We start from the raw sequence: 115,343 nt of genomic DNA on the forward strand, positions 1-115,343 counted from the left end.
ACTCAGAAGTGAAACGAAATAGCGCCGATGGTAGTGTGGGGCTTCCCCATGTGAGAGTAGGACATCGCCAGGCTTTAAATTTAAGAAGCCCGCTCGAAAGAGCGGGCTTTTTTGCATCTATAGAGTTTTAAAATTAGCTCACTTTATACCTAAAAAGTGTTCATCTAAGGTGCGATATACTTGCTCTCTGCAACCTTCCAAAAGGCTTTAACAAGCGGATTCTCCAGCTGAGTTTTGTTGCAGCAAACACCAAGTTTAAAAGGTTTAATTGGTAAGACTTTTAAACGATTTATCTTTTCTCTTACCGGACTGTTGTTGATTACAACATCAGGTGCGATACCTACTCCACACCCCAATGCAACCATACTTACGATGGCTTCATGTCCGGAGGTTTGTGCGTAGATCTTTGGCTTTATTTTCATTTGTTTGAGCCAAGTATTGGCCCTGTCCCTTGCCGTTCCTGCTTCTGGGAGTATGAATGGAATGACCGACCAGTCTGGTTTTTCTTTTTGTAGCTCTTCAGCAAACGCACTAACCCCAACAGGTACGATGACAGAAAGTGGGATTTCACTGATCGTTTCAAATGCGATTTTATTTGGCATCTGTTCTGACTTGGCTGATATGGCAATATCGGCTTCATCTGCTAGTATTTTGTCGATCGCTTGAGCTGGATCGCCGGTTGATAGTTTGAACTCAATGAAAGGGTTCTGAATACGAAAGTCAGAGATTAGCTCCGGAAGATGGCTGTAGCTTGCAGTAACAGAACAAAAGAGACGGATTTCTCCTTTCAATTCATCCTCGGTTCCCTTCAGGTGACTCTGATACTGCTGCCATTCGCCAAGAATCTTTAAGGCTACTGGGACTAGCTTTTTACCTTGGATAGTTAAATCAACGCTACGGTTGTCGCGTAAAAACAATTGTTGGCTGGTTTCCTCCTCTAATTTTTGTATCTGTCGGCTTAAGGCTGAAGGGCTAATATGCATTGCTGCTGCGGTCTTGGCGAAACTTTTACTCTCACAGAGATGAATGAAAAGTTGCAGGCTTTTGATATTCATTAAATTTTCATTTCCATGTTGCATAAATTGCAATAACTAATTGTGAATATATCACTTTAAGCAATCTCATGTCTGTTTTAGTATGAAGTTATTCGGTAAGGCAATTACTGACCTCAATGGAAGAATCTCAAAGGAGCACCCAGATGGCTAATTATTTCAATACCCTAAACTTGCGCGAGCAGTTGGACCAATTAGGTCGTTGTCGTTTTATGGACCGCAGTGAGTTCGCTTCAGAAGCGGATTATCTGAAAGGTAAGAAAGTAGTCATTGTAGGTTGTGGTGCTCAAGGTCTTAACCAAGGTCTGAACATGCGCGACTCTGGTCTAGACGTTGCTTATGCGCTTCGCCAAGCCGCGATTGATGAGCAACGCCAGTCATTCAAAAACGCAAAAGACAACGGTTTTGAGGTAGGTAGCTACGAAACGCTAATTCCACAAGCTGATCTAGTAGTAAACCTTACTCCAGATAAGCAGCACACAAACGTTGTTGAGACGGTAATGCCGTTGATGAAAGAAGGCGCAGCACTAGGTTACTCTCACGGTTTCAACGTTGTTGAAGAAGGCATGCAAATCCGTAAAGACCTAACGGTAGTAATGGTTGCACCTAAATGTCCAGGTACGGAAGTTCGTGAAGAATACAAGCGCGGTTTCGGTGTACCGACTCTTATCGCTGTTCACCCAGAGAACGACCCAAAAGGTGAAGGTTGGGATATCGCGAAAGCTTGGGCAGCAGCAACCGGTGGTCACCGTGCTGGCTGTCTAGAGTCTTCTTTCGTTGCTGAGGTGAAATCTGACCTAATGGGTGAGCAAACTATCCTTTGTGGTATGCTACAGGCTGGCTCTATCGTGTGTTACGAGAAGATGATTGCTGATGGTATCGATCCTGGCTACGCTGGTAAGCTTCTTCAATACGGTTGGGAAACCATCACTGAAGCACTGAAGTTTGGTGGTATCACTCACATGATGGATCGCCTAACTAACCCTGCAAAAGTGAAAGCATTTGAGCTTTCTGAAGAGCTAAAAGAACTGATGCGTCCGCTATACAACAAGCACATGGATGACATCATCACCGGTCACTTCTCTAGCACTATGATGGCTGACTGGGCAAACGACGATGCAAATCTACTAGGCTGGCGTGCAGAAACAGGTGAAACTGCTTTCGAAAACTACCCAGAAACTGACGTAGAAATCTCTGAGCAAGAGTACTTCGATAACGGTATCTTGATGGTTGCTATGGTTCGTGCGGGTGTTGAGCTAGCATTCGAAGCGATGACGGCATCTGGCATCATCGATGAGTCTGCTTACTACGAGTCTCTACACGAGCTGCCACTTATCGCAAACACTATCGCACGTAAGCGTTTATACGAGATGAACGTGGTTATCTCAGACACTGCGGAATACGGTAACTACCTGTTCGCTAACGTAGCAACGCCGCTTTTACGTGAGAAGTTTATGCCAGCCGTAAATACTGACGTAATTGGTAAAGGTTTAGGTGAAACGTCTAACCAAGTGGATAACGCGACTCTTATCGCTGTGAATGAAACAATCCGTAACCACCCTGTAGAGTACATCGGTGAAGAGCTACGTGGTTACATGACTGATATGAAGCGTATCGCGGTGGGCGGCTAAATGACTCCATTTCGGTGTCGAAGGTGCTCGTTTACTATCGTAAAGTCCGCGCCTTCTCCTAGAAATGAAACCTTAATACAGCGTAATTTACTTAGTCTCAAGTAACGCAGTAGATAAACTCCAGGCAGACTGGAGTGATAAATACAAAATAAAACACAACATCTAATCAAAAGGCTTGGTCGCCGTTGACCAAGCCTTTTTGTTTTTAGCCGATTTATCTGCGCGCCGATAAGAAAAACGCTCCTTTGTGAGGAGCGCTTTGATACTTATTTTTCAGCAAGCTTTTCTTCAAGTTGCGCCAACTTCTGTTCCATTTCTGTTAGCTTTTGACGTGTACGTAGTAAAACTTGAGTTTGAACATCAAACTCTTCGCGACTTACAACATCTAGCTTGTTTAGCTGGCCTTGGATTACTTGACGAACTTTCTGATCGACATCAGAGCCCAACTCTTTTACAGGTTGAGGCATTGAGTCGTGAATCTGTTTAGCAATTTGCTCTAATTTCTTTGGGTCAAACATAGTGGCTAAAACTCCTTTTGATTTGTCCTCATTTTAAGTAAATGATACGTGAAAGTCGCCATTTAGATGGCAAAAAAGAGAGCGGCAATAAAAAAGGCCACCGAAGTGACCTTTTTGAATGCCTTAATAGCTTATCTGTTATCCGCTAATTCACGATGAGCTGCTTTCGCTTCGTCAACTCGCGCTAACTTCTCCAAGTCTTTGTCTTCAACAAATACTGGCAGAGGTTTGTGTTTTTCAGCTAGGTAGCTGTAAATCACAGGTAGTACAAATAGTGTGAACAGTGTACCGATTGCAAGGCCAGCAACGATGACTATACCGATACTGAAACGTTGCGCGGCACCTGCACCTGTTGCGTACATCAGTGGGATAAGACCTGCGATCATCGCAGCAGTGGTCATTAGGATAGGGCGAAGACGCACTTTCGCAGCTTCCATCACCGCATCAATACGAGACAGTTTATTATGTAACTGCTCTTCTTTGGCGACTTCACAGATCAAGATACCGTGCTTGGTTATTAGGCCGACCAGCGTGATCAAACCAACCTGCGAGTAGATGTTCATCGAGGCCGTACCCCAGGCCAATGCGATCAAGGCACCACATATTGCCAGAGGTACAGATACCATGATGACAATAGGATCGCGGAGTGATTCAAATTGAATCGCCAGAACGAGGAAGATGATCGCAAGTGCAAGACCGAAGGTTGCATACAAGGCACTACCTTCCGTTACAAACTGACGAGATTCGCCCATGTAATCGTGGTTATAGCCTGCAGGCAGCTTGGTTTGTGCAATATTTTCAAACCAGTCGATTGCGTCACCCATAGCAACACTAGGCGATGGTACTGCACCCACAGTCGCTGAGTTTAGCTGGTTGAAGTGTGGCAAAGAGCGAGGCTCAGCCACCACATCGATAGTAATCAGACTGCCTAATGGAACCGCTTTACCATCCACAGAGCGTACATAGTAGTTCTTCATCGATTCTGGGTTTAGACGCCATTTACGCTCAACTTGAGGGATCACCTCATACGAGCGGCCATTCAGGTCGATTCGGTTTACATAACCATCTGCCATCATGGTGCTGAGAGTGATGCCAATGTCTTGCATAGTCACACCGTAGGCACCCGCTTTGTCTTTATCGATCTTGATCTTCATCGTTGCTGAATCGTAGTTCAAATCCAGGTCGGAATAGACAAACATTGGGCTACTTGCAACATCGGTTAGAATATCGCTAGCGATAGTAAACAAGCTCTCGAAGCTATTTGGTGTTGTAATTACAAACTGAACAGGTAGACCTGAGCCTGCACCTGGAAGCTCTGGCATTTGGAATGCAGTGACAGACATACCAGGTACACTTGATACTAGGCCACCCACACGTTTCGTGATTTCAGATTGGCTTGCCTCTCGTTCACTCCAAGGCTTCAATGTTGCTAGGCCAAACGCTTGGTTTGAGTTTGGTACACCATTAAAGACCTGCGCGTATTCCACCTCCGGTTGATCTGAGAGTATTTGGTTTACGTCATCCATGGTATTTTGGATATAGTCCAAGTTCGCGTTTGATGGGGCGGTACCCATCAGCATGACCACACCTTTATCTTCAGATGGTGCTAGTTCGCTAGGAATAAACTTGAACAAGACCGGTAAGCTTGCAAATACAATGATTGCAAACGCAATAACAACCGGACGATGAGCCATTACCGCTTTCAACATGCCTTCGTAACGAGTGGTCATGCCATCAAGGATATGGTGAACTTTTTGCTCAAACTTGCTTGGCTTCTCGTTCGCCTTCAGCATCTTCGAACACATCATTGGTGATAGTGTCAAAGCGATGATGCCGGATACGAATACTGAACCTGCCAGTGTCAAAGCGAACTCTTTGAACAATGAACCGGTGATACCACCCATCAATGCGATCGGTGCGTACACTGCACCTAGCGTCAATGTCATCGCGATAACTGGAACCGCAATTTCACGTGTACCAATGATTGCAGCTCGGAATGGTGATTCCCCTTCTTTGATGTGACGGTCAACGTTTTCTAGTACAACGATCGCGTCATCCACCACCAGACCGATGGCAAGCACCATCGCCAGTAGCGTCATCAAGTTCCAAGAGAAACCCATTGCCTGCATCACCATTGCCACACCAATCAATGAAAGTGGAATGGTCACGATAGGAATGATTACCGCGCGGAATGAACCTAGGAACAGTGTGATAACCACAAGTACGATTACTGCTGCTTCAAGAATCGTTTTCACTACTTCGTGAATCGATTCGTTGATGGCGATAGTTGAGTCGTACATTACGTTCATTTTGATGTTACTTGGTAGATTGCGCTCAAGCTGAGGCAACAGTTCAAGTACGTCTGCTGCAATGTTGATTGGGTTAGCACTTGGCGCTGCGTTGATCGCCGCAACCACAGCTTCTTGACCGTTTGCACTTGCGCGATAAACGTCGTGACTCTTCTCTAGCGTTACTTTAGCGATATCACCTAGGCGGATGACATCCCCTTCACCAGTTTTCACGACCAATGCTTCAAGTTCAGCAACGTTTGATACCTGAGTATCTGCGCTACCGTTATAAAGCACGAACTCACCCGTCGCTTGACCGGTTGCAGATTGGTAGTTGTTGGCGTTAAGAACGCTCATCACATCGGTTGCGGTCAACTTCAAAGCGCCCATTTTGGCAGGATCTAGCCATACGCGCAGTGCGTACTTCATACCACCATACAGGTCAACTTTGGACACACCGTTTACGGTGAACAACTGCGGGTTGATTACACGCTCAAGGTAGTCAGTGATCTGGCTTGAAGATAACTCGTCACTCGTAAAGCCGATGTACAGTACCGCCGTTGTCGAACCTGTCGACATGGTTACGGTTGGGTCTTCGGCTTCTTTTGGTAGCTGTGAACGTACCGAGTTGGTTTTCGCCAGAATGTCAGACAACGCCGCATTTGGATCAGTATTCAACTTCATGTTTACAGTAATGGTCGATTTACCCAGTACCGATTGCGAAGTCATGTAATCAATATTATCGGCTTGCGCTACCGCTTGCTCCAATGGCTGAGTAATAAAGCCTTGGATCAAGTTGGCACTTGCACCGTAGTAACTGGTGGTCACGGTGACCACCGTATTCGTCATTTCAGGGTATTCACGAACCTGCATTTTGAACACCGCTTGCAAACCAAGCAATGCAATCAAAAAGCTGATCGATACCGCTAAAACTGGACGTTTTATAAAAACATCTGTAAAGCGCATGATGCCTCCAACTTAAAGCATTGGTGTTTCAGCAGGTGGGGTAGTTGCATCGCTTTCGACAATGCTTACTTTCGCATGGTTACTCAAACGGACTTGACCCGATGTCACCACTACATCACCTGGCTTCACGCCTTCTAGAATGTGTGCGATATCTTTAGAGCGTTCGCCAACTTTTACCACATGCTGCTTAACGCGTTTTTCGCCATCTTCTTCTGTTACGATGTAAACATTGTCGCCATACAGCGTAAATGTGATCGCGGTTTGAGGTAGCGTGACCTGATTTTCTAATTTAGGCAGAATGATGTTTGCACGCGCGAACATACCACTACGTAGTTTGCCGTCACTGTTAGGGATATCCGCTTGAACTTGAATCAAACCACTTTGTACGTTTACAGCTGGTTCAATCGCAGAAATAGACCCTTTGAAAGGTTGGTCTGGATAAGCGTCAACAAAGATATCCACTTCTTGATCGATATTGATACGTGAAATATCGGTTTGTGGCACGGTGAAGCGCAAGCGCATCACGCTGGTATCTTCAAGGCGAACAATATCGGTGCCCGCCTGTAGGTACTGACCGAGGTACACGTTACGAATACCTACCACACCATCAAATGGCGCTTTTATTTCACGTCGGTCGATGGTTGCTTTCAGGCTTTCAATATCCGCTTTTAAGGAGAAGTAGTTTGCTTCTGCTTCGTCATACGCTTCTTTAGAAATAGAGCCTTTTTTGAATAGGCCTTGGTAGCGTTTGTATTTCGCTTCTGCCGCTGGCAACTTAGCTTGCGAGCTCTTCAAATTTGCTTTTTCGACTTCAGAATCAAGCAACACTAATGGCTGACCCGATTTAACTTGAGTACCGGAATCAAACGCGATTTTATCGATAACACCGCTCGTTTCGTTCGCTACCGTCACGCCTTGGTTTGGCTCGATAAAACCAATTGCCTCGATGACTGGTACCCAATCCACCGCTTGCACTTCTGTCACGGTTACTGGGAACTCAGGTTCAGGACGGTTTGCCATGTATTCAGCGATCTTTTGTTGCTTAAATAAATTGAAACCTATCACGCTGCCGAACAAGAGAACGGCGATAAGTAACATAAAGAAAGTCCACTTTTTCATTCTATTAAGAACTCCAAGTTAGTGTTTAATAATTGCATCCCAACTGGCTTCAATAGCGGCCTCTAATGCCGTCTTATCCAGTTGATAAAATCCCAAAGCGTGTTTCCGAGCAAGTGCAACACTTGCCTCAAAACTTAATCCAGAAAGTACTTCGTTATCGAGAAGCTTGAATACTCCCTCGTCTTTACCCTGATTAAAAAGAAGATCTACTTGGGCAAACATTTGTCTCTCAAGTTCCCGAGCTTTGCTACTATTTGAACAGGGTAAAGACTCATATTGGACTCGGTTGCTGATCGCACTTAAGTTCGAGCTCGCTAAATTCCAAATATTGAGCCACATGGTTCGATAACGCTGTTTTAAAGGCATCTCTTCACTAACACCTAGTTGCACCGCAGTAGCAACACGCTTAGCAACGTTAAGGCGTAGTTCCTCTAAAAGATGTTCTTTATCTGAGAAATAACGGTAAATCGTCCCTGCTGCGACACCTGCCTCATTGGCGAGCTTTTGCATGGAAAGCCCTTGAAAACCAGATTCAGCAATGAGTTGTTCAGCAGCGACTAAGATTTGTTCTCGTTTATCTACAGCAGGGTTATCCTTCATAATGTCACCCTTTAGTGAATGAACGTTCATTCATTATAGCTTAAATACCCGCCATTTATGCAACAGAATATTGCACTTAATTGGTGTGAAAATTACAAGAAATCAGCATAGCTTTCACGAGGCCACCCCTTTATCATAGGCGCCACATTCATCACCCGCAGAGAATTTCTATGAAGCTGAACCCTAGTCAAGATGAAGCCGTGAAATACGTGTCTGGTCCATGCCTAGTGCTAGCTGGTGCTGGCTCGGGCAAAACTCGTGTTATTACCAATAAAATCGCTTATCTGGTTCAGCAATGTGGTTACAAAGCGCGTAACATTGCGGCGGTGACGTTTACCAACAAAGCAGCACGTGAAATGAAGGAGCGTGTAGGTCAAACGTTAGGGAAAGGTGAGTCTAAAGGTTTGATGGTATCAACATTCCACACTTTAGGATTGAACATCATCAAGCGTGAGTACAAGCATTTAGGGTTGAAAGCGGGCTTCTCACTGTTTGATGACCAAGACCAGCTAGCGCTACTCAAAGAACTTACCGAAAAGCAGCTTGATGGTGATAAAGATCTGCTACGTCAGCTTCTGAGTTGTATTTCCAACTGGAAAAACGACATGTTGACGCCAGAGCAAGCCAAAGCGCGTGCGCAAGGTGAACAGCAACAATTGTTTGCGTTCTGTTTTGATATGTACCAAAAGCAAATGAAAGCCTATAACGCGCTCGATTTTGATGACCTAATTTTGATGCCCGTTTTACTCTTACGTAATCATGAAGACGTTCGTCAGCGTTGGCAGAATCGTATCCGTTACCTACTGGTTGACGAGTATCAAGATACCAACACGAGTCAGTATGAGCTGGTCAAATTAATTGTCGGAGAACGTGGGCGATTGACTGTTGTAGGGGATGACGATCAGTCTATTTATTCATGGCGTGGTGCGAAACCTCAGAACCTCGTGTTGCTGGGTGAAGATTATCCGAATTTGCGTTTGATTAAGCTAGAGCAAAACTACCGTTCAACGAGTCGAATCCTGCGTGCGGCCAACATTTTGATAGCTAACAACCCTCACGTCTATGAGAAGTCCTTGTTCTCTGAAATTCCTGACGGTGAAAAACTCAAAGTGTTGTTGGCTAAAAATGAAGAGCACGAAGCGGAGCGAGTAACGGGTGAACTAATTGCGCATAAGTTCCTAAACCGTACCGAATATAAAGATTATGCGATTCTATATCGTGGTAACCACCAATCACGTTTGATTGAAAAGTCTCTGATGCAAAACCGCGTACCGTATAAAATTTCTGGCGGCACCTCGTTTTTTGCGCGCGCAGAGATTAAAGACATCATGGCGTATTTGCGCGTTTTGGTTAATCCGGATGACGACAATGCATTTTTGCGCATTGTGAATACTCCACGACGTGAAATTGGCCCAGTGACGTTAGAGAAGTTAGGCAGTTATGCCAATATGCGAGGGAAGAGCCTGTTTGAGTCGAGCTTTGAAATGGGGCTCGAACAGCACCTAACGGGACGTGGCCTAGAAAACCTGCGTCGTTTCACCCAATGGCTAGTGGCGATTGCTGATCAAGCTGAGCGTGGTGATACCGTCGAAGCGGTTCGTTCGCTAGTTCGTGATATCCATTATGAAGATTGGCTATACGAAACTTCAGCAAGTCCGAAAGCCGCTGAAATGAGAATGAAGAACGTTTCTGATCTTTATTCATGGATAGTGGCGGACCTAGAGGGTGACAACTACGATCAAGAAGAGAAAACGTTAAAAGAAGTCGTTCAACGTTTGACCTTGCGTGACATGATGGAGCGCGGTGAAGAAGATGAAGACAGTGATGCAGTACAACTGATGACCTTGCACGCATCAAAAGGCCTTGAGTTCCCATATGTATACTTAATTGGGTCCGAAGAAGGTATTTTACCGCACCAAACCAGTATTGATGAAGATAACGTGGAAGAAGAGCGTCGCCTGATGTACGTTGGTATTACTCGCGCGCAACGTGAACTGACTTTCACTATGTGCAAAGAGCGTCGACAGTTCGGCGAGTTGATCAAACCGACTCAAAGCCGCTTTTTGGATGAGTTACCATTTGATGACGTTGAATGGGAAGTAAACAAAAAGCCAGTATCAGCGGAAGAACGTATGGCGAAAGGTCAAGCACACATTGCCAATATTCGAGCAATGTTTAAGAAGTAAAGTAACCTTGTTCTCACTGATTAAAAACAAAAAGGCTTGCCAACTGGCAAGCCTTTTTCGTTGATGTCTTTACTTATAGACCTTCAATCATGTGGTCAATTGCTGCGATGATTTCATCGTCAGAACAGTCCATACAGGTTCCTTTGGCTGGCATCGCATTGAAGCCTTCTAATGCGTGCTTCACTAACGTATCTTTGCCTTGTGCAATACGCGGTGCCCAATCATCGGCATTACCTGTTTTAGGTGCGCCGTTTACACCAGATGCGTGACAAGCAATACAAAAAGTACCATAAACTGTGGCGCCATCACGTGGACCGGTTGGTTCTTCTTTCACTGGCTCAGAACCTGCTAGATAAACATCACCGACAGGTTGGATGCGTTCTGCGATCGCATCGTATTCAGTTTGGCTGATGTCAGAAGCTAAAGCTGCCGTAGAAAACGTTAAGGCAGCGAACAAAACGCTAATCATTTGTCGAGACATATCCATTAAACCCACTTCACATTCCCGAGGTAAGTGACTTACCTATTTATATAGTTAGAGTATTAATGCCGAGCAGAGAAATCATTAAATTCCACTGAATGGCATAGAATGATTAGACAACTTGGTTGCAGCTGTTAAATCAATGTAAATAATGGGTGATTATATCCCGATAACTTGTTGCAATAAACAACAAGTTATCCATGACAGGGCGTGAATCACATCAAAAATCCACTTTAACGGAAGATAACTGTCGAAAAAGAGACCAAACGATAAAAAAAGTAAAAAAAGTACTAGACGGCATAGTGTGATATCCGTATTATTCCACTCCGCCGATAGGGCATGCGCCCGTAGCTCAGTTGGATAGAGCGTTGGCCTCCGGAGCCAAAGGTCGAAGGTTCGAATCCTTTCGGGCGTACCATTGCCTCGGAGGATACATCGGTAAAAATCAGTGGTGGCTATAGCTCAGTTGGTAGAGCCCCGGATTGTGATTCCGGTTGTCGCGAGTTCAAGTCTCGTTAGCCACCCCATTCTTTCTTTTTTAGATTGAATGCGGTAGCATTGCTCCCAATCTTGATTCAATCAAGATAAAACATCGTCGGTGAATAGCGCAGCTTGGTAGCGCATCTGGTTTGGGACCAGAGGGTCGGGGGTTCGAATCCCTCTTCACCGACCACTATTTAGTTTATGGCTCTAATAGAGCGGTAAACAGCAAAAATTGATGGTGGCTATAGCTCAGTTGGTAGAGCCCTGGATTGTGATTCCGGTGGTCGCGAGTTCGAATCTCGTTAGCCACCCCATTAATTAAGGTGACTTCTTAGTTGAAGTGTCCTGTCTGATTTGAGAAAATCAGCAAATACAGTTCGGTGAATAGCGCAGCTTGGTAGCGCATCTGGTTTGGGACCAGAGGGTCGGGGGTTCGAATCCCTCTTCACCGACCACTATTTAAAGCCTCAGTCGAAAGACTGGGGCTTTTTTGCATCTCTCCTGAAAAGAATCGGCATTCCATTTCAATTTTCCCCAAAAGTGTACAGCTCTAGGGGCTTTTGACCACCTATGATCCAAATGCTTTTCGAGCTGACAAAATAAACCCCAGAGCAGTGTCTGGGGTTTTGTAGTTTTCTAATCCGCTGCTTTTATTGGGCGAGTGTTTTAAGGATTTCTTTCAGTTCTACCGTTTCTTGGATTTCAAAACTTGGCGTTATATCCGTTGAGTTACTTGCGCCTGTCGCATTCACCCACACACTCAAAATACCCATATTGTTAGCGCCAGCAATGTCAGCAGGTAAAGAGTCGCCCACGTGTAGAGCCTCTTCTGGTTTTACTTCGACCAAGTCGAGCGCTTTTTGGAAAATACTTGTAGCAGGTTTCTCTTCTGGCTCTTCTCCTCCCACAATAATATGGTCCACCCAGTTGCTCATTTGTGTCGCGTTTAATTTAGGGTGTTGAGAAAAAATCGGACCGTTAGTGATCACGACGAGTTTGTAATGTTGACGAAGGTCGCTGAGCATTTCTTTTACACCAGGGAAGAAGGTGAACGCGCCCATACGTGCAGAGTCAAAGTAGTCTTGAGCTTGTTGAGCCTCTTTTGCAGTGATGCTGACGCCTTGCTCCGCCAAGATGTTTTGGATCAGGCCACAACGGAAGGCATTTTCATCGGGTAGCAGAGCCACAAGGTGAGGGAACTCAGCATTCAGCTTTTTGTATACACCCTGTAAGTAGCGCTGCAAAAACGCTTTTGGCTCGGTAACTTGTGGGTAGGTCTTATGAATCCAAGTTGTAAACGCTTGTCCTGCAACTTTATCGGCTTGTGACGTTGCACATAAAGTCTCGTCCATATCAAAAAAAATCGCTTTAAGCACAGGGGCTCCTTTTATTTACGGCTTGGCTTTGACACTGTTCATCTATTATCCCACTCTCAATTGTGTCGTAAAGGGTTAAAACCGGCGAGTTTTCTTATGACGTACGAATGAGGATAGCGGCACTTTCCTTTGCTTAGTCAATAAACCGCTTAAGTGGCGCATAATCTGCGTTGGAGCAGGATTTGTGTGGTTTTGCTGTTTTGTTCACGTTTTGACCTATCCTTTCTCTTCCTAAGTTTGGCTTTTTGTATTTGCCGACTATTTTATTAATAGTTTTTTATGTTGAAAAAACACTTTTTGCATATGATATTGTTTGTTAAATGTTAATAAATGCACATGAATAATATGGTTAATGATCTTGTTTAGCTCATGTTTACTTTTAGAGCATTTTTCTAGTTTTATTGGTGCATGACGCACAAAAATAGTGTGATATGAAAATGGTTAAATACTTGTTAATGCATTTTTATTCGCTAATTGTGCGTTTATTTAATGTTTTTTCGGCGGAATATACTTTAATTGTTGCTTTTTTGTGTGATTTTTGCCAAATTATTTCCGCATTAAGATTTCAGAGTATTATTCTGAATTTGAACGGATTCATTCAGGTGATGAATGGTGCCTTTGGCATGATTCGATACCACAGACAAGGCAGTAGAGGTCTGAAATGTCACTATTAGAAGTGAAAAACCTTCGTATTGAATACCCATCCCGACACGGCGTTCACGCTGCCGTGAAGTCACTTTCTTTTCATATTGAACGTGGTGAAATCGTGGGTGTTGTTGGCGAATCAGGTGCGGGTAAATCCACCGTTGGTAACGCTGTTATCGATTTGCTTAGTCCCCCAGGTCGCGTTGCTAGCGGTGATGTATTCTTGGATGGAGAAAAAATTTCTGGCCTATCACCAGAAGCGATGCGTAAGGTTCGCGGCTCGAAAATAGGTTTTATTTTCCAAGATCCGATGACCTCGCTCAATCCACTTTTTACTGTTGAGCAACAGCTGAAAGAGACGATCCACGCTAACATGAAGGTCTCTGATGAAGAGGCGTATCAGCGCGCGCTTTCTCTTATGCAGCAGGTTGGTATTCCGCAACCAGAAAACCGCTTAAAACAGTACCCGCACCAATTCTCTGGTGGTATGCGTCAGCGTGTTGTCATTGCTATTGCTTTGGCTGGTGAGCCTGATCTCATCATCGCGGACGAACCAACTACGGCGTTAGACGTTTCTATCCAAGACCAAATCCTCAACTTGATCCGCGAGCTGTGTATCAAGAACAATGTCGGCTGTATGTTAGTTACTCACGATATGGGTGTCGTCTCCAACGTCACCGATCGCGTGGCGGTAATGTATCGTGGTGACTTGGTGGAGTTTGGACCAACAGCCAAAGTATTGGGCGATCCTGATCACTCTTACACTCGCAGTCTAATTTCAGCGGTACCACGTTCAGACAGAAAGTTAGATCGTTTCCCGTTAGTAAGCTATATCGAAGAAGCGGCGGAAATGGAGCCACTCGATATCAAGAACCACTGGTTAGGACAAAGCCAAGATGAGCGTGAGTACACTGGCCCGCTTTTGGACGTGAAGAACGTCAATCTTCGCTTTGTGACCAAAGACTCTTTGTTCGAGAGCCGCCGAGAATACGTGCAAGCATCTAATAATGTGAGCTTTGAAGTGCACGAAGGCGAAACCTTTGGTTTGGTGGGCGAGTCTGGTTCAGGTAAATCGACCATTGCACGTGTGATTGCTGGTTTATACCAACCTAACTCTGGTCAGGTGAAATTCGAGGGCATTGACCTGACCGCTTTAACCTCTGAGAAAGAGCGCCGCCCGATGCGTCGTCAAATGCAGATGGTGTTCCAAAACCCATATACTTCAATGAACCCTCGTATGAAGGTATTCGATATTATTGCTGAGCCAATCCGTTTCCATAAATTGACGAAAAACGAGTCGGAAACTCGCCAAATCGTGAATGACCTATTGGATCATGTTGGTTTGGGTCGAATGGCTGGGCTTAAGTACCCTCATGAATTCTCCGGTGGTCAGCGTCAGCGTATTTCTATTGCGCGTGCGTTGGCGACTCGTCCTCGACTTTTGATTTGTGATGAACCGACCTCAGCACTGGACGTATCGGTACAGGCACAAATTCTAAACTTGCTGAAAGATCTGCAAAGTGAGCTGAACTTGACTATGTTGTTTATCAGCCACGATTTACCTGTTATTCGTCAGATGTGTGACCGAGTAGGTGTGATGCAAATGGGTACACTTTTAGAAGTGGCACCAACAGAACAGTTATTCACGGCACCTCAACACGAATACAGCAAAAAATTGATTTCTCTGATGCCGGAGTTTACTGGCTTGCGAGAAGAGATCGAAACGGCATAAACCAAGCAATTCGCTTGGCTAACCTTTAGTCATAACAAAGACGCAAACACAACAACAAGGGATCCGTATCCCCGCATGAAGGAGTTATGCAAATGAAAACCATGAAAAGCAAATTAGCAGTGGCGCTAATGGCTGCGGGCCTAAGCTTTAACGCAATGGCAGCAGATATCAAAGTTGGCTATGCAGCTGACCCAGTATCGCTTGACCCACATGAGCAGCTATCAGGTGGCACACTGCAAATGTCACACATGGTATTTGATCCGTTGGTTCGCTTTACTCAAAAAATGGATTTCGAGCCTCGCCTAGCAGAAAGCTGGGAACGTATTAACGATACGACTGTTCGTTTCAAACTGCGTGAAGGTGTGAAATTCCATTCTGGCAATACTCTAACGGCTGACGACGTCGTGTGGACGTTCCAGCGTTTACAAAGCTCTCCTGACTTTAAAAACATCTTCGACCCGTACGAAAAAATCGTCAAAGTTGACGACAACACGTTCGATCTTGTAACTAAAGGTCCTTACCCACTAGTGTTGCAAACCGCAACGTACATTTTCCCAATGGACAGCAAGTTCTACACGGGCAAAACTGCGGACGGCAAAGACAAGTCTGAGCTAGTGAAGCACGGTAACTCATTTGCATCGACTAACGTATCTGGCACGGGTCCATTCATTGTGACTTCACGTGAACAGGGCGTAAAAGTGGAATTTGAACGCTTTAAAGATTACTGGGACAAAGAGTCGAAAGGTAACGTTGATAAGCTAACGCTTGTGCCAATCAAAGAAGACGCAACTCGTGTAGCAGCGCTGCTTTCTGGCGGTGTTGACATGATTCACCCTGTAGCGCCAAACGACCACAAACGCGTTGAAGATGCTGACGGCATCGACCTAGTTACGCTACCTGGTACTCGTATCATCACGTTCCAACTAAACCAAAACAGCAACGAAGCATTGAAAGACGTTCGCGTTCGCCAAGCGATTGTTCACGCAATCAATAACGAAGGTATCGTGAAGAAAATCATGAAAGGCTTCGCAACGGCCGCTGGTCAGCAAAGCCCGGCAGGTTACGTAGGTCACGATGACAAACTGGTTCCTCGCTACGATCTGAAGAAAGCGAAAGAGCTGATGAAAGAAGCGGGTTACGAAAATGGCCTGACGCTAACGATGATCGCACCAAACAACCGTTACGTGAACGATGCGAAAGTAGCACAAGCGGCGGCGGCAATGTTGTCTAAGATCGGTATCAAGGTTGATCTGAAGACCATGCCAAAAGCGCAGTACTGGCCTGAGTTTGACAAGTGTGCAGCAGACATGCTGATGATCGGTTGGCACTCAGATACAGAAGACTCAGCGAACTTCAACGAGTTCCTAACTATGACTCGTAACGAAGAAACCGGTCGTGGTCAGTACAACTGTGGTTACTACTCAAACCCAGAAATGGACAAAGTGGTTGAAGCTGCGAACGTAGAGACGGATCCTGCGAAACGTGCAGAAATGCTGAAGGGCGTAGAAGCGACACTATACAACGACGCAGCGTTCGTACCGCTACACTGGCAAAGTGAAGCATGGGGCGCGAAGTCTAACGTGAAAGCGGCAGATATCGTTAACCCAATGGTAATGCCTTACTTCGGTGACCTAGTGGTTGAATAATCACGGTTAGTCGACTTTGAGGAGGGATGGATTTCCCTCCTCAACTTAAAGCACTCGACTCAGTTTTGTTTCAGTCGGATTGAGTTGGTTATTTAGACTGAATTTTCTCTCTAATTTAGAGATCTATGGATAGTTAAGGGGCAAGGAATGTTTTCGTTTCTGGTCAAGCGCCTGTTTCAGGCACTGATAGTGATGTTTGTGATCAGTTTGGTGGCGTTTGCCATTCAGGACAACCTGGGTGATCCGCTGCGTGAGCTTGTAGGTCAGTCGGTTTCGGAATCGGAGCGTCAAGCGCTACGCGACGACTTGGGCCTGAACGATCCCTTTATCACAAAGTACACGCGCTTTGTGGGTAATGCACTGCAAGGTGATTTGGGTACCTCATATTTTTTCAAGCGACCTGCGGTTGAGGTGATTCTCGACAAGCTGGTAGCTACATTAGAGCTCGTGTTTGGCGCGACGCTTATCATCATTGTTTTCTCTATTCCGCTTGGGGTGTACTCTGCGATTCATCCTAAGAGTGTTTTTACCAAATTTGTCATGGCGATGAGCAGTGTCGGCATCTCGATTCCGGTGTTCTTAACCGCAATCATGCTGATGTATGTCTTCTCCATAGAACTTGGTTGGTTGCCTTCCTATGGGCGAGGTGAAACCGCTAACGTACTCGGTTGGGAATCTGGCTTCTTTACCATTGATGGTATCAAGCACCTCATCCTACCTTGTATTGCGCTAGCGTCTATCATGCTGCCGTTGTTCATCCGTTTGGTACGCTCAGAAATGCTGGAAGTACTGAGTTCGGAATACATTAAGTTCGCCAAAGCAAAAGGTTTGAACTTACAAAAGATTTATTACCAACATGCACTTAAGAACACCATGCTACCAGTATTGACGGTAGGTGGCGTGCAGATTGGTACCATGGTGGCCTACACCATTCTTACTGAAACCGTGTTCCAATGGCCGGGCACTGGCTTCCTTTTCCTAGAGGCAATCAACCGTGTAGATACACCGCTGATCACTGCCTACGTTATCTTTGTTGGTCTGATCTTCGTGGTAACCAATACCATCGTTGACTTGCTGTACGGCATCATCAACCCAACTGTGAACCTAACTGGAAAAGGAGCTTAATCATGAGCCAATCAAATTTAACACCAGCTCCTGCTCCATCAGCGTGGCAGCGTTTCAAAGAGTCAGATTTTCTGTATTACTTCAAACGCGACAAAGTGGCGATGGCGAGTTTTACCGTCTTTATGATGTTCTTAGTATTGGCATTGGCTGCACCGATTCTTGCGCCAACAGACCCGTACGATCTGACGTCTATCGACATCATGGATTCTGAGTTGCCACCTTCGTGGATGGAAGATGGCGATGAGCGCTTTGTGTTGGGTACTGACGAGCAAGGTCGCGATATTTTATCGACCATTCTTTACGGCTCTCGTCTGTCTCTAACCATCGGCTTCCTGGCTGTTGGCCTTCAGTTGGTACTGGGTATCATCATTGGTTTGTCGGCGGGTTATTTCGGTGGCCGTATCGATAGCTTCTTGATGCGTTTTGCAGACGTACAGTTGTCGTTCTCGACCATGATGGTCGCGATCATCGTGTCAGCTATCTTCAAAGCCAGCTTTGGCAGTGATTTTTACAGCCAATATGCGGTGGTCATGCTGGTGGTGATCATCGGTGTGGCAGAATGGCCGCAATACGCACGGACCATTCGCGCCTCGGTATTGGCAGAGAAGAAGAAAGAATACGTAGAAGCGGCACGAGTGATGGGCTTTAAAGCGCCACGCATCATGTTCCGTCACATCCTGCCGAACTGTCTATCACCAATCTTGGTTATCTCGACGGTACAGGTAGCGAATGCGATCATGTCGGAAGCGGCACTGTCATTCCTAGGTTTGGGTCTTCCTGTTGATCAGCCGTCACTAGGTGCGCTGATCAGCATTGGCTTTAACTACATCTTCTCAGGTGCGTGGTGGATTACTGCCTTCCCAGGCATCGTGTTGGTTACACTGGTTCTGGTTATCAACTTATTGGGTGACTGGTTACGAGATGTATTCAACCCGAAACTGTACAAAGGTTAAGAATTTTCCCGCCAAGCGTTGTAAATTCGCTTAATTCCTTCCTAAACTGAGAGCCGGATGCAAATTCCGGCTCTTTTTTTGCTAGTTATTCTTTGTTCACATTTTTTTGGCGCTTTGCCGCCATAATGACCTTACCCACTAATTTAGAGTGAAGTGTATGGAAATGAAGAAGGCACAACACCCATCTCGTATCTTCCAAGCAAGCCTAGCTTTCGGCTTGTTGCTGGTATGCGCCCAGTTTTCTAGCCCAGTATCGGCGGAGGAGTTCCTTTGCCAAGCCACTCAAGCCAGCGAGAAAGAATTACCGATGCTTGAGAAAACGTGCCCAATTGGTAACGGAGTATGGGGAAAGAAAGTGCCGCAGGGGGGCAACTACCTTTACTGGATTCAATGCGGAATGCTACCCAAGCCTATGTCTCTCGCGAAAGCTAAGCCTCTCTATAGTAAAATCACGACTGACGTATGGATGAAGCCTGAATCCAAAGGCTATCGCTGTTTGATTGGACCTTACAAGGCATTGTCTGATGCGAGGGATGACTTACGAGGAGTCAAAACCTTGTCGAACTACAAAGAGGCGTTCATCCGAGTGGTTGGGAAAGGGACGAAACAACCAGTAACACCACCTACACCTAAATCTACTGTATCGTCGAAATCAGCCGCATCTTCGGTTAAGCCAACACCGACGGTGACCCCGAAACCCGCGCCAGTTCCTTCTGTGCGAGCTGATACCGACGCCTTTAAAGCGCGGGCAGAGAAGCCAGATACCAAGGCAAAAAGTTCACGTGATAGCTCTTCGTCTACGCCTGTTGCTAAGACCAAAGCGAAGCCAATTGTCACTGGAAATGATGACATTGAAGTTCGGTTGAGAACTTCAGTACAGGGCAAAACGTACGTGGTCCCATATTTACTCGATCACCATAATCAGTTTTACATGGAACATGGTAAGCCGTGGAACCGCCTCAACTACGAAAACTCGCACAAAGTATGTCAGCAACTGGGTATGAACTTAGCTAACCCTGCAGAGTTTAAAGCGCTGAGGGCGTCTGGGGTGATGGAAAAAAATCAATGGCCACTGCAACTGCCGTATTGGGGCAAAGATAAGAAAGGTTTGTTCGCCGATCGTGAGCCCAATCAGCTCACCGGAACCTCATTATTGAACGTGGTGTGCGTGAAATAACGACTCAGATATTGCGGTCAAAATATAGAAGAAAGCCCCGAGTTCGGGGCTTTTTTGCGGTCTCAAATATTATCGCTATTTGAGTGGCGTTTCTTTGTGACAGTTAGAGCAGATATACACTTCTTTGATGCCGACCAATCGTTCCCAAAATGTTCTGCGTCTTCTACGCAAATGCACGCTATCACAGCAAGGGTTAACGATGGTTGCTTTAGTCATCATCACCAGGCTCCAAAATCGGTAGTGAACTCGCGATGCTTGTCATGGCTTCTTTGCTGTTAGAGTACAGACCATATTCCGGTGCGGATTCATGACCGTTTTGTTCTTTACTCCAACGAATACCAATATAAAAGTCACCAAAATCGCGGTTGATGTAACGATGACGAGTTTTGTAATCTGACTCTGAGCCTGTTTCTTCTAGAATCAGCAGTTCACGGTCTTCATCATTCTGGATTTCCCAATTACCTGGAGTTTGGAATCCTGTTGGCATGAACGAAGTGTAGTTGTAAGTATCAGTGTCGTATTCGTACGCACCTGACGAGTATTTCAGGACTGTGTCGTCGCCTGTGCCATTACTTTCTACCATCAAGTCATGCTCTACCGTGCCTTGTTTGATGTGTTCTGCAACCGAAAGTGATTCTGCGAATGGGGTATTGCTTGAGTCCATCCAGAACAGCTCATCATCTGAGATTTTAACGATCATTTGAGTGCCGTTATGCTCGGTTTTGTGCTGGTACAACATTTCATACTCGTCGCCGTAGCTGTTGTATAGCTTACCGTCTTTCAGCTCAACGTCGTTACAGTCTTTATTGTTGTATTCCGTGTAACCAGTTTGTTGGTCCAGATCGGCAAGAATGGCGTAAGCATCGTGTTCCCATGTGTCTTTTAGGAAGTCACTGATGTTCGCTTTGTACTCTTGATTCATCTCATCGTGGTTTGAACCCCAGCAGAATAGTAGGCCTTCAGAATCTTGCATCAACATGGCGTAGCCAATTTCACCATCTTTCTGTGCAAAGCTACCCATTTTCCATTCTTGACCGTTGAAGTGCTCGTGAGTGAAGCCCAAAGTCGGTACTACTGGTGGTGGTGTGACGCCTTCGATAACCGTTGGCATGCTGAGCGCAATTTGTACCGCGGTATGGCCATCTGTCGCGCTAATCGCAAGTACTGCTCCAGCTTCACCTGCTTTTGTTGGTGTGCCTTTAATGGTGATAATTGCATTACCATCCTCAGATACTGTTAGACCTTCAATGTCTACATAGTCCGCTGAGTAGTCGGTAATTTGACCGTCTTTATCTTGGAACAAACCAGAAATATCGAGTGTTTGTTCAAACACTTCACCTTGTTGTAGGTACCAACCATCAACGATGGACTGCAGACGCGCTTGTTCTGTTTCTACAACCATTGGTGGTAAGTTTGCCGATTCGATTTCGAACTGAAATACGGTGCTTACCGTACCCAAAACCTTACCTGACGAATCAATGTCTTGCGCCGTTAGAACAATCTCAAAATCACCAGCTTTCTCTACGATTGCAGTTGGATGTAGAACAATCAGGTTGCCAGTTTGCACAACTTCAATGCCTGTGCCTGCAAAGTTGTGCGTCAGTTTGGTTGTCACAAGGTTTTGGTCTTTGTCTGCAAATAGACCTTCAATGTCTAGCTCTAAGCCATCAAAGTCCACGCCTTGTACGATTTTTGGTAGTTTTTCTAGCTTATCTTTAGCTGCCTTTTCGACGATTTTGTTTACGGTTAGCTTGTTATTAACTGCCGTTTCAGGTGCTAAGGTGTCGCTGTCTGGGGTCGCGTCAGTGATGATTGGACGTAGATTTGGGTCATTGATGTTTTCGCCAGATGCAACAAGACGTTCCACTTCTTGGTTTGCCGCTTGAGCAAACTCCGTGGCTTTTTTCTCGTAATTCGTTGGGTTTTGTGCTTTCGAGTCGGTCAGAATCTGAGCGGTTTTATGTAGTTCGGCGTTTTTTGTCGCACCTTCAACAAAATCACTGTACAGATCAATTGGTGCTTCTTCTGAGCCTCCTAGCGCTTGGTTTACTTTCGCTTTCGCGTCTTCTTCACTAATGGCTGGATCTTTTGCCATTTCAATCGCCACAAGATCCGTGATAGGTGAAATCACGTTTGATGATGTTGGTGCACGGAATACGATTTCGTGCGCCATAGCTTGGCCTGGATGATCCATATCTACCGTGTATTTGCCAGCGTACTCTTTCGCATCCAAGGCGATGAGCTGTTTCTGCTTTGAACCGTTTGGTGTGATGGTCTGTAGCGCTAGAGTGCTTTCTGGTTTTGCATCCAATTTCAGTTGACCTTTCTCATCGGTCAGACCAAGGAATGTTTCTTGAGTGTCCCATTGGCCGTTGTTGTTCGTATCTTCAAAAACAACGGCATGCTTGAAGTAGCCGTCAAAACCTGTGATCACAACGCCGTCGTTAGCACTGTTTGAACCACCATCTGAACCGCCACAGCCTGTAAGAGCGATAGCCACTGACGCTGCTAGTAAACTCACCTTATTCATTATTTATTTGTCCTTGTTTCGTTTCCGAATGAGAAAGTCGCTTTTTTTATTATTTTTTTCTTTATATCTCACTAGTGAGATATAAGAGAGTGGTGTCTTTTTAATGACTATTGAGCTTAGGTTCAAGACACGAAAATCCGCACAAAACCCGTAAAATTTATTTCTATTTTTTGTCTATGATGGAAAATTTATAATTTGATCACGGTTCCAGTTTTATTTTGGAAATGATTGTTTTGTTAAAATAACCACCTGTAAAAAAGGTTTATTGGGTGTCGCTAACGACAGGGGCGTGATAAATCATGTTGATCTTAAATTCCTCAACGCGATCAGCGAGCTCAGGTTTTGGACGTAAAATGTAGCTATACACCTCGCCATCAAGTAGCTCGTCGTAAGGGGAATAGTTAAGATCAAACGATAACGATTGTTGTCCAGTAGCGGGGGTGCTGATGAACTCGTGGCAATCAATTTGGTAAGTCGGATCGTCTGGGTTAGGGTCTGATATGATGTCGATTTGATAGTCTCCTTGACCAGCAATGACATGGCTGTGATACCAAATGGCGACATCGCTACAATACAGGTTAGGACCATAAGTGTGTAAATTGAAATCGGATTCGATGCTTTCACCATGAGGACCAATGACTTGAGTACCATAGTGATAAATATAATTGCCAACTTCAGCAACCAGATACCCCCCACTTGGGAGAGGTAGCAAATAATCAAAAAAGGAGATTTGATGCAGATATCGTCCTGTCGGTGCATTGATGCGTTTTTCCATCGATTGCTTGTTTTTTTGCATGGTGTAGCTTTCGAATTGTTTACCATCAAACACGGTGGTGAAGTAGTTCCGAGTATCTTCATGAACCTGAGATGGGTATTCTTTTTTGATGGTCCAAATTTGGCGTACACCTTGGACATAAACGATCAACGAGTCATCACTGATTTTGTACTTGCCCACTTTTTTCAAGTCTCCCTTTTCAGGACACTGGCGTTTGTTGTGTGAGGCGGCATAATTTACTTCGCCCCCCTCAAACTGAAAGGCCTCGCAATACACCACTTCATACGCGTACGCGATACCGGCAAGATTTTGTGTTGTCTCTAGGCGATAAACTACATCGCCAACTAACGGGTGTTCTGTGTCATTTTGATCGGGTGTGATAACGGGTAACTCAAAGCGCGTTGTGACCCATGCATGATCGCTATTACCGTGATAATCATCGCGCGCTGCTACCGCCAAATATGTGGTGGTTTTTATTTCCTCAGGCGCTCCTTGCACCATCATTTGTCCTTGGTTGAGGACTCTTAACCCATTGGCGTTTTCAAGCCAAATCTGAGTGGTGAGGAGATCGCCATCTGGGTCTTCAAAAAGCTGGTTAAGGTTGAGCGAATAACTCACCGGAGAGTTTTGTTTCAGCTCCCAAGCATAAATAATGGTTTGTAGCTGCTGTTCCACAGTGAGGTTGATGATGGGTTTATTATTCTCTGATGGGGCCTCTTGTGGTCGGCTGTTCTTATCACCCAATGCTGACTCGTAAAACGTGTTGTCTTCTGTGGTATGAAATGGATTCGTAACAGGGCCTGGTTGTCCTAAAAGGGCGGAGTTAAATGCGTCATCTCCCGTTTTTTTAGGAGTGCGATCCAACGCAGAACCTGTCAACGCTTGCTTTACTTCAACTAAAGATGTGCGCTCATATTGACGATGTGCTTGCTGGGTTGACTTGTCGGCGTTGTCTGACGAGTCTTTCACAGATGCCAAATTGTGTTTGTTTGAAATGAAGTAAATACCGAACAAACCGACGCATACTGCGCCGATTATCCAAAGCTTTTTGTTCATGATTACGTGTGCGCCATTCGTGATTGTAGCCAACTGCGAGAGAATTTGAGGTCTTTCTCTATCAGGCTTGCGCTGCACTCGAGTAGCTCACTGATTTCTTGGTTTTTCATGCCCATTAAATACTTGAGTTTGAGTGCGCTCGATTGGCGTGGATAGCGGCTACTGAAACTATCCAGAGCTTTATCCATGATAATCAATTGCTCGAAACGATCTTCTTCATCTCTCATCAATGTAATGTGTTGACGCTTTTGTGCTTGGTGCGAGCGTGCGTTGTCGATCAAGATTTGACGCATCACTTTGGCGGCCATCAAAAAGAAATCGCGCTTTGTTTCAATTTCACTCATGTCGCAGTTGGACATTTTCAGGTAAGCATCATGAATTAATGCCGTGGTGCTGTTGACGCTGTCTGCCAGTACTTTGTTGTCGGTGCCGTACTTTTCTGCATTTCGTTCACGCTCGTGCTGGGCGATCTTACGCAACTGTAAATAAGCAAACTGATAGAGCTCGCTCTCAGCTCGTTTATCACCAGATTGCCATTGTTGAATGATTTGTGTCAGTGCTACTGCTGTTGCCATGGTTATACATCCTCGCTCACTTTGACAAATTCAGAAATGGTGTGGGTTTCAATGCGATCGGAACCGTCTTGGTTGCGCAGAACATTTTGTTGATAGCGATATAAAATGCCTTGCTCCCAAGTTGCACCAGCTGGCAAGTATTCCCAGGTGGTGTAATTGATTTCAGATGGGGTTGTTGACCAACGTACCATGACGTTCATTTGCGCGAGTTCGGCTTTGGGGGCGCTATTGTTGACCCACCACATGTCGGCAAATTCGCGGGTAACATCTTGGGTGTACAGGCTTGTATCGGTTGGGCAGGTGTCCGTATTTTGCGGCAGTCGCATGACTTGTTGGTGGCGCATCAATAGGCACGATTGTGTCATGGACTGTTGGTGGTATTCGGTTTGCTGCCACACACCGAGGTAGTCAATGTCGTGTTCGCTAGTATTGGGATACGTAAACCAGAGCATTTCTGTACGGTTATTGTGTTGGATGTTTTTTTTACGCCCGAGACCTTGTACTTTTTCCATCAATAACTCGGTGCTCGGATCAAAATTGAGGGCAACGGAGCGGTACTTCCAGTCGCCTTCATCATCGAAGTCTTCGAGAGAGAAGCCATTCAAGTCGTTGCGGGTGCACCCTGTGATTGAACAACCAACGATATTAAACCAATCCGCAAACTTGCTTATCGGTTCGACGACATCTTCCGTGATAGGGCGCTTCATCGAGAGGAAGCAGCCTTGAAAATGATCGCCAATGCTTGGGTGTTCAATCAATGAGTCTTTGGTGATAGTGAATCGAGTTTCACCAATAGGAGGACGATATTTGGGATGATGCTGATAGCGTAGATCGTAAGCACAAGCGCGGCCTTGCCAATCCTTCTTTTTGATGACGATGTTTTTGAACGTCATGTCGCGAGGTTCAAAAATGATCTCATCAGAGGAAAAGTTTTTTTCAATGTACTGCTGGCTTTCGTTTAGGTGCTCAATCGCCTCATTGACAGATACCCAATCGAGATTGAGGTAGCGTTTAGCGTCATCTAGGTAATTGAGATCAAGGCCTTTGAGCTGGCTTTGAAAGTGAGGATCAGACAGCACACGGTTTGCTAGGACAATTTCCTCACGATTCTCAGGCGTGCTGTCGAGAGAAAGCAGCAGACGCGTCATATTGATGCTGCGGCTAGGTTTGGTTGTCGCCATCGTCGGCGTCAGCACTTCTTGGCTTGATAAGGTCGTCAGCAGATAACCTTTATCATCGTTACCAAGGAAGAAGCTAATTACATCACCGGGTTGGTAATGAAATGCTCCTTGCTGAGTGACGCCAGTGATATTGGAACTGGTTTTGTAATACAGGCCAGTCACTGGGGCGTCGATAAAGTAGCCTTGCTTCAAGGTTGAAGCTGGTGGGTGTGAAGTGGCAGCTGAAACGTCTGCTGCCAACGTGGACGTAGCCGTCAATGCAGACAGCCAAAATACCACTGAACGTGTATACATCTTGTTTTAAGCCTTATTGGTTGGTGCTGTCCTTAGACGCACAATTTGGCTGACAACTCATTGGTGTAGTTAGGTGCTTCTCTGGCACCGGTGTCATCATCGCCAACAACATTTTTTGTTTTATATGTTTGGGGATATCTGGGTTAGAGAGTATCCGCCTTCGTGTTAACTCCATCATGGAGTTCACTGAGAGATGTTCGACATTTTGCCCCTTCGCGTGGAAGATGAGGCGAGTCATTTCGTACATCATATCTTCTGCAATCTTCTTCTCTTGTTGCAGCTGGATATTCTTTTGCATCATGGCGCTGCCAAATAACACACCAGAGAGCACAATGATGCCTGACAATACCGAAGCAAGGGGACGTCGTTGTACCAAGCGAAAGGCGCTATACAATGGCCAGTTTTTTTTCTGCTCGATTGGACGGCGTTCGATAATTCGTTCGATATCAATGCGCAATGCTCGAACATTGATATATCGCATTTGAGTGGCAGGACGCGTTGCGCGTCTTATCACCCAGTAAACATCAGACCAAATTGTTGGTGATGGAAACATCAAAGCGAGAATTTTGCCTAAGGAGTACACGTCGCTTTGCTCTGTTAGAACCTGTCCTGCTTGCTGCTCTGGGCTGGCAAAATTTTGGCTAAACGCAATCAGCGCTGAGGGTGAATCTTCTCGGTTGGAGTGCGCTTTTTGAGTCAAGTTGAAGTCAAGCAGCTTGGGACGCTTGCTACGATCAATCAGTATATTTTCTGGTTTTAGATCGGCATGCAAAACCTGGTGCTGGTGGGCGTGCTCCATCGCCTGGCAGATCTGCTTAAACAACAGCAGCTTCTCCGTTTTTTCTAGCTTATTTTCAGATAGATACTCATCCAAAGTTTGACCAAACACCCGCTCCATCACGATGTAAACCGAATCTTGATGGAGACCGCCGTCAAACACTTTCGCGATGTAAGGATGGTTTAGACGCGCGAGAAGTTGAGCTTCATCGAAGAGTGCGCGTTGCCCTAACACATTGCTCAAATTGCTTTGAATAAACTTGATAGCCAGATCTTGCTCGAACGTTTCATCTGCACGTAGAGCGGCGTATACGACACCCATGCCACCACGCCCCAACTCATGAGTTAGGCGGTACTTACTGATGATTTCTCCGCTTAGATCGACGTCTTGGTTCGTAGCCTGATGAGCACCAAAATAAAGTAACTGCGTTAGTTGTTCTTCCGGTGTCTCGTTGGCTAAAAGAGGAACGAGTTGTCGATACAGCTCAGGTTGACTTCGTTGCAATGCTTGGAGGTATTGCTGCTTTTGGGAGTCGTCCAGATCAAGCAGGTGGTAGTAAATCTGGGTTTCGCTAGAGCCTAACTGCACTGTGACTAATGTCTTATTCTTTTAGGTACGGCATTTTATAAGAACTTTGATATAAATGTCATTTATTTATTCGGTTTTGATTCACAATCCATGAAACGCAATTTGATGGCTAGTGGAGTAATAACGTCATGATTTTGCGAATTATTTTCACTGAGCTTGTCGGCAGAGAGTCTATTCGTCATAATGTTACTTGTAACATTACTGATAAATCACATATTTATGGCTCAACAGAATAAGAAAACTCGTACGACATTGCAGGATGTCGCAGACCAGGTTGGCGTCACGAAGATGACCGTTTCACGCTATATGCGTAACCCTGAATCGGTGGCAGAAAAGACTCGGGCCAAGATTGCGACTGCGATTGAAGAGATGGGTTACATCGAAAACCGTGCACCGGCGATGTTGTCAAAGTCCTCCAGTAAAGCCATTGGTATTTTACTGCCGTCTTTGTCCAACCAAATTTTTGCTTCCTTTGTTCAGGGCATAGAGATGGTGACCAAAGCCAATGGCTATGAGACGCTTTTAGCGCATTTTAGCTACGATGAGCTTGAAGAAGAGCGCAAGATCGCGTCATTACTCTCTTATCAAGTCGATGGGCTTATTCTAACTGAAAGCCATCACACGCCGCGTACATTACAGATGATCAAAAATGCGGGCATTCCGGTGGTCGAAACCATGGAACTGCCATCGGAGCCGATTGATATGGCGGTTGGACTCGATCATGAAGATGCGTCGTACACCGTGGTTAAGCAGATGCTAGATACGGGGAAGAGTACAATCGTCTATTTTGGCGCGCGTCTGGATACGCGAACCAAATTGCGGATGCAAGGTTACGATCGCGCGATGACAGAAGCAGGGCTAGAACCCAAACATGTATTAACTGGTGATCATTCTAGTTTTTCTTTAGCGCATGATTTGCTCGAACGCGCACTGGAAATGCACCCAACGCTCGATGGGGTGTTCTGTACCAACGATGACATCGCAATTGGCACCATGCTGAGTGCGCAGCAACGTGGCATTCAAGTTCCACAGCAATTGGCAGTGGCGGGCTATAACGCGCTGGATATCGGTCAAACCATCAGCCCGAAACTGACCAGCGTTGATACGCCGCGTTTCCAAATTGGTGTAAAGAGCGCAGAGTTATTAATTGCGCGCCTGAAAGGCGAAACGCAAGAAGAAAAAGTCTTCGATATGGGGTATCAGATCACGTCGGGAGAGAGTGTTTAACTAATTGTTAACTGCTCTTTGTATTCGCTCATCAATGGTATTGGTAGGTTAGGGTATGGCACATCAGCTGGATGCATTGGATCTCAACTTAATGCGTTTATTAAAAGCCGTGGTGGAAAACCGCAGCATCAAGCTGGCCGCAATGCAGCTTGGCATTTCTCAACCGAGCGCCAGCCGCGGCGTGATGAAGTTGAAGCAAGTGTTTGATGACCCGCTTTTTGTGCGTAAAGCACATGGGGTAGAGCCATCACCCATGGCGATTCGTCTCGCCGCCGAGTTCGACAATATGGTTGCACCACTGGAAAAAGTGGTGCAAGAATTTGAAGTGTTCGACCCACTGCAATACCAAGGGCAGATTGCGATTGTAACTGACCCTTATTTGATGGATGAACAAGGGCAGCGACTGCTCACTGGTTGTCATCGAGCCTTTCCCAAAGCGCACTTTGCCTTTTCCAGCTGGAATACTTACTCGCACGATGAAATGTTAGAAGGCGAGCACGATTACTGCATTCTTGACCAAGAGACCGAGCTGTCGAAAGACATTTACATGCGCCCGTTATTCGTTGAAAAACGAGTGATTTTGGCGCGCAAAAACCACCCAACGTTGTCGAAAGTCAGCAATGATTGGGACACGGTGTCCAAACTACCACTCGTCTCTTTGCCTGCGCCTGCGTCATATAAACCGCTTTGTACCGTGGAGTCCGAGTATCGACGCATGGGTTATGAGCCAGTAGTGTTACTGAAGTCCTATAATTTGCGTTTGGCTTGCCAAATGTTGCAAGAAACCGACGCGATTATGTATGCCAGTCAAAGCTCAGCATTGTTGATGCCAGAACTCGCCTCTTACGCAATGCCACCCGTTAATCGTGAGTTTAGCCAGTTTGTTGTCTCTGGCGGTTTCCTTCAAACCAACCGCAACCATCCTTTGCACAGACACCTGCATAAAGTGGTGCGACAAACCCTCAATACGCCGCTGATTTTTACGCAGTGATGTCACTTTATGGCATCGGCTGAATGAGAGTAGATGCTTTAACCTTATCAATGTTGTGTGATTACATAGACAACTTACTTCTTAAGATATTCAAAAATGAATATCTCAATTACCTGTCTCTTTTTCCTACCCAGCGCTAATCTTATCTCAAATAGTCAGGAGAAGTGGCTTATTTTTATCTTTTTAACTTTTTGAATGTCGATACAGGTACGCGACATTCACCATTCTCCGTTATGCATTTTTTTAATTTCTGATGGAGGATTAATCATGCTAGTTGCACGTCTATTTTTATTGCTCGCCATCGTTGCCGAAGTGGCTGGCACAAGCACTATGTCTCTTATCGGACAAGGGCACGGGTGGTGGGGCTACATCGTAATGTATGTGCTGATCGCAATCTCTTACTACTTTCTCGCGTTTGCCGCGAAGAAAATATCGATAGGTGTGGCATACGCTGTCTGGGAAGGGTTAGGTATCTCGTTGATCACCGTGGTGTCGATCATCGCCTTTGATGCCAATTTAAATCGTCAAGAGTTGTTTGGTTTGATGTTAGCCGTTGTTGGCATTGTGTGTGTGACCTTAGGGGAATCACATGGTCAACCTAACGCCAAGAAAAACACCGATAAACCGGCAAAAGAACGTTCATTTTCTACTAGTACAAGGTGCGAATCATGAGTCAATTTTTTACGATGTCATTTGGATTTGTCGTGATGGCTGCCTTGGTCGATATCATGGCCAATATGGCGCTGACACGCTCAAAAGGTTTTAAATATAAAAGCTGGGGCATTGCGGCGATTGTGTTGGTACTGACAGCATTCACGCTGTTGGCACAAGCGGTGAAAGAGATCGACTTAGCCATTGCTTATGCCTCTTGGGGTGCGATCGGTATCTTGGGTACCGCAGTGGGTGGAGCCTTGCTTTTTAAGCAGAAACTCAAGCCAATCGGCTGGTTTGGTATCTTTGTGGTGATTGCTGCGGTCGTAGTGATGAAGACCGCTTGATGTAATTTACTGAATGATAGATATCGTCATTCTGAGCAGCAAGAGACGAGTGTGATTCAGAATCTACCAACAAAAAAGTGCTGTGGAAGAGGGGTTTTCTCTGGCTTCACAGCATTTTGCTATTAAATTCCTGATCTCGCTTAGGCTCTTCGGAACGACGGATTCATTCGTTTTTAGAAAGAACTGAGGCCAATCCTAAAGTTCGTCATTCTGAACAGCAAGGGACGAGCGTGATTCAGAATCTACCAACAAAAAGTGCTGTAGCAGAGGGGATTTTCTCTGGCTTCACAGCACGTTGATATTAGATTCCTGATCTCGCCTAGGCTCGTCGGAATGACGGATTCATTCGTTTTTAGAAAGAGCGGTGGCCAATCTCAAAGCTCGTCATTCTGAATAGCGAGGGACGAGTGTGATTCAGAATCTACCAACAAAAAGTGCTGTGGCAGAGGAGTTTTCTCTAGCTTCACAACACGTTGATAGTAGATTCCTGATCTCGCCTAGGCTCGTCGGAATGACGGATTCATTTTTTTAGAAAGAGCAGTGACCAATCCTAAAGCTCGTCATTCTGAACAGCGAAGGACGAGCAAGATTCAGAATCTACCAACAAAAAGTGCTGTAGCAGAGGGGATTTTCTCTGGCTTCACAGCACGTTGATATTAGATTCCTGATCTCGCCTAGGCTCGTCGGAATGACGGATTCATTCGTTTTTAGAAAGAGCGGTGGCCAATCTCAAAGCTCGTCATTCTGAACAGCGAGGGACGAGTGTGATTCAGAATCTACCAACAAAAAGTGCTGTGGCAGAGGTGTTTTCTCTGACTTCACAGCACGTTGATATTAAATTCCTGATCTTGCTTAGGCTTGTCTAAATGACGAGGTTTTTCTTCTCGCCTTAAACAATGAAGCTTGCGCCTTCTTCTGCACTCGATACGTTTTGGCGGATCACGCTAAACAAGCTTCGTCCCCAGGTTTGTTGGGTAGATTCGGTGTCGAAATGAATCAACTCGCGACTAGTGGTATCGCTTAAGTTGTTCAGTTCGCCCGTTTGGCAATCAAGGCGAATCAAATCGCCGTTGCGCACCAAACCAATCGCGCCACCACGAATGGCTTCTGGAGAAACATGAATCGCAGACGGAATTTTACCTGACGCGCCAGATAAACGACCGTCAGTAACCAGCGCCACTTTAAAGCCCGCTTTTTGCACGTTACCTAAAATTGGCATCAGCTTGTGCAGTTCAGGCATGCCGTTTGCCGCTGGGCCGTTGTGTGTGACCACAACGATGCAATCTTTGTTCAGCTCACCACGTTTGTATGCGGCTTCCACTTCGTGTTGGCATTGGAATACGATCGCAGGTGCAACAATCACGCGTTGCTCTTCTTTCACCGCAGACACTTTCACCACGGCTTTACCCAAGTTGCCAGTCAGTACGCGAGTGCCGCCGGTGTTTTGGAAAGTGGCGTCCGGTTTGGCGATCACGTCACCGTCTTGGCTGCCTTGGCACGGTGTCCAAGTCAGTTGGCCATCGACAAGGCTCGGCAGCGTCATTTGGTCTTCAAATTCACCAAACACGGGTTTCACATCGCGATGCAAAAGCTCGAATTCGTTCAAGCGGTGCAATAACGCAGGCACGCCACCCGCGTCTTGGAACGCGTTCATATCGGCTGGGCCGTTCGGGTAAACGCGAGCTAACAAAGGAACCACATCCGACAGATCGCTGATGTCTTGCCACGTGAGCAAGATGCCAGCAGCACGCGCCACGGCGATCATATGAATGGTGTGATTGGTACTGCCGCCAGATGCGAGTAGAGCGATGATGCCGTTGACCAAGCTCTTTTCTGTGACCACTTCTGCCAACGGACGGAAGTGTGCAGAACCCGCCGTCATTGAGGCGATTTTCAGAGCCGCGTGATCGGTTAACGCTTTACGCAGTTGGGTATGGGGATGAATGAATGCCGAACCTGGCAGCATCAAGCCCATGGCTTCGAACACCAACTGGTTGGTATTGGCGGTGCCGTAAAATGTACACGTACCCGCAGAGTGGTAAGCGCGACACTCCATATCCTGCAGAGCGTCTTTGCCGACTTCTCCCGCCGCGTATTTTTGGCGCACGTCGACTTTCTCTTCGTTGCTGATGCCCGTTGCCATCAGACCCGCTGGTACAAACGCCGTTGGTAGGTGCGCATAAGACAGCGCGCCCATCAGTTGCCCCGGGGCAATTTTGTCACAGATGCCAAGCAGTAATGTGGCATCAAAGACATTGTGGCTCAAAGACAACGCCGTTGATTGCGCAATTAAGTCACGCGAAAACAGCGACATATCCATGCCGGCTTGACCTTGAGTCACCCCATCGCACATCGCTGGCACACAACCTGCGACTTGCGCTGTATGGCCGTAGTCCGCCAGCACTTGTTTGATTTGCGCTGGGTAGTCTTGGTACGGCTGGTGGGCGCTCAACATGTCGTTGTAGGCGCTGATCAGCGCGACATTGGCATGAGTAAAATCGAGAATATTTTTCTTTTCAGAAGAGCAAGAAGCGGCGACTGCATGGGCTAAGTTACCACAAGATAAACCAACACGGCCTTTGCCAGCTTCGGCTTGCACTTCGGTGCGAGCAAGAAACGCAGCGCGCGCTTCACGGCTGCGCTCGGTCAAACGTTGTGTGACCTCAAGAACAACAGAGTGAGTCATTACGCCACCTCGATCGCTTGCATTTTGATTAGCTCAGCGGCAGAGCGTTCCACCACGTCGCTGATGTCTCCGTCGATACTGACGATCAGAGTTTGAGGCTCGTTGTCTGGGCGCTCTAGCGTCTCGAATTGGCTCTTCACCATGTTTTCTTTCATGAAGTGGCCTTTGCGCATACGCATGCGATTAAGGATCAACTCCATATCGCCATCAAGGAACAGGAAGGTCACGTTGTCGTTGCCTTCGCGGATCTGATCGCGGTAAATCTTTTTCAGTGCTGAACAGACAATAATTCCGTGTTCGTTTTTGCTTTCTAGGCTGTACGCCGCATCACGAATGCGTTCTAGCCATGGCTTGCGATCATCATCGTTCAGAGGCTGGCCCGATGCCATTTTCTGAATGTTCGCTCGTGGATGAAGATCATCACCATCAATGAATTTACGCCCTAGCTTTTTCGCTAGATGCTCACCAATTGTGCTTTTACCACTAGCACAAACGCCCATAACGATGACACTACTACCAGCCATAACTTATCCTCATAACCAAATTTGCGCGTGATCTCAATTTTTGAATTCACTTTAAAATATGGGTTTATCTTATTCATGTTATCGGTAACATGTTACCGGTAACTGAGATAAATGTGAACCATAACACAAACAATAATTCTTAAAGGTGAACCTATGGAGCAATTAACCCTAGCCCCAGATCCTACGTTCCTACTGACGATTGCAGGCCTTGCCATTGCAGCGTTACTCGTTCTGATCATTAAACTGAAAGTCCATGCTTTTGCTTCCCTTACTATGGTGAGTTTAGGTACGGCAATCGCCACTGGCGTTCCTTCTGAGAAAGTCGTATCGACCATGATGGGCGGCTTCGGCGGCACACTGGCTTCCGTGGCATTGCTGGTTGGTCTTGGTGCGATGATCGGTAAAATTCTTGAAGTGACTGGCGGTGCGAAAGTGCTGGCAGACACTTTGATTGGTCGCTTTGGTAAAGAGCGCGCACCATTTGCTTTGGGCGTCGCTTCATTACTGTTTGGCTTCCCAATCTTCTTCGATGCTGGCCTTGTAGTGATGATGCCAATCATCCTAAGTGTGGCGGCTCGTTTTGGTGGCTCACCAATTAAATACGCGTTGCCTGCAGCTGGTGCTTTTGCGGTTATGCACGCGTTTGTTCCACCACACCCAGGTCCGGTTGCAGCGGCAGAATTCCTTGGTGCAAACATCGGTCTGTTATTGGTGGTGGGTATTCTGGTGGCTATTCCAACTTGGTACCTTGGCGCTTACCTATTTGGTTTGTACGCGGGCAAAAAATTCGATATCCCACTATCTAAAGCCTTCTTTAATGGCGAAGCGATGGTGGATGAGCGCAACGCACCAAAATTTGGCACGGTTATGACCATCCTTGTGCTGCCAGTCCTGCTAATCTGTTTGGATACGGTACTGAACACACTGGCGGTTGCGGGTGTGATTGATGGCAAAACGGCACTGGTTGAGTTCCTACGTATGCTAGGTAAAACTCCAGTCGCGTTGCTGATTACTTTGATTGTCTGTCTGGCTGTGTTTGCCAAAGACTACGGCATGGCAAAACTAGAAAAATTGTGTGGTGAGTCATTGGCTCCTATCTGTGGTGTTATCCTAGTAACGGGTGCAGGTGGCATGTTTGGCGGCGTACTGCGTTCAAGTGGTATCGGTGATGCACTGGCTGACGTTCTTACAGATACAGGTATGCCTGTGATTGTGGCGGCGTTTGTTATTTCAACCTGTCTGCGTGTTGCTCAAGGCTCGGCAACGGTAGCGCTAACCACTACGGCAGCTCTTATCGCGCCAGTTGTGGCTGCATCAACAGGTTTGAGTGAACTAGACCTTTGCTTTATCGTAATCGCGATTGCGGGTGGTGCAACGGTACTGTCTCACTTCAATGACTCTGGTTTCTGGTTGGTATCTCGTTTGCTTGAGATGGATGAGAAAACCACATTAAAAACTTGGACGGTAATGGAAACGTTACTTGGCGGTATCGCGTTTATTATCGTCGCAACATTAAGCTTTATTCTTTAGAGGTTCCCCATGACAACACTTGAACAACGATTAAGAGATATCAAAATCGTCCCAGTTATCGCAATCAACGACGTAGCACACGCTCTGCCACTGGCAAAAGTGTTGGTAGAAAACGGTTTACCATGTGCGGAAGTGACATTCCGCACCGAAGCGGCGGCGGAGTCGATTCGCATCATGCGTGAAGCGTACCCAGAATTGTTGATTGGCGCGGGCACCGTTCTGACCACAGAACAAGTGGATATCGCGATCGAAGCGGGCGTGGACTTTATCGTTAGCCCAGGCTTCAACCCAACCACAGTGAAATACTGTCAGCAACGTGGTGTGACTATCGTACCGGGTGTAAACAACCCAAGCTTGGTTGAGCAAGCGATGGAAATGGGTCTGCGTACGTTGAAGTTCTTCCCTGCTGAGCCATCAGGCGGCGTAAACATGCTGAAAGCACTCACGGCGGTTTACCCAGTGGAATTCATGCCAACAGGTGGCGTGAGCCTATCCAACGTGGAAGATTACCTAGCGCTGAAATCGGTTGTAGCTTGTGGCGGTACGTGGATGGTGCCAACCGCAATGATGGACAACGGCGATTGGGAAGGCATTGCTGAATTGGTTCGCGCAGTTAAGTAAAACGCACAAACGGCTCCGAAATACCCCCGAACGTTAGAAAAAGTGATACGAAAAAGGGTCATCAAGTTACTTGATGACCCATTTGCTTTTTGGGATGAAACGGCTTTAGAAGTGATGCTTCATAAAGCGCTTAATAAAGCGAATGAAATCGGCTTCGGCTAGCTTCGCGCACTTCAATGTTTGGGCGTGAGACAATTCTACATCTCCCAAGCCTTCTGCCATGTTGGTGATCGCACATACTGCCAATACGGGTAAGCCGCAATGCGCCGCAGAAATCACTTCTGGCACGACCGACATGCCCACGACATCACCACCGATGATTTGCATCATGCGGATTTCGGCTGCGGTCTCAAAGTTGGGGCCTGTGTAAGAGACAAACACGCCTTCATTGAGGTGAATACCATTGGCTTTGCCGACTTCCAACGCTTCTGCGCGCAGGTCTTTGTCGTACGCATTGGCGAGGCTGAAGAACCTCGGGCCGTACTCTTCATCATTCGGACCGATCATTGGCGATTCAGGCATGGTATTGATGTGGTCATGAAATACCACCAGAGAACCGACGTCGATGCGTTCAGGGCGAAGTGAGCCTGCCGCGTTGGTGACGAGTAAAAACTCACAGCCTAGCTTTTTAAAGGTGCGCACGGGCGTGGTCATGACCTTCATTGAGCCGTGTTCGTAGTAGTGACCGCGACCTTTCATGCACACCACGTCTACGCCGCCCATGGTACCAAGCACCAACTCACCAGAGTGGCCTTGCACGGTGCTAACCGGAAAGCCTTCGAGCTCTTCGTATGGAATGACCACTTTGTCTTGTAGTTCGTCTGCCAATACGCCTAAGCCAGAGCCTAAAATAAACGCCGCTTTAGGTTGGAAGTTTGGTTTGCGTTCGCGAATGGTTTGTAGCGCGTCGATTACTGGATCGTGATTCATGTTAGTCACCTTCTGGTTGTGTGTTGATTCCATTGTGTGACTTTCTGCGCTGGTTATCTTTGCTTTATTCGCTACTATCATCCTTAAAAAGAGGATGATGAAATTCGCTAGGACTCAATGCATGAAGTCAGAACCATTTGAGCGCGTGACGCTGAAGATGCTGCGTTACTTTTACGAGGTCGCACAAACCAAGCATTTCACTAAGGCGGCCGAGAATCTCAATATCACCAATTCGCCGTTGAGCAATCGCATCAAAGAGTTGGAAGAGGTGCTTAACGTCAAACTGTTTGAGCGTGATTCAAGAAACGTCATGCTGACGGAGGCCGGGCGATTGTTGGAGTCCAAATGCCAACTGATTTTTCAGACCTTGGATGTCTCGCTCAATCAAGTGCAGCAAGTGGGGTTGAACCAGAGAAATATCCTGCGAGTTGGTGTGGTAAGTAGCGCATTTTGGGGCGGATTTGATCGTCTGTTACAGCGCTTCCATGCTGAGCATGACACTTATCACGCCGACATTTTTGACCTTAACCCAGAGACGCAAAAGAAGCATCTGAGCGAGAAGAAAATCGATGTGGGCATTGTGCGTTTTGCTGATGCACTCAACATTTATCCGTATCAGTCGGTATCTTTGGGCAAAGATGTGTTTGTGGTGGCGGTGTCGGAGCAACATGAGTTAGCCAGCAAATCTTTGCTGCGGCTCCAAGATTTAAAGACGTGTGAGTTTGCGTTTATGAGTTTGGCGAATTCTGCCTCGGCAAACTTCATCATCAATGCCTGTCTGCAAGAAGGCTTTTCACCCCATATTGGCAAACAAGTGGTGGAGCCAAGCACCTTGATGGCATATGTAGCAAACAGCAATACCGTGACGTTGGTTCCGTCGACGTTTTCTCAGCATCATTGGCATGGGATTCGTTTTATCAAGCTGAAAGAGTCACTGCGTGCAGACTTGTGTCTGATTCATGATGGTAAGCAAGAGAGTGCTATTAAAGCCGAGTTTATTCGCACATTATTAGAGAATGCGAGTTAAGCATGGGATAACAAAAAAAGGTCATCCTAAGATGACCTTTTCAAATGATTCGCTGAAATCAGCAATGCGATTAGCGCGTAATTAACGCATCGTTACGAACTCTTCTGAGCCCGTTGGGTGGATAGCCACAACAGAGTCGAAGTCTGCTTTGGTTGCGCCCATCTTCATTGCTACGCCGAAGCCTTGGATCATTTCATCTACCGTGAAACCGATGCCGTGCAGACCAACAACCGTTTCTTCTTCGCCCGCACATACAAGCTTCATCTTACATGGTTGACGGTGCTTAGTAACAGCGGTGTACATCGCCGTAAAGCCAGACGTGTAAACTTTGATGTTGTCTTTGCCGTACTTCTCTTCTGCTTCTTGCGTTGTTAGACCGATAGTGCCGATTGGTGGGTGGCTAAATACCACAGTTGGTACCAAATCGTAGTCCATCTTCGCGTTTGGTTTGTTGTTGAACAAACGCTCAGAAAGTTGACGACCCGCTTTCACTGCTACTGGAGTTAGCTCGATACCGCCTTCCATGATGTCACCCACACAGTAGATGCCTTTCACGTTAGTTTCTTGGTATTCGTCTACCTTGATGTAGCCTTTTTCGTTCGTTGCCACACCGGTTGACGCTAGGTTGATTGCGTCTGTCGCTGGGTGACGACCGATTGCCCAAATCAGTTGGTCAACGTTTTGGCTTTCACCGTTTTCTAGGTGCAGAGTTAGGCTGCCATCGGCTTCTTTTACCACTTCTTTTGGTACAGAGTGGGTGTGCAGTTTTGGACCTTCTGCGTCCATTACTTCAACCAACGTATCGATGATCATTGGATCGAAGCTACGTAGTGGTGACTCTTTACGTACGAACAGGTGCGTTTCTGTACCTAGCGCGTGCAGTACGCCAGCAATTTCAACTGCGATGTAGCCTGCGCCAACAACCGCAACGCGTTTTGGTTGCTCTGCTAGGTCGAAGAAGCCGTTTGAATCGATGCCGTATTCAGCGCCTGGAATGTTTGGAATAGTAGGACGACCACCAACCGCGATCAGGATGTGATCTGCTGTGTAGTGTTCACCGTTTACTTCGACAGTTTTTTCGTCAACAAACTTAGCAAAGCCTTTAATCACGTTTACTTTATTGTTGCCAAGAACGCGATCGTAAGATTGGTGAATACGACCAATGTACGCCTGACGGCTCTCAACCAGTTTGCTCCAGTCGAAACCTTTCACGTCGACATCAAAACCGTAATCTTCTGCGTACAGGTTCATTGCTTCTGCGATTTGCGCGCCATGCCACATTACTTTTTTCGGTACACAACCTACGTTGACACAGGTACCGCCAAGGTCTTGAGCTTCGATTAGCGCAACTTTCGCGCCGTACATCGCCGCACGGTTTGCAGATGCGATGCCGCCACTGCCGCCACCGATACAGATATAGTCAAAATGAGTCGCCATTACTTTCTCCAAGAGCTTATAAATTTTATCTAGTACATAGATAGATTGGGATGACCTTGTCCGAACTCAATGCCACCGTTATCCCACTATCATAAATCGAATTCGACTAATTCCTAAATGGGAAAAAGCGACAATACTTATGACAAATAGCGATGAGAGGCACAAAAAGAAGAATAAGCACGACTGGAGGGAGAAGGTGAGAGCATAAAAAAGCGCAACGAGAATATCGTTGCGCTTGAAGATATCGGTACTGAAGTGCTTACTCTGGCACAATCCAGTCCACTTTCCAGTGGCCAGTTGCTGGTGCGATCGCGTCTTGCAGGAATGGCAGAATCTCTTTCATCTGGCTTTCCAGTTTCCATGGCGGGTTAATCACAATCATGCCGGATGCCGTCATGCCGCGCTCGTTGGTATCTGGTGCAACACCTAACTCGATTTGCAGAATTTTACGAATGCCCAGTGCTTCCAAGCCTTCGATCATATCTTCGATGTCGTGACGGTTTACCACTGGGTACCAAATCGCGTAGATACCGGTTGCCCAACGTTTATGGCTCTGATGAATCGCTCGCACTACATCGCGGTACTCTTTCGCGAGTTCGTATGGTGGGTCAATCAGCACCAAACCACGACGCTCTTGTGGCGGTAAGCTTGCTTTGAGGCGTTGGAACCCGTCCTCTTTGAAGATGCTCACTTGGCGATCACGATGGAATTCTTGCTCTAACAATGGGTGATCGGCCGGGTGCAACTCGGTCAGCACCATGCGATCTTGTGGGCGGATTTGCGCGCGCGCCACACGTGGTGAGCCTGGGTAGTAACGCAGCTTCTCGCCGTTGTTGAGCACTTTAATGGCATCGATGTAGCTTTTGATGTCTTCAGGAATGCTTGGGTTATCCCAAATACGTGCGATGCCTTGTTTGTATTCGCCCGTTTTTTCAGACCATTCGTGAGTCAGATCGTAACGGCCCACACCCGAGTGGGTATCGTGATAAACGAATGGCTTATCTTTTTGTTTCAGCGCATCAAGAATGAGGCTTTGAACGATGTGTTTGACCACGTCGGCATGGTTGCCAGCGTGGAAGCTGTGGCGGTAACTTAACAAATTAAACTCTCGAAACACTCTTTGTCTGAGTGTGGTCTGTGATTTTCACTCTATGGCGGTATTATACTCAAGTAACTTAAAGATGTAGAACTTCCAATCAAATCTGTTCCTCTGATAAGGGGACGCTATTGAAATTTCTTTAAGTCACCCACACTTACTATTGGTAATCGAATTGAACTAGGTGAGTTTCTCGCACTCAAAAGGGTGTGAAATCTCATTTAGGTATAACAAGACTCAAGGACAGAGTAGCGCTGGTTGACTATAAGATGGTCATCGCGGCATAGAGAAAGGGAACGGAGCTCCCCCAATCCCTGTTGCTGGCTCGTCTGTACATTGAGTTGGCCTATCTACACAAAATAGACAGGCAATCACAGAGTCAAAACACAAAAGGAATTATTCATGTCTAATCCTCTTCTGACGTTTACGGACCTACCTCCGTTTTCTCAAATTAAACCAGAACACATCAAGCCTGCCGTTGAGCAAGCGATTGCTGACTGCCGAGCAAAAATCGATGAAGTTCTACAAGACAACGCTCACCCAACTTGGGACAGTGTGATTGCGCCAATTGAAGAAGCGGATGATCGCTTAAGCCGCATCTGGTCGCCAGTGGGTCACATGAACTCGGTAGTGAACAGCGAAGAGCTACGTGAAGCTTACGAAAGTTGCCTACCAATTTTGTCAGAGTACGGCACTTGGGTTGGTCAGCACAAAGGGTTGTACGAAGCGTACAAAACCATCAAAGCGAGCGAAGAATTTGCAACGTTAACTCGTGCCCAGCAGAAAACCATCACTGATGCACTGCGTGATTTCGAGTTATCAGGCATTGGTTTGCCATCCGATGAGCAGCACCGTTACGGCGAGATCAGCAAACGTATGTCTGAGCTGAGCTCTAAATTCTCTAACAATGTGCTGGATGCCACCATGGGTTGGACCAAGCACATCACAGATGAGAAAGACCTAGCAGGTATGCCAGAATCGGCGCTGGCAGCAGCGAAAGCTGCCGCAGAAGCAAAAGAGTTAGATGGTTACCTCATTACGCTAGATATCCCATCTTACCTACCTGTCATGACGTACTGCGATAACCAAGAGTTGCGTAAAGAAGTGTACGAAGCGTACGTGACGCGCGCTTCTGATCGAGGTCCAAACGCAGGCAAATGGGATAATTCAGAAATCATTACTGAGCAGCTAAAACTGCGCCATGAAATTTCACGTATGCTAGGTTTCAATACTTACAGTGAAAAGTCGTTAGCAACAAAGATGGCTGAAACGCCGGATCAAGTGCTGGGCTTCCTGAATGACCTAGCGACACGAGCGAAACCGCAAGGTGAACGTGAAGTCGAAGAGTTACGTCAGTTTGCGAAAAGTGAGTTTGGTGTTGAAGAGCTGAACGTTTGGGATATCGCTTACTACAGCGAGAAACAAAAGCAGCACCTGTTCCAAATTTCGGATGAAGAACTGCGCCCATACTTCCCAGAGTCAAAAGTCGTGAGCGGTCTGTTTGAAGTGCTAAACCGCGTGTTTGGCATGACCGTTACTGAGCGCGAAGGCGTAGACACTTGGCATGAGTCCGTGCGCTTTTTCGATATCTTTGATGCTGAAGGCACACTCCGTGGCAGCTTCTACCTAGATCTCTACGCTCGTGAACACAAACGTGGCGGCGCGTGGATGGATGATTGTCGTGGTCGTCGCGTTACGCTATCTGGCGAGCTGCAAACGCCGGTTGCGTATCTAACGTGTAACTTCAACCGTCCAGTGGGCGACAAACCAGCACTGTTCACGCACGATGAAGTCGTGACGTTATTCCATGAATTTGGTCATGGAATCCACCACATGTTGACGCAAGTTGATACAGGTGCTGTTTCAGGTATTAATGGCGTGCCTTGGGATGCGGTTGAGCTACCAAGTCAGTTCCTAGAAAACTGGTGTTGGGAAGAGGACGCGCTGGCGTTCATTTCTGGTCACTATGAGACAGGTGAGCCGCTACCGAAAGCGATGCTAGACAAAATGCTCGCAGCGAAAAACTTCCAATCTGCGATGGGTATTTTGCGTCAGCTAGAATTCGGCTTGTTCGATTTCACGCTTCACACTGAATATGACCCAGAAGTGGGTGCGCGTGTACTGGAAACTCTGGCGAAAGTGAAAGAGAAAGTCGCGGTAGTTCCTGCGGTTGAGTGGGCGCGTTTCTCACACAGCTTCGGCCATATTTTTGCTGGTGGCTACAGTGCGGGTTACTACAGCTACCTATGGGCTGAAGTGCTGTCGTCAGACGCGTATTCTCGCTTTGAAGAAGAAGGCATCTTCAACAAAGAGACGGGTCTAAGCTTCCTGAACAACATCCTAGAAATGGGGGGCAGTGAAGAGCCAATGGAGCTGTTTAAGCGCTTCCGTGGCCGCGAGCCACAAATCGATGCACTGTTGCGCCATTCGGGTATTGCGGCGTAAATTGAGCAAAAAACATCAAGGCCAACCGAACGGTTGGCCTTTTTTGTACATTTTTTATAAAAAATTTTACGGATTTACGTTGCGGTTGATCGGGTTCTGCAACGATATCAATGTCTCCGTGGACTGAACCTCATCAATGGCTTGCAGCTTGTCGATCAGTACAAATTGCAGCTCTTCAATCGATTTGCACATCAATTTGACGAATATGTTATACGCGCCCGTGGTGTAGTAAGCTTCAACGACTTCGTCGAGCGCGTTGAGTTTTTCTAACGCGGAGTGGTAATCACGAGCTGCATTGAGGTTAATACCAATAAAGCAGCACACATCGTAGCCAAGCTTTTTAGTATTGATGATCACCTCCGTTCCTTCGATGATGTCCGCCGACTTCATCTTCTCGATACGCACATGGATAGTGGCAGGGCTGACATCGAACTGCTTTGCCATTTCTGCGTAGGGAGTTCTGGCGTCAGCCATCAGTGTTTTTAATATTGCGCGGTCAAGGTCGTCGAGTTTCGGCAGGCTCGCATTCATACTATGATTTCCGTTAGGGATAGAGTTTTACCTCCCTTTTATACTCATAGCGGATAGGATTCACAAGGTTTGGCAGGAGTAACTGCGGGTTAACTCCGAGCTATGGAGATAATGTGCAGCGTTTTCTGGTTATTGCCGCGCTATGTTGGAGCGCGTTTGCTACGGCCTCAGATCCGAAGGTGTTGGTCGTGCACTCCTATCATCAGGGTTTTTTCTGGACGGACTCCATACAGCGAGGCATCGAGCAACAGCTGGGCGATCGAGCGCTGGACATGCGTGTGCTCTATCTAGACTCGAAACGTAACCAGAGTGAGCAGTTTTTTGCGCAACTAAAATCCTTGTACCTTACGAAATTACGCAAAGAGCGATTCGATGCCATTTTAGTGAGCGATAACAATGCACTTGAACTCATGCAGCGTTTAGCCCCAATCATCAAAGACACCCCAGTTATATTTAACGGCATTAATAACTACCATCCTTCTTTACATCGTTCTCTGAATGCAACCGGAGTCATGGAAGATGTCGATTTGGAAGCGAATCTCGCTCTTATTGAGCGCTTACATCCGAACTACACACAAGTTCTCATCGTCAGTGACCACTCGGTGACCGGTGAGGTGTTGCGTTATCAAATCGACAATTTTGTCCTCAAGTTCCCGCAATATCGAGACAAAATCGTACAAGTTGTCCCAGACAGTATCATCGGTCTAAAACAACAAGTCGCAAAACTGAGTTCCGATAAAGTCGTCTTGTTCTGGACCTATTACCGAGATAAACAAGGTATGGTTGGCAGCGAGCGTGACTGGGTTGGTGTCAACAAAGTCTCAAACGCGCCGCTGTTTATGGTGCATGACATTGGTTTGGGTCATGGCGCAGTTGGAGGGGTTATTCAAAGTGGTTATCGGCATGGTATTGAGAGTGCAGAGATGCTTGAATTCGTTTTGGATAACCCTGATCAGCCTCTGCCTGCCGTGAAAAAAAGTGATTCTGAAATAAAGCTCGATTACCAAGCGGTAGCGCGTTGGGGATTGGGGGCTGAACAAGAGGTTTCTGCGGTATTTTTTAATAAGCCAATGAAGCTTTCTGAACGTTTTGCCAAGGAAATTCGCCTGTTTGGTAGCCTGTTTGTGGTGATGTCGGTGGTCATTTTGCTGATGGGTTATTATTTACAGCGGATGCGTCGAAGTGAGAGCGCTGCGCGAGAAAGCCAGGCTATTCTAGAATCGATTTTCGATCAGAGCATGCAGTATATGGGCATTTTGGATGCCAACGGTGTGCTTAAATCGGGCAACGATCACCTTCAATCCTTACTTTATCACCAAGGACTGCGTTTAGACCGACCACTTTGGTTTCATCCCAACTGGAGTGAAAAAGCACAAGCGTTGCTTGAGGAGTATTTCCACGCGCCTCACCATCAAGTGTCGACGTTTGAAGCTGAAATTTGGAGTAAAGAACACGGCGCATTGGTGTTAGAAGTTTCGCTCAAGCCTTTTTCTCAGCAAGTAGGGAATCATAAGCAATACTTGTTTGAAGCGCGCGATATTACCAGTCGTAAATTGATGGAGGACAAGCTCTACCAACGTGAGTCAACCCTACGCAACTATTACGAGCAGCAGCCCGTGATGATGGTGACGCTTGATAGTAATAACCGAATTCAAGAAGTGAATCGATTTGCTCAACTACTTCTTGGCTACAAACCGATGGACATGCTCGGACATCGCCTGAGGGAGTTCTATTTTGATGACAAAGTGCTGTTCCCTCGCCAAGTGTTATTGCAACCCAACCAGCAAGTGCATGGTGTTTGGCGACGTGAAGTCGAGTATCGTCATGCAAATGGTCATCGTGTTTGGGTGCGCGAGAATATTCGTCCGCTGAGTGAATCTGAGCAACTACTGATTGTGGGCGAAGATATTACCGAAACCAAACTGCTTTCCGAGAAATTGGAATACCAAGCTCGCTATGACTTACTGACGGGGACTTACAACAGAAACCATTTTGAACTAGAGCTTAAGACCGCACTGTGCGAAGTGGACAGCCATCGTCGAGTCCACGCCATGTTGTACCTCGACTTAGATCAACTAAAAGTCCTCAATGATACGGTTGGGCATGATGCTGGTGATGCGGCGATTCAATTCTGCGCAAGTATGCTGGAAGGCGTTCTGCCGTACAATTCCATCTTGGCTCGAATGGGAGGCGATGAGTTTGCGGTTTTACTCAAAGACTGTGACGAATATGGCGCCATCAATATTGCCAAACTGATCATCTCGACACTAAGCGAGCACCTCTTTATTTGGGAAGACACACGCCTGTTCATCAGTTGCTCAATTGGTATCCGTATCATCGATCATACCGCTGATACGCCACAAATGGTGCACGCTCAAGCAGACTCTGCTTGTCACGCCGCTAAAGAGCAAGGCCGTAACCGCTATAATCTATTCAGCTTAGATAACGAAGAGTTGCAGCGTCGTCAGATGGAAATGCAGAGCGTCAATTTGGTGCATGAGGCATTGTCGAATCAACGTTTAGAACTGTTTGCTCAACCGATAAAAAGCTTACAAAAGCACGAGACTCAAATGTATTTTGAGATTTTGGTGCGTATTCGCAATGGGTACGGTGATTATGTTTCTCCTGCGCTGTTTATCCCTGCTTCCGAGCGCTACAACATTGCCCATTGGATTGATAAGCAGGTTATTACTCAAACACTAGAGTGGTTTGAACAGCGTCCTGAGGTGGTTGAACAGCTTGGTCGCTGTTCGATAAACCTTTCAGGTCAATCTATGGGGAATCAAGAGTTTATTGACTTCTTATTGGAGCGATTGGAAAGTTCGACTCTGCCGTGTGAAAAAATCTGCTTAGAAATCACTGAGACAGCGGCGATGAGCAATCTGGATCAAGCCATTGAGCTGTTTACCAAGCTAAAGGCTTTGGGTTGCATGATTGCATTGGATGATTTCGGATCTGGATTGTCTTCATTTGGTTACTTAAAGAAACTTCCTGTCGATATCGTGAAAATTGATGGTCTTTTCGTGCAAGATATCAACGTAAATGAAATGGACCGCGTGATGGTTCGTTCAATCAATGACTTGGCGAAACAGCTCGGCAAAGTGACGGTGGCGGAGTTTGTCGAAAATGACCAGGTTATGCAGCATTTGATAGACCTCGGTGTGGACTACGGTCAAGGCTACGGTATTGGTCATCCTAAGCCGCTTTCTGAGCTAGTGGAGCAACTGACGGTTGTATAACCCCTGCGTAGCAAGCTCAACCTAGCATTAATAGGTAACTTAGGTATACACTCAGCGCCAGTTACCTCGATTTTTATTGGAGCCTCCTTTTGCAACTGCAATTGATCTGTGAAAACCCGTCTCAACAATCTCATCTTGATGAACTCGCTGCGCGTTGGCAGCTTTCACACGCTGACGATAGCGATTTTGCTTTGGTGCTAACCACCGAGCGTTTGGAGCTACGTAAAGTGGATGAGCCAAAGCTGGGTGCCATCTTTGTGGATTTGATTGGTGGTGCGGTCGGTCATCGTCGCAAGTTCGGTGGTGGTAAAGGCCAAGCAATTGCGAAAGCGGCGGGGTTGAACAAAGGGGCAACGCCAACCGTGTTAGACGGCACGGCAGGTCTTGGTCGTGATGCGTTTGTGCTCGCCTCGCTAGGTTGTAAAGTGCAGATGGTCGAGCGTCATCCAGTCGTAGCGGCTTTGTTAGATGATGGCTTGGCTCGAGCGAAACAAGACTCAGAAATCGGCACCTGGGTATCTGAGCGCATGTCGCTAATCCATGCTTCTAGCCATGATGCGCTAGAACAATTGGCGCAAGATAAAGACTTTGTCCAGCCAGATGTGGTGTATCTTGACCCGATGTATCCGCACCCAGAAAATAAAAAGAAGTCGGCGCTCGTGAAAAAAGAAATGCGCGTTTTCCAATCGTTGGTTGGCGCCGATTTGGACGCCGATGGCCTACTAGAACCAGCCATGGCGTTAGCCACAAAGCGTGTAGTAGTTAAACGCCCAGATTATGCTAACTGGCTGAACGAGAAAAAACCGACCATGGCGATTGAAACGAAAAAAAATCGCTTCGATGTCTACGTTAAAGCATCGATGGCATAACTTCCTGACGGCTCAACTTTTCTTGTCACAGTACGGTGTGTCGTGCTGTGACTCAGCCTCTCTTTCCTCGTCTCTATTGATAGTTTTCTCTTGCTAATTCCCTTCCCTGACTGTATATCTAACTAAGAATTATTATTATTTCACTTGTTGTGATGCGGTCGATAACTGGGAAGCTGGAGTAGTAGAATGGCTAAACGTTTATGTAAAATGAGTCGCAAACAGATCGCGGCAGAACTTGGTGATATCCATCGTTTAGTTGTCGCACCAAAATTCGTTTGTCGTTCTTGCGCACGCTCTTCATCGGCCAAAGATACCCTTTGTAAGCCAGCCGCAATTCCTCCACAAAAATGCCAAGACAAGCCACTGAGTGAGCAACAAGCATGTGGCTTATTGGTTGAAGCTCTGCCATCACAAGCGATTCCAGTGACCACTAAACAAAGCAACGAAAAAGCCGCGATTGTGAAGCGTGTTGTTGAGCGTGTGAAAGAGAAAAAACAAGCCGAAAAATCTCTGGAGCCAGTAAGAGCCGACGCAGCAGTATGGTTTGATTTAGCGGATAAAAAATCGCTCAAGAAAGCGAAAAAAACACTGAAAAAGCACTATAAGCAGCAAAAGAAGTTGCTAAAAGTGGCGAAAAAACAACAAAAGTTACTTAAGCGTCAGCGCAAGCTTGAAGCGCGCAATGCGAAACTAGAAGTGCTGCTGCCAACGCCACCTAATGCTTTGATGAACGCAATCTCACAAGCCAAAGTGCATTAATCAAACAAAAAACGCTCTCCAGTCGGAGAGCGTTTTTTATTGTCGAAATGTTTATAGGATTAGCTGCGTTACTTATTGGCGTAACTCATCTCTACGCGCTTTTTCACCCAGGTTTCGTTAATCCATAGGGATAGCATGATGATCGCACCGCCAATGGCGAGTCGCATGACATCAACATCGCGGTTCCAAATCACAATGTTTACAATCAAGCCCGCCGGAACCAATGCATTGTTCATTACTGCCAGTGCCCCTGCGTTCACCATAGTCGCGCCTTTGTTCCAAGCAAAGTAACCAAAACCAGAAGCAATCAACCCAAGGTATGTCAGAATGCCCCATTGCGTTGTAGTGGTTGGTAGTTTGTCGAGGTTACCCATGAGCGCGAAAGCCACGGTTGCTACACAAAGTGCACCTAAGTAGAAGTAGCCAAACACGGTGTGTTGTGGCAAATCGACGGGTTCACTCTCCATGATATATTTGTAGCCCACCTGACCGATGGCAAAGCAGAGGTTTGCTCCTTGTACGACCAAGAAGCCCAGTAGGAAATCTTCATTAATGCCTGCAAATTTAATCCAGGCGGCACCAAATACGGCTATTGCTGCGGTAACTAAGTACCAAGGTGAAAAGCGACCTTTCAAGAAGTCATAGATTAGCGTGACGTAAATGGGTGTGAATACGGTGAACAGCAATACTTCTGGCACGGAAAGGAGCAAAAAAGATTGGTAGTAGAAGCAATACATCAAACCGAGCTGGAAGCCACCGACGGTCATCAGTTTCGCGATCAGGGGTTTGCTAACGCCACGGAATTTCAAAAAGGGAATGAAAACCAGGCTCGCCAGTGCCACGCGCATGAACACCGAGAACCAAGAATCAACCTGACCGGCGAGGTAAACGCCGATCAGGCTAAATGAGAATGCCCAAAGTAGGGTAACTGCGGATAGATAAGCCATGGATGAGAATCTTTATCAACAACAAATGTGCCCGCAGTCTAACCAAGTTTTATCGCTGCGCCAATCAGTCTTTTAGCGGTACGACCAGCATATCGACTGGTGAGCAGTTAATCAGCTGTCGAGTCGAAGATAGAATCTTGCTCCAGAAATCTTGGTGATGACCACAAACCACCAAATCGATACTGTAGTCTTGAATGGTATCGCACAGCTCATTACTCAAATCGCCACTACCGACTAAAGTATGGGCAATTGGGTATTGCGCATATTCAGCGAAGTTTGCCAATTGTGTGCGCGATGCTTCCATTGCTTGATGTTGCGCTTCTGCCATATTGATATCGATAAGCCCGGTGTAGAGTTCTGCGTAGTTCACGTCGATGTGAATAAAAGAGACTTTCGCATCCAGAGGTTTAGCCAGTGATACGGCTTTCTTAATCAACACTTTACTGTCGTCTGAAAGGTCGACTGCCACAAGTATGTGTTTGTAACTCATATTGCTATCTCCTTGTAAGGTCATAGTTTTAGATTAGCACCAACCCCAAAAAAAATTTGCTGAAGTGATCTCATATCGGTGCCGTAGGTACAAAGTCTTGTCTCAGTAATCATGTTATAGTGGCGTTATACCCAAGTGACTTTGATATGCTGAAATAAGCGTAGTGTTACTGACTAGAGTTGAAGTGAAACTTCGCCGTGTCTGCCAGACCAAGCTATTCTCGCAGCGTCATTTATTTCGAGGTTACTTGGGTATATTGCATGCACAATAATAGGAGTTAACATGCTGTCTCAAACTATGGTCGAACAATTGAATGAGCAAATTAACCTAGAATTTTTCTCATCCAATCTATACTTACAAATGAGTGCTTGGTGTGAAGACAAAGGTTTTGAAGGTGCGGCTGAATTTTTACGCGCTCACGCCGTAGAAGAAATGGAGCACATGCAACGCCTATTCACTTACGTGAGTGAAACTGGCTCAATGCCAATCTTAGGCGCTATTGATGCGCCAAAGCATGACTTTGCGAGCCTAGGTGACGTTTTCCGCGAGACATTTGAACATGAGCAAATGATCACGGAAAAAATCAACAAACTGGCGCACGTTGCATTTACTAGCCAAGACTACTCAACGTTTAACTTCCTACAGTGGTACGTGTCAGAACAGCACGAAGAAGAGAAGTTGTTTAAAGGGATTTTAGATAAGATCGAACTGGTAGGTGAAGACGGTAAAGCGTTGTTCTTCATTGACAAAGATCTAGCACAAATGGCGAAAGAAGGTTCATCTTCAATCATGGATGCTCCAGCTGCGTAAACGCGTTTTGGGACGTTGTAAGTAGCGGGTAAAGACGAAGTGTTGATCGTCTTTTTCTCTTGAGCATTGTTGAAGATGTAGGGAGGAAAAGATGATCAGTGGAGACACAATCTTATTTGCGCTAATGGTGGTAACTGGAGTTAATATGGTCCGGTATCTCACCGCTCTTCGTTCTCTAATTTATATCATGCGTGAAGCGCATCCGCTGTTATATCAGCAAGTTGATGGTAATGGTTTTTTTACTACTCATGGAAATGTCACCAAGCAGGTGAGGTTGTATCACTACATTAAAAGTAAAGAATATCATCATCACCACGATGAAATTTTTACTGGTAAGTGTGAAAGAGTGCGTGAATTGTTTGTTCTATCGACCGCGTTGCTCGGCGTGACGCTACTTGCGGCCTTCATTCTCTAAGAGTCAATAATCCAGAAGTTGTTCTGTCTGAGATTTTGCGGACATACAGAGCGCTTAGAGTTTAAGCGCTTTTCCCTTTCGGTATTTGTCGGTAGAATGTCGCGCCTAGAAAGCAAGGATGTGCAATGTGCACATCCTTTTTTATTTTGATTCGATACCAATCAGTCTAAGAGCTACCGATGAGTAAGAAATTTGATGTTGTTGTAATTGGCGCAGGCGCAGCAGGTTTAATGTGTGCTGCAGAAGCAGGCAAGCGAGGCCGCCGTGTTTTGGTGCTCGATCATGCTAAAAAGCCAGGACGTAAAATCCTTATCTCGGGCGGTGGTCGTTGTAACTTCACTAACTACGACGTTTCAGCTAATCACTATTTGTGTCAAAACCCGCACTTTGTTAAGTCGGCGCTCTCCCAATACACTAACTGGGATTTCATCTCGATGGTGTGTAAACATGGCATTGAGTTCGAAGAGCGTGATCACGGCCAGTTGTTTTGTGTCGATGCATTTACGGCCAAAGATATCGTGAAGATGTTGTTAGCTGAGTGTGACATGCCGAACATCGAGCAGCGTTACCAATGCGATGTTCATTCGATTGAAAAAATTGATGAAGGCTTTCGTTTGCATGCTGGTACTGAGATTGTCGAATGTGAGTCTTTAGTTATCGCAACAGGTGGCTTGTCGATGCCAAAACTGGGAGCGACACCATTTGGTTATAAAGTCGCGGAACAATTTGGTCTTCGAGTTATTCCAACCACGGCAGGGCTTGTACCATTTACTCTGCATAAAGAAGACAAAGAAGACTTTGCTGAGTTATCTGGTATCGCGGTACCTGCGGAAATTACGGCTGAAGATGGCACCATGTTCAAAGAAGCCCTGCTCTTCACACATCGTGGGTTATCTGGTCCAGCAGTGTTACAGATTTCTTCATTCTGGCGGGCCGGACAAAAGGTGTTGATCAATCTTGTGCCAAACGATGATGTTGCTGAGTTATTAGAACGCAGTCGTGAGAAGCATCCAAATCAGTCACTCAAGAATACGCTTGCCAAAGTGCTGCCTAAGCGTCTGGTTGAAGTCTTAATTGAACGTAAAGAGCTAGTCGATAAACCGCTAAAACAGTTCAATCAAAAGGAGCTTGCGGCGATTGTGGAGCGTCTAGAGCATTGGGATATCGCCCCGAATGGCACTGAAGGCTACCGAACTGCGGAAGTGACACTCGGCGGTGTCGATACTGATCACTTATCCTCGAAAACCATGGAATGCAAAGACATTAAAGGGCTTTATTTTATTGGTGAAGTGATGGATGTGACTGGTTGGCTAGGGGGCTACAATTTTCAGTGGTGCTGGTCGAGCGGCTTTGTTGCGGGGCAGTGGGTTTAATCAAACACCAAACGCAGCCTAACTGCATAAAAGATAAGATACAAAAAGAGCACTGAATAAAATTCAGTGCTCTTTTTGTACTCCCATAGCGAGTTACTCGTCTTGATACTTTTCGAGTTTGTTATAGAGCGTTTTCACGCTAATGCCTAACTCCTGCGCTGATTCCGTTTTATTGCCTTGATTCTCTTCAAGGGTATTGAGAATGGCGGCTTTTTCTAGCTCTTCTAGCGAAACGCCCGCCGGAACAAGGTCTTCGATGCTGGTGCCTGTTTCCAATGGTGGTGTGTCGAAGATAAGATGTTCATCTCGGATGGTGTCATCAGCCAAAATGAATGCACGCTCGATCGTGTGTTTGAGCTCACGGACATTACCTGGCCAGTCGTGTGCAGCGATTTTTTGGATCGCAGAGTCAAGAATCGTTTTGGTTTTTGCCTCATTGGCGTTGCGGTGCGCAATAAAGTGCTTGGCCAGACCTACGATATCACCGCCTCGTTCTCGCAGTGGCGGTATCGTTAATGGGAAATGCGATAAGCGGAAAAACAGATCTTCACGCAGGAACTGCTCCTCAATGGCGATTTTAGGATCACGGTTTGTAGCAGCAATGATGCGAGTATTAGCGATATGAACCGTATTACTGCCAACTGGGCGATACTCTCCGGTTTCTAGCACCCGCAATAGCTTCACTTGATGCTCGATAGGCATCTCGGTGATTTCATCTAAAAATAGGGTGCCGCCCTCTGCCTGCTTAAATACACCTTGGTGAGTTTTATTTGCTCCGGTAAAAGCGCCTTTCTCATGGCCAAACAGTTCACTATCAACCAATTCAGGGCTAATGGCACCACAGTTAATCGCTATAAAGGGCTGTTGTTTACGCTCACTCGCTAAGTGGATGGTCTGCGCCACCAGTTCTTTGCCTGATCCACTTTCACCGACAATAAGGACGTTGGCTTCTGTTTTAGCAACGCGCCTGATCATACGATAGAGCTGATGCATCGGAGAGGAAGAGCCGACCAAAAGACCAAATTGGTCAAGATCGCTGGTGGACACTTTACGCCCTTGATCTTGTTTGTGTTGATAGTACTGGCTGACTTCGCTCAGGGTGTCCGTCAGAATGGCAATATCAACGGGCTTTCTGTAGTGAAAAATAGCACCCAAGTTCATCAGCTTATCCAAGTTCTCGTTTGGAGCGCCTGAGCTAATGATGATCAAGTCCATATCGTAGATGTCTTCGATATTAGAAAGACGTTGATAATCTGCACTAGTAAAGTGGGCGACTTCAACAATCGCAACTTCCGGTTTGAGTTGTAGGAAATCTTCAATCCATTGGTCTGCGGCATCGATGTCATGCAGACGAAATTTGTTCAGTTCCTGGCAAGAAGCGATGGCATTTTTAAGTGATGGATCTTGTATTCTTAGAAACAGGCTTGGCATCGACATAGAAATGTCCTCTTTACTATGACAGAAACAATGTACGTGGATTATTCTCACTTCACAAGACAAAATATTGTCAGCATAGATTTAAGGATTTGTTCGGTATTTTTATGTTATTAGCCCCTTTTTGATATATATCGGTGAGAGCCATCAGTAGATATTTCCTTTTGTTCAGATTTTTATTTTTAAAATAATAATTTTGCTATTAATTGATTCTGGAGAAATAGCCTTTCTGTTTTATCAGGTTATTTAGGCACAAGTGACGGAGGCTTTATCACCGATTAAAAATTACATTTTTTACGTGTAAATAATTCATGCTTATACTTTATTGCTCATCTCATTTTTACCTCTTTCCTTTATTAGTCACTTAAAAACAATGAGTTATAAAGTTGGCACGTGGTTTGCTCCTAGGGAAGTGCAACGTCAATAAAGGAGAATTACCATGAATAACATCGCAGCTAAAATTGTACTTACGTCAGTTCTTGCTACTTCATCTACAGCAGTCTTAGCGAGTGATAAATGGGAAAAAGAATCCATGGACGCTTGGCTAGATGGTAAAGCTGAAACCACACTACTGCTAAACAGCAATCTCAACTCTTTTGATATCAATACCGATGTTGAGAATCAGGTCGTTACCCTTTCTGGTTCGGTAAACAATGATCTTGAAAAATCACTTGCCGAAGAGCTTGTTACTGGTCTTGATGGTGTGAAAAAAGTAAACAACGAATTGTCAGTAGTGAATGAAGGCAAGAAAGAAACTGATTCAGAAGCTTTAGCTACACTGACCGATTCTAAAATCACGACTATAGTTAAAACGCGCCTACTAATGGATACCAATGTGAGTGGTACGGATATTGATGTAACGACAGAACGCAAAACGGTAACGTTGGCAGGTCAAGTTAATTCAGATGCGGAGCATGATCTTGCAATTTCAATTGCAAATAACACCAATGACGTAAATAAGGTGATTGATAAGCTAGAAGTGGTTCAATAATAGCGAGCCGAGTGATTTAACCCACTTTTATTAGGAGGTAACACTATGGTTCGTTGGATGTTTATTTTTCTGGCACTGGCACTAATTTCTGCACTATTAGGCTTTACTGGTATTGCAGGAGCTGCTGCCTCTATCGCGCAAGTGATATTTTACCTATTCCTATTGTCATTAATTGTATCAATAGTGATTGTTCTGCTGGGAAGAAAAAACGTAAATAGATAGGAGATTCCATGCGACTTACGTCATTTATTTACCGTATCGCCGCAGTATTCGGTTTGGTGTTTGCGTTGGCAGCTTGTAGTGAAGAAGGGCCAATGGAACAGGCCGGCAAAAAGATAGATGAAGCCGCCGAAGAAACCCAAAATGCGATTGAAGATGAATGTGAAAACATTAAAGAAAACCTAAACGCTGAAGACCAAGACTGTTAGCCGAATCAGGTTAGGTTTTTTACGCATAGCTATGTAAGAGAGGGGCGGTCAATAACCGCCCTTCCTTTTGTCCCAATTGTTTACAATCAGATAAGGAGTCAAAGATGAAAAACATATTTGATGTACTGAAAGAGAGTCATGAAAAGCAACGCCTTTTACTCGATGCTCTGATGGAAACGTCTGGAGATTCCCCCGCTCGTGAAGAGTTTTATCACAACCTTAAAGAGGAACTCGAACAGCACGCAGCGGCAGAAGAGCGGTTTTTCTACGCGCCTTTAATAGATAGCGATAAGACCATTGATCTCACTCGCCATGGCATCGCAGAGCATCATGAAATTGATAAAGTGATTGCACAGCTTGATGCAACCGATATGAGCTCGCCAGCGTGGCTCAACCTAATGAAAACCTTACGTCACAAAGTGTTGCACCATCTTGAGGAAGAAGAGCAGCGTTTCTTCCAGTTAGCCGGCAAGGTAATGACCGATAAGCAGAAAATGAAACTAGCGGATGGTTATGTTGAAGAGGTGGCAAGCTAGGTAGAGTGTTGGACCTTTTCGTGCCATTTCGGCACGGGAAGGCACTCAATCAAGGCGTTTACTCAAGTTCATGTATCCAAGCTCAATCCCCCGCGTATTCTAACTTCCACTAAAAAGTGCACTCGCTGAAGGCAAGGAGAGCGAATGTTTATCATCAAATATTATATTCTTGGCGCTCTGATCAGTTTATTGGCCGCTATCTATACGCCTCAAATTATCGTTAGTCTGCTGTTCTTGTGGATATCTCTTTCTTTAGCGTTGGTCAGCGTAGCCTACGTATTCGACATTCCCTCTATTTTTAGAAAAAACCAAGATGGCAAGATTGTCAGGTGGATTCGCTGGGCATTCATCCCATTTTTATTGGGGGCTAGAGCGTATAACGCCTGGGAAAGACGGCGTGATACTGTACCTCCAATCCAAAAAGTCAGCGACAATTTATACCTATCTCGCCGTTTGTTTCAGAGTGACTTAGATTTTCTCGAATCCAATGAGATCTCTTGTATTGTCGATGTCACCGCAGAATTTGCAGGCCTTGAAAGCGCGATGACCGACAAGCAGTTTCATTACCTTTCGATTCCGGTACTCGACCACAAAGCCCCAACGCTAGAGCGCCTGCGCCATGCGATTAACTGGATTGATACTCAAATCTCGTGCTCGCGGGCAGTGGTTGTGCATTGTGCGTTAGGGCGTGGTCGTTCAGTGTTTGTTGTGGCGGCGTATTTATTAAGCAAAGACCCGTCACTGACGGTTGAATCCGTGATGAAAAAAATCAATGACGTACGCAGTACCGCGAGATTGAATAAATTACAGATTAGAACGTTACGAGCGATCAGTGAAAAAGGCGTGCTAGGGCTGGATCAATCCACTTGGATGGTGGTTAACCCTGTTGCAGGTGGCGGAAAATGGGAGGAAAACGAACAGCACTTGATTCGTGAACTAACCAAAAAATATCGCTTGAGTATTCATCAAACCACCACAAACCTCAGCGCCGAGCAGCTAACACAACAGGCAAAAGAAAATGGAGCTAAGCAAATCATCGTAGCTGGTGGCGATGGCACAGTAACAGAGGTGGCGAGCCAATTGGTGGATACCGACCTAAAACTCGGTATTGTTCCGCTCGGAACTGCCAATGCGTTATGTCATGTGCTCTATGGCGTTGGCGCAAAATTCTCACCGGTCGAAAAAGCGTGTGAAGCGTTGCTTGGCGGACACTGCCAACGTATTGATACTGCGGAATGTAATCAGCGGCTTATTTTATTGGTCTTAGGCATTGGGCTAGAACAGAAAATGATCGAGCACGCTCAGCGAGAAGAGAAAAATGTTTTTGGACAACTAGCTTACCTCACCGGCTTTTTTAATGCTGTAGTGGCGGAAGAAACGCAAGCTTTAACCGTTTCGTTAGACGATCCAACTGAAGATGGAAACCACGACAATAATACACAAACGCTTGAAGTCCATAGTTTTGTCGTTGCGAATATCGCTCCATTTAGTACGTTGCTTGCCCAAGGTGGTGATGCGCCGCAGCCTGATGATGGCAAGCTGCATATCACATATTTAGATAACACCGAGTCTTTAGGCGGACGTCTTATCGCATTGTCGGATCTGACATTAACGAGCGTAGGCGCACAGGAAGAATCGACACATTTTCAATACGCGACGGCTCAGAGCGTCACTATTTCTGCGAATAAACCGATTGAGTATGTGATTGATGGTGAACTGTATTCTGATGAGCAACTGGCAATCAAGCTGCGTCCAAAGTCATTGAACGTATTTGTTCCAAGCCAGAGACGTAAATCAGCTTCGCTTTAACACAGATAATCCGCGGATAACGCGCCATTTGCTTCGTATTCTACATGGCGCTTTTTCTGTGTTGTTTGATGATTTGGTGTGCGTCGTAAAAAGGCTATCAAGGTCGCTGCGTAGTAGATGCAGCGGCTTTTTTCTATCTGCACCTTTTACTAGGTTGATTGGGGATGAGGGTTAAACAAAGTGAAAGAAAGAAGGGCGAGTATAATTACTCACCCTGAGGTAAGTGCTTTTCAATTTCATCGTTTTCAACTTGTAAAGCAGCTAACCAATAAGAAACAAGTGCGGTTAAGTTGGTGTCGTCAATGGCTCTAAGCAGGGCTTTTAAATCATCTAACAGTAATTTATTCATAAAATGCATTTCTTTGTAATTGCCTAACTCGGCAACGCCGTATTCGGTGGCATTTTCTGCAATGAATTGTTCACCATCTTGATCGAAGAACAGCTTCGCCATCTTTTTGATCATCACTTTTTCTATTTTCACGAATCGATATGCCGCTCTTGCGAGTGTCATATGTGATTGCGGGTTAACGAGAGGCAAACACGTTTGGCGATGGTGTGTCATTTTTACGAGTAGCTCCCTTACTCGATTGTTATCCAATGTCATAGTGACCTCTTTATTTATGACTATTGTCGTGGGACATTTCTCGTGATGGTTATGTTAATGCGCCTGTGGGCTTGTCAGAAATGGCCAAAGCAAGTTGGCCATTTCTTTGATCAATACCGAGCTTTATTGCAAAGGCGACCACCAAGTTTTAGCTAATAAGGCTGATGCTGCTGAGTTTTTCTTTGCAGCTTTTTATATCGCTACGAACTTTCAGCAGAACCGAGTTATCCGCCTGCTCTGGGTGGGAAGTAATCAAATTCTCAATCTCTTTGAGTACCTTGCTTTCGACACCTTCAAGCTGTTCTAAATACATAGACTCTTTGTCAGAGGACACTTCCTTCATCACGTCGCTGTAGACCTCACGCGCCTTGATGGTGTAGGAAACCGGAGTGTCGTCGGCAGATTCTTCATTGTTACTTGCTAGAGAGTAGGGAGTGAGCTCAATGACTGCACGCTCACGTACTCTGAGCAGTTCTACCAACACATTATTCAAAGAAGTGTTGTCGATGTTCTCGATGGCCTTGTTGTAAATTTCATTTCCGCTTTCGATAAGCTCAATGATTGAGGCGATGTTTTCATTTTTCATATGCCACTCCTTATTTACTGGTGATAGGGGTGTTTGAGCGTATGGAATACAAACACGATGTTTCGTCTTCAGTTGCAGGTTGTATGCCAATGAACTTTAAGTCTTATTAATCAGTGACTTAATATCTTGTTTTGCAATAACTTGCTAACAGTCGGTAAGGCGCTAAGAAAAAATTACAAGAATGGCGGGGAAAGCCTGGAAAGAATTACACGTACAGATACGGCTTTTTATCGAAATAAAAATAAAATCAATAAAAAACAACAACTTAAAATTCTGGCATGGATATGGCTTTGTAGGGAGTAAGTGAGGTCAAACATTGTTTCACTTGATTCACTATTCAACTCATTAATGGAGGCTAGTTATGGCTACTACAAAAGAAAGCACAGTAAAACCTCAAGAGCAGTTAGAAGAAGCATATCACTTAGCGGAACAAGCCACGACGGAAGCCGTTGGCGCGATGAAAGACCAAGCCAAAGAGAAGCTGGATGTAGGTGCACAGCAAGTTCAGCAGGCGACTAAGTCGGCAGAAAATGTAATCAAGGAGCGCCCATTGCTGAGCATAGGCTGTGCCTTCCTTGCTGGTTGGGCGGTTTCGAAGCTGATCAAATAATAGTGGTCACCAAGGATTAAGCCACACAACAGAAAGGCGAGGCTTCACATGAATAACTCAGGGCAAGTTACCAATCAGCAATCAGGCTCGGCGGCTTCAGACAGCGGCCGAGCCCCTGATGGGGCAGAAGAACAGGATATCCAACAAACCATTAATGGTTTGAGCAGCATTCTTGCGCAATTGGACCAACTGACGAAATCGCTAAAAGCATGGTCAGGTTCAACGTTGGATTTGTTCCTCTTGGAGATGAAAGTTAACGTGTCCGCAGTGCGTCAGATTTTGCTGTGTACCGTTGTTTTTACCCTATTGTCGGTATTGTTCGTATTCAGTTTGTGCCTTGCCTCTGGGGTGGTGGCTTATCAGTTAACTGCCAACGTATATGTTGCCGTGGGTGTATTTATCACATCATTAGGCTTGGCATTATTTGCTTTAGCCTGGTGGCAGAAGCGTTTAGTTGGATTTCTTGGATTCAAAAATACGACAGAACAATTACAGGAGGGGTGGGATGCGCTCGCTACAAAAGCTCAATCGAGCCATGCGGATCAAGCGGATGGAAGGTAAAGCGTCTCTAGAGCAATGCTGTTTGTCGATGGAAATGTTCACGTTTACCACCAAGAAGTTTGTGAGAGAAAACCCTTGGACGACATTAGGCATTAGTGCTGTCGTTGCCGTTACCGCAGCAAAAGCAGGTCGATTGTCTCGACTGACTTCTTCTATTTCGTCAATGGGGCTATTGGTTAGCAGCGTGTCTGATATTACCGATTCGCTCACAAAGCCGGTCGCGGCAGCTTCTCTGGATGAGTCAGGTGCGGAGCAAAATGGAAATGCAGCAACACAAGTAAGCAACGCTGCGACGACAGAGGGCGAACCACTCTAATAGCGGATTTCACCGCAAAATTTTCTTACCGATTCTGAGCTTATTATGACAGCGAAATTGAACATTCCTGCCAACACTGCGATTGGTGCAACGCTTCTCGTCCTGTTACTCGTCCCAGGGCTGTATTTTGCCAAGCCAATATTGTTACCTATTGTGCTTAGCACCTTTATTTCTCTGCTGTGCAGCCCTTTCATTAATTATCTTGAAGACAAAGGTTTACCACGTGCTATTACCGTCGTGTTGACGCTGTCATTCCTCGTTGGCGCCTCAATTATTGGTCTCGCCGCCATGTCGGAGCCCGCCAAGCAATGGTGGTCTGAGCTGCCCAGTATCGTGAAAAATGTGTCGCAAGAAGTAAGCGAAGTTACTAAAGCTTCGGCTGATCACCTTAATACTCCATTGAATATCGCCAATGATATGAGTATGGATGAGGTCGGGAACAACACCGTATTTTCTTTGGTAAAAACGCTCGCGACCACTACGCCGACGATTTTGACACAAGCGATGATCGTGCTGTTTATGGTTTACTTTATGCTCAATCATGGACGAAGCTTATTTCGAAAGTCAGTGTCTTACTTACATGGGTTCGCCAAACAGCGCCAAGCGATTGAGTTGGTCAAAGCGCTACAGAAAGACCTATCTCGATACATTGGCACCATCACTTTAGTGAATGCTGGGCTGGGGTTGAGTGTCGGGGCCGTGTTTTTTGTTCTAGGCCTTGAAGATCCATTTCTATGGGGCGCATTTGCAGGCGTGATGAATTTTGCGCCGTACCTCGGCCCTGTCATATCCATGGTGAGCTTTGGCTTTGTTGCTTATCTTCAGTTGGAGTCGGTCAGTTTTATGCTGACGGTTGTGTCTATCTATTTACTGCTCAATTTGATTGAAAGTCAGTTTGTTACACCAACACTATTGGGGAAAAGGTTTAATTTAAACCCATTAGTGATTTTTGTTTGGCTTGTTTTTTGGGGTTGGCTTTGGGGCGGAATGGGACTATTGATCGGTGTGCCGTTACTGGTTTGTATCAATATTTTGGTTGATCGCCTAGAGTTGTGCCAATCAACCCAAAATCAAGCAAAGCAAATCACCTCCGCGGACGTGGCACCGCGAGAGTGACTTGAGGAGCAAGCTGGTTCAACGAAACAGTTTTTCAGCGCTCACTGGCTGACTAAATAAATATCCCTGACCATAAATACAGCCTTTTTCGAATAAATAATCGGCTTGTTCCCGAGTTTCTATCCCTTCCGCGACGACTTTCAACGACAGCGTTTTTCCCATGGCAATAATGGCATTCACAATCGCGTTGCTGTCGCTATTACTTGGGACATCACTGACAAATGAGCGGTCAATTTTCAGTTTGTTGATTGGCAAACCTTTCAAGTAAGACAAAGACGAATAGCCAGTTCCAAAGTCATCCAGAGAAATCTCAATACCCAGTTCTCTTAATTGATTTAACGATGCAATGGCTTGCTGAGGGTCGATCAGTAAAAAGCTCTCTGTGATCTCCAAATCTAACCGTTGGGCAGGGTATCCGGTGTTATCGAGGATAGTACTTAATCGCTGAATGAAATTTGACTGCTGAAGCTGCAACGCAGAAACATTGACGGCGATTTTGCCAAACTCGATGCCTTGGTCCAGCCAAGCATTACCTTGCAAACAAGCTTGTTGTAACACCCACTCACCAATGCTTTGAATCAGCCCTGTTTTTTCTGCAATTGGAATAAAGTCTGCTGGTGGTACAAGGCCAAACTCTGGATGCTGCCAGCGTAATAAAGCTTCCACGCCGACAATCGTATTTTGTTCCAAATTGTATTGCGGTTGGAATTCTAACCGGAGTTGTTGTTTTTCTATTGCTTGATGCAAAGCGGATTGAATGCGTACATGGGATACGGATTTATCGGTCAAATCCGGTGAGTAAAACGCGTAGCCGTTGCGTCCATTTTTCTTCGCTAAGTACATCGCGGTGTCTGCGTTTTTCAGTAAGGTTTCACTGTCTTGACCGTCTCTTGGGTACAAGGCAATACCAATACTGGTCGAGACACGAAGTGAGTCGTGATTTGCCAAGTCGAATGGTTGCTGGAATACGCTTAGAATATCGCCGACGGTTTCCAGTAAGGCAACATCACTATGGATGTCTGGCAAAATAATCACAAATTCATCGCCGCCAATGCGAGCCACATGCGCAGTGAGGTGAAGCACATCTTGCAGACGAATCGCTAACTTAGACAGCAATTGGTCACCACAGAAATGGCCCATGCTATCGTTGATGTGTTTGAAATGGTCGATATCTAAGAATAGGGTGGCAAACGTCTGCTGGTTTTTGTGTCCGGTTTCGATGTGTTGCTCAAGTAAGCTGAGTAAATGGGTTCGATTAGGTAGATTGGTTAATGGATCGTAAAAAGCCATGCGTTGCAGCTTTTCTTCGTGTGCCTTACGCACAGAGATATCTTCAAACACACAAATGTAGTTAATAAGGTGGTTTTTATCGTCCATTACGGCGCTAATGGTCGCTAATTGCGGATAAATGCTGCCATCTTTCTTTCTGTTGATGAATTCGCCTTTCCATTGGCCTTTGTTTTCGAGTTGATGCCACAACTGTTGATAGAAACCTTGATCATGATGGCCTGAGCGCAGAATTCGTGGGTTTTTTCCTATCACCTCTTCAGAGCGGTAGCCTGTAATTTGGGTAAAAGCCGTGTTTACATCAATGATGTTGGCATTGCGGTCTGTAATGACCATGCCTTCTTGCGAATTGTTGAAAATTTGGGACGCTAAGGAGAGCTGCGTTTCTACCATTTTTCGGCGGGTGATGTTACGTGTCATCCCCAGAATGCCGATTAAGTTTCCCGCATGATCACGGACAGGAGACTTAATGGTTTCTAGCCAAGTGGGGTTATTGTTTTCATCAATTTGACGGCATTCTTCAACAATATTTTGCGTGCCAGTGGCTACCACCAATTTATCGGCATCAATGAATTTTTCCGCACGTTCATGGCTAAACAGAGCAAAATCGTCTTTGCCAATGATTTCACTGTTGGTTTTTTGCCACGCATTTTCTACGCTTCGGTTGGTCATCGAATAAAGACCATCCATGCCTTTTATCCATACGTGGTCTTCAAGGCAGTCGATAAACTCTTGTAGTGTTGGTGTTGGCTTTATTTCCGCGCTTTGATGTCGCGTTTGTTCTTGCTGACAGTGCAAGTTGATATCAAAGCTGATCCGCCCCGCTATTGCGCTTAGCCATGCCGAAACAACTGTTGATTGATCATTAGGGTGAGTCAGTGTCAGTACGGCAAGCAATTCGCCATTAGGTAGCCAAATCGGTCCAATGCTCAAGGTTTGCTCTTCAAAGGGGGTATGGCTAACTGTAAAATCTGTCGGCGTAAAGTGATCGACAACTTGCGTTATCACATCGACGATAGCACGATGATTTTGGGTTGAGGTGGACACCTCAGTCGATAGCCACTGCTGAGTATCGCTCAGAGTATAAAGCTGTCCCTGAGCTTGAGTTACATTACAGCATTGTCGCAGAACGTGTTGCCAGTCTGCCATCAAAGGCGAAGGAATAGCGAAGCGAAACATAATTAATAACGAGTCCTAAATCGCCCAAAGGTAATTATATTAGAATCTAGCGTAAGCTATTGGGCTTTGTGAGTATCGTATCCAACGCGTAGCTAAATCCTAGCAGCGTAAAGTGCTTTCTATCATTAAAATGTTATCTATATCTCTTTTTTATCCAACTTATTGCATCGTTTTTTAGGGCTTTTGATAGGTGATTAAGAAGCGTTTACCGCTTTGGTTTTCTTGCCCCATGAGACTTGCTGAATGACTAAGCCACTGATGATCAATACCAGGCCAATCAAGGTTGAAGGATGAATTTCTTCGCCGATGATGGTAGCTAACAACATGAGTGAGATAAATGGAGAAGCAAAGATCAGATTACTGATACGCGCGGTGTTTTGCGTTGATTTGAGTGCGCTCAGCCACAAAACGAAAGTGATCCCCATTTCAAACAGTCCGACATACGTCACCGCTGCCCAGCCTTTAGCTGAGATCATCTGCCAGTCAGCACCTTCATAAAGACTTAAACCAATGGCGAATGGAATAGCGACCAAAAAGCCGAGCAGAACGCCAACCACAGGGTCGGCCTTATTTTTGGTATTTAAAATCCAGTAACCGGCCCACAGCAGCGTTGATAGCAGCGCAAGACCAACACCCAACGGGCTCTCAAATTCCATGCCTAAAAGATTGCCTTGTGTGGCAATCACTATCACACCGACATAACTAAAACCGCAAGCCAGCCAGTCCTTACCACGGATCTTTTGTCCTAAGAAAACAGCGGCCATTAACGTTAAGGTGATGGCCCAGCTGTAGTTGATCGCTTGAGCCTGAGATGCGGGCAGCAAGTCATATGCTTTGAACAGAATAACGTAATACGCCAAAGGGTTAATCAACCCAAGCAGTAGGTAATACCAAGGGTTTGAGAAAAATGTAGCGCTTAACTGGCCCAATTTACCTTGCACACCACAGATTACTGTTAGCGCAATCGCAGAGACGATACTGGCAATGCATAGCATTTGAATCGGCGTAAATTCTGCCAACGTGAGTTTAAATGCGGTTGCAACGGTAGACCAAAGTAATACTGCTGAGAGCCCAAATCCTAGGGCGCGACGCTCGTTCATGATGCCTCTGCGTGATGATGTGCCGCTCGGTTTGGATAATTTGAGCGGAAGAAAGAATATTATAGGAAGGCCTAGTGTATGCGAGGATTTTTCATCCAACAAACTGGACATTTATCCAGTGTCTAAATACCATTGTTATAGATACAAAACACAGGCTAACTCGCTATTATGCAATGGATTCTTGAGTACCAATCTCTCATTCTCTCTTCTCTTTGTGCTGCCACGCTTAGTGGTGTCGCTGCCGGTTGGTGGGTGAAACAGCGTTTTATCACCCAAACTCAGCTTCTCGAGCAACAACTTGTTTCAGAAAAACAGCTTCATCAACAGCAACTTGAACAGGTCAAGCAAAGCCTTGCCGATGCCCAGCAAGAGTTGGATGAATTAGATGATGAGCGCGATAAAGCCGCGTTTGAAGTGCGTCAAACGCACGGAAAGCTGATGGCAGCTATGGAAAAACTGCGTTACTTCGAGGCCGTAAAGCAAGAGCGCCAGCAATACTTCGATGAGCTTGGTCAAATGCGTGAACACAAATCACGTCTAGAAACGCAACTGCGTGAACAGCAAGCTCGCCATGAGCAAATTAACCAAGCCAATGCAGAAAAACTGCAAATTTTAGAACAAGCGGAAGCACGCTTGAAACAACAATTTGAGCACTTGGCAAATCAACTGTTTGAAGAAAAAACCGCGAAGGTCGATTTGCAAAACCGTCAGAGTTTAGAAGGCTTGTTGTCACCGCTTAGAGAACAGTTAGAAGGGTTCAAAAAGCACGTTAATGACAGCTTTAGCCAAGAAGCTAAAGAGCGCCATACCTTAGTGCATGAGCTGAAAAACCTGCAACGTTTGAACGAGCAAATGACGCGCGAAGCAGTTAATTTGACCCAAGCGTTGAAAGGGGACAACAAACAACAAGGTAACTGGGGCGAAGTGGTGCTCGCTAGGGTACTTGCCGAATCTGGCTTGCGTGAAGGGCACGAATATCAGACTCAGGTGAACTTACAAAATGAAGCAGGCAAGCGTTACCAACCTGATGTCATTGTTCATCTCCCACAAAACAAACAAGTGGTTGTGGATTCTAAAATGGCGCTGGTTGCCTATGAGCGCTACTTCAACGCCGAAACTGATGCTGAGCGCGATCAGGCTTTGAATGCGCATTTAGCCGCTCTACGTGCACATATCAAAGGGTTAAGCATGAAGGACTACCACAAACTCAAAGGTATTCAGAGTTTGGACTATGTTCTGATGTTTATCCCGGTTGAGCCGGCGTTCCAAGTCGCGATTCAAGCCGATCCAAGTTTGATCAAAGACGCGATGGAGCAAAACATCATTTTGGTGAGCCCAACAACGTTGCTGGTGGCATTGCGCACCATTGATAATCTATGGCGCAATGAACGCCAAAATGAAAACGCCAAAATGATTGCGCAGCGTGCGACAAAACTCTACGACAAATTACGATTGTTTGTAGACGACATGGAGGGGCTCGGTGGTGCGCTGGATAAGGCGAATCAAAGCTATCAAGGTGCGATGAACAAGCTTGCCACAGGGCGCGGAAATGTGATTCGCCAAGCCGAAAGCTTTAAACACTTGGGAGTTGAAATTAAACGACCGATTTCTTCCGACCTCGCGCAGTTAGCGCAGAGTGATGCATTTTCAGAAAATGACCCGTTAGTAGAAAGACATCCGGCTGAGGATAAAGTAAACTAATCGCCCGCAGTGCAGTGGGCGATTTTATTTGTCAACAAACGCCCCGTAGAGGAAAGCGCTGCCTAAGAGGAATTAGAATGACGGACACAAGTTTGCAATCCAATACAGCGTTAGAGAATGAAACCACTCACTTTGGTTTCTCTACAGTGGCAAAAGACGAAAAAGTGACTAAGGTTGCCGAAGTATTCCACTCCGTGGCAACAAAATACGACATCATGAATGACCTGATGTCAGGTGGTATTCACCGCCTTTGGAAGCGCTTCACTATCGATTGTAGTGGCGCTCGCCCTGGCCAACGTATTCTTGACCTAGGTGGTGGTACGGGGGATTTGACGGCGAAATTCTCGCGCATTGTTGGCGATGAAGGCCATGTCATCCTTGCAGATATCAATAACTCAATGCTTAACGTTGGTCGCGATAAACTGCGTGATAACGGTATTGTGGGTAACGTGCATTACGTTCAAGCCAACGCAGAAGAACTGCCGTTCCCAGATGATTATTTTGATGTCATCACCATCAGTTTTTGTTTGCGTAATGTGACTGACAAAGACAAAGCGCTTCGTTCAATGTTCCGCGTACTGAAGCCAGGCGGCCGTCTATTGGTGTTGGAATTTTCAAAACCAGTGCTAGAGCCGTTATCGAAAGTATACGACGCATATTCATTCCACTTGTTGCCGAGAATCGGTGAGCTAGTTGCGAATGACTCAGAGAGTTACCGCTACCTAGCGGAGTCAATCCGTATGCATCCAGACCAAGAAACGCTGGAAGGCATGATGCAAGAAGCAGGTTTTGAAAACACCAAATACTACAACTTAACTGGTGGTATTGTGGCTTTGCATCGCGGTTATAAATTCTAAGGGTTAACGGCATGCCATTTGAACCACTTATCACCGCTGTGATTGAAACGTCACTGAATACACTGATCAAAGACGACCCTGCATTGGGCCGTCGTTTAGCGCGTCTAAAAGGTCAAGTTATTCAAGTTCACCTGAAAGAGATCAATAAAACACTGACATTCGTTTTTAGTCAGCAAATTGATGTGCTTGGTCATTACGAAGGGCAGCCTAACTGCTATCTATCGCTCAACTTGAGTGTGTTACCAGAGCTGCGCGATCAGGCCAACATCACTCGTCTTATTAAACAAGATAAACTTGAACTCGAAGGCGATATTCAATTGGCGCAGAAATTCTCTCAGTTGATGGTGGATTGCAAACCAGATGTTGAAGAGTGGTTGTCTCGCGTGACTGGCGATGTCGCCGCACATACCTTTGTGCAAGGTTCAAAAAACATCGGCAACTTTCTTGCGTCTCAAGCAGAAAAACACCAGCGTCATCTTGCGCAAGTAGTGACTGAAGAATGGAAACTGGCTCCCGCTCCGTTAGAAGTGGCCTATTTCTGCGACCAAGTTGATGAGGTTCGCAGCCAGGCTTCTCGTATTGAAGCTCGTTTAACGGCTTTGCTGAATAAGCTGGATGCAGATAAGCCTGCATTGGAGAAACCATGACGCCAGCAGAACTAAAGCGCTTATACCACATCGCCAAAGTACAACTGGAATACGGCTTAGATGAGCTGCTTCCCGATCACCAACTGACCAAAGCGCCGCTTTTACTGCGCAAAAGCTTGTTTTGGATTAAGAACAAGCACCCAGAAAAACCACTCGGTGAACGTCTGCGTTTAGCACTGCAAGAGCTGGGGCCGGTTTGGATTAAGTTCGGTCAGATGATGTCGACGCGCCGTGACTTATTTCCTCCGCATATCGCTGATCCCCTAGCTTTACTTCAAGACCAAGTCGCGCCTTTTGATGGCGAGTTGGCAAAAAAGCAGATGGAGCAAGCATTAGGTGGTCCGTTAGAAAAATGGTTTACCGAGTTTGATATCAAACCACTGGCGTCTGCGTCGATTGCTCAGGTACATACTGCGCGCATAAAAGACACTAACCAAGAAGTGGTATTAAAGGTTATCCGCCCAGATATTCGCCCAGTCATTGATTCAGATCTAAAACTGATGCACCGAATGGCGCGTATAGTCGCCGGAGCGATGCCTGAAGCACGTCGTTTAAAACCAGTTGAAGTCGTGCGTGAGTACGAGAAAACCCTGCTTGATGAACTCGACTTGCGACGTGAGGCGGCGAATGCCATTCAGTTGCGCCGCAACTTTGAGGGCAGCGAAGAATTGTATGTTCCTGAAGTTTTTCCCGACTTCAGTAATGAAACTGTCATGGTTTCTGAGCGAATATATGGCATTCAAGTCTCTGATATTGAAGGCTTGAAAGCAAATGGCACCAATATGAAATTGCTCGCGGAACGCGGTGTGAGTGTGTTCTTCACTCAGGTGTTCCGAGACAGCTTTTTCCATGCCGATATGCATCCGGGTAATGTGTTCGTCAAACCCGAACATCCAGAGAACCCAATGTGGATAGGGCTAGATTGCGGAATCGTTGGTACACTTAATAGCGAAGACAAGCGTTATCTGGCGGAAAACTTCCTGGCGTTTTTCAATCGTGACTACCGCCGAGTGGCGGAGTTACATGTGGATTCAGGGTGGGTGCCTGCGGATACCAATGTCGATGAGTTTGAGTTCGCGATTCGCATTGTGTGTGAGCCTATTTTTGCTAAGCCATTGTGCGAAATCTCCTTTGGTCATGTGTTGTTGAATTTGTTCAACACGGCACGTCGATTCAATATGGAGGTTCAGCCACAGCTTGTACTGTTGCAAAAAACGCTGTTGTACGTGGAAGGGCTTGGTAGGCAGCTATATCCTCAACTTGATTTGTGGGAGACCGCAAAACCATTCCTGGAGGAATGGATGATGAATCAAGTTGGGCCGCAAGCTCTAGTGAATGCGATTAAAGACCGCGCACCATTTTGGGCAGAGAAATTACCTGAACTGCCAGAGCTACTTTACGATAGCCTGAAACAAGGTAAAGCGATGAATCAACGTATGGATCAGCTTTATCAAGGGTATCGCCAGAGCAAGCGCCAGCAGGCGACAGGAAAGTTTTTGTTTGGCGTTGGCGCGACTTTAGTCGTATGCTCGGCAATATTGGTGAACGATGCTTTTGAGCAGCTTTCGTTGGCCTGCGGTATCGCAGGTGTCACATTTTGGCTGCTTAGTTGGCGAGCTTATCGTCAATAGACGTTAAACTCTTGAAATATTTTTGTTTGTTTAAAGACCCGAGGTAAAGAGAATGGGTGGTATCAGTGTTTGGCAACTTCTAATCATTGCTGTAATTGTTGTATTGCTATTCGGAACAAAGAAACTACGCGGTATCGGTGGCGATCTGGGTGGTGCCGTTAAGGGCTTCAAAAAAGCGATGAGCGAAGATGAACCTGCGAAAAATGACAAAGACGCAGACTTCGAACCAAAAAGTCTAGAAGAGCAGCAGAAAAAAGAAGCTGCTCCTGAAACGAAAAAAGACAAAGAGCAGGCGTAAAACGTGTTTGATATCGGTTTTTGGGAACTGGTATTAATATCTGTTGTTGGTCTGGTCGTTCTTGGGCCGGAGCGTTTGCCTCATGCTATTCGCAGCGTGTCTCGCTTTATCGGTGCCGCTAAGAGTATGGCAAATAGCGTCAAAGACGAATTGTCACACGAGCTGAAAGTCCAAGAGCTGCAAGAAAACTTGCGCAAAGCAGAACAAATGGGGATGGATGATTTGTCCCCTGAGTTGAAATCTTCAGTTGAAGAGTTGAAGAAGGCAGCGCAATCTGTAAATCGTCCTTACGCAAAGAACACCGATTCAGAGGCTGAGCCTGTAAAAACAGAGCCAGCAGTCGAAGAGGCCGTGAAAGCGCAAGAGAGCAAGGTTACAGCGGCAGATAAGAAAGCCGAATAGTCTCATTAGGAGGAGCTACTAGTGATTGGTAGCTCCTTTTTGATCTGGTTTTTAATAAGAGGTTTGCCATGTCTACCGTCGAGCAGACACAACCTTTAATTAGTCATTTGTTGGAGCTTCGCAACCGACTACTGCGCTCAATCCTCGCAGTGTTGGTCGTGTTTGTCGGACTAATTTATTTCTCTAACCACATTTACGAGTTTGTTTCCGCACCTTTAGTAGAACGTCTACCTGAAGGCGCGACCATGATTGCTACGGATGTAGCGTCACCTTTTTTTACGCCACTTAAGCTGACGTTAATTGCTTCGGTATTTATTGCGGTGCCGTTTATTTTGTATCAAGTTTGGGCCTTTGTAGCGCCAGGTTTGTACAAGCATGAACGTCGATTGATCATGCCACTGCTGTTTTCTAGTTCGCTATTGTTCTACTGTGGAGTGGCATTTGCCTACTTCGTGGTATTTCCATTGGTGTTTGGCTTCTTTACCGCCATCTCTCTTGGTGGAGTAGAGTTTGCAACTGATATCTCGAGTTATCTCGACTTTGTGCTGGCGCTATTTATGGCGTTTGGTATCGCATTTGAGGTGCCTGTTGCGATTATTTTGTTGTGTTGGACTGGGGCCACTACACCAGAAGATTTAAGACAGAAACGTCCTTATATTATAGTGGCTGCGTTTGTCGTAGGTATGGTGTTAACGCCACCAGACATGATCTCGCAAACCTTACTCGCTATTCCGATGTGTTTACTGTTTGAAGTCGGTTTGTTCTTCGCGCGTTTTTATACTCGTCGAAGCGAAGAAGTAGAAGCGGAAACCGAAGAATAAGGCTAATCTAGATGTGAAAAGCGGCTCAATTGAGCCGCTTTTTTTGCGGTTGGTTTTTTCTTGGGCTAATTACTTAACTTTCATGACGTAACCACATTTTGTGCATACGTATACTTCCTTGATGCCCAGCAGCTTTTGAAAAAAACTGCGCGGTACGCGTTGTAAGTAAGCACCATGTGTACACACTTCAACTTCCATATTCATGCTGTTTTACATTTGTGCTAATTAATGGGCGTAAATCAGTATAGAAAAATAATGTGTCGAGTTGTCGACAGTTTTGCAAAGCGGACGAAGTAAAGTGACGATATGAGAAGTAAGTAGAGTTGCTAGTTAATTATTATGTTTATCAATAATTTTGTATGGATTGTTCTACTATTTCAACGGGTTGAATCGTTTATTCAATAGTTTAGGTGATAAAAAAGCGACGTTGATTTCGTCGCTTTTTTCAATTCTCGTGAATTAAATATTAAACAGCTTTTTGGCATTCTCAGTCGTTATGGCATCGATGGTTGCGATGTCGACATCACGCAAGTCGGCAACACGTTGTGCAACGAGAGAAGTGTAGGCTGGTTCATTACGTTTACCACGGTGTGGCACAGGCGCTAAATATGGACAGTCGGTTTCTAAAATGACCCACTGCATATCCAAATGTGGAATGACTTTATCCATCCCGCCATTCTTAAAGGTCGATACGCCACCCAAGCCTAAGTGGAAGCCTAGCTCATTGATTGCTTGCGCTTCTTCTAAGCTGCCTCCAAAACAGTGGAATACACCACGCAGACGACCATCTTGCTCTTGTCTTAGCAAAGTGAGTGTTTCTTCAATCGAATCACGAGTGTGGATAACGACTGGTAAGTCCATCTCTTTTGCCCAGTTAAGTTGAGCTACGAACGCCATTTCTTGCTCAGCACGATAGGTTTTATCCCAATACAGGTCGATACCGATTTCGCCCACCGCAATAAACTTGTGTTTCTCAAACCAGCCGCGGATGATCTCCAACGTTTGTTCAACATTGCTGTCCACATAACAAGGGTGGAGTCCCATCATTGAGTGGCACACGTCAGGATATGCCGCTTCGGTTTGTAGCATGGGCTCAATAGAGTCCAGATCGATGTTTGGCAACAGGATTTTATTAATGCCTTGCGTTAAGGCGCGTTGTACTACTTCATCGCGGTCGTTATCAAATTCGCTGGCATAGATGTGCGCGTGGGTATCGATCATCGTTACTCTCTGTGCTTCATAGTTGGTTTCGTATTCGAAGTATACTTGAGTGTGAGTGCTGGGTCATTTTCAGTTTTTTTCATTACCTTTTTCCAGATTGTCACTCGCAACATGCATCAAGAGTGATATGATTTTGTTCACCAGATGATTTGATCATCATAACCGTCCAGACAAGGAGAAAATGGTGTCTGTATCAATTCAAGGTCCATTCCCTGCACGCCGTATGCGTCGTTTACGTAAGCACGATTTTAGTCGTCGTTTGATGGCTGAGAACCAACTTTCTGTTAATGATCTGATTTACCCAATGTTCATTCTTATGGGTAAAGATCGTCGTGAGAGCGTGGAGTCCATGCCGGGTGTAGAGCGTTTGTCGATTGATTTAATGCTAGAAGAAGCACAATACCTTGCAAATCTAGGCGTTCCAGCAATCGCGCTTTTCCCTGTCGTAAACCAAGACGCTAAAAGCTTATGTGCTACTGAAGCCTACAACCCAGAAGGTTTGGTTCAGCGAGCAGTACGAGCGCTTAAAGAACACATTCCTCAAATTGGTGTAATCACAGACGTGGCACTCGACCCATTCACGACACATGGCCAAGACGGCATCATCGATGAAGATGGCTACGTAATGAATGATGAAACCACAGAAGTATTGGTTAAGCAGGCTTTGTCTCATGCAGAAGCGGGTGCTGACGTAGTCGCGCCTTCAGACATGATGGATGGCCGAATTGGTAAGATCCGCGAAGCATTAGAAAACGCGGGCTACATTCATACTCAAATCATGGCTTACTCGGCTAAGTACGCATCGAACTACTACGGACCATTCCGTGATGCGGTTGGCTCTTCTTCAAATCTAAAAGGCGGCAACAAGAAAAACTACCAAATGGACCCAGCAAACATTGATGAAGCGATTCACGAAGTGGCGCTAGACATCAACGAAGGTGCGGACATGGTGATGGTTAAACCTGGTATGCCATACTTAGATGTAGTTCGCCGAGTAAAAACTGAACTTCAAGTACCGACATTTGCTTATCAAGTCTCTGGCGAGTACGCGATGCATAAAGCGGCGATCATGAATGGCTGGCTCAAAGAGCGTGAAATTGTGATGGAATCACTATTGTGCTTCAAACGTGCAGGTGCAGATGGCATCTTAACGTACTTTGCGAAAGACGTTGCTGAGTGGTTGGCAGAAGAGAATGCACAAACTGCTCAACACCTAAATCGTACTCCGGAAGCGACAGAAGAGTAATTATCGCTCAGTGAGAAATACCAGACCAACAAGAGTTGTTCGTCTGTATATACCCAAGTAACCTCAGGCGGATTACAACAGTAACAATCCAAGGTGCTTGGGTATTTTTATTTTGGAGAAGAGAACAATGACAATGCTGATTCGTGAAGGCACATTGGAAGAAGCACTTCAAGTTGTGGCGCGTGTTACCGAGTTTTCGAAAGGAGAAACGGTAGACTCCATGACTCAACGTTTAGAAGAGAAAAACAGTTTAATCCTCGTTGCAGAAAAAAATGGCACGATTGTCGGCTTCAAAATAGGTTACGAATTAGAGGATGGTGTTTTCTATAGCTGGTTAGGTGGTGTTGTCCCTGAAGCTCGAAATGAAGGCGTGGCACAACTGCTTTTGGAAGCTCAAGAGGATTGGGTGGCAGAACAAGGCTACAACACATTAAAAGTGAAATCTCGAAACCAGTTTCCGGCTATGCTTCGCTTGTTATTGAGAAATGGCTATATAATTGAAAAGTTTGAAGAAAAAGTAAATCTTCGAGAATCTCGAGTGCATTTCATTAAAGCAATGTGAAAATAAATGAGATTTTTTCTCATTTAACTGTTGACTACGAAATGAGAATCATTATTATTAAGCCTGTCTTAGGGAATGAGGAAAGTTCACAAGGACGTTGAGTGACTTATTAACAGAAGTTAATTAACTGAAAGTTGAGAAGTGATGAAACATTTTTCCGAGAACTTGCACGAATTCTTTTTGACACGACATTGCTCACATTGCTTCCAGTGTAATTTATAGCTTCTTGGTTAAGCTGCTCTATTTACAGAATTTGCTTTACCACTTCTGCTAGGCGACCCCATTCGGGTCGCTTTTTTCTTTTCTACGATTTCTATTTGACGTCACTATTAATATCTTTTCCACATGCGATGATCATTTTAGGATCGTTGATCTTCTCGCCGTTATGCGAATTTGTTGTTATTAATCAATGGTTTGGGTTGGTGTTTTCTTGTGTTTTTTGTTATTGGATAACCAGTGGATAATTTCTATAAACAGAGTTATCCACAGGAGGTGGTGTTTTCGTGAATAAAGTCGGAAAAATTTACGCGACCTAGATCGAGCGAACAAGATAGATTCAGATCAGCAGTCATGGCATCCTAGGCAGATCTCTCAAGTACTGAATTGGATACAGACAATTATGGCAAGTATTCCTGAAAATCCGTTGATCCTTATCGACGGCTCTTCTTACCTATATCGCGCTTTTCACGCCTACCCGGGCACCATGAGCAATGGTGAAATTCCAACTAATGCTGTTTACGGCGTCGTGAACATGTTACGCAGCATGATGCGTCAGTTTGCGTCTGAGCGCATCGCGGTGGTTTTCGATGCAAAGGGAAAAACCTTTCGTGATGATATGTATGCAGAATACAAAGCGAATCGTCCGCCAATGCCGGATGACCTGCGTTGTCAAATTGAACCATTACACAATGTTATTCGTGCAATGGGTTTGCCGCTGATCTGTGTTCCTGGCGTCGAGGCGGATGACGTCATCGGTACGTTAGCATACCAAGCATCACAAAAGGGCATGCCTGTATTGATCAGTACTGGTGATAAAGACATGGCGCAGCTAGTGGATGATAACATTACCTTGATCAACACCATGACGAACGTCGTAATGGATCGTGAAGGTGTGGTTGAAAAGTTTGGCATTCCACCTGAGTTGATCATCGACTACTTAGCACTGATGGGCGATAAAGTAGATAACATTCCTGGTGTACCGGGTGTCGGTGATAAAACAGCGACCGCACTACTGCAAGGTATTGGTGGTCTGACGAAGTTGTATGAAAACCTCGATGATATTGCAGGGCTTGGTTTCCGTGGTTCTAAAACCATGGCGAAAAAGCTCATCGACAACAAAGAAAATGCCATGCTTTCGTATGAGCTCGCGACCATCAAATTGGATGTTGAGCTTGAGGAAACGCCAGAATCATTGCTGAAAGCGGAACCAAATAAAGACGAATTAGTGAAGCTGTATGGCCAACTGACGTTTAAATCTTGGTTGAATGAACTACTTGAAGGCGGTTCTGGATCTGTGGAGGCCGTAGAGCTTGCAGGATCTTCACAAGCTTCTTCTTCTCAAGCCGAGATGGAAACTTCTGCGGTAACAATCGATCGCAGCCAATATGAAACAATTCTGGATAAAGAAACCTTCAATGCTTGGCTAGATAAACTTCAAACGGCTGAGCTGTTTGCATTTGATACGGAGACCGATAACCTAGATTACATGCTAGCGAATCTAGTTGGTTTGTCATTCGCTGTCGATGAAGGTATTGCGGCTTATGTGCCAGTTGCACATGACTATTTAGATGCGCCTGAACAGCTTGATCGTGATTGGGTACTAGAACAGCTGAAGCCAATTCTTGAAGATGCAGCGAAAGCAAAAGTCGGTCAAAACTTAAAGTATGATGCGTCTGTACTCGCTCGTTACGACATTGAGCTAAAAGGTATTAAGCACGACACGATGTTGGAATCGTATATCTACAACAGTGTCGGCGGTAAACACGATATGGACAGCTTGGCGCTTCGCTTCCTACAGCACAGCTGCATTTCTTTTGAGCAAATTGCAGGTAAAGGCAAAAATCAGCTTACGTTTAACCAAATCGAACTGGAACAAGCATCGCCATACGCGGCAGAAGATGCGGATGTGACCCTTCGTCTGCACAATCGCTTGTTTGCTAATATCGAGCAGGATGAAAGCCTGAAGACAGTTTACGAAGAGATTGAAATGCCGTTGGTGCCAGTTCTTTCGCGCATTGAACGCACTGGGGTCTTTATCGATGAAATGAAGCTGAGTGCGCAGTCGGTCGAGATTACCGCTCGCCTTGATGAGCTTGAAAAGAAAGCGTACGAAATTGCAGAGCAAGAGTTTAACATGAACTCGCCAAAGCAATTACAAGCCATCCTATTTGAAAAAATGGGTTTACCGGTTGTGAAGAAAACGCCATCAGGCACACCATCGACGAATGAAGAAGTTCTGCAAGAACTCGCGCTAGACTACCCACTACCAAAACTGATTTTGGAATACCGTGGTTTGGCGAAGCTAAAATCAACTTACACCGACAAACTGCCGAAGATGATCAACCCATCAACGGGGCGCGTGCATACTTCTTACCACCAAGCAGTGACTGCAACGGGTCGTCTATCTTCTACTGATCCGAACTTACAGAACATTCCAATTCGTAACGAAGCTGGCCGTCGTATTCGTCAAGCGTTTGTCGCGCCATCAGGGCATAAAATCTTAGCGGTCGACTACTCGCAAATCGAACTGCGCATCATGGCGCACCTTTCTGGCGACCAAGCTTTATTGAATGCATTCCGTGATGGCAAAGATATCCACGCGGCAACCGCAGCAGAAATCATGGGTGTTTCTATTGAGGACGTTTCAAGTGAGCAACGTCGTCGTGCGAAAGCGGTTAATTTCGGTCTTATTTACGGCATGAGTGCGTTTGGTTTGGCGAAGCAATTAGGCATTCCTCGTGGTGAGGCTCAAGCGTACATGGATACATACTTTGAACGTTACCCAGGCGTGATGCAGTACATGGAAGACACACGCAGCACAGCAGCAGATAAAGGGTATGTTGAAACGATTTTTGGTCGACGTTTGCATTTGCCAGAAATCAAATCGCGCAACGGGATGCGTCGTAAAGCTGCTGAACGTGCGGCAATCAACGCACCAATGCAAGGTACGGCAGCGGACATCATTAAGAAAGCGATGCTGTTGGTTGATCAGTGGATTCAGGAAGAAGGCAATGGTCGTGTGAAGTTATTAATGCAAGTACACGATGAATTGGTCTTTGAAGTTGAAGAGTCATCATTGTCCGAAATTGAAAGTAAAGTACAGAAATTGATGGAATCTGCAGCAGAGCTAAAAGTACCGTTGGTTGCAGAAGCAGGTCACGGTGATAACTGGGATCAAGCTCATTAGTCACTTTTAGACCAAAATAACCAATTAATTATGAGCCAGCGCACAAACGCTGGCTTTTTTTTGAGATTAAAAAAGCTAGCGCAAAGTTAACTTTGATGTTGCTTAATAAAAATTTCATGAAAAAAAACTACAAAAATTCTTTGCAATTCTGACCAATTGTTGTACATTAATACTCGTAGGGTACAGAGGTAAGATGTTCTATCTTTCAGACCTTTTGTTTCACGTTATTGGATTAGGCTGATTCAGCCGCCCCAGTCAGTTTTTGACTGGGGCGTTTTTTATTGGGCGAAAGAAAATTATTCTTTTGGATCAGCAGCTTAAAGTTAGCCTTCAAAAACCTTCTTTTTTGACCTTTCTAAGTCACTGCAAAATCTCGATTTTTCCTTCAAATTTATTGCGTTATTCATCCTGTAAATTTACGCCAGTCACACTATTATTTTTTCTTGAAAGAAACTAAGTTACATCTTTTTGAAGATTTGCTTGGCTTAACTGTCTGAATTGTAACACTATTGGGTGTTTTTGGAGTGAATGTTTGGTGATACACAGGAAACAAGAGCGCTTTTTAACCTATTGAAATCGAATCTCAGTTCAGCAATGCTTCGTCACATAACAATAATTACCAATTTTTCTCTCCCGTTATCCCTGCCAGGAAGGCGGGGATTTTTATTGCCTGTTATTTAGTTCAGATAAACAAAAGCCCCACCAAATGGCAGGGCCGTGTCGAAGAAATTTAACAAATATTGTTAATTATTCTTCATCGCTCGCTGGTATCTCTTGTTCGTCTTCTTCTATCAGGTGTGCTAGTGCTGGTGCAAACCAGGTATCCAGTTTTGCACGTAGCTGATCGACACCTAATCCTTTCAGTGAAGAGAACACATCAACAGAAACGTCACCACCGAAAGTTTCTACTTGCTTACGAACTTTCAGTAGAGTTTGTTTGCGTGCACCACTTTTTAGTTTATCTGCTTTGGTTAGCAAAACTTGCACAGGAATGTGGCTATCGATGGCCCAGAAAATCATTTGTTGGTCGAGATCTTTCATTGGATGACGAATGTCCATTAGAACCACTAAGCCTTTTAGGCACTCGCGTTTCTGTAGGTATTCACCCAAAGATTTCTGCCATTTGTTTTTCATCTCTACCGGTACTTGAGCAAAACCGTATCCAGGTAGATCGACAATGTGACAACCTTCTTCTACTTTGAAAAGGTTGATTAATTGCGTACGACCAGGTGTCTTTGATGTCTTGGCTAAGCTTTTTTGATTAGTTAGACGGTTAAGTGCACTCGATTTACCAGCGTTTGAGCGTCCTGCAAACGCAATTTCGACACCTTCGTCTTCCGGCAGGTGACGAATATCGGGTGCGCTGGTGATGAAATGCGTATTTTGGTAATGAATTTTTACGCTCACTGTTAACTCCATCTCGACTTTGTGTAGTCGATTGATTACTTTTTTGTGAAAATGTGTAAAATAACCGTGCTCGGCATAAGGTCGCCTATTGTACCATGAGTGTACGCGGTATGTTCACATTCCGTGGTACTGGAAGCTTGATAATTATAATGGAATGTCATGAAGAAATTAGCGCTAATTTTGAGTCTTTTAGCCAGTTGCTCAGTATGGGCCCAAGGTAATATTGAGGCTGGTAAAGCAAAATCACAAACCTGTGTCGCCTGTCACGGAGCAGATGGCAACAGTGCAATAACAACGTACCCGAAACTCGCAGGCCAACACGCTAAGTATCTTGAGAAGCAGTTAAAAGAACTTAAGCTAGGCATGACAAGTGGTGGTAAACAAGGTCGTTACGATCCTGTAATGAGTGGTATGGCAATGCCACTGAGCGATGAAGATATCGCAGACCTATCTGCTTACTACGCTTCGCTACCAGTTTCAGAAAACTCAACACCTGAAGATGTAGTAGCAAAAGGCAAAACGCTTTATACCGCTGGTGATGCCGAGCGTGGCCTAACCGCATGTATTGCATGTCATGGTCCTCGTGGCAATGGTACTGAGCTTTCAGGTTTCCCGAAAATTTCTGGTCAGCATGCTGACTACATCAAAGCTCAGCTAGAAAAATTCCGTGATGGCGACCGTGGTAATGATATGAATGCCATGATGCGCGACATCGCGAAGAAAATGACAGACGAAGATATCGAAGTGCTGTCTAAATACGTTGGCGGTCTGCACTAATATACCTAAATCGCTCAAGATCCTGCATCTTGAGCTGGTTGGGTAGATGTCCCTACGTCGTTCGAGCAACTTGTACAAAAATGCCCTAGTGAATCCACTAGGGCATTTTTGTTCGTGACAGATATCACAGTCGAGTTTGGATGCGAAAGCGATAGTTGGCTCGGCAGTTTGTGAGACATTTGCCATACTTGATGTTGGCTTTTTCTTGTTAGTGTTTTTAAGTTTTTGATTAAATGATAATTTTGATTTTTTAGAAAAATAGGCGGATTATTTTTTCAACCCATTACTTGTGAGCATAACGGGATGGCGTAAAGTAGAAGTCGTTCACAGGGAGTGAATGTAAGGATTTAAGACCACGGTTTAGGTCTCCAAGGATGTAGCTCGGATGCTTGGTGATTTAGAAAGGGATTTAGATAGGTAGGGAGCCTATCAGATAAGGATGGTCATCTCGTCTGACGGTTAAGACAGTGAAACGGATCAGGCACAGGAAGTTGCTCAGTAGACAGGAAGTAAACGGATAGCCAAAACTCATCAGGAAGATGAAAAACAACTCTTTTTGGCAGGGAAAGCTCTAAAAACAAAGGGATCATTGGTGCACCAAATGTGTGCAACACAGTTTCGCCAATTGATGGCACTTAGAAAGCGACAGTCTGACTGTCGCTTTTTTTATATCCGTTGACTTGCTCAGTCGTAACTTGAATTGAGATTACTGCACTTATTTAGCTTTATAGGTTGTAAACAAAGTTTTTTAATAAAAATTGCTGAAAAAATACTCAACAACACTCCAATCCGAGTTCACTTTCTGATATGTTTCGCATCCCTGTTTGAGGAAGTCAGCATGCATACCTGTCCTTTATGCCAAAATCAGCGCACTCACCATTATTTTGAAGATAAGCGTCGTGAATATCTTCAATGTGAGCAGTGCAGCTTGGTATTCGTAAATCCAGACCAACGTTTGGATGCGGAAAGCGAAAAAGCTCACTATGATTTGCATGAGAACAACCCCGATGATTTGGGTTACCGACGCTTTTTGTCGCGTATTGCTGACCCGATCACAGAGCGAATTTCTCCACAATCAAATGGTATCGACTTTGGTTGTGGTCCTGGCCCAACGCTCTCCTTGATGCTGGAAGAGGCGGGGCACAACATGGCGTTGTACGATCTCTATTACCACCCTGATACGTCGGTTTTAGAAAAAACGTACGACTTCATGACAGCAACAGAGGTGATAGAGCACCTCTACCACCCAGATTTGGTGTGGAAGCAATGGTTGAATTTAGTTAAGCCAGGGGGCTGGATAGGCCTGATGACGAAAATGGTCATCGACGTGGAGGCTTTCAAATCATGGCATTATAAGAACGATCTCACTCACGTAGTGTTCTTTAGTCGTGACACGTTCCAGTTCCTAGCAGAGCGGGATAAGCTCGAACTCGAATTTATTGGTAATGATGTAATTTTACTGAGGAAACCCCAGTAATGAGCCGTAGTAAAAAATCTAGAAAGCCGGGTGCCGCTGGTGCACCTGAGTTTGTTGTAACTCGTAACCGTACAGAATCTGATGTGGAAGGTCGTTTACGCAAGCGTGCTAAAAAACGTAAAGGTCTGAAAACGGGTAACCGTAACTCAGAAGTTAATGAGCAGAAAAAGCAAGCTGCTGCACAAAATCGCGACCCGCGCTTAGGCAGCAAAAAGAAAATACCTCTGATTGTTGAACCTGCGAAGAAAATGACGAAGCAAGAGCGTCGTTTGTCGGCAGAGCAAGAACTAGAGATGCTAGAAAATGACGCGCAATTGAACGTGTTGCTAGACCGTATTGAAGCGGGTGAAAACCTGGGCACAGGTCTACAGAGATTCGTCGATGAGAAACTTGATCGCATTGAGAAGCTAATGGACCAACTAGGTTTGTTGGAACCTGAAGAAGAGGAAGACTTCACTGCACCTGCTGAGAAAAGCACGCGCAACGATGATGACTTGCTGGCAGATTTCGACGACATTAATTTCGACGACTATAAAGGATAATTAAGCTATGAATGTAACCTTATTAGCTATTGCTGGTGTTGTGATTATCATCGCACTCGCTTCTTATGCAGGTTACCTTCTGCTTCAATTGAAAAAGCAAAAGGAATTGCAGCTGAAGCATCAAAAATTGGCGATAGACAAACGTAACGCCAACATTTTTGAGAATGTGCATACCTTGTGTCAGGCGGGCATTCAAGGCCAGTGCGATTTATCTGAAATCAGTATCCGTGTGTATAACATCATGGATTATGTACAAGGTGAAGACCGCGTTGATTTCGATAAAACGTACCCTGCGATTTCTGAGCTTTACCACATCGTGAAAGATATGGCGCGTGGCGAAGAACGCCAACAACTTGCCAAGAAAGAGCGTATGCAACAGAACTTGACGCGTCATAAAGCGGAAAGCCGCCTCACTGATGCGATTATTGAGGAGCTCAAAGTGTTGCAGAAAAACGTCCAGCCACTGAATAATCAAATCAATATTCAGATGATTTAAGCGCGACCCCCAATAGTCTCCTTATGGCTAATGGGGGTATCGTGATCACGCTAGCACTTCTTTAGTTTTATACTTAAAAAGCCAGTCGGCGTTGCCACGCTTGTCATCGTCGTATGGCAAAATAGCGGCTCTGAATATCGGGTGACGGCTTTCGTTGCCCTAGCATTTAACGGAAAGTACCACCATGTCGAATCAACACACTGAATCGAAACAGCAAATCGTCTGGGATCAAGCGGTATTGGATAAGTACAACTATTCCGGGCCTCGTTATACGTCGTACCCAACGGCGCTGGAGTTTCATGAAGCGTTCACCATTTCTGATTATGATATGGCATGCACTCAATACCCAGAACGCCCATTATCGCTGTACGTACACATTCCGTTCTGCCACAAGCTTTGTTACTACTGTGGATGTAATAAAGTCATTACGCGCCACTCGCACAAAGCGGATGAATACCTCGACGTGCTTGAACACGAAATTCGTCAACGTGCTGCATTACTTGTGGGTCGCACCGTGACGCAATTGCATTTTGGTGGTGGTACACCGACGTTTCTCTCTGAAAAGCAAATCACGCGTGTAATGAGCCTGCTACGCCAAGAGTTTACTTTTAGTAGCGATGCTGAAATCAGTATCGAGGTTGACCCGCGTGAAATCGAGCTGACCATGCTGGATCATCTGCGTAGTGAAGGCTTCAATCGCTTGAGCATCGGTGTTCAGGACTTCAACAAAGAAGTGCAAAAGCTGGTGAATCGTGAGCAAGATGAAGAGTTCATCGTTGCGATGGTTGCGCGCGCAAAAGAGTTAGGCTTTCGTTCGACGAACCTAGATTTAATTTACGGTTTACCGAAGCAGACCAAAGAATCTTTTGCCAAGACTCTAGAACAAGTGCTAGAGATGCAGCCGGGCCGTCTATCCGTGTTTAACTACGCGCACATGCCACAGCTATTTGCAGCGCAGCGTAAGATTAAAGACGAAGACCTGCCAAAGGCAGAAGAGAAGATGGCGATTCTGCAAGACACCATCGCGACACTGACCGGTGCTGGCTACCAATTTATCGGTATGGACCACTTTGCTTTGCCGGACGATGAACTTGCTGCTGCCCAGCGCGAAGGTATTTTGCATCGCAATTTCCAAGGCTACACCACACAAGGTGAATGTGACTTGGTTGGCTTTGGTGTTTCTGCAATCTCGATGATCGGCGATGCGTACGCGCAAAACCAGAAAGAGCTGAAGAAATACTACGCTCAAGTCAACGAACTTCGTCACGCTCTATGGAAAGGGGTCTCTCTGGACTCCGATGATTTGCTCCGTCGTGAAGTGATTAAGCAGCTGATTTGTAACTTCAAGTTAGACAAGAAAGCCATTGAGTCTGAGTTTAAAGTGAAGTTTGAACAGTACTTTAAAGAAGACTTACAGCTACTTCAGACCTTCATCAACGATGAGCTGGTGGAAGTGGATGACAATGAAATTCGTGTGACGCTGCGAGGTCGTTTGCTGATCCGTAATATTTGTATGAGCTTCGATAAGTACCTGCGAGCGAAGGCGCGTCAGCAACAATTCTCTCGTGTTATTTAATCAGAGATACAGATTCAAGATATAAAAAATGCCAGCAGATGCTGGCATTTTTTTATGTTTTCGCTGGATTTAAGCGCGATCTTTTACTTCTTCTCTCAGTTCCGCTTTTTCTGTTTCTGAAAGGAACGCAATCTCAAGGCCATTGATTTGCGCTTGGCGAATCTGGTCTTGGCTCAGACCAGCGGCTGGTGCTGCTACTTCGTATTCGTATGGCAGTTCGATGCCTTCAACCGCTGGATCGTCAGTGTTCAGACACGCAAGAACGCCATGCTCTAGGAACTGCTTGAGAGGGTGGTTTTCTAGCGTTTCTACCGTACTTGTTTGGTAGTTTGACGTCAGGCAAGATTCAATACCAATGCGGTTTTCTGCTAGGTAATCCATCAGTTTTGGATCGTGAATCGCTTTTACGCCGTGACCGATACGAGTTGCGCCCAGCTCATTGATTGCTTGCCACATGCTCTCTGCACCTGCTGCTTCACCAGCATGGACCGTTACCCCAAGGCCAGCATCGCGTACTTGCTTGAAGTGAGACACAAAGCGATCACCCGGTTGGCCTAGCTCGTCACCCGCAAGGTCGACGGCAACGATGTGATCTTTCTGGCTCAGAATGCCGTCCAGTTCTTGTTGACATGCGTCAGTGCCAAATGTGCGACTCATGATACCGATCAGGTTGGCTTTCACGCCAAAATCGCGCATACCTGCTTGCACACCGTCCACGACGGCTTCAACAACCCCCGCTACTGGTAGCTTGTGTTTCATCGCCATGTAGTAAGGAGAGAAACGCAGCTCAGCGTAATCGATTTGTGCATTTAGCGCGTCTTCTACGTTTTCGTATGCGACACGACGACACGCATCTAGATCGCCCAGTACCGCAACACCCCAGTCGAGCTTAGAAAGGAAAGCAACAAGAGAGGGTTCCGCTTCGACAATTTGAACGTGAGGAGTGAGAGACTCAATATCGTACGCTGGTAGGGCAATGCCAAACTTTTGGCCTAGCTCAAGAATCGTTTTAGTACGAATGTTACCGTCGAGGTGACGGTGCAAATCAGTTAGAGGAAGGTTCTTCGTTATCATTTTGTCGATCCGGATAGTTATGAACTGGAACAGGGCCCAAACATCATCTGTGACAATACATGGGTAAGATTTGCAGTTAAGTATAAATAACAGTTGGGTAGATTGTCAGTAGAGGATGACTAGGAAATCAACGATTCTCGCTCTTTTCTACTTCATGTTCACCAAATGTGTTGGCCATTCTTCTAGTGGCATAGGGCGGCTGTAGTAGAAGCCTTGCACCTGATTACAGCCTAAAGAGCGCAGTAATTGTGCTTGATTGCTATCCTCGACACCTTCCGCGACGACATTAGTTTTGAGACCTGCTGTGATATTGATGACGGCAGCGACGACTGAACTGTTTAAGTTTTCTTGTGTGAGTTGATTGATGAAGGTGCGATCAATCTTCAAGCAAGTAAACGGTAGAGAGTGGAGGTAACCCAGTGATGAGTAACCGGTGCCAAAGTCATCTATCGCGATACCAATACCCATTTCACGCAGTTTAGTCATGTTTTCTAGTGTGGTCGGTGCGCTATCAATGATGCGTGATTCTGTGATCTCTAGTGTGAGGTTACTTGCTGGTAATTTCGTGATATCCAATACGCTTGTCACCGTATCAACAAAACTTGGGCAAGATAGTTGATTAACGGAGATATTCACATGCAGTTGGAAGTCCGACGGCCACTGTTTGCTTTCGATCGCTTGGTAAGTGTCGCGACAAGCTTGTAACAGAATCTGTTGGCCGATGGCTTTGATCATGCCGCTTTCTTCCGCGATTGGGATAAAATCTAATGGTGACACCATACCTGAGTCGCTATGCCAACGCGCCAGTGCTTCGGCGCCACACACTGTGCCACTGACGAGATCCACAATCGGTTGGTAATGAGGAATAAACTCTCGGTTTTCAATGCCAGTTTGGATCTTGGTCAGCATTTGCGTACGAAACTTTGAAGCGCTCGCTAGTTCTGGGCTGTAGTGACAAACACCAGTCAGTGAGTCTTGTTTAGCGTAACTTAATGCGATGCTGGCGTTGCGTAACCATAAAGGCATGGTTTCGTTTGGCTGGGTTTGTACAATACCAAGTGAAATCTTCATCACTACATTCTCTCCTTCCACCATAAATGGGGTGGAAAAGAGTTGCTGTAATCGACGCTCGGTTTGTTTAATTTTGGTTTCAGTGTCGACATTTGAGAGAAACACCGCGAACTCATCACCACCAATCCGAGCCAATAATGCGTTGTCACGAAACTGCTGTTTTAGCCTTTCAGCGATGCTGACCAACAACTGGTCGCCGTTGTGATGACCCACACTGTCGTTGATATCTCTAAATTTGTTGATACCAAGTAAAAATAAACTGCCGTGACAAAGATGAGACTGATTTTCACAGATTTCGACCAAACCCTGACGGCTATATAAGCGTGTTAGAGAGTCATAAACTAACTGTTCACGCAATGCTTTGAATGAAGCTCTTAGATTGTTCGCCATTTCATTAAAAGCATGAACTAGTACGGTTGTCTCATACACATAACCAGGCTTTGGCATGCCGCTATCCCAATCCCCATTTGCCAGGTGCTGAGCGGCGGCGGCCGTCGCGTTAATTGGTCTGGTAACTCGGTTGAAAATGATCCAACTGATGGCGATCCCAAATAGGCTTACAATAATGCCAACGAGCCAACTCTCTTGCTGGCTTTTTGGTAACAGGCCGAGAAGCTCGGACTCCGAAATGGAGGTGCCAATAAACCATGTTAAGCCATTTTGGTCTCGATACGGGGTTAGCCGACTGAAAATACGTTGTCCATCATGTTCAAATGAAAAAGTATAAGGTTGCTTGGTGTTGTTGAGATCGAAAGACCGGACGCGGCTCGCACTGATTTTGATGATCGGGTCTGCGTTTTCAGCGGCAAGCAAACGCTGCCCTTTATCCGAAAATTTTGTGCCCCATGAGATGACGCTTCCCGGGCCTGAGTGAGCGATTAAACGATGATCTGGGTCCATGATGTAGACCGACGCTTTAGTGTTGTATTTTAACTCGCGCAGGAATTCGTTGAATGTATTGATACGAATGTCTGTCACCAAAACACCAGCAAATTGGTCGTGTTTGTACACCGGCGTCATGGCTGATAGCGTAATATCCTGGCGTTCATCAGCGTTGGTATAAATTTCAGACCAAGTGGCGTTTTGGCTCTCCGCAACGGGCTTATACCATGGGCGAGTGCGAGGATCGTATTGGGAGATAACCGTTCGAATGTTGTTACTCACATGGTTGGTCCCATAAATAACCAGATCACCATCGGTGTAGCGATCTTGCACCATTAAGGTGTAATCGTCGGAAAGCTCGCGGCGAAAGCCTGCAAAGTCGCCGTTTTCTGAACCAAATGCGATTACATCCAACTGTGGTATCGATTGGTAAAGATTTTTGAATGCACTCAGCAGGTAGTTTTGAATGTCTGAGGTATCGTGAGGGCGATAAAGGTTGTGATAGCTGACGTTGTGCGCGAGAGCCATAACCGCAGTAAAAGGCTTACGTAGATAGCTATTGAGGTGGTCGTGGACACTTTCGGTTAACACGGAAAGTTGCTTGTCACTGATATCCGTGACCACTTCTTCGTAACTTTGTTTTTGGACGTAGACAATGACACCGATCGCCAGTAAGAAGATCATGACAAATGGAATCAAAACAGCAGTACGCAGTGTAATTTGAGTCGTAGCAGTAGACATCGCCTAATCACATAGATGGTGGTGCGCCACAATTGTACTGATGTTTTTATTAATATCGAGTGACAAACGACGCTCGTTGTTAATGCACCACGTAAGTGATTGTCAGTACAATTCTTTTAATTTTCTGGTGAGTGTATTTCGCCCCCAGCCTAATACTTTAGCGGCATCTTGCTTATGACCTTTAGTGTGCTCTAAGGCTGCTTCTAATAAAATGCGTTCAAATTCTGGTAAAGCGTAAGAAAGCAGTTCTTTATCTCCTGCTGCGAGTGAATGCCGTGCCCAATCCGCCAATTGTTCTTGCCAACTACCATGTGCAGAGTCTGAAATGGATTTTTTCTCTTCGAGTAGTTCGCTTGGCAAGTCATTTGGTAACACTTCGCTACCACTGGCCATAACGGTTAACCAACGGCAAATATTCTCTAATTGACGCACGTTGCCAGGCCAATCAAGACGGTTAAGAATCTCTACGGTCGACGGGTGGAGAGTCTTTGTTTCCACACCAAGCTCATCAGCCGCACGGATAAGAAAATGCTGTGTAAGCTTTTCAATGTCTTGCTTACGCTCACGCAGTGCCGGGATCTGAACGCGAATCACGTTTAAGCGATGAAATAGGTCCTCACGAAAGTCACCTTCGTGCACCAGCTTTTCTAAGTTCTGGTGTGTTGCCGCGACAATTCGTACATCGACACTGATCGGAGAGTGACCGCCCACTCGATAAAACTGCCCGTCAGCTAGAACGCGTAGTAAACGAGTTTGAATGTCCAATGGCATGTCGCCGATTTCGTCTAAAAATAGAGTGCCGCCATTGGCTTGTTCGAATCGTCCTTGACGAACATTGTTTGCTCCCGTAAACGCGCCTTTTTCGTGGCCAAACAGTTCTGATTCGATCAAGTCTTTGGGAATCGCCGCCATATTGAGCGCAATGAAAGGTTTGTTAGCACGTGGACTGTGACGGTGCAGTGCATGAGCAACGAGTTCTTTACCCGTGCCCGATTCACCGTTAATCAAGACTGAAATAGAGGAGCGAGAAAGACGACCAATGGCGCGAAACACCTCTTGCATCGCTGGTGCTTCACCGATAATTTCAGGCGTTTCTGCTGGAATGTCTTCTGGAGAGAGCTGCTCGCGTTTGTTTTCGTGGCTGTGTGCAATGGCTCGTTCAACCAGAGTTAAAGTTTCATCAATATCAAAAGGTTTTGGTAAATATTCAAAAGCACCTTTTTGGTACGCATTCACTGCTGCATCTAAATCTGAGTGCGCGGTCATGATAATCACGGGAAGGTCTGGGTAATCGCGCTGTACTTGTTTTAGTAGCTCCAACCCATCAATACCTGGCATGCGAATGTCTGATACTAGAACATCCGGCACTTCGCGTTCGAGCGCCATTAACACGCTTTCTCCATCGGCATAGGTTTCACATTTGATGTTGGCAGAGGAGAGCGTTTTCTCCATTACCCAGCGAATTGAACTGTCGTCATCAACGACCCAAACATATCCTTTACTCATGTAGTAATCCTTGCAGCAAACCGAAAAACTGACGCGACTTGAAGTCCATTAGCGCAATCAGATCGGCAGATAAATAGTAAATGTTGTGTGACCAGGCCAGCTTTCTACGTCTATTTTTCCATTGTGCTGGTCGATCAAATTTTGCGAAATAGATAGCCCTAATCCAGTTCCTCCCTCGCGGCCACTGACCATGGGATAGAACAGCGTGTCTTGTAGTTCCGGTGGAATACCTGGGCCGTTGTCTGTGATTTCGACACGAGCAGCGAGTTTACAGCGTTTGCCGTGAATATTGGCTTGGTGCACCGTTCTGGTGCGAATGGTTATTTTCCCGTGTTCTTGATGGCTAAGAATTTGTGCGGCGTTGCTGACGATATTAAGCATTGCCTGTTCGATTTGGTCTGTATCCATCAAAATCTCTGGCAAGCTTGGGTCATAATCTCGTTCAATGATGATTGAGCGTTGTGACTCTAATTCAACCAGCTGGCGAACCTTTTCAAGAATTTGGTGCAGATTCTCTTGTGTCTTCTTACCTGGCTTCTGCGGTCCTAGTAATCGATCCACGAGCGCCCTTAAACGGTCTGCTTGCTCAATGATGATGTGTGTATATTCGGTGAGAGAGGGCTCTGGCAGCATTTTTTCTAACAATTGCGCCGCACCGCGTAAGCCGCCAAGCGGATTTTTGATCTCATGTGCAAGCCCTCGGACTAACAGCTTCGCTGCTTGTTGCTGGGCGTGTTGGTTCAGTTCTTGAGAGAGTCGGCGCTGCTGATCAATTTTGCGCATCTCAACCAGAAGCATTAACTGCTTTTGCCAAGTGATAGGGCTAACCGTCACCTCTAGCATTAAAGGGCGGCCATCAACAACGAAAGTGACGTCACTGTCGGTGATGCTTTGGCCACTTTGCAACGGTTGAGTGAGCAGCGCGAGATCCAGCGACGCATGCTGAATCAATTGAGAAAGTGATTGTTCAATAATTCGTTTGGCGCTTTGAGAAAACAGCAATTCGGCAGCCGGATTGGCATAACGGATGGCCAATCCATCATCAAGAATCAGCGTTGCTGTCACCATATTGTTGAGAATGGCACTAGGAAGACTGGTATCCACATTACGTCCTTGTTTTGCTTTAAGATTGTGCGATGCACAATAATGGTGCAATTGAACGTTAAGTATGGCGAATAAATCTTAGAAGAAAAAGTGAAAAGCATCGCTGTGATGTGATTTTTTTCACCAGATATTCTATTTTGCCCCTTTTACGGTCGGCTTAACACTTGCTCTATGTAAATGCACCGTTATAGGGCTAGTAGATGCAATAAGCTTGCCGCTTCTTTTCGCGTGCACAGCAAGTGTGTGAGTGCCTCGGTCAATATTGTTTAACTGCCACACTATATGGCTTTGTGGCGCACCATAAGGTTTTCCATCGAGTAACAATTGCAATTGCTCACCGATACCAAGCTTGCGATTGGTTTCTAATTGAATATTGATGATGCCTCGATTGCTGCGGATGGTCTCGTTGTGCTTGGGAGTCAGCATCGAGAGTTGTAATGGGAGAGGCTTCTCGGTTGTTTTATCTGGCTTGTTTTGTGATGCAGTAGATGGCGTAGTCTGAGGTGCGAGCGATTCAGTACTTTCTACCTCAGGAGCTGGTGCGCTGGCTTCAAGGTTTGGCAGTGCGATCGCTTTTGCTCCTTTGTTTGGTGTATCACTAAAGTGAACCACGCCATTTTCATCTACCCACGTATACGCGACCTGCGCGAAGGCGATAGAGGCGATTAACAATCCGCTGAGTGCACACAGTGATGGAATAAGCTGAACTTTCATTGCTCACCTTCTCTTGTTCGATGATTTCACGTTTCAATGGCTTAGCTCTTTGACCTGTAAGGAAAAATTCTAAGCGTATTTTTATTATCCCCTCATGTTAAACGTCGAAGCTTGAGTGGCGAATACAAAAAAGGCCCGCCTGCGAGGCGAGCCTAATATTTTATTGCTGTGTTTACATTTTACACAGTGTCGACCTTACACAGAGTAGTAAAGCTCGAACTCAACAGGGTGAGTTGTCATGTTCACACGTTCTACGTCCTGAGACTTAAGGTCGATGTATGAATCGATGAAGTCGTCAGAGAATACGCCGCCCGCTGTTAAGAACTCACGATCAGCATCTAGCTCTGCTAGCGCGTCTTTTAGTGAGTATGCAACAGTTGGGATTTCTGCTGCTTCTTCAGCTGGAAGATCGTAAAGGTCTTTATCCATCGCTTCGCCTGGGTGGATCTTATTCTTGATACCGTCAAGACCAGCCATAAGCATTGCTGCGAAACATAGGTATGGGTTCGCCGCTGGGTCACCGAAACGAACTTCGATACGACGTGCTTTCGGGCTTGGTACCACTGGGATACGGATCGAAGCAGAGCGGTTACGCGCTGAGTAAGCTAGCATTACTGGTGCTTCGAAGCCTGGTACAAGACGTTTGTACGAGTTTGTTGATGGGTTAGCGAATGCGTTGATTGCACGAGCGTGTTTGATGATACCACCGATGTAGTAAAGCGCCATTTCAGATAGACCGCCGTACTTGTCACCAGCAAATAGGTTTACGCCATCTTTTGCTAGAGACTGGTGAACGTGCATACCGCTGCCGTTGTCGCCAACAAGTGGTTTAGGCATAAACGTCGCTGTTTTACCAAACGCGTGAGCAACGTTGTGTACAACATACTTGTAGATTTGGATTTCGTCAGCTTTGGTTGTTAGCGTGTTGAAACGAGTTGCGATTTCGTTTTGACCCGCCGTTGCCACTTCGTGGTGGTGCGCTTCAACAACAAGACCCATTTCTTCCATTACTAGACACATAGCAGAACGGATGTCTTGAGATGAATCTACTGGAGCTACTGGGAAGTAACCACCTTTAACGCCTGGACGGTGACCTTTGTTACCTTCTTCGTAGTCAGAACCTGTGTTCCATGCCGCTTCTACGTCGTCGATCTTGAAGAAAGAGCCTGACATGTCCGTCGAGAACTTCACGTCATCAAATAGGAAGAATTCTGGCTCAGGACCGATAAGTACAGTATCTGCAACACCTGTAGAACGCATGAAGTCTTCAGCGCGTTTAGCGATAGAGCGTGGGTCACGGTCATAGCCTTGCATTGTTGCAGGCTCTAAGATGTCACAACGGATATTTAGTGTTGCGTCTTCCGTGAATGGGTCAAGCACAGCAGAAGATGCGTCAGGCATCATTACCATGTCTGATTCGTTGATACCTTTCCAGCCAGCAACTGATGAACCATCGAACATTTTACCTTCTTCGAAGAAGTCTGCGTCGATTTGGTGAGCAGGGATCGAAATGTGCTGCTCTTTACCTTTTGTATCAGTGAAGCGTAGGTCAACAAACTTAACTTCGTTTTCTTGGATCAGCGATAGAACGTTTTCTACTGACATCTTGGATAACCTCCAGTGTTAATAAGCGGTAAAAGCTCGATTTATGAATTATTCATGAAACCTGGCATTGATTAATCAATTTGACTTTTCATTAATCGATGCTGTTTTAACTAAAGCCAAAACCGTGCCAAAAAAAATATTCCATTAATTTCAAGCAATTGTGTTTTTGAATGCTAGTTTGGTGCACTTGCTTGCACCAAAATGATCATTACTTGCACTATTATGGTGCCAAAAATCATTGTTGCACCATAATGTGACAGGTACATTGCGTATTCAGCCCAGTTTTTGAGCAAGAGTCAATTTGAATTATGCATCGATTAGAATAAAGTTGCGTTTAATCAATTCGTTCTGAGGAAGAAAATGGGCATTAAGCGTAAAAATCGCAGAAATGCTCGGGAGTAGATCACATATTTCTAGGCTTTTTGCTAAAATCTGGTACATTATGGCCGTTTTTTTAATCAGCAAATGTCGCCAGAGAGCACCCGTTCTCAGCGTGGGGGCATTTCATCTATCTAAGTGAATCAATATCCATGGCTACTCCACAGATTGATAAATTAAGAAATATCGCGATCATCGCGCACGTTGACCACGGTAAAACCACGTTGGTTGACAAGCTGCTACAACAATCAGGCACGCTTGAGTCTCGCGGTGAAGCTGAAGAGCGAGTCATGGACTCGAACGACATCGAGAAAGAGCGCGGTATTACCATTCTTGCTAAAAACACAGCAATCGACTGGAACGATTACCGTATCAACATCGTAGATACTCCGGGACACGCGGACTTCGGTGGTGAAGTTGAGCGTATCATGTCGATGGTAGACTCTGTACTACTTATCGTTGACGCTGTTGATGGTCCAATGCCTCAAACGCGTTTCGTAACACAAAAAGCGTTTGCTCACGGTTTAAAACCAATCGTTGTAATCAACAAGATTGACCGCCCTGGTGCACGTCCTGATTGGGTTATGGACCAAGTGTTCGATCTATTCGACAACTTAGGTGCAACTGATGACCAGCTAGACTTTAAAGTAGTTTACGCATCTGCACTTAACGGTTGGGCTTCTCTAGAAGAAGGCGAAACTGGTGAGAACATGGAACCACTATTCCAAACTATCGTTGATGTTGTTGACGCGCCAAATGTTGACCTTGATGGTCCACTACAGATGCAAGTTTCTCAGCTAGACTACAGCTCTTACGTTGGTGTTATCGGCGTGGCTCGCGTAACTCGTGGTAGCGTTAAACCAAACCAGCAGGTAACCATTATTGGTGCTGACGGTAAAACTCGCAACGGTAAAGTGGGTACAGTAATGGGCTACCTTGGCCTAGAGCGTCACGAAGTGGAACAAGCTAACGCGGGTGATATCATCGCAATCACTGGTCTTGGCGAGCTGAAAATTTCTGACACTATCTGTGCACAAAACGCAGTAGAAGCATTACCACCATTGTCTGTTGATGAACCAACAGTAACGATGACGTTCCAAGTAAACACGTCTCCATTCGCGGGTAAAGAAGGTAAGTTCGTAACGTCACGTAACATCCTTGAGCGTCTTGAGAAGGAACTGGTACACAACGTTGCACTACGCGTTGAGCAAACAGACGATCCAGATAAATTCCGCGTATCAGGTCGTGGTGAACTTCACCTTTCTATCCTGATCGAAAACATGCGTCGTGAAGGCTTCGAGCTTGCGGTATCTCGTCCAGAAGTAATCATCAAAGAAGAAGATGGTCAGTTGATGGAACCGTTCGAAACGGTAACTATCGACGTAATGGAAGAGCACCAAGGCGGCATCATGGAGAACATTGGCCTACGTAAAGGTGAGCTGAAAGACATGTCTCCAGACGGCAAAGGTCGTGTGCGTATGGACTTCGTTATGCCATCACGTGGTCTGATCGGTTTCCAAACGGAATTCATGACACTGACTTCAGGTTCAGGTCTTCTTTACCATACGTTTGATCACTACGGCCCTCACAAAGGCGGTAACATCGGTCAACGTGTAAACGGTGTACTAATCGCGAACGCGATGGGTAAAGCGCTAACTAACGCACTGTTCAACCTTCAAGAGCGTGGTCGTCTATTTATCGGTCACGGTGTTGAAGTTTACGAAGGTATGGTTATCGGTATTCACAGCCGTGACAACGACCTAACGGTAAACGCACTGAAAGGTAAGCAGCTAACCAACGTTCGTGCATCAGGTACAGATGACGCACAGGTTCTTACTCCGCCAATCAAGATGACTCTTGAGCAAGCACTAGAATTCATCGATGACGACGAGCTAGTAGAAGTAACGCCTGAAAGCATCCGTATCCGTAAGAAGTTCCTAACGGAAAGCGACCGTAAGCGTGCTTCTCGTGGCGCGAAATAATTTTCGTTAAGCGATTCAATTAAGAAGAAGCCTCGAGTTATGCTCGGGGCTTTTTGTTTTCTGGAGTTGAATATGAACCCGATTATTATCACCGGTGGGCCTGGTGCGGGAAAAACAACACTGCTGAATGCGCTAGACGCGTGTGGTTACGCCACGTTTCCTGAAGGGTCTCGCGACTTGATTGAGCAGCAAAGCCAGTTAGAAAATGGTATTTTGCCGTGGACGAATTTACCTGAGTTTGCCAAGTTATGCCTTGGGTTGATGGACAAACAAAAGAGTGATGCGCGTTGTCATGATGTTGCGTTTGTTGATCGCGCCATCCCCGACATCATTGCATACCTACAAGTGGGCGGCTGTAAGGTTGATCAAGCTTTCTTAACCGAAAGCGCTGGGTACCATAGTCAGGTGTTTACTTGTCGACCTGAAGCATCCATTTACGTACAAGATGAAGTGCGTCCGCACAGCTTTGAAGAAGCATTGGAGATTCATCAGTCGTTAGTGAGTGTCTATACTGAGTTGGGTTATGAAGTGGTAGAAGTGCCATGGGGAACTGTGCCAGAGAGGGTAGGCTTTGTTCGAAGAGTCATCGGTTTACTCGGTAAGGTCGCCGACTAAAACCTCCTCGCTAGGAGGAGGTCTGAATCATTTACTTTTGATTGAGCTTTTGTAGGAATTTATCGGACTCTGCAATCGCTTCGTTCATTTGTTTGATCGCAAACTGAATGTCCTTCTCTAAGCTAGAGAACTCACCTTGCAAAGAACCAATCGCACTGGCGTTAAGGTTGTGTTTTAAGTACAACGTGTTGTCACGCAGCGTGTCCAGTACCGGTGTCATCTTTTTCTCTGCACGCTTCATAGCGCTAAGCATGGTTTTGTACGAGGCTTTGGTTTCACGTAGCTTTTGCTCGCTTGAACGACGCAGTTTCGCACTCGAGTACAGCTCTAGCTCATCTTGCCACTCATCAAACAGTGCGCCGGATACGTCTTCAATCGCAGCAATACGGTCACGTACGTCTTGAGCCGCTTTTTCGCTATCTTCGTATTTGTCATTGATGTTGTTGTAGACATTTTCTAGCTCACCACCATCAAAGTTGGTGATCGCAGATAAGGCTTCAAGTGCACTGGTGAATTCTTCTTGTGCATCTTGTTGAGATTCTTTGGCATCTTCGACGCGGTCGACCATAATATCTCGTTTATGATACCCAACCTGCTCCATTGCTGAGTAATAAGCAGATTGACACCCTGTTAAAGTGAAAATTGATAGTACAATTGCTAATAAATAAGGCATTCTTATGTCCTCGGCGCTAATTATGGGATGAACTATGAACCAGTTATCAGAGAGTTACAAGGCGAGATTAATCAATCTACTGCCAAGTTGCGTCGCGTTTTTTACGTACCTTCTTAAGCGATTAACGCATGACCGTGTGAATGTGAACGCGGGCTATCTTGCCTACATTACCTTGTTGTCTATTGTGCCAATGCTGACGGTATTGTTATCAATATTGTCGAAATTTCCCGTTTTTGCGAACGTTGGTGAGGTGCTGCAAGGCTACATTATTGAGAATTTTGTGCCGGCTTCTGGAGAAGCTGTACATACGGCATTACAGGAATTTGTGGCGAATACGGGCAAAATGAGCGCGGTTGGCGGTGGGTTTTTATTCATCGCAGCGGTCATGCTGATTTCCAACATTGATAAGAACTTAAACTACATTTGGCGAGTTAAAGACAAGCGCCGTTTAGTCTTTTCATTCTCTATGTATTGGATGGTACTCACGTTAGGGCCGATCATGGTCGGTGCGAGTATTGCGGCGACGTCGTACGTGACTTCGCTGCAAATTTTAGAGAATGAGACATTATCTGGTGCGTTTAATTTATTTCTGCGTTGGCTACCGTTGTTGCTGTCCTTTTTTGCTTTTCTTGGCTTGTATATTCTAGTGCCGAATAAAAAAGTACACCTCGCTCATGGTGCCATGGGGGCAGCAGTCGCCGCGATACTGTTCGAGTTGAGTAAAAAAGGCTTTGCACTCTACATCACTCAGTTTCCGTCTTATCAGCTCATCTACGGCGCGTTAGCGGCGATTCCTATCTTATTTGTTTGGGTGTATTTATGCTGGATGATCGTGTTATTGGGGGCGGAAGTTACGGCTGCGCTTGGTGAGCGAGAGCACTGGAGTGAAGATTTAGACATGATACACTCGACCGCTGAATCTCAGTTAACAGATGAAGGAAGCGAGAGTAGTGATAGCGCTAATTCAACGAGTCAGTGAAGCAGCCGTCCGTGTGGATGGTGAAGTCGTAGGAGAAATTGATCGTGGTCTGCTGGTCTTATTGGGCGTAGAGAGGGACGACGATGAAGCTAAAGCAAAGCGTTTAATGGAGCGTGTTACAACCTACCGTGTGTTCGAAGATGACGAAGGCAAGATGAACCTAAACGTTAAACAGGTGGAAGGTAAAGTGCTGGTGGTTTCTCAATTTACGCTGCCTGCGGATACAAAAAAAGGCACGCGAGCTGGCTTTTCTCGCGGTGCGCATCCTGTTGATGCAGAGCGCTTGTATGATTACTTTTCTGACTTGTGTGAAGAAGTCTTACCCACACAGCGTGGCCGCTTCGCTGCCGATATGAAAGTGTCTTTGGTGAATGACGGTCCAGTGACGTTTTGGTTGCAGGTCTAATCTGGTAACACAGGCGCCATAGTCTAAGCTTTAACTCCAAGCTCATGGAATTGGCTTGGAGTAATTTTTCCGACACTGATTAGTGTTGTGCTTTCAAAGGATTGATATGTTCAAACTCATTACTCCCAAAACCGATAATCAGATAAACAAGTATTATCAGTTTCGCTGGCAACTGCTTCGTGAGCCATGGCGTATGCCGATCGGCTCTGAGCGCGATGAATACGACGAAATGAGCCATCACCGCATGATTGTTGATGGTCGAGGTCGTCCTATGGCGATTGGCCGTTTATACATTACGCCGGACAATGATGGCCAGATCCGCTATATGGCGGTTAAAAATAATCGCCGTAGCAAAGGGATGGGTTCGCTGGTTTTGGTTGCACTAGAGTCGTTAGCGCGCCAAGAAGGAGCGAAACGCTTGGTGTGTAATGCCCGTGAAGATGCCATCGCCTTTTATGAAAAAAATGGCTTTGAGCGTCGAGGTGAGCTGACCGATGAGCGTGGCCCTGTGCGCCATCAGCAAATGGTGAAGCAACTGGATCCGATGGCTAATGTGTTACGTCGCCCTGAATGGTGTACTGAGCTTCAACAGCGCTGGGAGCAACAAATCCCAATTAGCGACAAAATGGGGATCAAAATTAACCAGTACACGGGTTACCAGTTTGAATGCTGTGCGCAGCTTAATCCTAACCTTAATCCGCATAACACCATGTTCGCCGGGTCAGCTTTTACCTTAGCAACCCTGACAGGGTGGGGGATGACGTGGCTGCTGCTTAAAGAGCGTGGGCTGCACGGTGATATTGTGTTGGCCGACAGCTCGATTCGTTATCGTCAACCAGTCGAACAAAACCCCGTGGCGAGTACTTCGTTGGATGGGATCAGTGGTGACCTAGACCGATTGGAGTCGGGACGCAAAGCACGCATCGTTATTCACGTAGTGATTTATAGTGGTGACACGCCAGCTGTGGATTTTGTCGGTACCTATATGTTGATACCGAACTACTCGCAGTTACTCAGTTGCTGATGGGGTAAGCGCCGACTGATCTGCTGGGCGCTTATCTGTTTCACCTTCTTGCTCTGTCGGTGAGAGGGTTTGTTCTGCTGCGGAATTCGTGTCGGGTACTTCATCTTCTTCGATAACTTCTTCGTAAAGCTCTTCCTCTTGAGTCTCCAAATGGATGTTATCAATCACGATAGGTTGCTCGATGGAAGGCTCATTTTTCAGTGGAGTCTCAATATCAGTAGGCTCGGCCAGTTTTGATGCGTTCACGCACTCATTACGGTGGGTTTCACCACTTAGTAGATCGCCTTCAATGTTTCCGCACGACTCTTCCAATTGATAAGTAATGCCACTTAGCGGGTTGTTGGCCATATCAAATGTTCCCCAAACCTTACCACTTATGGCTTTTCCTGAGATGGTGACCGGCGTTATGGCAACTTCCCCTCGTTGCGCGCTTAAACGCAGTGGACTTAAGGTAATGGCTTTGAGCGAATGATCCGCTTGGGACTTCAAGCGGGTATCTCGGAGGTTGGCTTCCACTTCACCCGACAAGCTGTAGGCCAGCATGTTGCGATCACCTGACAACCCTTGTAGATCGAGGCTGAGATCGGAAAAACCATCAATAGCCAGTGTGTCGGGTAAAAAATAATCGTGGAAGAGCGATAAGGGAATACCATCAGCATTGACGTTGAGCGCCCAAGGTTGGCTCGGGGTACTCAAATCTATCTGTCCGATGCCTTCTACGTAGCCTTGCTCGAGTGGCGCAAAAAGGCGAGTCAATTGCCAAAAGCCATCTTTGCTTTGCATGGCAAGTGCTGCGTGAGACGTGAGTATTTGGTCATAGCTGGCGTTGACAACGCTGACTTCCAATTCGCCTTGCCAAAGGCCCCAACGTTGAGCCGACTGTTTAATATCAAGCTGTTGTCCTTCGATATTTAAACCGGAAAGTTGCCAATAAGGTTCGTGAGATAGCTGGATAATTTGGCTGCGCTCAATGTCGAGTCGTTCGATTGCAACATGCTCTAACTCGCTGGTGGCGGCGTGCCACCAATTTAGGTTGTCTTCTGGCTGTGTTGCCCACTTGAGGCCTTGAATAGAGGCTTCTTTGAGCTTCCATTGTGTTGGCGTGAACAATCCAGAAACTTGCACTCGACCTTGCTGCCAATCTAAACTGAGCTCGTTGAGCTGGATTACTCCTGGCTCGATAGCGGCACTCAAACGTGGCTCTATTGCGGTTTGCTGCTGGAATCGAACGCTATCCGCCTGCAATGACACTTGAGCTTTTGTCTTCCAGAGAGACAGTGGCAGTGTGGCGTTTTCCACAGAAAGATCCAAGTTCTGCCAGTGCCAGTCGCCCCATTCAATATCGACGTTAAGCAAATCTAAGCTATTAATATGATTAATGTTAAATGGTAGATCGTGCCAAGGTTTTGCAAGCAGTGATTGGCGCTGCGTATTACTCAGTTTCAGCTTGTTGATGGTCACATTTACTAAAGACCAACCTTGAGGATACTGCTCCCCTTGCCCAGATATTTGACTGTGACGCCAGTTAAAAGAGATGCCATAAAGCGTACTGTCTTGCGGTTTGTAGTCTATATCGACTAAGACTTGATTAAAGGCTTCGCCATTCCAATAGAGTTGGTCAGCTGCAAGTTGAACTTCGCCATATGGTATTAATTGACCATTCCATTGTGGTGATTGAATTTGAAGGTCAATGCCATTGGCAGAGAACTGCTCGTCGGCGTAATCAATATTTTTGAGCGCGATTTGATGGAATAAAACGTTATCTAAAGGTGGGAGCTTTGGTGCACCATACTGCAAGCTCATACCATCAATCAATAAACTATCAACGATCCATTTACCATCGCGATAAACATCGGGATTCATCCATAAATCGACTTGCTCGATGTAAGACGCATCGTCTCCGCTGGTGTTCACGCGTTGTAAAGTTAGGTGATAGGGAAAGCCATAACGCACGCTTTCGGCCCGGAAGGGAAGAGAAAAGGTGTTTGACAGCAAGCGCCAGGTTGCGTCCGCGTAAGATGTTGTTAGCAGCGCAATCGTAGCGGCCGGAATGGCAACTAAGATAACCAGTAACAGAAGTAGAACTCGACGCGCTGTTTTCATCTTTGCTAGAACCTACGTGTGTTATGAAATAAAACTAGATAGGCTTTAGCTTGTATCAATATTCTGTGGTATTCAATAAAAAGCCCCTCAAAAGAGGGGCTTGAAGCAATTTTTGTAACTTGGCCTACGTAAAGGTGATAAGTTAATGCCAACTTTTCACTGAGTTTACGCGACGTCGCTGTTACTCGATTTAATCAATCTGAGGACCAGCCGCAACCAGAGATTTACCTTCAGCGTTGTCTGTGTACTTATCAAAGTTATTGATAAAGCGCGCTGCTAAATCTTTCGCTTTGCTTTCCCACTGAAGTGGGTCAACGTACGTGTCGCGAGGGTCTAGAATGCTAGGATCCACACCTGGTAGTGAAGTCGGTACTTCAAGATTGAAGATAGGAATGTGCTTAGTTGGTGCATCTTCAATCGAACCATCAAGAATCGCATCAATAATTCCGCGCGTATCTTGAATCGAGATACGTTTGCCAGTGCCGTTCCAACCTGTGTTCACTAGGTAAGCCTCAGCGCCTGCTGCTTCCATGCGTTTAACCAGTACTTCTGCGTATTTAGTTGGGTGAAGTGTTAGGAACGCCGCGCCGAAACAAGCAGAGAAAGTTGGTGTTGGCTCAGTAATACCGCGCTCTGTTCCCGCTAGTTTGGCGGTAAAGCCAGACAGGAAGTGGTACTTAGTTTGCTCAGGTGTCAATTTAGATACTGGAGGCAGTACGCCAAATGCATCGGCTGATAGGAAGATCACTTTATTCGCGTGACCGCCTTTTGATACTGGCTTAACGATATTATCGATATGGTAGATAGGGTAAGAAACACGTGTGTTTTCTGTTTTCGAACCATCATCAAAGTCGATAGAGCCATCGCCACGTACTGTTACGTTTTCTAGCAGTGCATCACGACGAATTGCGTTGTAGATGTCCGGCTCCGCTTCTTTCGAAAGTTTGATGGTTTTTGCGTAACAACCACCTTCGAAGTTGAAGACACCGTCATCATCCCAGCCGTGCTCATCATCACCAATTAGCGCACGTTTAGGATCAGTCGACAGGGTCGTTTTACCCGTACCAGATAGACCGAAGAATACCGCTACATCGCCATCTTTGCCCATGTTAGCGCTACAGTGCATTGATGCGATGTCTTTTAGTGGAAGGAAGTAGTTCATCATGGCGAACATACCTTTCTTCATTTCACCGCCGTACCAAGTACCACCGATAAGTTGCATGCGCTCAGTTAGGTTAAATACGGTGAAGTTTTCTGAGTTCAGGCCTTGCTCTTCCCATTTTGGATTAGTGCATTTTGCGCCATTCATTACTACGAAGTCTGGTTCAAATGTCGCTAACTCTTCTTCTGTCGGGCGAATAAACATGTTTTTAACGAAGTGCGCTTGCCATGCGACTTCTGTGATAACACGAATGCTCAAACGTGTATCTGGGTTTGCACCACAGTAACCGTCAACAACAAACAAGCGTTTGTTAGAAAGCTGGTTTGTGACCAGTTCTTTTAGCTCGTCCCACACTTCAGGAGTGATTGGCTTGTTATCATTTTTCACTTGATCAGACGTCCACCACATATGTTCTTCTGTCGTAGCGTCTTTGACGATGTATTTATCTTTTGGTGAGCGACCAGTAAAGATGCCAGTGTCAACGGCAACCGCACCTAGTTCAGTAACCACGCCGCGCTCATAACCGGTTAGGTCTTCACGCGTTTCTTCCTCAAACAACATTTCGTAGCTTGGGTTGCGAATAACCTCTTTTACGTTATGCAGTCCGTGCTTGGTTAGATCAAGTGTTGCAGCCTTAGTATGTTCCATAACGGTCATAGGTGCTCCTTATAAGGATTTTGTAGGGATTTTGTAAGAATGTTTTAATTTTAATCTGCTCACCATGCTAGCAACGGGGCGGGGAGAAAACAGGGAGATAGCTCAAAATTTACCCATGATTTCAATAAGGTTTTAGGTAACCCGTCACATATTGGTGGGAATAGTCTATCGTGCACGCAATCCTTTGCGCTAGGGCAAAATCATTATTAATTGTTTAAAATTAAGCAGTTGTTTTATTACGCTTGAGGTTAGTTATTACGAGGGGTTGATCACAAAAAGGCCAGCATTAAGCTGGCCTTTTGTAGGGTAAATTACGTGCTTGATAAGCTATGTAAATTAATGCAGGGTTTTCTTGTCCGTAGAAGCTTGTGCATACAGTTCAGTGACTTCAGATTCGTCGAACGTATAAGTTGTGCCACAGTAATCACAATGTAAAGAAACTGATCCAACTTCTGCCAAAATGTCATAAATTTCAGCTTTCTCAACGGTGATGATTGCGGCACCGCTACGCTCACGAGAACAGCCACAATGGAACTCGACAGGTTGCGGCTCGTACAGACGTACTTTGTCTTGGTTATATAGTCGATACAATAACTCGTTCGCTTCTAAACCAAACAATTCTTCATCTTTTACTGTATCAGTGAGCTGCTCTAGATGTTCGAAATCATCTGGAGAGCCAGTGCCGTCAGGGATCACTTGAATCAACATACCTGCTGCGTGTGCTTTGCCCTCATGCTCACCAGTGCGGATCCATAGGCGCGTTTTTAACTGCTCTGAGTTTGCAAAGTAGCCTTCTAGCACTTCTGCTAAAGTGTCACCTTCTAATCCAACGACACCTTGGTAACGCTCGCCGTTTTTCGGTTCGATAGTGATCACAAGGTAGCCCTTACCCATTAGATCGTGAATGTTTGCGTCATCGGCAATATCGCCTTCCCAGCGAGCTACGCCACGAACACGTTGGTTATGGTCACCGTTGATAACGGCAAGAGACACAGGACCGTCGCCTTGTAGCTGGATGGTGATCGAACCTTCGAACTTAAGAGTGGCAGTTAAAAGAGTAGTTGAAACGAGTAGCTCACCCAGCAGTTTCTCTATTGCTGCCGGATATTCCTTGCTGGAGATAACACGTTGGTACGCTTCATCTAATTGTACCAACTCGCCACGTACTGAAAGATCTTCGAATAGGTAGCGGTTTAAAACATTATTTGCCATGGAGTGCTTTCCTCGTTGGTAATTCCGGCTTTTATTGGTGTTTGAACTTAATGATGTCTCGGCGCTGCTTTTTATCTGGGCGGCGTTCCGGACTTGGGTTGTGGGCATTAAGCTTACGTTGAGTCGCGTGTTCCTCACGTTTCGCTATACTTTCATTAGTTTCGCGATATAAGGTTTGTGCGATGGGAGCGCCTCGGCGTTGATCTGAGATTTGTTCGATGATCACGATTTTTTCTTCGTTGCCTTGACGAAGTCTTACTTCAGCGCCCACTTCAACGATTTTACTCGGCTTGCTTCGTTGGCCATTATAGTGGACTTTACCGCCATCGACCATGTTACGCGCGATGGAGCGGGTTTTGTAAAATCTTGCGGCCCATAGCCATTTATCTAGCCTAACGGCTTCATTTAGGGAACTCATAGAACACTACGCTATCTAATCACTGCCCGAATACGGCAATGAGTGATGGATTATTCACCTACAGATGGAGTCAAGGCGTATTTTTTTCAAGGGAGTTGGCAAAAACTGCATAAGAAAAAGGTATGAAAGACAACTTGTGATATAGTTCACTGCTCTTTGTTGAGTAATAATTTTATTGCAAATTTAGCAATTTAAAGTCGATAGCTATCGTTATAGCTTAAATGACGGACGTTAGAATAAAGGAATCCATTCAGTGAAACGTTTAGAGCTAAGTGCAGGATTATCAAGCAGACCGCTACTGGCTCAGATCAAGTCCAATCATTATACCATTCAAGCCAAACTTAGCTTGTTGCTTACCTGTCTGTTTATTGCGATAACCGGATGGATACTTGGCAAAATTGTGTGGTTAGCCATACCTCAATCGTCGGAAGTGCCGCAATGGCGTCCATCGGCGAGTAGCGTTACTGCGAGTAATAAAGGCGACGCGATAGATTTTAATGCCCTTCAGAATGCCAACCTATTCGGTAAATTCACTGAGCAAAAAGCGGCAGTTGTAGAACAGCCTATTGTTAAAGACGCCCCTAAGACGCGCCTTAACCTCACCCTAGTCGGTGCGGTTGCCAGCAGTGATGCCAATACCAGCCTTGCTGTTATTGCTAACCGAGGTAAGCAAGCTACGTACGGTTTGGGTGAAGAAATCGAAGGGACACGTGCGACGCTAAAAGCGGTATTGGTGGATCGCGTCATCATTGATAACCAAGGTCGAGACGAGACCTTAATGATGCAAGGTATAGAATATAAGAAGCTATCTGAATCGCCGCAGGTAGCTAGGGCGCAAGCTCAGCGAGCAGAAGCAGCGACGTCTGACGTTGGAGAGAAATTAGAGCAAATCCGCGAGGAAATTGCGAAAGATCCACAAAGCGTTTTTAAATACATCACCATTTCACCCGTCAAAAAAGACGGAGACATTGTTGGTTATCGAGTATCACCTGGTCGTGATGCCGCATTATTTAATGATGTAGGGCTACAACCTGGTGATATTGCGGTTCAACTGAACGGGATCGATTTAAGTGATCCGTCTTCTTCAGTACAACTGATGCAAGTGATGAGCGATCCGCAAGAATTAAATTTAACTGTTGAGCGAGACGGCCAACAGTACGATATCTATATCCAATTGTAAGACTTAGGCAACCGGCGTAAGTTCAGGGAGACATACGTGAAACATTGGTTCAGCAAAAGTGCTTGGCTACTAGCAGGAAGTTTACTCTGCGTACCAGGTGCAATGGCAAACGAATTTAGTGCGAGCTTTAAAGGCACTGATATTCAAGAATTCATCAACATAGTGGGTCGTAACCTCGAAAAGACCATCATTGTTGATCCTTCAGTACGCGGTAAGATCGATGTCCGCAGCTATGACGTACTTAACGAAGAGCAATATTACAGCTTTTTCCTTAATGTCCTTGAAGTATACGGTTACGCAGTCGTAGAGATGGACAATGGGGTACTTAAGGTTATCAAAGCAAAAGACTCAAAAACCTCAGCAATCCCTGTGTTAGGTGATGGTAGCGCGCAAGGCGATAGTGTTATCACTCGAGTTGTCGCGGTGCGTAATGTGTCGGTCCGTGAGTTGTCTCCTCTACTTCGCCAGCTGATTGATAACGCCGGTGCCGGTAACGTGGTTCATTATGATCCAGCGAATATTATCTTGATTACTGGTCGTGCGGCAGTAGTGAATCGCTTAGCAGAGATCATCAAGCGTGTTGACCAAGCCGGCGATAAAGAAATTGAATTGGTGGAGCTGCGTAATGCATCTGCTGCTGAAATGGTACGCATTGTCGAAGCACTGAATAAAAGTGCGAATCAGAAAAGCACGCCAGAGTTCCTTGAACCTAAAATTGTGGCCGATGAACGTACTAACGCGATTTTAATTTCTGGTGATCCAAAAGTAAGAGCCCGCTTGAAACGTTTGATTCGTCAACTTGATGTTGAAATGGCGACAAAAGGTAACAACCGAGTTGTGTACCTGAAAAATGCGAAAGCTGAAGACTTGGTGGATGTATTGAAAGGTGTTTCCGATAACCTGCAAGCTGAAAAACAAGCCGGTCAGAAAACATCAGGTGCATCGCGTGGTGAGGTCGTCATTGCTGCTCACGCTGCAACTAACTCGTTAGTTTTAACAGCGCCGCCAGATATTATGATGGCATTACAAGACGTCATTTCTCAACTCGATATTCGTCGTGCTCAGGTTCTTATTGAAGCGTTAATTGTCGAAATGTCTGAAGGTGATGGTATTAACCTAGGTGTTCAGTGGGGTTCGTTAGAAACGGGTGCTGTAATTCAGTACGGTAACTCAGGAGCCCCGATTGGTCAGGTGATGGTTGGTCTAGAAGAAGCAAAAGATCAAACCCGAACTGAATACTATACCAACTCTAATGGCGAACGAACGCCATATGATGTTACTGAATCAGGTGACTACTCTACGCTAGCGTCAGCGCTTAGCGGAGTAAATGGTGCGGCAATGAGTATTGTCATGGGTGACTGGACAGCGCTAATTAGTGCTGTTGCTTCTGACTCCAACTCAAACATTCTATCTTCTCCGAGTATTACCGTAATGGATAATGGCGAAGCATCATTTATTGTGGGTGAAGAGGTTCCGGTTATTACGGGCTCTACGGCTGGCTCAAACAACGACAACCCATTCCAAACGGTTGACCGTAAAGAAGTCGGTATCAAACTCAAAGTAGTGCCACAAATTAACGAAGGTGACTCTGTACAGTTAAACATTGAACAAGAAGTTTCCAACGTATTAGGCGCAAACGGTGCGGTTGACGTTCGCTTTGCTAAACGACAGTTAAACACCTCTGTCATGATCCAAGATGGTCAGATGTTGGTTCTTGGTGGTTTGGTCGATGAACGCGCACTTGAAAGTGAGTCTAAAGTGCCGCTATTGGGTGACATTCCGGTACTGGGTCACCTGTTCAAGTCAACTAGCACGCAAACAGAAAAACGTAACTTGATGGTGTTCATCAAGCCGACGATTATTCGCGATGGTGTGACGGCTGACGGTATTACGCAGCGTAAATACAACTTTATTCGCGCAGAACAGCTTTATAAAGCGGATCAAGGGTTGAAGTTGATGGCAGACGAGAAGATCCCGGTTATGCCAGCCTTTGGCCAGGAGCGTCAGCACCCAACAGAGATTCAAGCGTTTATTGATCAAATGGAAAACAACTAATGGTTGATATGTTAGACACAGCGCCAAGTATGCGTCGTCTGCCATTCAGTTTTGCCAACCGCTTTAAACTGGTGCTGGAGACAGAGCATCCTGAGCGTCCACCTATTCTTTACTATGTCGAGCCGCTTAACCCTGCGGCTCTGGTTGAAGTCCGTCGTGTATTAAAGAAAAGCTTCGTACCGCAACCTATCGATAAAGAAGCCTTTGATAAAAAGCTGACCGAAGCATATCAACGCGACTCGTCTGAAGCGCGTCAGTTGATGGAAGATATTGGTGCTGATAGCGATGATTTCTTCTCTTTGGCTGAAGAACTGCCGCACGATGAAGACTTATTAGAATCGGAAGACGATGCGCCAATCATCAAATTGATCAACGCCATGTTGGGCGAAGCGATCAAAGAAGGTGCGTCGGATATTCATATTGAGACGTTCGAGAAAACCCTTTCGATTCGTTTTCGTGTCGATGGCGTATTGCGTGAAGTTCTGACCCCAAGTCGTAAGCTAGCGCCTTTGCTAGTTTCTCGTGTGAAGGTTATGGCTAAACTAGATATCGCAGAAAAGCGTGTGCCTCAAGATGGCCGTATTTCGTTGCGTATCGGTGGTCGTGCGGTGGACGTGCGTGTATCTACGATGCCGTCCTCACATGGTGAGCGCGTGGTAATGCGTTTGTTGGATAAAAACGCGACTCGTCTTGATTTACATAGTTTGGGCATGACACCTTCAGTGCATGACAACTTCCGTCACTTGATTGGCCGCCCTCACGGTATCATCTTGGTCACGGGCCCGACAGGTTCTGGTAAATCAACCACCTTGTACGCTGGCTTGCAAGAGATCAATAGCAACGAACGCAACATTTTAACGGTTGAAGACCCGATCGAATTTGATATTGATGGTATCGGTCAAACTCAGGTGAACCCAAAGGTCGACATGACTTTTGCGCGTGGTTTGCGTGCCATTCTGCGTCAGGACCCGGATGTGGTGATGGTCGGTGAGATCCGTGACTTAGAAACCGCACAAATTGCAGTGCAAGCGTCCTTAACGGGTCACTTGGTAATGTCTACTCTCCACACCAACACCGCAGTGGGTGCGATTACGCGTCTACGTGATATGGGTATTGAGCCATTCCTTATTTCTTCTTCGTTATTAGGGGTGCTAGCGCAGCGCTTAGTTCGAACGCTTTGTCCAAGCTGTAAAGAGCCGTATGAAGCCGATGCGGAACAGAAAAAACTGTTTGGTATGGAAGCGCATGAACCGTTAGAACTGCACCGAGCAAAAGGCTGTGAAGCGTGTAACCAAAAAGGCTACCGAGGTCGAACAGGTATCCACGAGCTCATTATGGTTGATGAGCAAGTGCAAGAGTTGATTCATCGAGAGTCTGGTGAACAAGAAATTGAGAGAGCCGTTCGCGCCCATACGCCAAGTATTCGCAGTGATGGTTTAAGCAAAGTACGTCGTGGTATTACGTCACTTGAAGAAGTGATGCGAGTGACGAAGGAAACCTAATGGCGGCATTTGAGTACAAAGCGCTAGATGCAAAAGGCAAGCATAAAAAAGGCACGATAGAAGGGGACAACGCCCGACAAGTGCGCCAGCGACTCAAAGAGCAAGGGATGATCCCGATTGAAGTGGTCGAGACGAAAGCTAAATCGGCTAAGTCTTCAGGTTCAGTCAGCTTTAAGCGCGGCATCTCGACATCTGAGCTGGCACTCATCACACGGCAATTGTCTACGCTAGTCCAATCAGGAATGCCTTTGGAAGAGTGTTTGCGTGCGGTCTCTGAGCAGGCTGAAAAGCCGAGGATTCGTTCTATGTTGGCTGCGGTTCGCTCGAAAGTAACCGAGGGTTATCCGCTCGCCGACAGTTTTGCCGATTACCCACACGTGTTTGATGAACTGTACCGCTCCATGGTTGCGGCGGGCGAAAAATCAGGTCACCTCGATACCGTATTAGAGCGTTTGGCAGACTATGTCGAAAACCGCCAAAAGATGCGATCTAAATTGCTTCAAGCCATGATTTATCCTGTAGTTTTGGTGGTATTCGCGGTTGTCATCGTTTCGTTCTTATTGGCGACAGTGGTTCCTAAAATCATTGAACCCATCATTCAGATGGGCCAAGAGTTACCTCAATCGACGCAATTTTTACTGGCAGCCAGTGAGTTTGTGCAAGATTGGGGGCTGATTATTTTCGTTGTGCTGGTGGCGCTTTTCTATGGCCTCAAACTGGCGTTGCAAAAGCCAGACTTTCGCTTAGCTTGGGACAGAAAAATCTTGAGCTTACCGCTAATAGGTAAGATCTCTCGAGGTTTGAATACCGCACGATTCGCGCGAACACTTTCGATCTGTACTTCCAGTGCGATTCCAATTCTCGAGGGTATGCGCGTTGCGGTAGATGTTATGTCTAACCGTTATGTGAAGCAGCAAGTGTTGCTTGCAGCGGATAACGTTCGAGAGGGCGCTAGTTTGCGTAAGGCGTTGGACCAAACCCGCTTGTTTCCACCAATGATGCTACACATGATCGCCAGTGGTGAGCAAAGTGGTGAATTAGAGAGCATGTTGACGCGGGCAGCCGATAACCAAGATCAAAACTTTGAATCAACAGTCAATATTGCTCTGGGTGTGTTTACTCCTGCGCTGATTGCATTAATGGCTGGATTAGTGTTGTTCATTGTGATGGCGACCTTGATGCCAATGCTAGAAATGAATAATTTGATGAGCGGATAATTTCGAATTAAGACGTGTCTACTAACGGCATGGCTTTAATCTAACTTTCGGAGAAAAAAATGAAGTTTAAGCGTAGTAAACAACAGGGTTTTACACTTTTAGAAGTGATGGTTGTTGTCGTTATCCTTGGTATTTTGGCAAGTTTCGTTGTTCCAAACCTATTGGGTAACAAAGAGAAGGCTGACCAACAAAAAGCGATTACGGACATCGTAGCGCTGGAAAATGCCCTAGATATGTACAAGTTGGATAACAGCGTTTACCCAACAACGGACCAAGGTCTAGAAGCATTGGTTAGCAAGCCATCTAACCCAGAGCCACGCAACTACCGTGATGGTGGTTACATCAAACGTCTTCCTAATGACCCCTGGGGCAACCAGTACCAATACTTAAGCCCAGGTGATAACGGTACAATCGATATCTTCACTCTAGGCGCAGATGGCCAAGAGGGTGGAGAAGGTCCAGCTGCAGATATTGGCAACTGGAACATGCAAGACTTCCAATAATTGAGCCTAAGCCAGCACTAATGAAACAAATGCGAAAACATAACGGTTTTACATTGATAGAAATTCTATTGGTGCTGGTTTTGCTATCTCTTACGGCTGTGGCCGTGATCTCGACGTTACCGACTAGCCAAAAAGATCTTTCCAAACAGTATGCTCAAAGCTTTTTTCAGCGTTTACAGTTGCTCAATGAAGAAGCGGTGCTGAGCGGTAAAGATTTTGGCGTTCGAGTGGATGATGCCAAATCGACCTACGTTTTACTGAGTTTAACCTCAGAAGGTTGGCTGCCTCTGAAATTAAAGCAGATTCCGAGCAAAACCAAGCTAGAAGAAGATATTGCGCTACAACTCGAGCTCGGAGGTGGTGCTTGGGATAATGATGAGCGCTTATTCAAACCAGGTTCTCTTTTTGATGAAGACATGTTCGCAGAAGAAGAGGACGAAAAGAAAATTGAGCCACCGCAAGTGTTTATCTTTTCCAGCGCCGAAGTCACGCCATTTACCCTGTCTTTTTTTCCGCAAAATGGTGATGCCTTTAATGACGGTTGGCGAGTCATTGGCAAAGAAAGTGGACAAATTTTGTTATTAGCTCCGGGCGAAGAAGTGAAAGAGGATGAGAATGCGCAATTTTAAGCAAGCTCGCCCAAATTTGAGTCATCGCCGGACGAGAGGCATGACCTTACTGGAAGTATTGGTCGCACTGGCAATTTTCGCTACCGCTGCCATCAGTGTCATTCGCTCTGTGAGCCAGCATATTAATACAATCAGTTATCTAGAAGAAAAAATGTTTGCAGCCATGGTTGTGGATAATCAGATGGCAAATGTGATGTTGAATACCGGAGAACTCAAAGCGAAAAACGGCACAGAAGAGCTGGCAGGACGCACTTGGTTCTGGAAAGTCACGCCAGTCGCCACGACGCAGCCATTGCTGAAAGCATTTGATGTGAGCGTCTCGGTAGAGAAAAGCGCGAGCCCTGTAGTAACGGTACGAAGCTATGTGGCGCAATAATCATCTCCGCGCAAACACGCGCCAAAGGGTAAAAGGTTTTACACTTATTGAAGTGTTGGTATCGATTGCCATCTTTGCCAGTTTAAGTGTCGCAGCGTACCAAGTGGTATCGCAAGTACAGCGTAGCAATGCGCTATCACAAGAACGAACCCAACGCTTAAACGAAATTCAGCGTGCCATGGTTATGATGGATAACGATTTTCGTCAAATGGCGATGCGTCAAACACGTACTAATGGTGAAGAGCCTGCTAGCCGGCTAATTTTTTGGTCCGATTACCTGTTGGACTCCGATACTAAAGGGCTGATGTTTGCCCGTTTAGGTTGGCACAATCCTCAGCAGCAGTTCCCTCGTGGAGAAGTAACCAAGGTTGGCTATCGCTTAAAAGAAGAAACACTGCAGCGAGTATGGTGGCGCTATCCTGATACGCCGGTTGGGCAACAAGGTACTGTTACTCCATTGCTAACGCAGGTCGAGTCATTTGATATGCGTTTCTATGATGGTAAGCAATGGAAAAAAGAGTGGGCTGAAGAAAAAGCGCTGCCGAAAGCGGTTTCTGTTGTTCTCACTCTCAAAGACTATGGAGAAATTGCCCGCACTTATCTCACTCCTGATGGCACATTGAGTCAGAAAGAGGAAAGTTCAGGAGACAGCAATAATGGTTAACCGTCAGCGCGGTGTTGCTTTGATTATAGTGTTGATGTTGCTGGCGATTATGGCGACGGTTGCCGCCAGCATGTCGGAACGTTTGTTCCTGCAGTTTCAGCGAGGCGCTAATCAAATCAATTACCAGCAAGCGTACTGGTACAGCCTTGGCGTCGAGGCGCTAGCAAAAGTGGGTATCGAACAAAGTTATAAAGACACCGACACGATTAATATGAGTCAACCGTGGGCGATAAAAGAGCAAGTCTATCCGTTAGATTATGGTCAAGCGGCGGGACGAATTAGAGACAAGCAAGCGTGCTTTAATCTAAATGTATTGAGTCGTGTGCAACCAACGGGTCAGCAAATTACAAGACCATATTTAGTGAATGTATTGCAGCGCCTATTAGAAGAGTTGGATGTCGAGCCATATCAAGCAGAAATCATTGCAGACTCTACTTGGGAATATATTGATGCTGACGACTCTGTCCGTTCGACTACTGGGGTTGAAGACAGCACATATGAAGCGATGAAGCCTTCCTATTTAGCATCAAATGGTTGGATGGCAGATGCTTCCGAGTTACGGGCTGTCTATCAGGTGAGTGGTGAAATTTTCCAAAAATTGGAGCCGCTGGTCTGTGCATTACCAAGTGATGACTGGCGTTTAAACGTGAATACGATTGATGTTGAGCAAACTCCGATTTTGGTGGCAATGTTCTCACCAAACTTAAGCAGTAGTGATGCGATTCAGCTAATTGAAAAACGCCCATTTGATGGGTGGGATAGCATTGATGAATTTTTAGCAGAGTCAGAAATGGCTGGCTTAAGTGAAGATGTAAAGAAAAACGCCAAAGGCTATTTGGGTGTGGATAGCGCCTTTTTTGAATTGGATGCACAAGTGTTGGTGGATGAATCACGTGTACGTATCCGAAGCCTTTTACAAAGTACAAATAGAGAAACGGTGACCGTAGTTCGCCGTCGTTTTGGAGGGATCAGTGAGCGAGTTTCTGACCGTTCGGCTGAGTAGCGAACAACAAAGTACCATTCCTTGGGTGGTGTGGTCGACAGATCAACAGGAAGTGATTGCTAGCGGTGAAATCGCCGGATGGGAACACTTAGATGAGTTGGTCTCATATGCTGGTCAGCGCCAAGTTGTGGCGCTGCTGGCGAGTAATGATGTAGTCCTGACGCAAGTGGATATACCACCTGGTGCAACACGCCAATTCGAGGCTATGTTACCGTACTTAGTGGAAGACGAAGTTGCTCAGGACGTTGATGGCCTGCACTTTAGCGTGTTGGGTAAACAAGCGGATAAAGCGCAGATTTGCGCAGTTGAACGTGCTTGGATTCAGACTGTACTGCAACGTTTCTCAAGCCAAGGTATCGCCATTAAACGCATTTTACCCGATGTGCTTGCGTTACCGGTTCGTGGAGATCACAGCAGTGCTGCAATGATTGGCGAGCAATGGCTAATTCGTCACTCTGCGACAGAGGGCGCGGTTGTCGACGCTTCTTGGTTAGACCTTTACCTCTCTTCTTATCTACAAAATCATGAAGGTTGGAAGCTCGATTGCTTTAGCTCGGTCCCGGAATCTGCGTTACCTGAAATATGGGATCCGCAACCAGAAGAAATGACGATGGCTTTACTGGCGAAGGGGGTGACAGAAAGCAAAGTCAATTTGCTGACTGGGATCTTCAAGCCGAAATCTTCTTGGGGTAAATACTGGAAGCTCTGGCAAAAAGCCACCATTGCTGCGGGGGTGCTTATCGTCGTCATGGTTGCGCAGCAGTTGCTCGTGGTCCACAAGTACGAAGCACAAGCTCAAGCGTATCGTGAGGAGAGTGAGCGTATTTTCCGCCAGGTGTTCCCAAATAAACGACGCATTCCTACCGTTAGTTACCTCAAACGACAAATGGATGATGAAGAGCGCCGCTTATCTGGTGGAAGTGGTCAGCAGGCAATGTTGTCATGGTTGGCTGCATTACCCGCGACGCTTGGTCAGGTCAGCGACTTGGAGATCACTAGCTTTAAATACGACGGACAACGTGGCGAAGTACGTATTCAGGCTCGTAGTTCAGACTTCCAACCTTTTGAGCAGGCTCGTGTGAAATTGGCAGAGAAGTTTAATGTTGAGCAAGGTCAGTTGAACCGTAGCGATAACGTTGTGGTTGGCAGCTTTGTTTTGAAGCGTTTGTGAGGTGATGATGAAAAACTTAATTTCTCAAGCTCAGGTTTGGTGGAGCAGCATCTCGCAGCGTGAGCAGCGTTTGGTCATGGGATGTGGCGCTATTGCCGTTATCGGTATTATTTATTGGGGTTTATTACAGCCAATGAGCCAACGTGCGGAGCTAGCTCAGTCACGTATTCAAAGCGAAAAACAGTTGCTAGCTTGGGTACAAGATAAAGCGGATGGCATCACTGCACTGCGAAAAAGCAGCGGTGTGAGCTACTCTAGTCAACCGTTGAATCAGTTGGTTTCTTCTTCAGCTCGTCGTTATAAAGTTGAGTTGATTCGCGTACAACCTCGTAATGAGAGCGTTCAAGTGTGGATCAAACCACTCGCGTTTAATCAACTAGTGGATTGGTTACGTTACTTGAAAGAGCAACAGG

At 45.8% G+C, this 115,343-nt stretch carries 99 protein-coding genes and 5 tRNA genes (1 of these 104 running past the window's edge); 66 read left to right on the forward strand and 38 right to left on the reverse strand.

Annotated features, from left to right (window positions below):
• Window positions 1–164: 164 nt before the first annotated feature.
• Window positions 165–1,055 (reverse strand): HTH-type transcriptional activator IlvY, encoded by an 891-nt coding sequence (ilvY, locus tag R7E42_RS11715; protein ID WP_005379097.1) that lies wholly within the window; start codon window positions 1,053–1,055, stop codon window positions 165–167.
• A 143-nt stretch (window positions 1,056–1,198) separates the two neighbouring features.
• Here ilvY and ilvC point away from each other — a divergent pair, with 143 nt between their 5' ends.
• Entirely contained in the window at window positions 1,199–2,683 is a 1,485-nt protein-coding gene (gene ilvC / locus R7E42_RS11720) for a ketol-acid reductoisomerase (protein WP_005379098.1), read from the forward strand.
• A 266-nt stretch (window positions 2,684–2,949) separates the two neighbouring features.
• On the opposite strand, the gene ubiK is transcribed toward ilvC, so the two are convergent.
• The 4 genes from ubiK to R7E42_RS11740 all read right to left on the reverse strand — a co-directional run bounded on the left by ubiK (window position 2,950) and on the right by R7E42_RS11740 (window position 8,174).
• Window positions 2,950–3,201, reverse strand: a complete 252-nt coding sequence (gene ubiK / locus R7E42_RS11725) for a ubiquinone biosynthesis accessory factor UbiK (RefSeq protein WP_005379099.1) — start codon at window positions 3,199–3,201, stop codon at window positions 2,950–2,952.
• Window positions 3,202–3,332: 131 nt separating this feature from the next.
• A complete protein-coding gene (gene vmeD / locus R7E42_RS11730; protein WP_005379100.1) occupies window positions 3,333–6,455 on the reverse strand; it encodes a multidrug efflux RND transporter permease subunit VmeD in 3,123 nt (1,040 codons plus the stop codon).
• A gap of 12 nt (window positions 6,456–6,467) precedes the next feature.
• On the reverse strand, window positions 6,468–7,574 hold the full coding sequence (gene vmeC / locus R7E42_RS11735; RefSeq protein WP_005379101.1) for a multidrug efflux RND transporter periplasmic adaptor subunit VmeC: 1,107 nt from the start codon (window positions 7,572–7,574) through the stop codon (window positions 6,468–6,470).
• Window positions 7,575–7,592: 18 nt separating this feature from the next.
• Window positions 7,593–8,174 carry a TetR/AcrR family transcriptional regulator gene (locus tag R7E42_RS11740; RefSeq protein WP_005384254.1) on the reverse strand — a complete coding sequence of 194 codons (582 nt, stop codon included), beginning with the start codon at window positions 8,172–8,174 and terminating at the stop codon, window positions 7,593–7,595.
• A 170-nt stretch (window positions 8,175–8,344) separates the two neighbouring features.
• Here R7E42_RS11740 and rep point away from each other — a divergent pair, with 170 nt between their 5' ends.
• Complete coding sequence (rep, locus tag R7E42_RS11745; protein WP_005379104.1) at window positions 8,345–10,360, forward strand: DNA helicase Rep; 2,016 nt, start codon at window positions 8,345–8,347, stop codon at window positions 10,358–10,360.
• Window positions 10,361–10,433: 73 nt separating this feature from the next.
• Here rep and R7E42_RS11750 read toward each other — a convergent pair whose 3' ends face one another.
• Window positions 10,434–10,847 (reverse strand): c-type cytochrome, encoded by a 414-nt coding sequence (locus R7E42_RS11750; RefSeq protein WP_005384252.1) that lies wholly within the window; start codon window positions 10,845–10,847, stop codon window positions 10,434–10,436.
• A 335-nt stretch (window positions 10,848–11,182) separates the two neighbouring features.
• Between R7E42_RS11750 and R7E42_RS11755 the strand changes: the two genes are divergently transcribed.
• The 5 genes from R7E42_RS11755 to R7E42_RS11775 all read left to right on the forward strand — a co-directional run bounded on the left by R7E42_RS11755 (window position 11,183) and on the right by R7E42_RS11775 (window position 11,779).
• Window positions 11,183–11,259 (forward strand) — tRNA-Arg (locus tag R7E42_RS11755).
• 33 nt (window positions 11,260–11,292) lie between these two features.
• Window positions 11,293–11,368: transfer RNA gene (locus R7E42_RS11760), tRNA-His, on the forward strand.
• Between the two features lie 69 nt (window positions 11,369–11,437).
• Window positions 11,438–11,514: transfer RNA gene (locus R7E42_RS11765), tRNA-Pro, on the forward strand.
• 48 nt (window positions 11,515–11,562) lie between these two features.
• Window positions 11,563–11,638: transfer RNA gene (locus R7E42_RS11770), tRNA-His, on the forward strand.
• A gap of 64 nt (window positions 11,639–11,702) precedes the next feature.
• Window positions 11,703–11,779, forward strand: a tRNA-Pro gene (locus R7E42_RS11775).
• A 195-nt stretch (window positions 11,780–11,974) separates the two neighbouring features.
• On the opposite strand, the gene R7E42_RS11780 is transcribed toward R7E42_RS11775, so the two are convergent.
• Complete coding sequence (locus tag R7E42_RS11780) at window positions 11,975–12,700, reverse strand: HAD family hydrolase (protein WP_005379107.1); 726 nt, start codon at window positions 12,698–12,700, stop codon at window positions 11,975–11,977.
• Between the two features lie 661 nt (window positions 12,701–13,361).
• On the opposite strand from R7E42_RS11780, the gene R7E42_RS11785 reads away from it, so the two are divergent.
• From R7E42_RS11785 to R7E42_RS11805, 5 genes are all read left to right on the forward strand, one after another.
• Window positions 13,362–15,077, forward strand: a complete 1,716-nt coding sequence (locus R7E42_RS11785; RefSeq protein ID WP_005379108.1) for a dipeptide ABC transporter ATP-binding protein — start codon at window positions 13,362–13,364, stop codon at window positions 15,075–15,077.
• Between the two features lie 92 nt (window positions 15,078–15,169).
• On the forward strand, window positions 15,170–16,723 hold the full coding sequence (locus R7E42_RS11790) for an ABC transporter substrate-binding protein (protein WP_005379109.1): 1,554 nt from the start codon (window positions 15,170–15,172) through the stop codon (window positions 16,721–16,723).
• A 147-nt stretch (window positions 16,724–16,870) separates the two neighbouring features.
• Complete coding sequence (locus R7E42_RS11795; RefSeq protein WP_005379110.1) at window positions 16,871–17,848, forward strand: ABC transporter permease; 978 nt, start codon at window positions 16,871–16,873, stop codon at window positions 17,846–17,848.
• 2 nt (window positions 17,849–17,850) lie between these two features.
• The gene (locus R7E42_RS11800; RefSeq protein WP_033907403.1) at window positions 17,851–18,801 is read left to right on the forward strand and encodes an ABC transporter permease; all 951 of its coding nucleotides are present in this window, start codon (window positions 17,851–17,853) and stop codon (window positions 18,799–18,801) included.
• A 157-nt stretch (window positions 18,802–18,958) separates the two neighbouring features.
• Entirely contained in the window at window positions 18,959–19,978 is a 1,020-nt protein-coding gene (locus R7E42_RS11805) for an SPOR domain-containing protein (protein ID WP_318072696.1), read from the forward strand.
• A 208-nt stretch (window positions 19,979–20,186) separates the two neighbouring features.
• Here R7E42_RS11805 and R7E42_RS11810 read toward each other — a convergent pair whose 3' ends face one another.
• The 5 genes from R7E42_RS11810 to R7E42_RS11830 form a co-directional block, all read right to left on the reverse strand.
• Window positions 20,187–22,508 carry an acid phosphatase gene (locus R7E42_RS11810; protein ID WP_285334746.1) on the reverse strand — a complete coding sequence of 774 codons (2,322 nt, stop codon included), beginning with the start codon at window positions 22,506–22,508 and terminating at the stop codon, window positions 20,187–20,189.
• A 262-nt stretch (window positions 22,509–22,770) separates the two neighbouring features.
• Window positions 22,771–24,339 (reverse strand): hypothetical protein, encoded by a 1,569-nt coding sequence (locus tag R7E42_RS11815; protein ID WP_318072697.1) that lies wholly within the window; start codon window positions 24,337–24,339, stop codon window positions 22,771–22,773.
• A gap of 2 nt (window positions 24,340–24,341) precedes the next feature.
• Entirely contained in the window at window positions 24,342–24,914 is a 573-nt protein-coding gene (locus R7E42_RS11820; RefSeq protein WP_005379118.1) for a sigma-70 family RNA polymerase sigma factor, read from the reverse strand.
• 2 nt (window positions 24,915–24,916) lie between these two features.
• The gene (locus R7E42_RS11825; protein ID WP_213880937.1) at window positions 24,917–26,389 is read right to left on the reverse strand and encodes a chromosome partitioning protein ParA; all 1,473 of its coding nucleotides are present in this window, start codon (window positions 26,387–26,389) and stop codon (window positions 24,917–24,919) included.
• 13 nt (window positions 26,390–26,402) lie between these two features.
• Window positions 26,403–27,755 (reverse strand): serine/threonine-protein kinase, encoded by a 1,353-nt coding sequence (locus R7E42_RS11830; RefSeq protein WP_053349772.1) that lies wholly within the window; start codon window positions 27,753–27,755, stop codon window positions 26,403–26,405.
• 219 nt (window positions 27,756–27,974) lie between these two features.
• On the opposite strand from R7E42_RS11830, the gene R7E42_RS11835 reads away from it, so the two are divergent.
• The 4 genes from R7E42_RS11835 to R7E42_RS11850 all read left to right on the forward strand — a co-directional run bounded on the left by R7E42_RS11835 (window position 27,975) and on the right by R7E42_RS11850 (window position 30,971).
• Complete coding sequence (locus R7E42_RS11835) at window positions 27,975–28,982, forward strand: substrate-binding domain-containing protein (protein WP_161440835.1); 1,008 nt, start codon at window positions 27,975–27,977, stop codon at window positions 28,980–28,982.
• 55 nt (window positions 28,983–29,037) lie between these two features.
• Window positions 29,038–29,973, forward strand: a complete 936-nt coding sequence (locus R7E42_RS11840) for a LysR family transcriptional regulator (RefSeq protein WP_005379132.1) — start codon at window positions 29,038–29,040, stop codon at window positions 29,971–29,973.
• Window positions 29,974–30,240: 267 nt separating this feature from the next.
• A complete protein-coding gene (locus R7E42_RS11845) occupies window positions 30,241–30,645 on the forward strand; it encodes an SMR family transporter (protein ID WP_086046418.1) in 405 nt (134 codons plus the stop codon).
• The gene (locus R7E42_RS11850; protein WP_085570076.1) at window positions 30,642–30,971 is read left to right on the forward strand and encodes an SMR family transporter; all 330 of its coding nucleotides are present in this window, start codon (window positions 30,642–30,644) and stop codon (window positions 30,969–30,971) included. The genes R7E42_RS11845 and R7E42_RS11850 overlap by 4 nt, the downstream gene beginning before the upstream one ends.
• A gap of 889 nt (window positions 30,972–31,860) precedes the next feature.
• On the opposite strand, the gene edd is transcribed toward R7E42_RS11850, so the two are convergent.
• On the reverse strand, window positions 31,861–33,657 hold the full coding sequence (gene edd / locus R7E42_RS11855; RefSeq protein ID WP_318072698.1) for a phosphogluconate dehydratase: 1,797 nt from the start codon (window positions 33,655–33,657) through the stop codon (window positions 31,861–31,863).
• Window positions 33,657–34,181: a gluconokinase gene (locus tag R7E42_RS11860; RefSeq protein ID WP_005467756.1), complete on the reverse strand. Its 525-nt coding sequence runs from the start codon at window positions 34,179–34,181 to the stop codon at window positions 33,657–33,659. Before R7E42_RS11860 ends, edd begins: the two co-directional genes overlap by 1 nt.
• Before the next feature lie 153 nt (window positions 34,182–34,334).
• Here R7E42_RS11860 and R7E42_RS11865 point away from each other — a divergent pair, with 153 nt between their 5' ends.
• Together R7E42_RS11865 and R7E42_RS11870 are read left to right on the forward strand one after the other, a co-directional pair.
• Complete coding sequence (locus R7E42_RS11865) at window positions 34,335–35,711, forward strand: GntP family permease (protein ID WP_170890705.1); 1,377 nt, start codon at window positions 34,335–34,337, stop codon at window positions 35,709–35,711.
• Window positions 35,712–35,720: 9 nt separating this feature from the next.
• Window positions 35,721–36,332 carry a bifunctional 4-hydroxy-2-oxoglutarate aldolase/2-dehydro-3-deoxy-phosphogluconate aldolase gene (locus R7E42_RS11870; protein WP_318072700.1) on the forward strand — a complete coding sequence of 204 codons (612 nt, stop codon included), beginning with the start codon at window positions 35,721–35,723 and terminating at the stop codon, window positions 36,330–36,332.
• A gap of 105 nt (window positions 36,333–36,437) precedes the next feature.
• Here R7E42_RS11870 and xapA read toward each other — a convergent pair whose 3' ends face one another.
• Complete coding sequence (gene xapA / locus R7E42_RS11875; RefSeq protein WP_318072701.1) at window positions 36,438–37,262, reverse strand: xanthosine phosphorylase; 825 nt, start codon at window positions 37,260–37,262, stop codon at window positions 36,438–36,440.
• A 121-nt stretch (window positions 37,263–37,383) separates the two neighbouring features.
• Here xapA and R7E42_RS11880 point away from each other — a divergent pair, with 121 nt between their 5' ends.
• Window positions 37,384–38,289: a LysR family transcriptional regulator gene (locus R7E42_RS11880; RefSeq protein WP_005379156.1), complete on the forward strand. Its 906-nt coding sequence runs from the start codon at window positions 37,384–37,386 to the stop codon at window positions 38,287–38,289.
• A gap of 81 nt (window positions 38,290–38,370) precedes the next feature.
• Here the strand turns inward: R7E42_RS11880 and gorA are convergent, their stop codons facing one another.
• Both gorA and R7E42_RS11890 read right to left on the reverse strand, forming a co-directional pair.
• A complete protein-coding gene (gene gorA / locus R7E42_RS11885) occupies window positions 38,371–39,726 on the reverse strand; it encodes a glutathione-disulfide reductase (protein ID WP_005379157.1) in 1,356 nt (451 codons plus the stop codon).
• Window positions 39,727–39,985: 259 nt separating this feature from the next.
• Window positions 39,986–40,825 carry a 23S rRNA (adenine(2030)-N(6))-methyltransferase RlmJ gene (locus R7E42_RS11890; protein WP_005379158.1) on the reverse strand — a complete coding sequence of 280 codons (840 nt, stop codon included), beginning with the start codon at window positions 40,823–40,825 and terminating at the stop codon, window positions 39,986–39,988.
• Window positions 40,826–41,224: 399 nt separating this feature from the next.
• Here R7E42_RS11890 and prlC point away from each other — a divergent pair, with 399 nt between their 5' ends.
• Window positions 41,225–43,267, forward strand: a complete 2,043-nt coding sequence (prlC, locus tag R7E42_RS11895; protein WP_017635033.1) for an oligopeptidase A — start codon at window positions 41,225–41,227, stop codon at window positions 43,265–43,267.
• Between the two features lie 66 nt (window positions 43,268–43,333).
• On the opposite strand, the gene asnC is transcribed toward prlC, so the two are convergent.
• Entirely contained in the window at window positions 43,334–43,798 is a 465-nt protein-coding gene (asnC, locus tag R7E42_RS11900) for a transcriptional regulator AsnC (protein ID WP_005389595.1), read from the reverse strand.
• A gap of 113 nt (window positions 43,799–43,911) precedes the next feature.
• On the opposite strand from asnC, the gene R7E42_RS11905 reads away from it, so the two are divergent.
• From R7E42_RS11905 to R7E42_RS11915, 3 genes are all read left to right on the forward strand, one after another.
• A complete protein-coding gene (locus R7E42_RS11905; protein ID WP_234499225.1) occupies window positions 43,912–47,037 on the forward strand; it encodes an EAL domain-containing protein in 3,126 nt (1,041 codons plus the stop codon).
• Window positions 47,038–47,126: 89 nt separating this feature from the next.
• Window positions 47,127–47,906 carry a class I SAM-dependent methyltransferase gene (locus tag R7E42_RS11910; protein ID WP_213871804.1) on the forward strand — a complete coding sequence of 260 codons (780 nt, stop codon included), beginning with the start codon at window positions 47,127–47,129 and terminating at the stop codon, window positions 47,904–47,906.
• Window positions 47,907–48,092: 186 nt separating this feature from the next.
• Window positions 48,093–48,665, forward strand: coding sequence for a hypothetical protein (locus tag R7E42_RS11915; protein WP_213871805.1), 573 nt, complete (start codon window positions 48,093–48,095; stop codon window positions 48,663–48,665).
• Window positions 48,666–48,733: 68 nt separating this feature from the next.
• Here the strand turns inward: R7E42_RS11915 and R7E42_RS11920 are convergent, their stop codons facing one another.
• Both R7E42_RS11920 and uspA read right to left on the reverse strand, forming a co-directional pair.
• Window positions 48,734–49,612, reverse strand: coding sequence for a carboxylate/amino acid/amine transporter (locus R7E42_RS11920; protein ID WP_065274996.1), 879 nt, complete (start codon window positions 49,610–49,612; stop codon window positions 48,734–48,736).
• Between the two features lie 64 nt (window positions 49,613–49,676).
• Window positions 49,677–50,102, reverse strand: coding sequence for a universal stress protein UspA (gene uspA / locus R7E42_RS11925; RefSeq protein ID WP_005379165.1), 426 nt, complete (start codon window positions 50,100–50,102; stop codon window positions 49,677–49,679).
• A gap of 282 nt (window positions 50,103–50,384) precedes the next feature.
• On the opposite strand from uspA, the gene ftnA reads away from it, so the two are divergent.
• The 3 genes from ftnA to R7E42_RS11940 all read left to right on the forward strand — a co-directional run bounded on the left by ftnA (window position 50,385) and on the right by R7E42_RS11940 (window position 52,700).
• Window positions 50,385–50,912, forward strand: coding sequence for a non-heme ferritin (gene ftnA, locus R7E42_RS11930; RefSeq protein WP_005379167.1), 528 nt, complete (start codon window positions 50,385–50,387; stop codon window positions 50,910–50,912).
• A gap of 91 nt (window positions 50,913–51,003) precedes the next feature.
• Window positions 51,004–51,327, forward strand: coding sequence for a universal stress protein UspB (gene uspB, locus R7E42_RS11935; protein WP_005379169.1), 324 nt, complete (start codon window positions 51,004–51,006; stop codon window positions 51,325–51,327).
• Window positions 51,328–51,506: 179 nt separating this feature from the next.
• Entirely contained in the window at window positions 51,507–52,700 is a 1,194-nt protein-coding gene (locus R7E42_RS11940) for an NAD(P)/FAD-dependent oxidoreductase (RefSeq protein ID WP_005382944.1), read from the forward strand.
• 93 nt (window positions 52,701–52,793) lie between these two features.
• Here the strand turns inward: R7E42_RS11940 and R7E42_RS11945 are convergent, their stop codons facing one another.
• On the reverse strand, window positions 52,794–54,137 hold the full coding sequence (locus R7E42_RS11945; protein ID WP_005382945.1) for a sigma-54 interaction domain-containing protein: 1,344 nt from the start codon (window positions 54,135–54,137) through the stop codon (window positions 52,794–52,796).
• A 436-nt stretch (window positions 54,138–54,573) separates the two neighbouring features.
• Here R7E42_RS11945 and R7E42_RS11950 point away from each other — a divergent pair, with 436 nt between their 5' ends.
• The 5 genes from R7E42_RS11950 (at window position 54,574) to R7E42_RS11970 (ending at window position 57,898) form a co-directional block, all read left to right on the forward strand.
• Window positions 54,574–55,125, forward strand: coding sequence for a BON domain-containing protein (locus R7E42_RS11950; protein ID WP_042522589.1), 552 nt, complete (start codon window positions 54,574–54,576; stop codon window positions 55,123–55,125).
• A gap of 45 nt (window positions 55,126–55,170) precedes the next feature.
• Window positions 55,171–55,347: a DUF1328 family protein gene (locus R7E42_RS11955; protein WP_005379177.1), complete on the forward strand. Its 177-nt coding sequence runs from the start codon at window positions 55,171–55,173 to the stop codon at window positions 55,345–55,347.
• Window positions 55,348–55,355: 8 nt separating this feature from the next.
• On the forward strand, window positions 55,356–55,553 hold the full coding sequence (locus R7E42_RS11960; RefSeq protein WP_005379178.1) for a hypothetical protein: 198 nt from the start codon (window positions 55,356–55,358) through the stop codon (window positions 55,551–55,553).
• A 104-nt stretch (window positions 55,554–55,657) separates the two neighbouring features.
• A complete protein-coding gene (locus tag R7E42_RS11965; protein WP_042522590.1) occupies window positions 55,658–56,089 on the forward strand; it encodes a hemerythrin domain-containing protein in 432 nt (143 codons plus the stop codon).
• Between the two features lie 144 nt (window positions 56,090–56,233).
• Entirely contained in the window at window positions 56,234–57,898 is a 1,665-nt protein-coding gene (locus R7E42_RS11970) for a diacylglycerol kinase family protein (protein WP_042522591.1), read from the forward strand.
• Window positions 57,899–58,103: 205 nt separating this feature from the next.
• On the opposite strand, the gene R7E42_RS11975 is transcribed toward R7E42_RS11970, so the two are convergent.
• Window positions 58,104–58,502, reverse strand: a complete 399-nt coding sequence (locus tag R7E42_RS11975) for a hypothetical protein (RefSeq protein WP_005379193.1) — start codon at window positions 58,500–58,502, stop codon at window positions 58,104–58,106.
• A gap of 148 nt (window positions 58,503–58,650) precedes the next feature.
• A complete protein-coding gene (locus R7E42_RS11980) occupies window positions 58,651–59,088 on the reverse strand; it encodes a DUF2383 domain-containing protein (protein WP_005379194.1) in 438 nt (145 codons plus the stop codon).
• A 361-nt stretch (window positions 59,089–59,449) separates the two neighbouring features.
• On the opposite strand from R7E42_RS11980, the gene R7E42_RS11985 reads away from it, so the two are divergent.
• Genes R7E42_RS11985 through R7E42_RS12000 form a run of 4 tightly spaced genes read left to right on the forward strand, consistent with a single transcriptional unit; the run spans window position 59,450 to window position 61,691 of the window.
• Window positions 59,450–59,698, forward strand: a complete 249-nt coding sequence (locus tag R7E42_RS11985) for a hypothetical protein (protein WP_005379196.1) — start codon at window positions 59,450–59,452, stop codon at window positions 59,696–59,698.
• 48 nt (window positions 59,699–59,746) lie between these two features.
• Window positions 59,747–60,259: a phage holin family protein gene (locus R7E42_RS11990; RefSeq protein WP_005379198.1), complete on the forward strand. Its 513-nt coding sequence runs from the start codon at window positions 59,747–59,749 to the stop codon at window positions 60,257–60,259.
• Window positions 60,249–60,575, forward strand: a complete 327-nt coding sequence (locus R7E42_RS11995) for a hypothetical protein (RefSeq protein WP_086046426.1) — start codon at window positions 60,249–60,251, stop codon at window positions 60,573–60,575. Before R7E42_RS11990 ends, R7E42_RS11995 begins: the two co-directional genes overlap by 11 nt.
• A gap of 45 nt (window positions 60,576–60,620) precedes the next feature.
• A complete protein-coding gene (locus R7E42_RS12000; RefSeq protein WP_005379202.1) occupies window positions 60,621–61,691 on the forward strand; it encodes an AI-2E family transporter in 1,071 nt (356 codons plus the stop codon).
• Between the two features lie 18 nt (window positions 61,692–61,709).
• On the opposite strand, the gene R7E42_RS12005 is transcribed toward R7E42_RS12000, so the two are convergent.
• Together R7E42_RS12005 and R7E42_RS12010 are read right to left on the reverse strand one after the other, a co-directional pair.
• Window positions 61,710–64,157, reverse strand: coding sequence for an EAL domain-containing protein (locus R7E42_RS12005; RefSeq protein WP_213867099.1), 2,448 nt, complete (start codon window positions 64,155–64,157; stop codon window positions 61,710–61,712).
• A 194-nt stretch (window positions 64,158–64,351) separates the two neighbouring features.
• Entirely contained in the window at window positions 64,352–65,257 is a 906-nt protein-coding gene (locus R7E42_RS12010) for a DMT family transporter (protein WP_005379208.1), read from the reverse strand.
• A 168-nt stretch (window positions 65,258–65,425) separates the two neighbouring features.
• Between R7E42_RS12010 and rmuC the strand changes: the two genes are divergently transcribed.
• The 7 genes from rmuC (at window position 65,426) to tatC (ending at window position 71,614) form a co-directional block, all read left to right on the forward strand.
• Entirely contained in the window at window positions 65,426–66,958 is a 1,533-nt protein-coding gene (gene rmuC / locus R7E42_RS12015; protein ID WP_005379209.1) for a DNA recombination protein RmuC, read from the forward strand.
• Window positions 66,959–67,035: 77 nt separating this feature from the next.
• Entirely contained in the window at window positions 67,036–67,815 is a 780-nt protein-coding gene (ubiE, locus tag R7E42_RS12020; protein WP_017635022.1) for a bifunctional demethylmenaquinone methyltransferase/2-methoxy-6-polyprenyl-1,4-benzoquinol methylase UbiE, read from the forward strand.
• Window positions 67,816–67,826: 11 nt separating this feature from the next.
• On the forward strand, window positions 67,827–68,462 hold the full coding sequence (locus R7E42_RS12025) for an SCP2 domain-containing protein (RefSeq protein WP_005379213.1): 636 nt from the start codon (window positions 67,827–67,829) through the stop codon (window positions 68,460–68,462).
• A complete protein-coding gene (gene ubiB / locus R7E42_RS12030) occupies window positions 68,459–70,093 on the forward strand; it encodes a ubiquinone biosynthesis regulatory protein kinase UbiB (protein WP_005379226.1) in 1,635 nt (544 codons plus the stop codon). The genes R7E42_RS12025 and ubiB overlap by 4 nt, the downstream gene beginning before the upstream one ends.
• 52 nt (window positions 70,094–70,145) lie before the next feature.
• Window positions 70,146–70,391: a Sec-independent protein translocase subunit TatA gene (gene tatA, locus R7E42_RS12035; RefSeq protein WP_005382958.1), complete on the forward strand. Its 246-nt coding sequence runs from the start codon at window positions 70,146–70,148 to the stop codon at window positions 70,389–70,391.
• 3 nt (window positions 70,392–70,394) lie between these two features.
• Window positions 70,395–70,793, forward strand: a complete 399-nt coding sequence (gene tatB / locus R7E42_RS12040; RefSeq protein ID WP_017635021.1) for a Sec-independent protein translocase protein TatB — start codon at window positions 70,395–70,397, stop codon at window positions 70,791–70,793.
• A gap of 68 nt (window positions 70,794–70,861) precedes the next feature.
• Window positions 70,862–71,614 (forward strand): twin-arginine translocase subunit TatC, encoded by a 753-nt coding sequence (gene tatC, locus R7E42_RS12045; protein WP_005379234.1) that lies wholly within the window; start codon window positions 70,862–70,864, stop codon window positions 71,612–71,614.
• A gap of 459 nt (window positions 71,615–72,073) precedes the next feature.
• On the opposite strand, the gene R7E42_RS12050 is transcribed toward tatC, so the two are convergent.
• Entirely contained in the window at window positions 72,074–72,835 is a 762-nt protein-coding gene (locus R7E42_RS12050; RefSeq protein WP_017821949.1) for a TatD family hydrolase, read from the reverse strand.
• Between the two features lie 184 nt (window positions 72,836–73,019).
• On the opposite strand from R7E42_RS12050, the gene hemB reads away from it, so the two are divergent.
• The 3 genes from hemB to polA all read left to right on the forward strand — a co-directional run bounded on the left by hemB (window position 73,020) and on the right by polA (window position 78,049).
• On the forward strand, window positions 73,020–74,081 hold the full coding sequence (gene hemB / locus R7E42_RS12055) for a porphobilinogen synthase (protein WP_031777176.1): 1,062 nt from the start codon (window positions 73,020–73,022) through the stop codon (window positions 74,079–74,081).
• 127 nt (window positions 74,082–74,208) lie between these two features.
• Window positions 74,209–74,643 (forward strand): GNAT family N-acetyltransferase, encoded by a 435-nt coding sequence (locus R7E42_RS12060; protein WP_005379245.1) that lies wholly within the window; start codon window positions 74,209–74,211, stop codon window positions 74,641–74,643.
• A 619-nt stretch (window positions 74,644–75,262) separates the two neighbouring features.
• The gene (gene polA, locus R7E42_RS12065; protein ID WP_053303417.1) at window positions 75,263–78,049 is read left to right on the forward strand and encodes a DNA polymerase I; all 2,787 of its coding nucleotides are present in this window, start codon (window positions 75,263–75,265) and stop codon (window positions 78,047–78,049) included.
• A 747-nt stretch (window positions 78,050–78,796) separates the two neighbouring features.
• On the opposite strand, the gene yihA is transcribed toward polA, so the two are convergent.
• The gene (gene yihA / locus R7E42_RS12070) at window positions 78,797–79,456 is read right to left on the reverse strand and encodes a ribosome biogenesis GTP-binding protein YihA/YsxC (RefSeq protein WP_017635019.1); all 660 of its coding nucleotides are present in this window, start codon (window positions 79,454–79,456) and stop codon (window positions 78,797–78,799) included.
• Between the two features lie 159 nt (window positions 79,457–79,615).
• Here yihA and R7E42_RS12075 point away from each other — a divergent pair, with 159 nt between their 5' ends.
• The 5 genes from R7E42_RS12075 to hemN all read left to right on the forward strand — a co-directional run bounded on the left by R7E42_RS12075 (window position 79,616) and on the right by hemN (window position 84,324).
• Window positions 79,616–80,233 carry a c-type cytochrome gene (locus R7E42_RS12075; RefSeq protein ID WP_005379248.1) on the forward strand — a complete coding sequence of 206 codons (618 nt, stop codon included), beginning with the start codon at window positions 79,616–79,618 and terminating at the stop codon, window positions 80,231–80,233.
• A gap of 838 nt (window positions 80,234–81,071) precedes the next feature.
• Window positions 81,072–81,710, forward strand: coding sequence for a class I SAM-dependent methyltransferase (locus tag R7E42_RS12080; protein WP_005379250.1), 639 nt, complete (start codon window positions 81,072–81,074; stop codon window positions 81,708–81,710).
• The gene (gene yihI, locus R7E42_RS12085) at window positions 81,710–82,252 is read left to right on the forward strand and encodes a Der GTPase-activating protein YihI (RefSeq protein WP_318072702.1); all 543 of its coding nucleotides are present in this window, start codon (window positions 81,710–81,712) and stop codon (window positions 82,250–82,252) included. The genes R7E42_RS12080 and yihI overlap by 1 nt, the downstream gene beginning before the upstream one ends.
• Before the next feature lie 7 nt (window positions 82,253–82,259).
• Complete coding sequence (locus R7E42_RS12090; RefSeq protein WP_005379254.1) at window positions 82,260–82,748, forward strand: DUF2489 domain-containing protein; 489 nt, start codon at window positions 82,260–82,262, stop codon at window positions 82,746–82,748.
• A 184-nt stretch (window positions 82,749–82,932) separates the two neighbouring features.
• A complete protein-coding gene (hemN, locus tag R7E42_RS12095; RefSeq protein WP_318072703.1) occupies window positions 82,933–84,324 on the forward strand; it encodes an oxygen-independent coproporphyrinogen III oxidase in 1,392 nt (463 codons plus the stop codon).
• 69 nt (window positions 84,325–84,393) lie between these two features.
• Here hemN and add read toward each other — a convergent pair whose 3' ends face one another.
• The 6 genes from add to glnA all read right to left on the reverse strand — a co-directional run bounded on the left by add (window position 84,394) and on the right by glnA (window position 93,021).
• Window positions 84,394–85,398 carry an adenosine deaminase gene (add, locus tag R7E42_RS12100; RefSeq protein ID WP_234499168.1) on the reverse strand — a complete coding sequence of 335 codons (1,005 nt, stop codon included), beginning with the start codon at window positions 85,396–85,398 and terminating at the stop codon, window positions 84,394–84,396.
• Window positions 85,399–85,545: 147 nt separating this feature from the next.
• Window positions 85,546–88,092 (reverse strand): EAL domain-containing protein, encoded by a 2,547-nt coding sequence (locus R7E42_RS12105; protein WP_138939675.1) that lies wholly within the window; start codon window positions 88,090–88,092, stop codon window positions 85,546–85,548.
• A gap of 102 nt (window positions 88,093–88,194) precedes the next feature.
• The gene (glnG, locus tag R7E42_RS12110; protein ID WP_005379267.1) at window positions 88,195–89,598 is read right to left on the reverse strand and encodes a nitrogen regulation protein NR(I); all 1,404 of its coding nucleotides are present in this window, start codon (window positions 89,596–89,598) and stop codon (window positions 88,195–88,197) included.
• Window positions 89,599–89,655: 57 nt separating this feature from the next.
• Window positions 89,656–90,702: a nitrogen regulation protein NR(II) gene (gene glnL / locus R7E42_RS12115; RefSeq protein ID WP_017821940.1), complete on the reverse strand. Its 1,047-nt coding sequence runs from the start codon at window positions 90,700–90,702 to the stop codon at window positions 89,656–89,658.
• Window positions 90,703–90,834: 132 nt separating this feature from the next.
• On the reverse strand, window positions 90,835–91,416 hold the full coding sequence (locus R7E42_RS12120) for a DUF4124 domain-containing protein (protein ID WP_213915139.1): 582 nt from the start codon (window positions 91,414–91,416) through the stop codon (window positions 90,835–90,837).
• A 195-nt stretch (window positions 91,417–91,611) separates the two neighbouring features.
• A complete protein-coding gene (gene glnA / locus R7E42_RS12125; RefSeq protein ID WP_005379275.1) occupies window positions 91,612–93,021 on the reverse strand; it encodes a glutamate--ammonia ligase in 1,410 nt (469 codons plus the stop codon).
• Between the two features lie 530 nt (window positions 93,022–93,551).
• Here glnA and typA point away from each other — a divergent pair.
• Window positions 93,552–95,381 (forward strand): translational GTPase TypA, encoded by a 1,830-nt coding sequence (typA, locus tag R7E42_RS12130; protein ID WP_005379276.1) that lies wholly within the window; start codon window positions 93,552–93,554, stop codon window positions 95,379–95,381.
• A gap of 72 nt (window positions 95,382–95,453) precedes the next feature.
• Entirely contained in the window at window positions 95,454–95,996 is a 543-nt protein-coding gene (locus R7E42_RS12135) for an AAA family ATPase (protein WP_065275007.1), read from the forward strand.
• Window positions 95,997–96,027: 31 nt separating this feature from the next.
• On the opposite strand, the gene R7E42_RS12140 is transcribed toward R7E42_RS12135, so the two are convergent.
• Window positions 96,028–96,669, reverse strand: coding sequence for a DUF2959 domain-containing protein (locus R7E42_RS12140; protein ID WP_005382972.1), 642 nt, complete (start codon window positions 96,667–96,669; stop codon window positions 96,028–96,030).
• A 34-nt stretch (window positions 96,670–96,703) separates the two neighbouring features.
• Between R7E42_RS12140 and R7E42_RS12145 the strand changes: the two genes are divergently transcribed.
• The 3 genes from R7E42_RS12145 to R7E42_RS12155 all read left to right on the forward strand — a co-directional run bounded on the left by R7E42_RS12145 (window position 96,704) and on the right by R7E42_RS12155 (window position 99,078).
• Complete coding sequence (locus tag R7E42_RS12145) at window positions 96,704–97,648, forward strand: virulence factor BrkB family protein (protein WP_033905908.1); 945 nt, start codon at window positions 96,704–96,706, stop codon at window positions 97,646–97,648.
• Window positions 97,620–98,054: a D-aminoacyl-tRNA deacylase gene (dtd, locus tag R7E42_RS12150; RefSeq protein WP_267922946.1), complete on the forward strand. Its 435-nt coding sequence runs from the start codon at window positions 97,620–97,622 to the stop codon at window positions 98,052–98,054. Before R7E42_RS12145 ends, dtd begins: the two co-directional genes overlap by 29 nt.
• A gap of 106 nt (window positions 98,055–98,160) precedes the next feature.
• Complete coding sequence (locus R7E42_RS12155) at window positions 98,161–99,078, forward strand: bifunctional GNAT family N-acetyltransferase/hotdog fold thioesterase (RefSeq protein WP_005379283.1); 918 nt, start codon at window positions 98,161–98,163, stop codon at window positions 99,076–99,078.
• Here the strand turns inward: R7E42_RS12155 and R7E42_RS12160 are convergent.
• The 4 genes from R7E42_RS12160 to hslR all read right to left on the reverse strand — a co-directional run bounded on the left by R7E42_RS12160 (window position 99,064) and on the right by hslR (window position 104,630).
• A complete protein-coding gene (locus tag R7E42_RS12160) occupies window positions 99,064–101,181 on the reverse strand; it encodes an AsmA family protein (RefSeq protein WP_318072704.1) in 2,118 nt (705 codons plus the stop codon). The genes R7E42_RS12155 and R7E42_RS12160 overlap by 15 nt on opposite strands.
• A 190-nt stretch (window positions 101,182–101,371) precedes the next feature.
• On the reverse strand, window positions 101,372–103,000 hold the full coding sequence (gene pckA / locus R7E42_RS12165) for a phosphoenolpyruvate carboxykinase (ATP) (protein ID WP_017820689.1): 1,629 nt from the start codon (window positions 102,998–103,000) through the stop codon (window positions 101,372–101,374).
• Window positions 103,001–103,336: 336 nt separating this feature from the next.
• Entirely contained in the window at window positions 103,337–104,212 is an 876-nt protein-coding gene (gene hslO, locus R7E42_RS12170) for an Hsp33 family molecular chaperone HslO (RefSeq protein ID WP_031780788.1), read from the reverse strand.
• Between the two features lie 31 nt (window positions 104,213–104,243).
• A complete protein-coding gene (gene hslR / locus R7E42_RS12175; protein ID WP_005379292.1) occupies window positions 104,244–104,630 on the reverse strand; it encodes a ribosome-associated heat shock protein Hsp15 in 387 nt (128 codons plus the stop codon).
• A 253-nt stretch (window positions 104,631–104,883) separates the two neighbouring features.
• On the opposite strand from hslR, the gene gspC reads away from it, so the two are divergent.
• The 11 genes in view from gspC to R7E42_RS12230 are tightly spaced (at most 59 nt apart) and all read left to right on the forward strand, a layout consistent with a single transcriptional unit that may run on beyond the window.
• A complete protein-coding gene (gspC, locus tag R7E42_RS12180) occupies window positions 104,884–105,810 on the forward strand; it encodes a type II secretion system protein GspC (protein WP_115385654.1) in 927 nt (308 codons plus the stop codon).
• A gap of 36 nt (window positions 105,811–105,846) precedes the next feature.
• The gene (gene gspD, locus R7E42_RS12185) at window positions 105,847–107,865 is read left to right on the forward strand and encodes a type II secretion system secretin GspD (protein WP_005379295.1); all 2,019 of its coding nucleotides are present in this window, start codon (window positions 105,847–105,849) and stop codon (window positions 107,863–107,865) included.
• Window positions 107,865–109,367 carry a type II secretion system ATPase GspE gene (gene gspE, locus R7E42_RS12190; protein WP_005379296.1) on the forward strand — a complete coding sequence of 501 codons (1,503 nt, stop codon included), beginning with the start codon at window positions 107,865–107,867 and terminating at the stop codon, window positions 109,365–109,367. Before gspD ends, gspE begins: the two co-directional genes overlap by 1 nt.
• Window positions 109,367–110,584 carry a type II secretion system inner membrane protein GspF gene (gspF, locus tag R7E42_RS12195; protein ID WP_005382993.1) on the forward strand — a complete coding sequence of 406 codons (1,218 nt, stop codon included), beginning with the start codon at window positions 109,367–109,369 and terminating at the stop codon, window positions 110,582–110,584. The genes gspE and gspF overlap by 1 nt, the downstream gene beginning before the upstream one ends.
• A gap of 59 nt (window positions 110,585–110,643) precedes the next feature.
• Window positions 110,644–111,087, forward strand: coding sequence for a type II secretion system major pseudopilin GspG (gspG, locus tag R7E42_RS12200; protein WP_005379298.1), 444 nt, complete (start codon window positions 110,644–110,646; stop codon window positions 111,085–111,087).
• 29 nt (window positions 111,088–111,116) lie between these two features.
• The gene (locus R7E42_RS12205; protein ID WP_318072705.1) at window positions 111,117–111,716 is read left to right on the forward strand and encodes a prepilin-type N-terminal cleavage/methylation domain-containing protein; all 600 of its coding nucleotides are present in this window, start codon (window positions 111,117–111,119) and stop codon (window positions 111,714–111,716) included.
• Window positions 111,703–112,092, forward strand: coding sequence for a type II secretion system minor pseudopilin GspI (gspI, locus tag R7E42_RS12210; RefSeq protein WP_017635009.1), 390 nt, complete (start codon window positions 111,703–111,705; stop codon window positions 112,090–112,092). The genes R7E42_RS12205 and gspI overlap by 14 nt, the downstream gene beginning before the upstream one ends.
• The gene (gene gspJ, locus R7E42_RS12215) at window positions 112,079–112,756 is read left to right on the forward strand and encodes a type II secretion system minor pseudopilin GspJ (RefSeq protein ID WP_132936677.1); all 678 of its coding nucleotides are present in this window, start codon (window positions 112,079–112,081) and stop codon (window positions 112,754–112,756) included. Before gspI ends, gspJ begins: the two co-directional genes overlap by 14 nt.
• On the forward strand, window positions 112,749–113,759 hold the full coding sequence (gspK, locus tag R7E42_RS12220) for a type II secretion system minor pseudopilin GspK (protein WP_005382999.1): 1,011 nt from the start codon (window positions 112,749–112,751) through the stop codon (window positions 113,757–113,759). The genes gspJ and gspK overlap by 8 nt, the downstream gene beginning before the upstream one ends.
• Window positions 113,728–114,930: a type II secretion system protein GspL gene (gene gspL / locus R7E42_RS12225; protein ID WP_165401605.1), complete on the forward strand. Its 1,203-nt coding sequence runs from the start codon at window positions 113,728–113,730 to the stop codon at window positions 114,928–114,930. The genes gspK and gspL overlap by 32 nt, the downstream gene beginning before the upstream one ends.
• 7 nt (window positions 114,931–114,937) lie before the next feature.
• Window positions 114,938–115,343, forward strand: partial view of a type II secretion system protein M gene (locus tag R7E42_RS12230; RefSeq protein ID WP_005383002.1) — the 5' portion only. It continues 86 nt past the right edge of the window; the window shows 406 of its 492 coding nt (coding positions 1–406); its start codon is at window positions 114,938–114,940; its stop codon lies off the right edge, out of view.

The organism is Vibrio sp. Vb1337, from assembly GCF_033338715.1.
GTDB lineage: Bacteria > Pseudomonadota > Gammaproteobacteria > Enterobacterales > Vibrionaceae > Vibrio > Vibrio alginolyticus.

Coding starts and splice junctions, on each gene's coding strand:
- ilvY (WP_005379097.1), bottom strand. CDS start 1,055: ATGAATATCAAAAGCCTGCAACTTTTCATTCATCTCTGTGAGAGTAAA.
- ilvC (WP_005379098.1), top strand. CDS start 1,199: ATGGCTAATTATTTCAATACCCTAAACTTGCGCGAGCAGTTGGACCAA.
- ubiK (WP_005379099.1), bottom strand. CDS start 3,201: ATGTTTGACCCAAAGAAATTAGAGCAAATTGCTAAACAGATTCACGAC.
- vmeD (WP_005379100.1), bottom strand. CDS start 6,455: ATGCGCTTTACAGATGTTTTTATAAAACGTCCAGTTTTAGCGGTATCG.
- vmeC (WP_005379101.1), bottom strand. CDS start 7,574: ATGAAAAAGTGGACTTTCTTTATGTTACTTATCGCCGTTCTCTTGTTC.
- R7E42_RS11740 (WP_005384254.1), bottom strand. CDS start 8,174: ATGAAGGATAACCCTGCTGTAGATAAACGAGAACAAATCTTAGTCGCT.
- rep (WP_005379104.1), top strand. CDS start 8,345: ATGAAGCTGAACCCTAGTCAAGATGAAGCCGTGAAATACGTGTCTGGT.
- R7E42_RS11750 (WP_005384252.1), bottom strand. CDS start 10,847: ATGGATATGTCTCGACAAATGATTAGCGTTTTGTTCGCTGCCTTAACG.
- R7E42_RS11785 (WP_005379108.1), top strand. CDS start 13,362: ATGTCACTATTAGAAGTGAAAAACCTTCGTATTGAATACCCATCCCGA.
- R7E42_RS11790 (WP_005379109.1), top strand. CDS start 15,170: ATGAAAACCATGAAAAGCAAATTAGCAGTGGCGCTAATGGCTGCGGGC.
- R7E42_RS11795 (WP_005379110.1), top strand. CDS start 16,871: ATGTTTTCGTTTCTGGTCAAGCGCCTGTTTCAGGCACTGATAGTGATG.
- R7E42_RS11800 (WP_033907403.1), top strand. CDS start 17,851: ATGAGCCAATCAAATTTAACACCAGCTCCTGCTCCATCAGCGTGGCAG.
- R7E42_RS11805 (WP_318072696.1), top strand. CDS start 18,959: ATGGAAATGAAGAAGGCACAACACCCATCTCGTATCTTCCAAGCAAGC.
- R7E42_RS11810 (WP_285334746.1), bottom strand. CDS start 22,508: ATGAATAAGGTGAGTTTACTAGCAGCGTCAGTGGCTATCGCTCTTACA.
- R7E42_RS11815 (WP_318072697.1), bottom strand. CDS start 24,339: ATGAACAAAAAGCTTTGGATAATCGGCGCAGTATGCGTCGGTTTGTTC.
- R7E42_RS11820 (WP_005379118.1), bottom strand. CDS start 24,914: ATGGCAACAGCAGTAGCACTGACACAAATCATTCAACAATGGCAATCT.
- R7E42_RS11825 (WP_213880937.1), bottom strand. CDS start 26,389: ATGTATACACGTTCAGTGGTATTTTGGCTGTCTGCATTGACGGCTACG.
- R7E42_RS11835 (WP_161440835.1), top strand. CDS start 27,975: ATGGCTCAACAGAATAAGAAAACTCGTACGACATTGCAGGATGTCGCA.
- R7E42_RS11840 (WP_005379132.1), top strand. CDS start 29,038: ATGGCACATCAGCTGGATGCATTGGATCTCAACTTAATGCGTTTATTA.
- R7E42_RS11845 (WP_086046418.1), top strand. CDS start 30,241: ATGCTAGTTGCACGTCTATTTTTATTGCTCGCCATCGTTGCCGAAGTG.
- R7E42_RS11850 (WP_085570076.1), top strand. CDS start 30,642: ATGAGTCAATTTTTTACGATGTCATTTGGATTTGTCGTGATGGCTGCC.
- edd (WP_318072698.1), bottom strand. CDS start 33,657: ATGACTCACTCTGTTGTTCTTGAGGTCACACAACGTTTGACCGAGCGC.
- R7E42_RS11860 (WP_005467756.1), bottom strand. CDS start 34,181: ATGGCTGGTAGTAGTGTCATCGTTATGGGCGTTTGTGCTAGTGGTAAA.
- R7E42_RS11865 (WP_170890705.1), top strand. CDS start 34,335: ATGGAGCAATTAACCCTAGCCCCAGATCCTACGTTCCTACTGACGATT.
- R7E42_RS11870 (WP_318072700.1), top strand. CDS start 35,721: ATGACAACACTTGAACAACGATTAAGAGATATCAAAATCGTCCCAGTT.
- xapA (WP_318072701.1), bottom strand. CDS start 37,262: ATGAATCACGATCCAGTAATCGACGCGCTACAAACCATTCGCGAACGC.
- R7E42_RS11880 (WP_005379156.1), top strand. CDS start 37,384: ATGAAGTCAGAACCATTTGAGCGCGTGACGCTGAAGATGCTGCGTTAC.
- gorA (WP_005379157.1), bottom strand. CDS start 39,726: ATGGCGACTCATTTTGACTATATCTGTATCGGTGGCGGCAGTGGCGGC.
- prlC (WP_017635033.1), top strand. CDS start 41,225: ATGTCTAATCCTCTTCTGACGTTTACGGACCTACCTCCGTTTTCTCAA.
- asnC (WP_005389595.1), bottom strand. CDS start 43,798: ATGAATGCGAGCCTGCCGAAACTCGACGACCTTGACCGCGCAATATTA.
- R7E42_RS11915 (WP_213871805.1), top strand. CDS start 48,093: ATGGCTAAACGTTTATGTAAAATGAGTCGCAAACAGATCGCGGCAGAA.
- R7E42_RS11920 (WP_065274996.1), bottom strand. CDS start 49,612: ATGGCTTATCTATCCGCAGTTACCCTACTTTGGGCATTCTCATTTAGC.
- uspA (WP_005379165.1), bottom strand. CDS start 50,102: ATGAGTTACAAACACATACTTGTGGCAGTCGACCTTTCAGACGACAGT.
- ftnA (WP_005379167.1), top strand. CDS start 50,385: ATGCTGTCTCAAACTATGGTCGAACAATTGAATGAGCAAATTAACCTA.
- uspB (WP_005379169.1), top strand. CDS start 51,004: ATGATCAGTGGAGACACAATCTTATTTGCGCTAATGGTGGTAACTGGA.
- R7E42_RS11940 (WP_005382944.1), top strand. CDS start 51,507: ATGAGTAAGAAATTTGATGTTGTTGTAATTGGCGCAGGCGCAGCAGGT.
- R7E42_RS11945 (WP_005382945.1), bottom strand. CDS start 54,137: ATGTCGATGCCAAGCCTGTTTCTAAGAATACAAGATCCATCACTTAAA.
- R7E42_RS11950 (WP_042522589.1), top strand. CDS start 54,574: ATGAATAACATCGCAGCTAAAATTGTACTTACGTCAGTTCTTGCTACT.
- R7E42_RS11955 (WP_005379177.1), top strand. CDS start 55,171: ATGGTTCGTTGGATGTTTATTTTTCTGGCACTGGCACTAATTTCTGCA.
- R7E42_RS11960 (WP_005379178.1), top strand. CDS start 55,356: ATGCGACTTACGTCATTTATTTACCGTATCGCCGCAGTATTCGGTTTG.
- R7E42_RS11965 (WP_042522590.1), top strand. CDS start 55,658: ATGAAAAACATATTTGATGTACTGAAAGAGAGTCATGAAAAGCAACGC.
- R7E42_RS11970 (WP_042522591.1), top strand. CDS start 56,234: ATGTTTATCATCAAATATTATATTCTTGGCGCTCTGATCAGTTTATTG.
- R7E42_RS11975 (WP_005379193.1), bottom strand. CDS start 58,502: ATGACATTGGATAACAATCGAGTAAGGGAGCTACTCGTAAAAATGACA.
- R7E42_RS11980 (WP_005379194.1), bottom strand. CDS start 59,088: ATGAAAAATGAAAACATCGCCTCAATCATTGAGCTTATCGAAAGCGGA.
- R7E42_RS11985 (WP_005379196.1), top strand. CDS start 59,450: ATGGCTACTACAAAAGAAAGCACAGTAAAACCTCAAGAGCAGTTAGAA.
- R7E42_RS11990 (WP_005379198.1), top strand. CDS start 59,747: ATGAATAACTCAGGGCAAGTTACCAATCAGCAATCAGGCTCGGCGGCT.
- R7E42_RS11995 (WP_086046426.1), top strand. CDS start 60,249: ATGGAAGGTAAAGCGTCTCTAGAGCAATGCTGTTTGTCGATGGAAATG.
- R7E42_RS12000 (WP_005379202.1), top strand. CDS start 60,621: ATGACAGCGAAATTGAACATTCCTGCCAACACTGCGATTGGTGCAACG.
- R7E42_RS12005 (WP_213867099.1), bottom strand. CDS start 64,157: ATGTTTCGCTTCGCTATTCCTTCGCCTTTGATGGCAGACTGGCAACAC.
- R7E42_RS12010 (WP_005379208.1), bottom strand. CDS start 65,257: ATGAACGAGCGTCGCGCCCTAGGATTTGGGCTCTCAGCAGTATTACTT.
- rmuC (WP_005379209.1), top strand. CDS start 65,426: ATGCAATGGATTCTTGAGTACCAATCTCTCATTCTCTCTTCTCTTTGT.
- ubiE (WP_017635022.1), top strand. CDS start 67,036: ATGACGGACACAAGTTTGCAATCCAATACAGCGTTAGAGAATGAAACC.
- R7E42_RS12025 (WP_005379213.1), top strand. CDS start 67,827: ATGCCATTTGAACCACTTATCACCGCTGTGATTGAAACGTCACTGAAT.
- ubiB (WP_005379226.1), top strand. CDS start 68,459: ATGACGCCAGCAGAACTAAAGCGCTTATACCACATCGCCAAAGTACAA.
- tatA (WP_005382958.1), top strand. CDS start 70,146: ATGGGTGGTATCAGTGTTTGGCAACTTCTAATCATTGCTGTAATTGTT.
- tatC (WP_005379234.1), top strand. CDS start 70,862: ATGTCTACCGTCGAGCAGACACAACCTTTAATTAGTCATTTGTTGGAG.
- R7E42_RS12050 (WP_017821949.1), bottom strand. CDS start 72,835: ATGATCGATACCCACGCGCACATCTATGCCAGCGAATTTGATAACGAC.
- R7E42_RS12060 (WP_005379245.1), top strand. CDS start 74,209: ATGACAATGCTGATTCGTGAAGGCACATTGGAAGAAGCACTTCAAGTT.
- polA (WP_053303417.1), top strand. CDS start 75,263: ATGGCAAGTATTCCTGAAAATCCGTTGATCCTTATCGACGGCTCTTCT.
- R7E42_RS12075 (WP_005379248.1), top strand. CDS start 79,616: ATGAAGAAATTAGCGCTAATTTTGAGTCTTTTAGCCAGTTGCTCAGTA.
- R7E42_RS12080 (WP_005379250.1), top strand. CDS start 81,072: ATGCATACCTGTCCTTTATGCCAAAATCAGCGCACTCACCATTATTTT.
- yihI (WP_318072702.1), top strand. CDS start 81,710: ATGAGCCGTAGTAAAAAATCTAGAAAGCCGGGTGCCGCTGGTGCACCT.
- R7E42_RS12090 (WP_005379254.1), top strand. CDS start 82,260: ATGAATGTAACCTTATTAGCTATTGCTGGTGTTGTGATTATCATCGCA.
- hemN (WP_318072703.1), top strand. CDS start 82,933: ATGTCGAATCAACACACTGAATCGAAACAGCAAATCGTCTGGGATCAA.
- add (WP_234499168.1), bottom strand. CDS start 85,398: ATGATAACGAAGAACCTTCCTCTAACTGATTTGCACCGTCACCTCGAC.
- R7E42_RS12105 (WP_138939675.1), bottom strand. CDS start 88,092: ATGTCTACTGCTACGACTCAAATTACACTGCGTACTGCTGTTTTGATT.
- glnG (WP_005379267.1), bottom strand. CDS start 89,598: ATGAGTAAAGGATATGTTTGGGTCGTTGATGACGACAGTTCAATTCGC.
- R7E42_RS12120 (WP_213915139.1), bottom strand. CDS start 91,416: ATGAAAGTTCAGCTTATTCCATCACTGTGTGCACTCAGCGGATTGTTA.
- glnA (WP_005379275.1), bottom strand. CDS start 93,021: ATGTCAGTAGAAAACGTTCTATCGCTGATCCAAGAAAACGAAGTTAAG.
- typA (WP_005379276.1), top strand. CDS start 93,552: ATGGCTACTCCACAGATTGATAAATTAAGAAATATCGCGATCATCGCG.
- R7E42_RS12135 (WP_065275007.1), top strand. CDS start 95,454: ATGAACCCGATTATTATCACCGGTGGGCCTGGTGCGGGAAAAACAACA.
- R7E42_RS12140 (WP_005382972.1), bottom strand. CDS start 96,669: ATGCCTTATTTATTAGCAATTGTACTATCAATTTTCACTTTAACAGGG.
- R7E42_RS12145 (WP_033905908.1), top strand. CDS start 96,704: ATGAACCAGTTATCAGAGAGTTACAAGGCGAGATTAATCAATCTACTG.
- R7E42_RS12155 (WP_005379283.1), top strand. CDS start 98,161: ATGTTCAAACTCATTACTCCCAAAACCGATAATCAGATAAACAAGTAT.
- R7E42_RS12160 (WP_318072704.1), bottom strand. CDS start 101,181: ATGAAAACAGCGCGTCGAGTTCTACTTCTGTTACTGGTTATCTTAGTT.
- pckA (WP_017820689.1), bottom strand. CDS start 103,000: ATGACCGTTATGGAACATACTAAGGCTGCAACACTTGATCTAACCAAG.
- hslO (WP_031780788.1), bottom strand. CDS start 104,212: ATGGCAAATAATGTTTTAAACCGCTACCTATTCGAAGATCTTTCAGTA.
- hslR (WP_005379292.1), bottom strand. CDS start 104,630: ATGAGTTCCCTAAATGAAGCCGTTAGGCTAGATAAATGGCTATGGGCC.
- gspE (WP_005379296.1), top strand. CDS start 107,865: ATGGTTGATATGTTAGACACAGCGCCAAGTATGCGTCGTCTGCCATTC.
- gspF (WP_005382993.1), top strand. CDS start 109,367: ATGGCGGCATTTGAGTACAAAGCGCTAGATGCAAAAGGCAAGCATAAA.
- gspG (WP_005379298.1), top strand. CDS start 110,644: ATGAAGTTTAAGCGTAGTAAACAACAGGGTTTTACACTTTTAGAAGTG.
- R7E42_RS12205 (WP_318072705.1), top strand. CDS start 111,117: ATGCGAAAACATAACGGTTTTACATTGATAGAAATTCTATTGGTGCTG.
- gspI (WP_017635009.1), top strand. CDS start 111,703: ATGCGCAATTTTAAGCAAGCTCGCCCAAATTTGAGTCATCGCCGGACG.
- gspJ (WP_132936677.1), top strand. CDS start 112,079: ATGTGGCGCAATAATCATCTCCGCGCAAACACGCGCCAAAGGGTAAAA.
- gspK (WP_005382999.1), top strand. CDS start 112,749: ATGGTTAACCGTCAGCGCGGTGTTGCTTTGATTATAGTGTTGATGTTG.